Here is a 113594-nt window from a genome sequence, read left to right as displayed (position 1 = left end):
AAACAGTCCGAACTGGACGCAGCTGTACAAAAAGCTGTGGCCAAGAAAGCCAAAGAGGGTGGCGTTATGTCTGACGACGAACGTCGCAAGCTGGTTTCCACAGAACAGAGCCTTGGTTTGGAAGATGAGCCTAAGATCCCGGCTTCAATCGAAGGCCTTGAGACATTCACACTGAGCACGGACGTCGAACCGGAAGAAGATACGTCTGTTCCGGACAAAGACACGTTCTTCAATTTGCCGGACGACGCAGGCGACGACGAAGACTAAACGTCAATGCGCTAACCCTGTTGAACGATATGAAGCCCCGGTCGATAGACTGGGGCTTTTGCGTCACGACTAGGCCGCTGTGCACCCAGTACCCCAATTTCGCCCAATTTATGCCTAACGCTAAGTCTATCTTAATCCGAGAGCCCCATAAGGGAGCACGTGAAGGAGAGAAGGCAGATGTTGCAAGACGTTCAGGACTTCAAAGACCCACAAGTTCATACGTTGGTTCGGAAAAGCCGGACGTCGGACGATGCGGCTGCCCTATTTGGCGACCAACCGCCCGCTGCGCTGTTGTCCGATTACCCGTTAAACGCTGCAGGTCGTGACCGTAGTGTTATGATGCAGCACAAGCTAACGGATCGACGTTTCAACGTTGAACGCTGCTGGAACCAAGTCCAACAGTACATGCCAGAGCTCCTAACATCGTCGCCCCAAGACGTGCTGGAAGTGTCGACTGGGCACGGCGCGATGCTTGAGATTTTGCGCCACTATGGGCACAACGTTATGGGAACGGATTACGCGACCGAAACTTGGTCAGATGAGAGTAGTAGCTCGGAAAAGCCTGATTGGCCCTTCCGTCACGTTGTCGAAAGCATTGATTTGCCGATGACAGTTTTTGACAATACCGACGGATATTATCCGTTTGAGACCAAGAGCTTTGATACGACGTTGTGCTTTCAGGCACTGGAGCACACCGGTCATCCTGACGATTGGATGTCATCGATTGATGAGTTTTGTCGCATTAGCCGCAAGTCGGTGTTTGTAATGCTGGGTCACTTAAACCCGAAAACGCGCGCAAGTTCTGATTACAACTATGCGTTCCATAGCTTTCGCCGTGAGTTGCGTAGCTACCGTGACAATGGCTTTGTTTGTACCGGAACATTTGTTCACTGGGGGCAAGCGTTGGGTTTCAAACTGACTGCTGAATAAACCCGATCAAAGGGCTTTTCGGGCGTTTAACGCCGCCGAAATTGTCCCGTCATCGAGGTAGTCCAACTCTCCACCTACGGGCACACCTTGCGCTAGGGTTGTGACCTGTACGCCTTGCAATTCATCCGCAATGTAGTGGGCCGTGGTTTGCCCGTCGATCGTCGCTCCGAGTGCGAGAATGACTTCGGTGACGTGTTCTGTTGTGACGCGATCACGTAGTTTTGGAATGCGCAATTCGTCCGGCCCGATGTCATCAAGTGCCGACAGCGTCCCACCAAGCACGTGATAACGTCCTTTGAAAATGCCCGATCGCTCCATCGCCCAAAGATCGGCGACATCTTCGACAACGCAAATCTGACCAATGTTGCGCTTCTCGCTTTCGCAAATACCGCAGATATCGGACGTGCCGATGTTGCCGCAGTTCAAACATTCACGCGCTGTTTCACCAACAGTCGTTAATGCCTGCGCCAACGGGTTCAAAAGCTGCCCGCGCTTCTTGATTAGGTGCAGCACCGCACGACGCGCAGATCGAGGCCCCAAACCCGGCAAGCGGGCCATCAGGTCGATCAGCGCATCAATGTCTTTTGGTGCTTGGGTCACTTAGAACGGCAGCTTCATGTCCGCTGGAAGGCCCAGACCTTCGGTCAGCTTTTCCATTTCGCTTTGCGCTTTGTCGGACGCTTTGGATTGCGCGTCTTTGATCGCCGCAAGGATCAGGTCTTCGACAACTTCTTTGTCGTCGCCGTTGAAGATGGACGGATCAATGTCCAGTCCGCGCAACTCGCCTTTGGCGGACGCAGTTGCCTTTACCAAGCCAGCACCGCTTTCGCCGACAACCATGATGTCGTGCAGGTCTTCTTGCAATTGGCCCATCTGCTTTTGCATCTCTTGGGCTTTTTTCATCATGCCGGCCATATCGCCAAGCCCGCCTAGTCCTTTGAACATCGTCGTCTCCTGAATGTCTGTTTGGCCTTAGATAAGCAGCCCAAGCCGGTGCCGCAAGTTAGCTATCTTCAAACGGGTCCCATTCCTCGTCAACTTCGGGCAGGGCTTCAAGCCCTGCTTCGGCTTCGAGTGCCTTTGGGGTGCGGATGTCAGTGATCTTGGACTTCGGAAATTGCATCAACACGGCCTGAACCAGCGGATGCGCCGTTGCTTTGTCGCGCAAATCGTTCGCTTCGGCATCGCGTAACTCAGCAATCGTTTCCGCGCCGCCATCATTGACGAGCGTGACTGCCCAACGGTTGCCCGTCCACGCCTGAAGTCGTGAGCCTAGGCGCTGGGCAAGATCATGCGGGGCGCTTTCGGAAGGAACAAATTCAATCCGCCCCGGCTGATAGGCTGCAAGGCGCACACCGGTTTCAACTTCGACCAGTAACTTCACATCGCGGTGGCGGCGGATCAGCTCAACCACGGTTTCGAAGGTTGGATAGAGCGCGAGGGCTTCGTCGTTTGCGACTGCCAAAGCTGCGCCACCCGCAGATGCCGAAGGCCCACTTGGACCGGAATGTGTGGGCGCTGGCGTGCTGGATTGCGCATCCGTTTGCATGCCCGATTGCGCAGGTGCAACGCGGGGGCCACCACTTGGGCCCGCGGGTGGCGGCGTTTCTTTGTCGAGCTTGCGAACGAGTTCTTCGACGCTGGGAAGGTCTGCGACATGGGTCAGTCGGATGATCGCCATTTCAGCGGCCATCATCGCGTTCGGTGCCATCGCGACTTCTTCGAGCGCCTTTAGCAACATCTGCCACAGACGCGTCAGAACGCGCATCGCCAACGCTTCGGCCATTGCGGCACCACGTGTGCGTTCATCGGGGCTAACGGTCGGGTCTTCGGCGGCGTCTGGCGTGATCTTTATGACGCTTACCCAGTGCGCGATTTCAGCGAGGTCACGCAGGATCGCCATCGGGTCGGCACCGTCTGCGTATTGGCTGGACAGTTCGTGCAGGGCGTCAGCCGCTTGACCCTTGAGGATCATGTCAAACAGATCAAGCACGCGGCCACGGTCCGCAAGGCCAAGCATTGCGCGGACCTGCTCGGCAGTCGTTTCACCAGCGCCATGGCTGATCGCTTGGTCGAGGAGGGATTGCGCGTCCCGCGCAGAACCTTCGGCAGCGCGGGTAATCAGCGCCAGCGCATCATCTGTGATTTCAGCTTTCTCGGCGGTTGCGATTTTACGCAGCAAGCCGATTTGATCTTCCGGCTCAATGCGGCGCAGATCAAAACGCTGACAACGCGAAAGGACCGTCACGGGGACTTTGCGAATTTCGGTCGTCGCAAAGATGAATTTCACATGCTCTGGTGGTTCCTCAAGCGTCTTCAGCAGCGCGTTGAACGCGCTGGTCGACAGCATGTGAACCTCATCGATGATGTAGATTTTGTAGCGCGCAGATGCGGCGCGGTAATGCACGCTTTCGATGATTTCGCGGATGTCGCCCACACCAGTGCGCGACGCAGCATCCATTTCCATCACGTCAACGTGGCGTCCTTCCATGATGGCAACGCAGTTTTCACATTTGCCGCATGGTTCAGTCGTAGGGCCACCCTGACCATCCTCACCGATGCAATTCATGCCCTTGGCGATGATCCGTGCGGTGGTGGTTTTACCCGTTCCACGGATACCCGTCATGATGAAGGCTTGCGCGATACGGTCCGCTTCAAAAGCGTTTTTCAGCGTGCGCACCATTGCCGATTGCCCGACGAGGTCGGCAAATGTCTCGGGGCGGTACTTACGTGCGAGGACTTGGTACTTTGGGGTATCGGATTCGGTCATTTGCAAAACCTATGCTGCCCGCTTGCCAAGGTCCACTGCTGTGCGGTACACATTGCGTGCCTTTAGGGAGGCAATCAGGTTCGCGAAAAGCTGTATCGGCACCCTTCACATATATTTTTGAATAGACCTTTTCGGTCTTTCTCATGCCCTGGTTAGCGGACTCTTGGGATATTTGGATGAGGAAGCCTGATATGACGAACCCCCTAGATAAATTCCGCCGTGCGGCGAAGGCGTTGAAAACTGAATATGAAACCGGTTTGCCTGATGCGTTGACCCGTATCGCGACCGTAAGGCCCCGTAGCGACGGCGCCGATTTACGCCACGCTGATTACCTGCATGTGATCGCGCAAGAAAATAACTTCCCGACTTGGCCCGTGATGAAAGACGCGATTGAAACCGTCGGTTTGGACCGTGCGCAGAAAATTCAAAAGCTCAAGATAGCTTTGCACGCAGGACGGACTGGGGTCGTCGCGAAATTACTTGAGGGTACGCCCGATTTGGCGAAGGATCATTTCGGCCTGCTATGTGGGCTGAATGATGTGAAATCCGTTTGGATGATGCTGAAAGATGATCCGGCATTGGCATCCAAACGGGCAGGTCCGTTCCTGCCAATGGTGCATCTGTGTAAATCGCGCATGTTTACGGTTCAGCCAGAGGGCGGTGCGGATAGTGCAGCGATTGCAGATATGCTTGTGGCGAACGGTGCTGATGTGAATGCAGGCAGTGTTGAAAACGGTGACCCTTTGTCGCCGCTCTATTGGGCGCTAGGGCACGCTGGAAACATGGAACTGGCGACGTGGTTGCTGGAAAATGGCGCGAACCCGAATGATGGCGAAAGCCTGTATCACGCGACTGAGCTTGGCCATGCTGACGGGCTGCGTCTATTGCTGACGCATGGCGCGGATCCTAAACAAACGAATGCTTTGCCCCGTGCGATGGATTTCGACTCCGTCGAGATGGTGACGTTGTTGTTGGAGCATGGTGCTGACCCTAATGAGGGGTCGGATGCATGGACGGCTGGCACCGGAACTGAACACGGCGTTCCTGTGCTGCATCAAGCGGCGCGGCGGATGAATTCGGGGCCGATCTTGGACGTGTTGCTAGATCACGGTGCGGCCCCATCTGCGTCTTGGAAAGGGCATAGCGCATATGCCTTCGCTAAGGTCTTTGGTAACGCCGATCTTGCTTCGCAGATCGAGGAGCGCGGCGAAGAAACGGTGCTTACCGATATCGAACAGATGTTGGCCACGGCTGCTTCGGGGCAAATTCCAGACGGGTATATCAACACCGCAACTTTGCCTGATGAATATCGCGGCTTATTGCGTGAAGTCTTGCACTTGCCCGGCAAACTACCCCACCTCAAGGCGCTGGTAGCCATCGGGCTTGAATGGGACCGTCCGGATTCAGAAGGCATCACGCCCGTTCAGGCGGCTGGCTGGAACGGGTTGGCTGATGTGATGCAGTATTTCCTGAAGCTCAGCCCTAATCTTGGGCATGTGAACAACTATGGTGGCACCTTGCTGTCGACCATATTGCACGGGGCGGAAAACAATCCGCAACGTGCGAACGGCGACTATATTGGGTGCCTTCAGTTGGCTTTGGATGAAGGGGTCGCACTTCCGCGTAAGGCGTTGGATGCGTCTGGCTCGCCCGAGATCCGAGAATTCCTGACGCAATGGGCAGACGATAAGCCCGGACAGGTGGTTGAATATGGGATCGTCTAAGTTCGCAATTTATCCGCTGGAAGTGGGGGCAGGGCAGGTTGCCTTGTCCCCTATTCCGGGGCGATCTGGGGCTTATGAAACGGATCTGTCTGCGGTTCTGCACTGGGCCCCTGATCTGGTGCTGACCATGACCACCCAGTCAGAGTTGGATCGCATGGGTGCAACGAATTTCGGGGATGACCTTGCCGCAGTAGGTATCCAATGGCGCCACTTGCCGATCGTCGACTTCGGCGCGCCTGACAATCATATTAAAGCGATGTGGGGTGAAGTTTCGCGCGGTAGTGCCGATGTCTTGGCGAACAGCGGCAAAATACTGATCCACTGTTTTGGTGGATGCGGGCGTTCTGGGATGGTCGCGTTGCGGTTGATGGTTGAAGCGGGCGAAGCACCTGATCTCGCTTTAAAAAGGTTGCGACAGACGCGCCCATGCGCCGTAGAAACCGAAGACCAACAAGAGTGGGCGGCTAACCCTTCCGTTTAGCGCTGCCACGTTCTTTGCCCGCGTTGTACATCTTTTGTAGCCGTTTTAAGTGACCGCGGTTTTCACCCACGGTTGCCGTATTGAAACGGTTTTCCTTTTCCAGCTTGCGCCAGCGTTCCAGACGATCGGCATCCAAATCCCCCGCTTCAATCGCGGCGCGAATGGCGCAGCCCGGTTCGGTGATATGGGCGCAGTCATTGAATTTGCACATCGCGGAAAGCTCAGTGATGTCGGAAAACACCTCATCTACGCCTTCCTCAGCATCCACAAGACGCAGTTCGCGCATACCGGGCGTGTCAATCAGCCAACCACCTGCAAATGTTGGGCGTAGATTGCGGTTCGTCGTCGTATGCCGCCCCTTGGCGTCATCTGCGCGAATATCTTGGGTGGTGTCGACAACATCCGTAAGCCGGTTCTGGATGGTCGTTTTCCCAACGCCGGATGAGCCAACCAGCGCAAGCGTTTGCCCATTGGAACACCACGGGTTCAGGCGCTTTACGTCCTCATCATCCGTGGCATCAACGGCAATCGCACTCAGCAACGGGGACAGTTTTTCGGCCTGTTTAACGTAGCTTTGTGGGTCATCGCATCGATCGGCCTTGGTCAGGATAACCAGCGGCAGACATCCCGATGCGGCGCACATCGCCAAATACCGCTCTAGTCGCGCGACGTTGAAGTCGGCGTTGCAACTGCTGACGATGCCAAGCGTGTCGACATTCGCGGCGATTAGCTGAGGTTTGGAATCCTCTCCAGCAGCGCGACGGGTAATTTCAGTTGTGCGCTCAAGCGGCTCGGACGCGGCAGCACCTGTCGCGATCACCCAATCGCCAACGGCATACATACCAGCGGAAGCCGTGGGTGAGAGGGATTCGGCACCCTTTGCCGACAGACCGTCTAAACGGGAGCGGTGAACGGCAGAAATACGCACCGGTCGTTCTGGCGGATCGGCGGCTTCATCATAGTCAACCTGACGGATGAAGTGGTTGGACCAGCCGAGGGTTTTTAGGGTGTCTGTCATATTAAATGGCTATCCTATTGAACGATTCCGCGAAAGTAGGACTTTCGCTCTATCGTTTCCCCGCGAAAATGCTTTGCATTTTGGCGGTAGGTGAGAGGTTGGACATCGACCCAAGTGGGGCTCGTTGTGGCTGCTTCCTTCCGGACCTGACCAGGTTGGCGAGGCACTTGCCCGCGCCAACCCCTCGAAAGGTGATATAGGCCCACACCATCCATCGTGCAAGACCCACTATGGATTGCACAGCGCGTAGGGGCATGGCATCGGTTGCGGTATGAAACATGCAGAAACAGTTACCTTCGGCGGGTCGGGTTTGGATCGCGCAGCACATTTACGCGCAGATGATGCACAAATTGGGGCCAATCCGGCGGCGAGGGCTGTCGTGTTGTGGCGCGGGAAACCCCTTATCACTTCAGAAGGTGGCCCATTGGCGCGCCTGCCGCTTGATCATCCGGTCATGGCGGACGCTGGCGATGTGCGTGTGTTCTTGGGGCAGGATGATGACGGACCCGTCTTTGCTGTGAACCTGTCTCGTTGGACACCAGAATTGCCTGACGGTGATGAGTTGAACACGTTTTTGGATGCGTCCCAGCAACAACATCCGGCAACGGGCGACGCTATCTTTGCCGAACTGCGCGCAATCATGACCACGCTTTCGCCGCGCGACGGCGAGCTTGCGTCGACGGCACGGGCTGTTTTGGGGTGGCACGACAGCCACAAGTTTTGCTCAAGCTGTGGAACCTTAAGCAACGCGGTTGATGCAGGCTGGCGCCGCCTTTGTCCTACTTGTGATACGTCGCATTTTCCGCGCACGGATCCTGTCGTGATTATGTTGATTGTGGCCGATGACGAGGTTCTTGTCGGGCGCTCCCCGGGTTGGCCCGAGGGTATGTATTCGCTCCTCGCTGGGTTTGTTGAACCCGGTGAAACCATGGAAGCCGCAGTACGCCGTGAGGTTTTTGAAGAAGCAGGTATTCGCATCGGTGAGGTCAGTTACCTCGCGAGCCAGCCATGGGCGTTTCCATCTTCACTGATGCTCGGGTGCTATGGAACTGCAACAAGCAAAGATATCACGCTTGATCCGGTTGAGCTGGAGGACGCCCGCTGGGTCAGCCGATCTGAGATGGAACAAGTCGCGCGAGGGGAACACCCAACGATCCTTCCTGCGAGAAAGGGTGCAATTGCGCATTTTTTGCTAGAGAACTGGCTGGCCAATACGTTAGACTGACCGAATAACAAACAATGAGCCTGTAAAGGCCGATAACTGGGCAGAGATCATGGAATTTACGACACGCGAAGATATTGAAGCACCGATCGAGTACGTTTTCGAACAAGTGACCGATTTTGCTTCGTTTGAACGCTCGATTATGCGGCGCGGCGGTGATGTCGAACGTGTTTCCGGTGGTGACGTTGCCGTGGCCGGGACGAAATGGCAGGTAAAGTTCTTGCTTCGTGGTGCTGAACGGGTCGTGAATGCTGAGGTTGTGGCTGTTGATGCGCCAAACGCAATTACGATCAATGTGACGTCCAAGAGTGCCGACGCAACCTTGCAGGTTGATCTTGTTGCGCTAAGTCCGGCGCGTACACGCCTTAACGTGAATGCGACGGCGGCAGCAAAATCGATCCCAGCAAAGCTGTTGTTTCAATCGGTTAAGTTTGCGCGTGCAAAGAATAAGAACAAGTTTAACGCATTGGTCGCCAGCTTTGCGGACGATGTCGAAACGCGTTACCGTTCTTAACTGCTGGCTTTCTCATGGCGGCGTGGGGCTGCGGGAAACACACCCATCAGGCGGATGTGGTCTGTGAAATAGTCCAGCTCTTCCATCGCGTTTTGCACATTGCGGTCATCTGGATGGCCCTCAACCTCAGCGTAAAACTGTGTTGCGGTGAAATGCCCACCGACCATGTAGCTTTCCAGCTTGGTCATGTTGACGCCATTGGTCGCGAAACCGCCCATTGCTTTGTAAAGCGCGGCGGGAATGTTGCGGACACGGAATACGAAACTCGTGACCATGCCGTGCTTGCCACGTCTGGACAGGTCCAGTTCACGCGACATGATCAAGAAACGTGTGGTGTTGCGATCATGGTCTTCAATGTGACGTGCCAAAACGTTTAGGCCGTAAATCTCAGCCGCCATTTCGGACGCAAGCGCGCCAGCTGTCATGTCTTCGCCAGCGGCGACGTCCATTGCGGCACGTGCGTTGTCAGGGCTGATGACGGGCGAAATACCCTTTTCACGCAGGAACTTCCCGCATTGGGGCAGGATCACAATGTGACCCGCAGCCGTCTTTATCTGGTCGACTTGTGCGCCGGGTTTGCCAAGTAGGTTGATGTGAACCCGCACGAAGGCTTCGTCAATAATGTGCAGCCCGCTTTCAGGAAGCAGCGTGTGCACGTCACCAACCCGTCCGTAGGTAGAGTTTTCGACAGCGATCATGCCAAGGTCTGCATCGCCCTTTCGCACGGCTTCAATTGCGGAATTGAACGTTGCGCAGGGCAAAGGTTCGTAATCGGGACGTGCTTCGACGCAGGCTTGGTGCCCGTAAGCACCTGGTTCACCTTGAAATGCGATGCGTTTGGTCATCTTTAGTCCCCGATTTTCCCAAGTTTCTCTAAAATGGGCATTTGGTCGCGGTGCTACACCTTGATCATTGGCGGGGGAAGCGGATACATGATTGCTGAATCAGGAAGAAAATGGAACGCGACATGTTCGACACAATGACAATGACCAAAGTTCTGGGCGCCGTTTGCGGCACGTTCTTGGTCTTTTTGCTTGGTAAATGGGCCGCCGAAGAGGTTTATCACGCTGGTGGGCACGGCGGTGAAGAGCATGCTGCTGGATACGTGATTGAAGTTGCGTCTGCTGGCGGTACTGACGAACCAGTCGACGAGGGCCCTGCTTTTGAAGAAATTTATGCGATGGCTGATGCGGCTGCAGGTGAAAGCCAGTGGCGCAACTGTTCTTCGTGCCACAAGCTTGAAGCTGGCGAGAACAGCACAGGCCCATCCCTTTACGGTGTTGTAGGTCGTAACGTGGGAACCGAAGACGGCTTCGGCTACTCTGGATCACTCGTCGCTGTTGCGGACGTTTGGACGCCTGAGAACCTCAATGCGTTCCTTGAAAACCCACGTGGCTACGCGCCAGGTACTGACATGACGTACAACGGCATGCGTAAGATCCAAGATCGCGCGAACCTGATTGCGTATCTCGACAGCATCGACAACTAAACGTCGATCAAAATTCTTTGCAAAGGCCGCCCCATCAGGGGCGGCCTTTTGTATTTTCGGGCCTAAACCTTGCGTGATCACGGCCAACTCACGCAATCTCAACTTGAATGTTTGTTAATTCGCGCACTACGCTGATGCCCACAAGATATGCCCATTTCAGGAGTGCCACATGATAAAAGACCAGCGTTGTTCCGCCAAAGTCGCGACAAAACCGCAAAACGCATGGGGCTCCAAACTTGGCCTCCTTCTTGCAGGGGCAGTCTTAGCGTTTGGTGCGGCGACATTGGTTCACGCTGATAGTCATGAAGAAATCATTGTCTCGCACGGGTACACCAACTTCGGAGAGCTGAAGTACGGCCCCGATACAGTGCATTTGGATTATGTGAACCCTAACGCACCAAAGGGTGGCGAAATCAGCGTTTGGGCACGTGGTACGTTTGATACTTTCAACAACTTCACCCGCGAAGGCGCTGCGGCCGCGGGTACGACGATTTTGTATGAAAGTATCTTAGCAGCGACGGCGGATGATCCTTACGGGTCGTATTGCTACCTGTGTACGACGCTTGAATACCCGGAAAGCCGCGACTGGGTGATCTTCAATTTGCGCGAAGACATTACGTTTTCTGACGGTACGCCCTTCACGGCTGAAGACATTGAGTTCTTTCACAACCTGATCATGGAGCAAGGTATCCCTGAGTACGTGAACGTGGTTTCACAGTACCTCGCAGGCGTCGAAGTTCTTGATACCTACCGCGTTAAATTCAATTTCACGCCGGATGCGCCACGCCGCGATGTGATTGGCATCGCGGGTGGCAACCGCGCGTTCTCAAAGGCATGGTTTGAAGAAACCGGTGCCCGTTTAGATGAATCAACGGATGTGCCGTTCCTTGGAACGGGTGCCTATGTACTGGGCAGCTACGATACCAACCGCCAAGTTATTTATGAGCGCGACCCAGATTGGTGGGGCGCTGAGCATCCGTTCAATATCGGGCAGGCGAATTTCGACAGCATCCGGTATGAATATTTCTCAGACAGCGCCGCTGCATTCGAAGCGTTCAAAGCGGGCGAATACACATTCCGCCAAGAAAGCTCGTCCTTGCAGTGGGCAACGGGCTACGAATTCCCAGCGATTGAGAATGGTTGGGTGCGTAAAGAGGAATTGGAAGACGGCACAATCGGTACCGCACAAGCATTTATCTTCAACTTGCGGAATCCAAAATTCCAAGACCCTGCCGTTCGTGAGGCCCTTGGACTGATGTTCAACTTTGAATGGTCTAATGAGACGCTTTTCTACGGCTTGTATGACCGCGTTGAATCGTTCTGGCAAAATTCTGAACTTCAGGCACAAGGCACCCCATCAGATGGTGAATTGGCGTTACTTGAGCCCCTTGTTGACGAAGGCCTTTTAGATGCGTCGATATTAACCGACGAGGCAGTGCTACCGCCAACGTCCAATCCAAGCCGCCCAACCGACCGTGCGAACTTGCGACTCGCGTCCGATCTATTGGACCAAGCAGGTTGGATCGCAGGGGATGACGGAATGCGCCGCAAAGACGGTGAAGTTCTAAACGTTGAGTTTCTGTCTGCATCGGCTGGCTTTGACCGGATCATCAATCCTTACGTTGAGAGCCTGCAACGCCTTGGCGTGAGTGCCAGCCTCGATCGGGTGGACTTTGCGCAGTATGTTGAGCGACTAGACGCACCGTCTGATTTTGACTTGATCACTCACACGATGACCCAAGGTTTCGAACCCGGAATTGGGATGCGGCAATGGTTTGGCTCTGAGACGGCTGCGGATAGTTCACGCAATCTAATGGGCCTTGAAGACCCCGCAGTCGATCGCCTGTTGGATACCGTGATCAATGCATCTTCGCTGGAAGAGATGACAACCGGCACCCACGCGATTGACCGCGTTCTGCGCGCCAAGGGTTTCTGGGTGCCGCAGTGGTACAAGTCAACGCATACGGTCGCGTATTACGATATGTTCGAATACCCCGATACTTTGCCACCTTTCTCATTGGGTCATTTGTCATTCTGGTGGTACAACGCCGAAAGAGCAGAAGAACTGAAAGCTGCAGGAGCATTCTAAGCCCCTGACGCGGACAGCAATAAAAACGAAAGCTACGCACTAAATGGGCGCCTATATTCTCAAACGATTGCTGCTTGTGGTCCCAACTTTGCTTGGGATCATGATCATCAACTTCGTGCTGATCCAATTTGTCCCCGGTGGGCCGATTGACCAGATCATCGCGCAGATGGAAGGCGGCGGTGATGTTTTTGAAGGTATCTCTGGTGGCGGTGGCGAGCTGATTGAGAACGAGAGCGGCGATAGCGTTGCCTCACGCGGGTTGCCCCAAGAATTTCTGGATGAATTGCAGGTCGAATTTAACTTTGCCCGCATTGTTTGTGACGCAGGCTTTACGGGCGAACCGGATTTACGGGCGGACGAATGTAACCCCGTACCTATCCCCGCATTCGAACGCTTTTTTCTGATGATGTGGGACTACATGCGTTTTGACTTCGGAGAGAGCTATTTCCGCTCCGTTTCCGTTGTCGATCTGGTGCTTGAGAAGATGCCTGTGTCGATCACCTTGGGTCTGTGGTCCACGTTGATCGCCTACATGGTGTCTATCCCGCTTGGCATCAAAAAGGCGGTTCGCGACGGGTCATCGTTTGATACGTGGACGTCCGCTGCAATCATTGTCGGCTACGCGATTCCGGGGTTCCTTTTCGCCATTCTGCTGATCGTATTGTTCGCGTCGAACAACTGTTTCCGCCTTCCATTTGGAATATCCGAATTCTTCCGCGAGAACGTGACCTGGCTTTATAATTCCAACCCAACTTGCATGCGTTTGTTCCCGCTACGTGGTTTGACGTCGTCGGATTTCGACACGCTTAGCACGTGGGGGCAGATCAAGGATTACTTCCACCACATAGCGCTGCCCGTTCTGGCGTCGACCATTTCGGCATTCGCAACGTTAACGTTGTTAACCAAAAACAGCTTTCTCGATGAGATCAAAAAGCAATACGTCATCACCGCCAAGGCAAAGGGATTGTCTGAAAATCGCGTGCTTTACGGCCACGTATTCCGCAACGCGATGTTGATTGTGATCTCAGGGTTCCCAGCACTTTTCATCGGCGTGTTCTTTGGTGGATCGCTGATCATCGAAACGCTGTTCTCGCTTGATGGCCTTGGACGCTTGGGCTTTGAGGCTACGTTGCAGCGCGATTATCCGGTGATGTTTGGTACGCTGTTTGCGTTCTCTCTGATGGGTCTCGTCGTCGGCATTATTACCGATATCACCTACGTTCTGATCGACCCACGTATCGACTTTGAGAAGAGGGGATAGGCATGGAAACCGCAATTCCCCCAACCCCAAAGAAGAGCCGGTTCAGCCTGTCACCTTTGAACAAGCGCCGTTGGCGTAACTTCACGCGAAACCGCCGTGCTTATTGGTCGCTTTGGATATTTTTGTTCTTGTTCGTGATGTCGCTGTTCGCTGAGTTCCTCGCGAACGACAAACCCATATTGGTGAAGTACCAAGGCGAATACCGTATGCCGATCTTCAGCTTCTATTCCGAACGTGACTACGGCGGGGATTTCCCGACGCAGGCCGAATACAAAGACATCGAAGTGAAGTGCTTGATCGAAACTGGCGGGCTGCAAACCTGCTTTGATGACCCAGACGGAATGATCGAAGCAGCGCGTGCGGGAACGATTGAAGAAGACGGCTTTGAAAGGGGTTGGCTGGTCTGGCCGCCTATTCCTTACAGCTACGACACCATCGTCGACATCCCCGGCGTTGCACCCAGCCCGCCGGACGAGAACAACTGGCTTGGCACGGATGACACCAAACGCGACGTCGTTGCGCGGGTGATCCACGGGTTCCGATTGTCGATCCTGTTTACGATCATCGTGACGACCTGCGCATCGATCATCGGTATTATTGCCGGTGCTGTGCAGGGCTATTTCGGCGGTTGGGTTGACCTTGTGTTCCAGCGCTTGCTTGAGATTTGGGGAAGTACTCCGTCGCTATACGTGATCATCATTCTATTCGCGATTTTAGGGCGAAGTTTCTGGCTCCTTGTGTTCCTGACCATTTTGTTCGGCTGGCCTGCCTTGGTCGGTGTAGTGCGCGCTGAATTCCTGCGGGCGCGTAACTTTGAATACGTGCGCGCCGCCAAAGCTTTGGGCGTTTCAGACCGCACAATCATGTTTCGTCACATGTTGCCCAATGCGATGGTCGCCACTGTTACGATGTTGCCGTTCCTGATTACCGGAACAATCGCAACACTGGCGTCTCTCGATTTCCTTGGGTTCGGCCTGCCGTCATCGGCGCCGTCTTTGGGCGAGATGACATTGCAAGCCAAACAAAACCTGCAAGCACCTTGGCTCGGCTTCACCGCATTCTTTACTTTCGCGATCATGCTGTCGCTATTGGTGTTCATCTTCGAGGGCGTGCGTGACGCCTTCGATCCGCGAAAGACATTCTCATGAGCGCTCGCGTACTAGACGTTCAAAACCTCACCGTTGATTTTCGCCAAGATGGGGAAACAACACACGCCGTTCGCGGTGTGTCATTTCATGTCGACAAGGGTGAGACTGTTGCACTGGTTGGTGAATCCGGTTCCGGTAAATCGGTGTCTGCCTTGTCTACCGTTCAATTGCTTGGCGACAGCGCCACCTATGGTGGGTCTATCACCTATGACGGCACCCAGATGGTTGGAGCGTCTGAGAAAGACTTACAGCGCGTTCGCGGCAACGACATCAGCTTTATCTTTCAAGAACCGATGACGTCCCTGAACCCGCTGCACACCATTGAAAAGCAGTTGCGCGAAAGTATTGAGCTGCATCAAGGACTACGTGGCGATGCGGTTCGTGCGCGTATTATCGAGCTTTTGTTGCAGGTCGGCATTCACGAACCCGAAAGCAGACTTTCGGCCTATCCACACCAGCTGTCTGGCGGACAACGCCAACGCGTTATGATCGCGATGGCGCTGGCAAATGGCCCTGAGATGCTGATCGCGGATGAACCGACCACGGCGCTTGACGTCACCATCCAAGCCCAAATTCTGGATCTGTTAGCTGACCTTAAGCGCGACCTGAATATGTCGATGCTGTTCATCACCCATGACCTTACAATTGTTCGCAAGATCGCGGATCGGGTCTGTGTGATGAAGGACGGCGAAATCGTTGAGCACGGCCCCACAGCCGAGATTTTTGCGAACCCGAAGCACGAATATACTCGCACACTGCTCGAAGCCGAAAGCACAGGATCACCCATTCCTGTCGATCCAGCTGCAAACGTTGTCGCGCAGGCGGAGAACCTGAAAATCTGGTTCCCTCTGACATCTGGTTTGCTGCGTCGCACGACTGGGTACGTGAAGGCCGTGAATGATGCGAGCTTTACCGTGAGGGCAGGAGAGACTGTCGGCATCGTTGGTGAATCCGGTTCCGGCAAAACGACCCTTGCGCTGGCGATGATGCGCTTAATCCGCTCAGAAGGGCGGATCGTGTTTATGGGGTCTGAATTGCAGGGGCTGGCGGATCGCCAAATGCGACCGTTGCGCAGTGAAATGCAGATCGTGTTTCAAGACCCTTACGGATCGCTTAGTCCGCGGATGACGGTTGAACAGATCATCGCAGAAGGTTTGACCGTGCATGGGACTGCCGAGGGCAAAAATTCCCGTGAAATGGTGTCCGATATCATGCGCGAAGTCGGCCTTGATCCTGTGCTGATGGACCGCTACCCGCACGAGTTTTCCGGCGGTCAACGTCAACGCATTGCGATCGCACGGGCCATGATCTTGCGCCCAAAACTTGTCGTCCTCGATGAGCCCACATCCGCGTTGGATATGACCGTGCAGGTCCAGATCGTTGAACTGTTGCGGAATTTGCAGCAGAAATACCAGCTGGCCTATCTGTTCATTTCACATGATCTAAAGGTCGTGCGCGCGTTGTCCCATAAGGTGATGGTGATGAAACGCGGGGATATCGTTGAGGCAGGGGACGTCGATACGGTCTTCGACGCCCCTAAGGAAACCTACACGCAAGAACTGATGAAAGCGGCCTTTGACTAGGCTTCGAATGTAACTGTCGCAGGGGACAGTCCTTCGATTTCACAAACGCAGGTTTGACCTTTCACAATCGGCCCAACACCAGCGGGCGTTCCCGTCATGATGATGTCACCGGCTTCCAACTTCACGAACTTTGAAAGCGTCGCAATGATTGCAGGGACGGACCAGATCATCTGGTTCAGGTCGCCGTTTTGACGGTTTTCGCCGTCAACAGAACAGGTAACGGCACCCACGGTAGGGTGGCCGACCTCGCTGACTGGATGCACTGTCCCAATAATCGCGGAATTGTCGAACCCTTTGCCCATTTCCCAAGGCGCGCCTTTGCTTTTGGCGGCGAATTGTAGGTCTCGGCGGGTTAGATCATTGCCCGTCGCGTATCCGTAGACATGTTCAAGCGCGTCGGCTTCGGAAATATCCGCGCCACCGTTCTGAATCACGATGGTAAGCTCGACTTCGTGCTGAAGATTTTCCGTAGCAGGCGGAAATGGAATTGTTTGGCCGGTCGTTACAACCGCGCTCGCGGGCTTCATAAAGAAGATCGGCGGGTTGGCTTTGGTGTTGCCACCCATTTCAACAACATGGTCGGCGTAATTCTGGCCAACGCAAAAGACGCGATGCACGCCCACGTAGTGATCCGCCTTACTTGTCGGAAGGGTCGGGGTGTTGGGGGCGCGAACGTCTAAAACAGCCATTGTGGTTCCTCGGGGTTAATCAGGCCCGATCATGAAACACGTCGTGCCGCGTGCTTGCAAGCGTGCACATGCTTGTTCGGCGCCATCACGGGTTAACCCCATGAAATTCGCATCAAATCCGCGGCTGGATTGGTTGACGCGGCGCAAGCTGCCGTCAAGGGTCGACATTTCGTTCAGCGCCACGCGTAACAACACCCGTTCCGCTTGATAGCGCGAGTTGTAACGGCCAACGTTTACGCCCCAAAGACGGCTACCAGACGTAGAAATGCGGGTTACGATTTCAGGCTGACTTGGCGTTGGGCTCGCTTGTTGAACGGCTGCCAAGACTACATCTGAAGGACGGGCTTGTGGGGCAGAGGACTCGCTCGGCGCGGCTGCGGCTGTTTGCAATACTTCGGTTACGGCGTTTTCGATGACATCCGCATCCACAGCGACCAGTGCTTCCGCTGGCGCTTCTGGCTGTTCTGGCACTGCGCGTGCGTTTGGGCGAAGTGAGCGGCTCACGAGGCCGTTTACGCGAACGGTGCGTGCTGTTGTACCGGGTGCTGGGGCTTCTGCGTTGCCAGAGCCTTGTGCAGCAACACGGTTCGGACGGTTGAGGTTTGCAGTGCTTGGTGCGCGGGCGAAGCCCATATCAAGCAATTCAGCTACGCGTGCATTACGCTGTGCCGTGGACGATCCACCAAACATCGTCGCAATAATGCGTTCTTGGCCACGTTCAGCGGATGCCACGAGGTTGAAACCAGCGGCGCGTGTATAGCCTGTCTTGATGCCATCAGCGCCACGATAGTTGCTAAGGAAGCGGCGGTTCGTGTTGGCGACTTCGCGCACGCCAGCATCCGTCGTGATGCGGCTAAAGATGTTATAATACTGTGGGTAATCGTAGATCATGTGACGACCAAGGACCGTCATGTCACGGGCAGTGGACATGTGGCCAGCTTCGGTCAAGCCGTGTGCGTTGCGGAATGTTGTACGTGTCATCCCCATTGCGCGGGCTGTGGCGGTCATGCGGCGGGCAAAGGCTGCCTCATTCCCTTCCAACGCGATACCAATGGCAGTTGCGGCGTCGTTGGCGGATTTCACACCAGCGGCGCGAACAAGGTAGCGGAACTGAATACGCTGTCCTGCAACGAGGCCAAGTTTACTGGGCGGTTCATTGGCGGACAACGGGGTGATCGTGACCATGTCATCAAGACTGATCTCTCCGCGCTCAATCGCCTGAAACGCAATGTACAGCGTCATCATCTTGGTGAGCGATGCTGGGTGCAATTGTGTGTCCGCGTTGCGAGAGTGCAAAATTTCACCCGTCCGCGCGTCCATAACCATCGCCGCGTAGGGCGCAGCATTACTCGTAGCAGGCGCAAGCGCTGCCATCAGGAGTGTGACCAATAGAAGAATACCCGCCAACGCGGGGTTTTGAATACGACGTTTCACGCCACTGCCTCTTTACTGCCTCGTGAGCCCCGATTTTTTTAGTGGGGTCTCTTTTTATGAAACAAGGCTAGCACAAGGCAGCGTTTCAGAAAATACCTTAGATTCAAAGGCTTTCGGTGTGCTTTTCATGCACACTCCGCTTGGTCGTGCCCATATCTAGCGGTGGAAATTGCGAATACCCCCTAGATAGCGGATTAAGGCAAGAATGAGGCAGGGGGTAAACTTTGGGTTACCCGAGGTCTTTCACCAACGCCGGCAAATCACTAAGCGTCGAAATCTGGCGAAAATGGCGGTGGGTCACGGGTGCTTCGGCATGCTCATATTCCCATGTCAGTTCATGGGGAACATGCACGCCCCATGCCCCAACTTCGATCGCGGGGATCACATCTGAACGCAACGAATTGCCCACCATCATCTGATGCGCGGTGTCGTGGCGCGCGAAAATGCGTGAATAAATGTCAGGTGTTTTGTCGCTGACGATCTCAACCGCATCAAACAAATCGCCTAACCCAGACTGCGCGAGCTTGCGTTCTTGGTCTAGTAAGTCACCCTTCGTAATCAATAGGATCTCCGCGTCGGGTTTGACCGCTTCAATCGCCTCTCGAACGCCAGGAAGAAGTTCTACAGGGTCCGCGAGCATCCCGCGCCCCATTGCAAGTAGTTCAGCAATGACGTCCGTGGAAACTGCGCCACTTGTGATTTCTAGCGCGGTTTCGACCATCGACAGCGTGAACCCTTTGATTCCGAACCCGTAGATCCCCATATTTCGACGCTCAGCCGCCAACAAACGTTCCATTAGGTGATCAACACTGGTGTGGTCCCGAAGCAGTTCAGCAAAGCGCGCCTGCGTTAGCGCAAAGCCACGCTCGTTGTGCCAAAGTGTGTCATCAGCATCAAAAGCGATGGTCCAATTGGGTTTGTTCATTTAAAGGCCCTTTGAAACTGAATAATGCGCCCCCCTTTTCATACGGGGTGTGAAGGTTATATTAAGCGGCTGAACGCACACTCTGCTAGAGACTCGCGCCAAAGGACTATGATGTTGCACGACGTTTACATGATGGCTGATCGGGATGATGACGACGATAGCGATATCGGTCTTAAACTTGAAACACGCCCAAAAACCAAGCGTCCGCCGTTGTACAAGGTCATGATCTTGAACGACGATTACACGCCGATGGAATTTGTTGTGACGGTTTTGGAACGTTTCTTTGGTATGAATCACGACCAATCTGTTGAGATCATGTTGGCGGTTCACCAAAAGGGCCTCGCGGTTGTTGGTGTCTTTTCGCATGAGATTGCGGAAACGAAGGTCGCCCTTGTTATGGACTTTGCTGGTCGTCATCAGCATCCACTGCAATGCACAATGGAGAAAGAGTAGGGCCGCGCGCCCACTCGGATCACATGAAATACTCACGCCTCTTTACCGCGCTGGACGAAGGTCTGGACCTGTCTGGAACTCTGCATGTTTTGCGCCCGCCTGCTGGCTATGACCTTGCTGGGCTTAGCGATGTCAGCGTCGAGGCAACTTATTTCCCTGATCATCAGTATTGGGACGCGATGGGTTTCATTGGGGACGGTGTGCCGCGTGCCGCCACGCTCGTTGTTTTGCCGCGTTCCAAAACACTTGCTCGATCTATGATCATCTCTGCGATTGCAGCAGGCGGTTTGGTCATCATCGACGGGCAGAAAACGGATGGCATTGAAAGCATCTATAAAGACATCCGCAAAGTGTCCGCCATTTCAGGCGTAATCGCCAAGGGCCACGGGCGGTTGTTCTGGTTTGAGGCCGGTGCGACGCCCAAGTGGAATACGACCGTTAAGTCACCCGATGGATATAAAACCGTTGCAGGTGTGTTCTCCGAAAGCAAAATCGATGCAGGGTCGGCTTTGTTGGCGGGCCACCTTGAAGACCTTAAAGGCGACGTTGCGGACTTAGGGGCTGGTTGGGGCTACCTCAGCCGTGAAATCCTGACGCATGAAGGTGTGACGCAGCTTGATATGATTGAAGCTGAAAAAACTGCGCTTGCGTGCGCTGTAGAAAACACCAATGACCCGCGGGTGACGGACGTTTGGACAGATGCGCTCAGCTATACGGGTGGCCCGTATGACACGGTTATCTCAAATCCGCCGTTTCACGCCAGCCGTGCTGGTGACCCTGATCTCGGCAAAGGCTTCATCGCGACAGCTGCGCGAATCCTGAAGCCGCGCGGTGTGTTCTACATGGTCGCGAACCGTCACCTTCCTTATGAGGCCGAACTAGACGCCAAATTTGCGCGTGTTGAAGAGCTTTCTGGCTCTGGCGCGTTCAAGATTTTCCGCGCGACTCGCCCAAAACGATAATTTCCCCTAGCCTGCCCGAATCCAGTTGGGCGTCAGGAGCTTTCATGTCCTTTTCAATTGCCGGTAAGACAGCCATCGTCACAGGTGCCGCAAACGGTGTCGGCCTTGCGATTGGACGGCATTTCGTTTCTCAAGGTGCCAATGTCGTCTTTGCAGATATGGATGAAGAACGCCTTGAAGAGGAACTAGGATCGTCTGAGGTTGAGCCCGAACGATACCGGACATTCGCCTGCGATTTGCGGCAGAAACTCTCGATCAATAACCTTTTGTCGATGACGATTGATAGTTTTGAACGTGTCGACATCCTTGTGAATGCGTCGCGCCAGATGGTGGGATCCGATCCTTTGAACCCAAAGGAAGACCAGGTTGAAACGCTTTTAAACCAGAACCTGATGACGTCGCTGCGCCTGACGCAGGCGATCTCAAAGCGCATGATTAAGCAGGCAGAGGATCAGGAAGAAGGGACCGTCGGGTCGATCATCAACCTTAGTTCCATTGCCGCGCGACGCGCAAATCCTGACTTGCTCGGGTATTCGATTTCCACTGCGGCGCTTGATCAAATGACGCGGTCCATGGCCGTCGCATTGGCGCCGTCACGCATCCGCGTGAATGCCGTAGCGTTCGGGTCCGTGATGTCATCGAGCTTGCAGCAACAGCTGAAAGAGCACGATGAATATCGCAGCGATATTATCGAGCACACCCCCTTGGGCCGTATCGCTGGGCCGGGCGAGGTTTCTGACGCAGTGCAATACCTCGCGTCTGATGCTTCCAGTTTCGTGACAGGTCAGGTGATTACTGTCGATGGTGGCCGAACGTTGATCGATCCGGCCACCTCACCTGCGCACTAATTATTCTGGGTGAACGGCGATGCATTGTTGAATGCGCGCCTGCGCATCGCTTGCCTGCTGTTCACGGCGAGATTCTAATTGCGCAAGCTTCGTGCGTTCTTCCGCAATATCGATCGTCACAGGTACGCGGCGCGTGAAGGTTTCTGTTTCTTCGCACGGAAAGCGGAACGTTGAACCGTCTTCATTTGTGCCTTCACAACGAGAACGCAAAACGCGCACGTCTTGCACTTCGGCAATGGCGTAACCGCGCCCAATGTTGCCACGTGTCACAGAGATCAAACGGTCGAGGGTCGCAACAGAACGATTGGCACTGCTGATGCATTGTTCGCGCGGTGTAGAACATGCGGTAAGCACCACAAGCGGGATCAAAAGTAAGGTCGAGCGGGTCATAGTTAGGTCCTTTGGCAGCCATATGGTCGCGGTTGTTTGCGGGCGCTTGGCCTGCTCCAACAATCAATGATAGGTCTGCTTGATAAGCAATAACATCGGGTAACGACATGGCTTTGGATGACATGAAACAACAGAAATCAACGGCGTCGGCGTGGTTCCGCACGCTGCGCGATGAGATTGTGAAAGCCTTCGAAACCTTGGAAGACACGCAGACAGAGGGTGCGTTTGCAGACCTCCCTGCAGGACGTTTCGAGGTTACGGAAACGACTCGAACTGGCGACGATGGTGAAGACGCTGGTGGCGGCCTGATGTCAGTGATGCGTGGTGGGCGTGTGTTTGAAAAGGTCGGCGTCAACATCTCTACCGTTTACGGCACGCTCGGCGCGCGCGCACAGGCAGCAATGATGGCCCGCAAGGGACTGGACGGTATGGCCGATGATCCGCGGTTTTGGGCCGCTGGCATTAGCCTTGTGGCGCATATGCAAAACCCGCACGCGCCAGCGGTTCACATGAATACCCGTATGTTCTGGACACCCCATGCGTGGTGGTTTGGCGGGGGGTCTGACCTGAACCCCTGCATCGAATATGATGAGGACACGGCGCACTTTCACAAAACGCAAAAAGCATGGCTCGATCCGCATGGCGAGTCGCATTACCCTAAGCTCAAGGTATGGGCGGATGAGTATTTTTATATCCCGCACCGCAACCGCGCGCGTGGCGTAGGTGGCGTGTTTATGGATGACCATTGCACGGGTGATTGGGCCGCTGACTTTACGTTGACGCAGGACTTGGGGCGCGCATTTTTACCAGCCTATGTGCCATTGGTTGAAAAGCGCCGGAACACCGAATGGTCCGAGGCCGATAAGGATGCGCAACTTGTGCATCGTGGGCTCTATGCGGAATACAATCTTGTTTATGATCGCGGAACGAAGTTCGGTTTGGAAACAGGGCACGATGCAAACGCCGTGCTGATGAGCCTGCCGCCGTTGGCAAAATGGGTCTGAACGAGCAAAGCTATACGGCGGGCCTTGTGATTGAGGTCAATGACCGCATGCAAAACGACTACCGCTATGAGCTGGCTGTCGATGCCGGTGATCTTGAGGAAGGTTTTACACCCCACTATTCGCCATCAGAAATGTTAGCGATGGGTGTGTTTGAAGGCAAATACTGTAACGATTGCCGTGACGAGTTACCGGTTGAGTGGTTCGATAACGCAAAAATCGCGGATACAGCCAATGTTGAGCTGAATTATTTCGGTATCAAAAGCCGCCAGCCCCTATCGGAGTGGCGCCGAAAAGGGTGGATTTATGAACCCGATCCACGTGGCTGGTTTCAATGGTATTGCCGCTACTATTTGGGTCGCCGCATCGAGGCGCTTGATGCGGTCCAGATCAAAAGGTGGCGTGCGTTCTCGCGGCACGCGGGGCAGGTCCGCGCAAATTGCGATCCCGGCGATATCTTTTGTCGTCCACGCCAACGGCAGGGCCTGCTGCAATGGGCCCATGATCCGTTGATCTAGTTCTGCAACGTTAACCGTTGCGAACCGTATCAATCATCAACTGAACGTTCTCTGGATCCGCATCTGGCGTGATGCCGTGGCCAAGGTTGAAGATATGCGGCCCGTTCTGGAGCGCATCCACGATGCGGCGCGTTTCAGAGACAAGGGCGTCGCCACCCGTCACCATATGCGATGACTTCAGGTTGCCTTGAACGCAGCCGCCGATCTGGACGTTATCGGCGGCCCATGCAGCTGTGACACCGTCATCCAACGCAATGCAGTCGGCGCCAATGGCATCGTGCAGGCCGACATATTTCTTACCAGCTCCGCGCGGGAAGGCGATGATTGGTGTGTTCGGGTGTTTGGCTTTCAGCGCGGCAACGATGCGGGCCATCGGTTTAATGGAATAGTTTAGGAAGTCGTCGCCTTTTAAAGACCCCGCCCAGCTATCAAACAACTTCACGACTTCAGCGCCGGCCTCAATCTGCATGGAAAGATAATCAATCGTACCCTCAGTGATGATATCAAGAAGACCTTCAAAGACGTCCTTGTTTGCATCTTTCAACGCATGCGCCGGTCCCTGGTCCGGTGTTCCTTGGCCGGCGATCATATAGGTCGCGACGGTCCAAGGTGCCCCTGCAAAACCAATCAGCGTTGTTTCTGAAGGCAATTCGCGCGACAGGATTTTGACGGTTTCGTAGATCGGCGACAGCGTGTCGTGGATCGCGCTAACAGGTTTCAGCGCCTTGAGCTCATCCGCGGTTGTGATGGTCGACAAACGCGGGCCTTCGCCCGTGACGAACCATAGGTCAGCACCCAAGGCTTGGGGTAGCAGCAAAATGTCAGCAAACAGAATGGCCGCATCGAACCCATAGCGGCGGATCGGTTGAAGAGTAACTTCAGCAGCAAGCTCAGGATTGTAGCAAAGGGACAGAAAGTCACCGGCTTGCGCGCGGGTGGCTTTGTATTCGGGCAGGTAGCGCCCTGCCTGTCGCATCATCCAAATCGGGGGCGTTGGCAGCGTTTCACCTGCTAGGGCGCGAAGAATAGTTTTTTGCGTGCTCATTTTGGCCTCCAATTGCTTCCTAGTCGGTGTCTCGTTTGGGGGGGCTTGAGTCAAGTGGTTGTAAGGGCCACGGGGCGCGGCTAATTGTGCTTTATGGAATATGATTTGCCCACAGCGGCCCAGCCTTTGAAAATCGGAACCCGTGGATCGCCATTGGCCGTCGCGCAGGCCCATGAAACCCGTGCACGCTTGATGATGGCGCATGATTTGCCCGAGAACGCGTTTGAGATTTGCGTGATCAAAACGACGGGTGATGACCGTACGTTGATCGATGCAGATATCGCGCTGAAGACGATTGGTAACAAAGGTTTGTTCACCAAAGAGATCGAAGAGGCGATGTTGCGCGGCGATATCGATATCGCAGTGCACTCGACCAAGGACATGCCGGTTGAGCAACCCGAAGGGTTGGTGCTCGACGTGTTTTTGCCGCGCGAAGATGCGCGGGACGCGTTTGTGTCGATGACATGTTCAGGGATTGCGGAATTGCCGCAAGGCGCAGTTGTCGGAACGTCCAGCCTACGTCGCCGTGCACAGCTCTTGGCGCAGCGTCCAGACCTGAAGGTCGTTGAGTTTCGCGGCAATGTGCAGACACGGTTGAAAAAGCTGGGCGATGGCGTTGCGGATGCGACGTTCTTGGCCATGGCGGGATTGAACCGGATGGACATGGGCATTCACGCGACAGGCGCGATTTCGGTTGAAGAGATGCTTCCGGCAATTGCGCAGGGGACTATTTCGATAGAACGGCGTGCCGATGACTTGCGCGCACGCGATATGCTGGCAGCAATTCACGACGTTGCGGCGGGGCAGATGATGGCGGCGGAGCGCGCCTTTTTGGGTGCGCTTGATGGCTCTTGTGAAACACCAATCGCGGGTTTGGCTGTTCTGGAAGGCGACCAGATTTGGCTGCGCGGCGAGATATTGAAACCGGATGGCAGCCAAGTGTTTACCGGAGAGCGGCGCGGGCCGATTGCGGACGGCGCGGCGCTGGGTAAAGCGTTGGCGGAAAAGTTACTGGATCAGGCGGGGCCGGATTTCTTCGAGGCGGTTGCTGCGGGGTAAGTAGAGCTTGGCCGATTTAGGATTTTTGATCAGGGTCGGTTAACTGCTGTGTTGAGACAGAATATACAGGACGACTTCTTGGTGTCAGTGACTGTTCCGGCCAATATTCAGAATAGGACCGACGGGCCATGCGGTCCCTAGACATTATGAGATATTCACCCGACATCAGGAAAACCGTTACGCAGTCCTGTGGCAGTTCTGGACGACAGGTGTCCTGCTTCAACCATGCGATCCTGAATGGATTCACAATTTCATATTTGATGTCGTCATATAGACGGTGATGTCCGCCGGTCATTGCGCCGATCAGGACAAAGATACCGAGACTTGTACCAATCAATTGAATGGAATTCCACGGTTGGCGCTGCCGGTCGGGACGGATCGAGCTCATCACTACCACAAAAAGCGGGCGGGCAATACTTCCAAGAAAGACAATCGCGATCGGCAGGTAGAAAGCGGAACTTGATCCACTGGCGGTCTGTGCGATCAACTGTGCTAGGTTGATATCAGCGAGTGCGCTTGTGATTCCGTTCGACATATAACTCAAACCTCTTTGCTTTCGTGGAAAACGATTCCTCGATATCGGAGCAAGGTCAGGGCTAAGCGATTGATTTTTTGTTGTTAAGTGAAAAATGCCTCAATCATGAAGAGGTCTTGGCATCGACTTGATTTGGCCTGAGAAGTTAACGGTTTCCTAACGAATGAACGAACTGGTGGTCAATTTGCTAACAATTTCCGCAGAAATAGTGATATCCAAAGTAGCAACTCGGATCTTGTTTACTTGGTGTGGCTCCATCGCGCAGAGACAAATCAAGACCCTTTACCGATTTTCTCAATCCGGTATCAACTTCCCCGGATTCAAAATCCCATTCGGATCAAGTGCGCTTTTGATTTTGCGCATCATGTCCAGTGCGACGGGATCTTTGCGGCGGCGCATTGTGTTTAACTTGGACAGCCCAACGCCGTGTTCTGCTGAAAAGCTGCCACCAAGGTCTGCTACGATGTCTTCGACAGATTCGACGATTTTCTCTTTTAAATCCAGATCGTCACGCGAGGGGTAGACGCTGTAGTGCACGTTCCCATCCCCTAAGTGCGCGACGAAATTCGGTTCATGTTCAGGGTCGAGGGCGGTCATGGCGACGCCCACACGTTTGAAAAACTCGGGCACCAGATCTAGGGGGAACGCGATGTCGGTGTCGACGATGGGTTGACGCCAAAAGGCCAGCTCTGCTGCTGCTTCGCGACGCTCCCACATCTCGCGGCGTTGGGTTTCGTTCTGGGCGACAACGGCATCAAGGACCGTACCCTCTTCCATCATGTCGGACATGATCTCGAGCAGCGTTTCGTTCACGTCCGTATCGGTTGTTGTTGCGACCTCGACCATGATGTTGATGTCGTATGGCGCATCAAACGGCTCGCGCGCACCTTCAAAGCGGTCCATGTACACGTCAATGTAATTGCGTGGCATGTACTCAAAGGCCTCAACCGCGCCGCCTGTCGCGTCTTGGGTGCGGTTCAGCAGCGTTAACGCGTCCTCGAGCGATGGCGTAGCGACCATTGCAGTGGCATAGGCGCGTGGTTTCGGGGCGAGCTTAACGACGGCCTTCGTGATGATGCCAAGCGTCCCCTCAGAACCAATAAGAAGCTGGCGCAGGTTTAAACCGGAATTGTCTTTGTGCAGCGCCGACATCAGGTTCACGATGCGACCGTCGGCAAGCACAGCCTCAAGGCCAAGCACCAGATCGCGTGTATTGCCGTAGCGTAGCACGTTGGACCCACCCGCATTGGTGGACATCACCCCGCCAATCATGGCTGAGCCACGTGCGCCGAAGGTTAACGGAAAAATCAGATCTTCAGCTTCTGCGGCATCATGCAATGACGACAGAATCACACCCGCATCAACAACGGCCGTGCGCGTGTTGGTGTTGATGTCATGAATTTTATTCATTCGGTCGAGGGATAGCAGAACCCCACCAGGGGCAAAGGTGCCGCCGACAAGTCCGGTATGGCCTGAAACAGGGGTGATGGATTGGCGCTGCGCATTGGCCAACGCCATGATCTGCGAAATCTCTTGTGTGGATGCCGGACGCAGCACAACGCCCGGTTCGGCGCAGTAGTGGCCTGTCCAGTCTTTTGACCATCGTGCAACGTCTTCACCGGTCAGCGCATAGTCGGCCCCAACGATCGCTTCGAACTCTTGTAAAAGTGCCATACATTACCCCTAGCGGTTAAAGCCTAAGCAACCTGAAGATGGTGTCAAAGGGAAGCGTGAATTTGGGGGCGCGTGGTGGCGTTACCTGGATTTGAACCAGGGACCTAACGATTATGAGTCGTTCGCTCTAACCAACTGAGCTATAACGCCATGCACAGCGGGCGGAATAGTCGCGCAAGCGCTGCCTGTCAAACCGAAACTGACGCTTTTGAGGGGTTGTTCTTAGTCCCGTACCTTGGTCAAGTCCGCTGACAAGGACAAAGGGCGCGTCATGTCATCAAAACAGTGGGAATTTTGGGTCGATCGGGGCGGTACATTTACCGATATTGTCGCCCGTACTCCGGATGGAAAAGTGGTGACGCAAAAGCTGCTTTCAGAGAATCCAGAGCAATACGCCGATGCAGCCGTGCAAGGGGTGCATGAATTGATCGGCACGCCGAATCCCCCCGAAGGTTCGATTTCGGCTGTGAAGATGGGTACAACGGTTGCGACCAATGCTTTGCTGGAACGAAAAGGCGAGGCGGTATTGTTGCTGATTACAGAAGGATTTCGCGACCTTCTGAAGATCGGCTATCAAACGCGGCCTGACCTATTCGCGCTTGAGATTAAACGCCCAGAGCTTTTGTACACCAATGTCGCGGAAGTGCAGGAGCGTCTGAACGCGGATGGCAGCGTGTTGGCGGTGTTGGATGAGGCTGCAGTGCGTGCTGCGTTGCAAACCGCGTTTGATAAAGGCGTGCGTGCCGTGGCGGTTGCGTTGTTGCACGCGTACCTCAATCCTGTGCACGAAATTCGCGTTGCCGAAATTGCGCGGGAGATTGGATTTACCCAAGTTAGCACCAGCCATGAGGTTTCACGCCTCGCAAAGCTTGTCGGGCGTGGTGATACGACAGTTGTTGATGCCTATCTGTCACCGATTCTTCGTCGCTATGTTGATCAGGTCGCGGGCGCATTGGATGTTGGCCGCGTTTGCGAGCGGCTGTTCTTCATGCAGTCCAGTGGCGGCCTAACGGACGCTGCACGTTTCCAAGGGCGCGATGCGATCCTGTCCGGTCCTGCTGGTGGGATTGTAGGCATGGTCAAGACGGCTGAGGCTGCTGGGCATAACAAGCTTATCGGTTTTGACATGGGTGGAACGTCAACAGACGTAAGTCACTATGCTGGCGAATATGAACGCAGCTTCGAGACCGAAGTGGCCGGTGTGCGAATGCGTGCGCCGATGATGGATATTCATACGGTTGCGGCGGGAGGCGGCTCGATTTGCCGGTATGCGGATGGTCGGTTTCAGGTTGGACCGGAAAGCGCGGGCGCCAACCCTGGCCCTGCGTGCTATCGCCGTGGCGGGCCGCTAACTGTCACCGATTGCAACGTGCTTTTGGGCAAGCTGAACCCAGATCATTTCCCCCATGTTTTCGGGCCGGAAGGCGACTTGCCGTTGGACGTGGAAACGGTGCGCGCAAAATTTGAAGCACTTGCCGCTGAGGTCGCAAACGAAAGCGGTGAAACACCACGCTCGGTGGAAGACATCGCCGAAGGGTTTCTTGCGATTGCTGTGGACAATATGGCCAACGCGATCAAGAAAATCAGCGTTCAACGCGGCCATGATGTGACGGACTACACGCTGCAGTGCTTTGGTGGTGCGGGCGGGCAGCACGCCTGCCTTGTGGCCGAGGCGCTGGGCATGTCGCGCGTTCTGATCCATCCGTTTGCGGGCGTTTTGTCCGCGTTTGGCATGGGGCTAGCTGAACTTCGCGACATGCGTGAAACCCAGTTCGATGCACCCTTGGCCAACGTTCCGAAGGCCAAAGAAACGTTAGCTGAGATGGAAGCAGGCGCGCGGGAGACGGTGTTGTCTCAAGGAGCCGAGGACGTTCGCAGTGAGCTTTGGGCCTATTTGCGCTATAGCGGGACACAACAGGATCTGAAAGTTGCCTTTGACACAGCTGACGCGATGAAAGCAGCGTTCGAAGCGGCACATCTGGCACGTTTTGGGTTCACGAGCCCCGAAGCTGAAATTCTGTTTGAAATGCTAAGTGTTGAGGCGATCGGTGAGGGGGCGGCGTTGCCTGACCTAGGGGTTAAATCCGCGCAATCCCCAGATCCTATCGCGGTGCATGATCGTCCGTTCTATGAGCGTGCTTCGTTGGGAGTTGGCGACAAAGTCAGCGGTCCAGCGATCATTCTGGAACCCACAGGCACCAACGTTATTGAACCAGATTGGACGGCTGAAGTGGACGCGTTGGGCAATTTGATTTTGACATCAGATGCCGAACAGAAAGACCGTCGCACAAGCACGCAAGCGGACCCCGTCGTGCTTGAGGTGATGTCCAATTTGTTCATGTCCGTCGCCGACCAAATGGGCGCGACATTGGCCAACACAAGCCAGTCTGTAAACATCAAGGAACGGTTCGACTTTTCCTGCGCGATCTTTGATGGCTCTGGCGATCTGGTGGCGAATGCGCCCCATGTTCCTGTGCACCTTGGGTCTATGTCAGACAGCATTAAAACGGTGATGAAGGGTTGGCCGGATGTGGTTGAGGGTGATGCATTCATGCTCAACTCTCCGTATAATGGCGGCACGCATTTGCCAGACGTTACCGTCGTGACGCCTGTGTTTATCGGTGGCAAGCCGCGCTTTTGGCTTGGGTCGCGCGGGCATCATGCCGACATTGGCGGACGTACGCCCGGTTCCGCGCCACCTGACAGTCAGCACATCGATGAAGAGGGTGTGTTGATCGACAATGTTCAGCTGGTCGCTAAGGGACGCTTCCTTGAGGACGACACCCGCGCGACGCTAGCCTCTGGGCGCTACCCCTGTCGCAACATCGATCAAAACATCGCTGACCTAAAAGCCCAAGTTGCCGCGAATGCGACCGGCATGGCCGAGCTAAAGCAAACCTGTTCCAGTTACGGTGTGGATGTTGTCGCGGCCTATATGGGCCACGTCCAAGACAACGCGACCGAAAGCGTGCGCCGCGTAATCGACCGCCTGAAAGGTGGATCATTTAGCTACCAAATGGATATTGGACAAACGATAGAAGTCTCTGTTTCAGTTGATAAAATAACACGAACCGCGACTGTCGATTTCACCGGAACGAGCGCGCAACACAAGGGCAACTACAACGCGCCCTATGCCGTTTGCCGCGCAGTGGTGCTCTACGTTTTCCGCACGCTTGTTGGCGCGGCTATTCCGCTCAATGAAGGGTGCCTTAAACCGCTGAGCATCGTTGCGCCGACGGGTAGTATGCTGAACCCGACCTATCCAGCCGCCGTTATCGCCGGCAACACCGAAGTCAGCCAAGCCGCGTGTAACGCGCTTTATGGCGCCTTGGGTGTTATCGCTGGGTCACAGGCGACGATGAACAATTTCGTCTGGGGAAATGAGCGTTTCCAGAACTATGAAACCATTGCAGGTGGCACGGGCGCTGGACCGGATTTTAACGGGTGTGACGCAGTGCAAAGCCACATGACCAACACGCGTATGACCGATCCCGAAATTCTGGAAAAACGGTTCCCTGTGCGGCTTGATCGGTTTGAGGTGCGCGATGGATCGGGTGGGGCGGGCGCTTTTTCTGGTGGTTGTGGCGCGCGCCGCGTGATGACGTTCTTGGAACCTGTTACGGTTACGACGCTATGCTCGCACCGTGTTGTCCCGCCGTTCGGCGTTGATGGTGGAGAGAACGGCGCAGTTGGGCGCAATTGGGCGGTGATGCCGGATGGCAAACGTCATGACCTGCAAGGCAACGATGAAATCGATTTGCCAACCGGTGGCGCATTTTACCTTGAGACACCGGGCGGGGGTGGTTGGGGCAAACCCTAACGCGAAAAGCGCCACTGCGTGATTTGTTCGGTGGGCGTTTGAGGGGTGATTTCGATGCTTGGGAACTGGCGGTGACGCGGTGCGTCGGGCCAACCTTGTGCCTCAATCGCGATGCTGCCGTAGGTGGGGCGATTGTCGTAAATATGTATGCCGGCTTCTGTTGTAGCGACATGCATCGATAGGCCGCTGGCGCCGGTTAGATGCAACAATTCAATCAATGCGCGGCGATGTTGCGATAGGCAGTAGGTGTGGTCGAGCGGGGGCGTTCCAAGGGTAAGCAGCTTTTCTTCTGTGAAATCGAACGGCGTTTGCGTGACCTCCGCAATTTCACCGGTTGGGAAACTCGCGTCCGTCGCAGGGAGGTACTCCAAAGCATCGATCTGCAAAGCATGGTCGCGCATGTGATCGGTTCCGTCCAAATTCCAGTAGCTGTGATTTGTGAGGTTGGCGATGCTGGGCGCGTCCGTCGTGGTCGTGATGGTCAAACGCAGCGCGGGGCCCTCAAGGATATCAAACCGCGCAGTGATGGTGCGATTGGCGGGGAAGCCGCCGTCGCCGTCAGCGAGGTTGAGCGTCAGGTCGAGCCGTTCAGCCCCGTGGTGGGCCACATCCCAGATGCGTGCGTGGGTGCCGCGAACGCCGCCATGCAGGGTGTGTGCGCGGTCCAAGTTCGCCTCGAAACGGTGATCAAATCCGTCGATCACGGCCGTTGCGTTTGTAATGCGATTGGCCACGGGACCAACGATTGCACCGTGAAATTTGAACGCGTCTTCGTATCCGGCCAAATCAAGCGAACCTTTGGTCAGGCTGTGGGCAATGCCGCTTAGCCGAACGTCTTGCAAAATCGCGCCAAGGGTAAGGATGCGTGCGGTCAAACCGTGTGCTGAAATTTCTAACGCATCGACACATCGACCGTCTGTGGTTGTTCCAAACTTAGTCAAAGCGCTTCCCAATGGACGCCAGCGGTTGGAATTTCAGTACCATTCCATTCGAGCGTTTCTGGCGCGTAGTTGAAAACGAACCGATGGGTTTCGGTGTCGCGAATACGCAAGCCGTCGGGGAGGGCAAGATGGGTTAAGCCTGTTTCATCGCACAGATCTTCGAGGATCAAATCCCATGTCGCCTCATCTGGCCAGCCAGCAAGGTAGCGCAATTTGTCACCCATGATTGCGGCATGCCCGTCGGTGGCGCGCAATGTTACAGGTGCGTTGCCTTCCAGAACTTCGCGCCAGTGGACAAACTGTCCGCCGTTTTCCAACGGCACTCCAACCTCGGGCGGCAGGCTTTCGGTAAGTGTTACGGAAACATCGAGCTCATTGATGTTCGGGCCAAGCGGGGTCGGGATTGAGATGTCTTTTGTTTTTGTATCCGTTCGTGGCCCGATCAGCGCAGTTGCGCCCGATAATGCCATCCGAAGCGGCTCAGACAGGTGCATGAGGCCAGGGGCGAGCGTGAATTTGTACGCCGAAAGATCAGCGGTATCCGGTGGTAGGATGTCCACATTCAAACCAGCGCGACGACAGGCGCGATATGCTGCAAAGGCAAGGCGGAATTGGTCGAAATCTGCACCCTGCGGTTGGGCTTCCCACGCCCATGCGCTTTCATAATCGAATACCAAAGCAACATCCGCTTTGGCGGTTCCCACGTCTGGTAGGTCATTGATTTCTTTCGAAACTTGCAACGCTTCAGCGAGTGCGGGTGCATCATTGCTATCCGTGCGCAAAAGCCCAGCGTGCATCTGTTCTTGTGCAAACGGGGCCTGACGCCAACGGAAGTAGCACACGGTTTCAGCACCATGCGCGAAAGCTTCCCATGCCCAAAGACGTGCCATACCGGGCAGCGGGGCTGGGTTGTAGGGCGCCCAATTCACGGGGCCGGGTTGTTGTTCCATGATCCACCATCTTCCTTTGCCGACTGCGCGGTAAAGATCGTGGTGAAACGCCTGATTATCCGGATGACCTTGGCGCAGGAACCGTTTCTTGAATTCAGGAGAGCCCTCCAGCCGATCCGACAGAAACCCGATCGGGTAGCTGTCCCATGACGCGATATCGAGGTCCGCGCCAACCTTGAAATGGTCAAAAGACGTTTCGCGGCCCATGTAATTGTGGATGATCGGCGCGCTGGTGTACCTACGGATCTCATCAACTTGTTCGCGGTTGAATTCGACAACCATGTCCGAAGAGTAACGATAAAAGTCGAGAACGTGGGGGTGGTTGGGTTCAGTGACCGTCAGGTTCGGTAAATCGACGTCCGCGAAGTCATCGTATTCCATTGACCAGAATACATTACCCCATGCACGGTTTAGCGCATCTGTAGACTGGTATTTCTGCGCCAGCCAAAGCTGGAACCCTTCAGTTGCGGCGTAAGAATAGTTGCGCGTGGTGTCGTGACAGGCATATTCGTTATCCGTTTGCCATGCTTCAATATGTTTATTTGCGCCGTAACGTTCCGCGAACATTCGGGTGATGCGCTTGCTTTCCTCGCGGTAGCCACGGTGCGAAAAGCAATAATGACGGCGTGAACCAAAACCACGTGGACGGCCCTGTTCATCAACGGCAAGCATATCTGGATGCTTATCGAGCATCCATCGCGGCGGCGTCGCAGTGGGTGTTCCGAGAATAACCTTCAGACCGGCATCCCCCAACACGTCAATTGCGCGGTCCAACCAGCCCCAGTTGAACTCATCTGGTTTCGGTTCAAGTCGCGACCACGCGAATTCGCCAATGCGAACCCATGACAGGCCCGCTTCCACCATGCGGTGTGCGTCTTCTGCCCAGATATCTTCTGGCCAATGTTCAGGATAATAGCAGACGCCGAGCGTGCGTTTCATGTGGCACCTTGATGTTTGTCGGCGAATTAGGCCGTATTTAGAGGATAACTTGATGCTCGGCTTGGCCGACAGCGTCGACTGGTGTCGAGAATGTTTTGCCATCGTCTTCGCCGTCCAACCCGATTGCAGCTGACGTGCAGAACAATGTTTTCAGGTCAGGACCGCCAAACGCAGGGCATGTCGTTTGGTGCGCAGGCAGTGCAACGGTTTGGGTCAGCGTACCGTCGGGCGCGTAACAGGCGATGCCGTTCCCACCAAAACGGGCGTTCCAGAAGTTGCCAGCCGCATCGATCACGGCGCCATCCGGCTTCCAGTCAACATCGCCACAATCGATCCAAAGTTCCGGATCACCCACTGGCCATCCGTCTTTTTCCGCCAACTTCTGCCGCATGATCTTGCGCGTGCGTGTGTCGGTGAAGATCGCGTAGCTGCCGTCGGGCGCAAAGCAGATCGCGTTGGTGACTTGCATGTTGTCGAACAAGACCCGAACCTCACCGCGGTAGTAACGGTAGATCGCGGCGACGCCGGGTTCAGCGTTCATACCCATTGTTCCAATCCAGAAGCCACCCCACGGGTCAGCGCGGCCATCATTGGACCGTGTGATCGGGTTGTCGGCATCAATTTCAGCGACTTGGTCAGATGTTCCGTTTTCAAGGTTGAACACATGCAAACCGATGCTGTCAGCCATCAAAAGCTGCGTGTCATCGATCCAGCCTGCGGCGGAAACGCAGCGGTTGAACTGCCAATGCCGGCCTTTGATATGCATCCGCTTTCCAAGAATATCGAACCAGAACAATTCGCCCCGCTCAGGGTGCCAAAGTGGGCCCTCACCCAGTGTGCATTTAGCGTCGTCATAGATCATGTCGTTAGTCCTGTTTTGCGGCATCATAGGCTGCAACGATATCGGCAGCACGGCTGGCGATGTCTGCAGTTGTCATGCCCTGTTTATACAGGCTGGAACCAATTCCGAAACCGTCAACCGAGGCAGCAAACCAATCCGCGAAGTTGTTTGGGCCAGCGCCGCCGACGGCGTAGACCTGCGTGCCCTCGGGCAATACCGCGCGGATGGCTTTTAGCCCGTCAGGACCAAGCAACGATCCCGGAAACAGCTTCAAACCATCAGCGCCGTTCTTTAGCGCGGAGAAGCATTCGGTCGGGGTCATGACCCCTGGCCAACTTTGCATGCCAGCTGTTTTGGTGGCGTGGATTACACGCGGATCGGCATTCGGGGAAACGACAAGTTTTCCACCCGCTTGCGCGACGCGGTTCACCTCTTCGACGGTTAAAACTGTGCCCGCGCCAATCAATGCGTCGCTGCCGAATGCTTCGGACAGATAGGCGATGGATGTAAACGCATCTGGCGAATTGAGCGGCACCTCGATTGAGGTGATGCCAGCGTCAATTAGGACTGCTGCAGCGCCCTCGACTTCGTCTGGGGTGATGCCGCGCAGAATAGCGATGATGTTGCGGGTCATTATTTTGTCTCCAGAAGGGCGTGCGCGGCTTTGATGCCAGCAAGGGTCATTTCGGTGGCATCTGCGCGCGCGACGTCGACACCCTGCGCGGCAAGCCCTGCAAGGTAGGGTTGGGACACAGCATCCGCCCCAATCAGCGCAACGTTTTGGCCGAGCCAATAGGGTTTGGTCGACGCAAGTTCTGCACCAATCAACAGACCGGAAAGCCGAGCACGAAGTGTTTGTGCATCTGTGTCGTGGACAAGCTGCGCCGCACGTAGGGAAAACAGCTGCCCCGCCAAACGCTCAGGGCGTGACATCGTTTGTGAGACGGCCTCAAGAAATGTGTCTTCGTCCCAACCGCTGTCAGCTATGGAATGACGCAACACCGATTGCTCGGCGAGGAGAGCAAACATTTCACCTGTCATACAGGTCTGAAAACTGACGACTTCACCAGCGGATACATGAACCCATTTGGTGTGGGTTCCGGGCAGGCAGATGACGCCGTCCCAATCGTCGGTCTGCGCGAGGTACCCCGCGATCTGGGTTTCTTCACCGCGCATAACGTCTGCAGGATCGGTTTGGCGGATGCCGGGTATCACGTGGACGGTCAGCGCGTCGCGAAGAACAGGGGCCGTGACCATCTTGTTTGGGCAGACGCCGCAAGGTGCTGTTTGATACGGCGCTTCAACCCAGCCTTGGCGCGAGCCAACCATGCCGCACGCAACAACCGTGTCTGCCGTATCGAGCCAATCAGCAGCAAGATCGACAAGAACCGCTTCAAATGCATCGGGCGCGAGTTGCCCCATACCTTTGTCAGAAGTCCGCATGTCCAAAACGGCCCCATCATCACCTATTGCCCAAAGGCGTAGGTTCGATGTGCCCCAATCGGCGGCAATCCACTTTGGCATATGATCAGAGGTCATAGTCGTTTCCCTTCGAGCACCCACATGGTTTCAGGGAACGACCATGGCAAGGTCAAACCGTGGCGCATAAGATAGGTTCCTGAAAGTGTGACCGGTCCGTCCTTCAACGCCTGTGTGCCGCGGGACAGGTGTGATGCTGTAACACGATTGGCCAATGAGACTTCGTACATTGCGTTCGGATCGAGCTCCGTTAGGCGCAATGGGCGCGGAGATATCTGTGCCGAAGTTGCGGCTTTGCCTGCGAAGACAACAAACCGTTCACCGTCGGGCTGCATTTGTTGCTCAGCGATGATGGCGGGATCAGGGCTGTCCAGCAGCAGGATATCCGCAGCCTGCATCCATTCGCGGTTGTGTTTCCACCAGCTTGTGACTTCGGTTAGCACGCGGGTTTCATAATCGTCGAGTTCGCGAGGGTCCATTTCGAACCCCATATGCCGTTGTGCGGCGACCCAAGCACGGAACGAAATGTCGAGCGTGCGCCCTGACGTGTGGCACCGACGCGGACCAACATGGGAACCCGTAATCGACAAAGGTAGGAAAAGGGCCGCGTTATGTTGAATGTGCAGGCGTTCGAGCGCGTCGTTTGAATCAGAAAGCCAAACACGTTGCGTACGTTTCAGGATGCCAAAGTCGATGCGGCCTCCACCTGATGCGCAGCTTTCGATTTCCACGTACGGAAAGGCATCGCGCAAACGGTCGATCAATGCATAAGATCCGCGAGTCTGTGCCGCATCCGGCATCGGCAGCACGCGGTTGTGGTCCCATTTGATGTAATCAATGTCGTGATCCGTCAGGACAGCTGACATGCGGTCAAACAAGAAGTCACGCACTTCTGGCAGCGCCATGTTGAGCGCCTTTTGTTGGCGACCTAGCGTTTGATCTTCGCTGCCAAGAGCCCAATCTGGGTGGGCGCGGTGAATGTCACTGTCAGGGTTGATCATCTCGGGCTCAAACCAAATGCCAAACGACATGCCTAACGAATGAACGTGATCGATCAGTGGGGTTAGCCCGTCAGGGTATTTACGTTCATCTACTTCCCAGTCGGACAGCGCGCGTGTGTCGTCGTCACGGTTGCCGAACCAGCCGTCGTCCAACACGAAGCGTTCGGCACCCAGTTTGGCGGCGCGGTCCGCGATGTCTGACAACACGTCAAGTTTGTGGTCGAAATAGACCGCTTCCCAGCAGTTGTAGTGCACAGGGCGCGGGCGATCTGGTTTGGGCCATGTCACGACACGGTCGCGAACGTGGCGTTGGAACGAGACTGCGCAGCCATTCAAGCCTTTGTCTGAGAAGGTCATGAACAAAGGGGCTGTGCTGAATTCTGTTGCGGCTTCGGTTTCCATGCGCGCGGCATGACCCCATTGAATTTGACGCCGCCCATCAGGCAGTTCCTCAGCGATCATGCGGTGACCGCCAGACCAGCCATAATGGAATGCATAAGCCTCGCCCTGCGTGTTCGTGGCACCTGTTAAGGGCACGATCAAACCGGGGAAGTGTTCATGCCCTGTACGCCCCGTACGATTTTCGCGGTAGCGAATACCGGGGGACCAAGCAGTGCGGTTCGTTTCGAACTCGCGGCACCAGCGGCCGGAAAAGTCGATCATCTCATCGGACTGCTGCGGTGCAGGCATCACGGGGGCCGCAAGCCAATGCAGGTGCACAGGTGCGTCCGCGTTCAGGATCGTTTTGGCGCGGATGACGTTGGTGTCTGGGTCGGTCACAAACGAGAACGTCAGCGTGAGACCGTTGTCGCCGTCGCGGTACTTAAGCGTCAGGTCTTTGCCATTCTCGGCCGACAAAAAACGGAACTTCGGCAACAGTGGCGTGCCGTTTTCACTACGCACAATAAGTCCGGGCTGGCCGGGAAATGTGCGCGATGCTTCGGGGCAAAGCGACAAGTCTGGGTTCTCGTCAAGCATACCACCCGTCAAGTCAATCGCGTGTGCCGCCAGCAATGTTTCAAGGTTCTCGTCCGCGGGCAAAACAGCGCCCCAATAGACCACTTCAGGCAGTCGTTCGCGCCGCGCCGCCAGAACCAAAGTCTGACCGCCATCATCAAGTCGCCAAGTTTTCATTACTTCACAGCCCCAAGGGTTAAACCCGCGATAAAGTGTTTTTGCATCAAGAAGAACATCGCCACAGGGGGCAGTGCCGCCACAATCGAACCCGCAGACATCAGGTGATATTGCGCCACGAACTGGCTGTTAAAGCTTGTGATACCTGCCGTTACGGGCTGGCTGTCTGGCCCTTGGGTCAACACGATCGCCCAGAAGTAATCATTCCAGATGAACGTAAAGATCAGAACAGATAGGGCCGCCAAAGCAGGCTTCATCAATGGTAGCACCACGAACAAGAAGATGCGCCACTCAGCAACGCCTTCAACGCGGGCGGCTTCGATTAACGGGAAAGGAAGGGCGCGGATAAAGTTGCGCATGAACAATGTGCAGAACCCTGTTTGAAACGCGATGTGGAACAGCACGAGACCGGTTTTGGTGTCATATAATCCAAGGTCCAGCGTCAGATCGCGCACCGGCACCATCAAGATTTGGAACGGTACAAAGTTACCTGCGATGAACATGAAAAAGATCAGCAAGTTGCCTTTGAACCTGTAAACCCCCAGCGCAAAACCCGTCATCGCCGAAAGCGCAACTGCGCCAACGACGGTTGGCACTGTGATGAACACAGAGTTCAGCAAATAACGCGGCATGTCGGATTCAAAGAACACTTTGCCATAGTTCGCAAAGCCTTCAAACGTTGAGGGGAGGCCCCAGTAATTGCCGTTGGTGAAGTCCGCGAGTGGTTTCATTGAGAACACAGCAACGGCAATCAGTGGCAAGAGCCAAATGACCAGAACAATCGGGATCAACGTCTGATAGGTGATCTGCCACGAACGCGACGTCTTTTCGATAGGGGTCGGAAACATCAGCGCGCTCCTTTTTCGTCTTGGTACATCGACCACAGGAAGTAGCCGATAAAGACCAGCATGATGAGGAACAAGATCACCGCGATTGCCGCGCCATATCCCATTTGGAACCCGTATTCAGAAAGGGATTCCTCGAACATGTAAAAGCTCAGCACGCGGGTGGATCCGAAAGGGCCGCCGTTGGTCATCACGGAGATCAAATCGAACGAACGGAGCGCTCCGATGATCGTCACAACGAAAGCAATGAACGTTGCGGGTTTTAGCTGTGGCAGGATCACATGCCACAGCATCCGGTGGCCTTTGGCACCGTCTAGACGCGCGGCTTCAACTTGTTCTGGATCGACCGAGTTTAGACCCGTGAGATAAAGGATCATGCAGTAGGCCGTTTGCGGCCACAGGCCGGCAGCGATAATGCCATAGGTCGCAGTGGTCGGATCGCCAAGAATGTTCACACCGTCTGATCCGAACCAAGCAAGGATAGCGTTCAGCAGACCTTCACGCGGAAGGTAGAACCATGAGAACACGAGGCCGACAACGACCTGTGAAATGACAAACGGAAAGAAGAACAGGGACTTATATAGGCGGATGCCGCGGACCTGTTGGTTCAAGAACAGTGAAATCCCCAAACCCATCGGGATCGCGAGCAGGTAGAGAACCAACCATTTCAGGTTGTTCCAGAATGACGTCTCAAATTTACGGTCACCACCTAGCAAACGCTCGTAGTTACCAAGGCCAATCCATTCGCCTTCTTCGGACAATTTTCCGAGACCGTTCCATTCATAAAGGCTGATCCAGAACGACTGGAAAATAGGGATGATGACGTACATCGCGAAAAAGAACAGGCCGGGCAACAAGAACAGCCACGGCGTGATTGCGATTTCGTTGCGCTTATACCAGCTGCGGGTTTGGGCGGTGGTGGTCACGGATCGTCTCCTGACGGGTCAACACATGCGGAAAAAGCGCGGGCTGTTTGCGGATGGGTTGAAAGGGAAAAGGGGCGGGCACGAATGCCCACCCCCAATTTGATTGCTTACTCGTAGACGCGCAGACGTGTCTCTTCGAGGCGCTCGATGATGTCATCCAGATTGTCTGGGAACACCATGAACTCTTGCAGGCCTTCCATGCCAGCAGATGCCATTTCCGCTGGGAAGTCACGGTCGAAGAACTGTGCAACGCCGCCCTGTGCGTTCGTGGACAGCATCTCAAAGCCCTGCTCAAGGAACTCATCTGCATCAACAGAGGAACCAGCGTTTACTGGAAGCTGACCAAGTGCAGCGCCCGCGTTGATTTCTGTCTGAACGTCAGCAGAAGCAACAAACGAAAGGAACGCACGTGCGTTGTCCTTGTTGGTCGCGTTTGACGGGATGTGGAATGTATCCGTTGGGGCATCTTCGCCCTGTGGAACGTCCGCAATTGTCGGGAATTGGTAGAAGTCGATCTGATCATCTGTCAGGCCAGCTTCGCGCAGGTGTGGAACTGCAAAGTTACCGATGAGGTATGCAGTTGCTTCGCCGTCGAGCATTGGCTGAAGCGCTTCCTGCCAGCTGTAGGACTGGTGATCTTCAATGAACGCACCCATGTCGATCAACGCACGCCAGTTGGCGAATGTTTCCAGAACACGTGGGTCATTCCAAGCAACTTCACCGCGAGCGAGTTCCATGTGGAAGTCGAAGCCGTTCGTACGCATGTTCATGTAATCGAACCAGCCGCCAGCCGTCCAAAGGAACTTGGTACCGATTGCATAGCAAGCACGACCGGAGTCGATGATGACCTGACAGTTGGCCATCTCTTCTTCCATTGTCGTTGGCTCAGTCAGGCCCAGCTCATTGAAGATGTCTTCGCGGTAGTAGATGCCCCACTGGTAGTACGTGTACGGCACGCCCCACTGTGCGCCATCCAAAGTCATCGCGCCTTTAACGGCTTCGAGACCTGGCAAAGAGCCGTCTTCGTACATGTCAGACACGTCTTCAAACAAGCCAGCTTCGACGTATGGACCCATACGGTTTGCAGCGTACCAGTTTACAACGTCTGGTGCGTTTGCAGTCAGCGCGTTGCGGATTTGTGTTTTCCAAGCTTCACGATCAACGATCTCGAGCTCGATGTTCAGGTCTGGGTTTGCCGCGCCGAAGTCAGCGACAAGACCTTCCATCACTGCGCGTGGCGCAGGGTTGGACATGTCAGACACAATACGAAGATCGCCAGACAAGCCGTCAGCGAACGCGGATGTTGATGCAACACCCAATGCAAGCGCCGCTACGGACGCCTTCAACATGGAATTCATGGTTTCCTCCCTTAGATTTCCATTCGAACAAGTCTCATTATTTGAAACTTAGTTTTGAATATTGAAATCTAATCTCGAATCGCCCATGCTTGTCAATACTGAGGTTGGAGGACTTCAGATGAATGGGAGAGCGATGTGGCAGCTTCAGGCGACGGAACAGTAGGTAAAGCATTGGAAGTATTGGATCAGGTGGCATCTTTTGGGCGCCCCGTTCGATTTTCCGAACTGATCGACGCGTCGCCATTTCCAAAGGCGACGCTCTACCGATTCGTTCAAACGCTCACTAGTCAGAGCATGCTGGCCTATGATCCCGACCGCGGAACCTACGCCCCGGGTGTACGTTTGGTGCGCCTTGCGCATGCCGCATGGCAGCAAGCATCGCTTGCGCCAATCGCCCGCGCACAGGTCGATCAATTAAGCGCGGATGTAGGTGAAACAGTTCACCTTGCCCAGTTGGACCACGCACAAGTTATCTATGTCGACAAACGCAATGCGGCAGACCCTGTTCAGATGTACAGCCAAGCGGGCAAAGTTGGCCCCGCCTATTGCACGGGTGTCGGCAAGGCGATGATGGCGTTTCTGCCAGAAGACGAACTGGCGGATGTGTTGGACCAGCAAAGTTATCACCGTTTCACAGACACCACGCACACGTCCGTTGAAAGCCTGCGCGCCGAATTGGATGACATTCGCGCCAACGGCTACGGGTTTGACCGCGAAGAACATGAGCCAGGCATTATCTGCGTATCCCTGCCAATCTTGTCTGAAACCAATCGTGTGTTGGGGGCGCTTTCTGTCACCAGCACCACGACCCGCACGAATTTGGCAGGGCTAGAAAGCCTTGTCCCACGCATCAAAATTGCAGCCGCCGCAATCGCGAAAGAAGCCAGCTCTTGGCAATTTCCAGCGACAGCAACCAATTCCTAAGGAAGGTCCACCAACATGTCCGGTGTAACGCTCAATAATGTGATCAAGAAATACGGCGACGTGCAGGTCATCCACGGGATCGACCTCGAAATCGAAGACGGCGAGTTCTGCGTCTTTGTCGGCCCGTCGGGCTGCGGTAAGTCCACACTTTTGCGTATGGTCGCTGGGTTGGAAGAAACCACTGGTGGCACGATGAACATCGGTGAGCGGGACGTCACCAAGATGGACCCGTCCGAGCGCGGTGTTGCGATGGTGTTTCAGACCTATGCGCTTTACCCGCATATGACCGTCAAAGAGAACATGGGTTTCGGTTTGAAAATGAACCGCCACCCGAAAAAGGAAATCGAGGAGAAGGTTGCAGAGGCAACGCGCATCCTGAAACTCGAGGACTATCTGGAACGTAAACCTGCGGCCCTGTCCGGTGGTCAGCGACAGCGCGTTTCTATTGGTCGTGCGATTGTGCGTGGCCCCGAAGTGTTCCTGTTTGACGAACCGCTGTCCAACCTTGACGCAGAACTGCGCGTCGAAATGCGGGTTGAGATCGCGCGCCTGCACAAAGAAATCGGCGCGACGATGATCTACGTGACCCACGATCAGGTCGAAGCGATGACGCTGGCAGACAAGATTGTCGTGCTGCGCATGGGTGTAATTGAGCAAGTCGGTGCGCCGATGGATCTGTATCGTGATCCTGACAACAAATTCGTTGCGGGCTTTATCGGCTCACCTGCTATGAACTTTATGGATGGTGTTATTGGCGATGGTTCTGTCGAGATTGCAGCGCTCAAGACGTCGGTTAAGATGAAGATTGCACCGGCCTACAAAGGCAAACCCGTAAGCGTTGGATTGCGCCCGGAACACTTGGTCGTTGACCCAAAGGGCGACACCTTGCGCGTTGATCTTACCGAAAGCCTTGGCGGGGTGAGCTATGCTTATCTGGAATCCGACAGCGGAGAGCGGATCGTTATGGAAGAACGCGGCGATGATCGTGTGAGCGAGGGGCAACGCGTGGGCCTGACGTTTGAGGACAAGCGCGTCTACCTGTTTGATGCAGAAACAGAAGCACGCATCCGCACGTAACCCTTCGCTTGAACTAAAACGGGCCTCGCGTTGTGCGGGGCCCGTTTGCGTTTGGGGGCGCGATTAGCGTTTACCGTAGTACAGCCCAACCACGTGCTCAGCTTCTGCAAAGAACAACCAACGCGCAGCGAAAACGCCGACGAGGTGGCTAAGCACCGCAAGCGCTGCGAGGATATGCGAGTGGGTGATGATCAGAAGAACGGGTAATACCGCCATCAAGACAATCGCGATGACCCGCAGCTTGAGCGCATGTTTGCGCGCGATCACGTAGATGAATTCCTTGAGAAGGTAGTTGGTACCTGTGTGCGGCGGTTCAAATGCGCGAACCTCGCCACGTGCACCAAGGCCCGTTGCCGTCGCCAAAGTCGTTCCAGAATTGGACAGTGCTTTGTCGCCAAACACCCAGTGTGCAATCTGCGTGACACCAGCAAGGATCAGCAGCGGCGTCGCTAGGCTGACTTGCCCTGCAAGCAACGCGCCGCCTGCGATGCAGATGCTCAGGAACATCAATGGGGTTGTCAGGTTGTTCCAACGCGGAACGGTTTTGATCTGGGCATAGATCATAGACGTGGTGAAAACGGTTCCGATGGACAAGATTGCGCCGATAACGCCGATGAACGTCCAGTTTGTATCAAGGAACACCGCGCCAGCACCATAAAGCGCCATAACCAACAGAGCCGCGACAGCACAAATTCCTTCACGTGACAGCCAGCTGGAACGCCATTGTTTGAAGGCCTTCAACGCCCGTTCTGGGTGACCAAGGTGGAAGGTGGACGCAATAAGCCCACCGACAGCAAGCAGGTAGGCGATTGTAAACCAGATGAACGCCATGAATCCTGTTGGGGACGGCATGCCGAAGCCAAGAAAGGCCAACAGGCCAAAGCCGAGGCCGGAAAGCGTGGAGAATAGAATAACTGACGGTGCAGGATGCATTAGTTCTTATCCCCTTTTGAGGAGCCGGGCATGGCGTCGAGTGCCTTGTCGAGCCATCCAAGGAAACCAGTGGTCTCCGTCGCGACAGGTTCAAGGAACGGCGCAAGAATGTCGACATCCTCAGAGCGGTCGCGGTCCTTAGGTCGTGGAGGGAGGTACTTGTTGACGGGTTTTGTTCCCATCTCTGGCATCAAATCCATTCCTCCGCGCTCGGCCGTTAGAATAGATACGTTGCTATCCGGGTCGGCGAAGTCCCCAAAGTGGCGCGCGCCAGCGGGGCAGGTGCGCACGCAGGCTGGTTCGCGGTCTTCTTCGGGCAGGTTCTCGTTATAGATACGATCCACGCAGAGGGTACATTTTTTCATGACCTTCTCTTCTTGGTCCATTTCGCGTGCGCCATAAGGACAAGCCCAAGCGCAGAGGCCACAACCGATACAGTCTTGTTCGTTGACCAGAACAATCCCGTCTTCAACGCGCTTGTAGCTGGCCCCAGTTGGGCACACTGTAACGCAAGGCGCGTCTTCGCAGTGCAGGCAGGACTTCGGGAAGTGGATCAGCTGTGCTGGCGCTTCCTTGGGTTGGATTTCGTAGGAATGAACGCGGTTGAGGAACGTACCCGTCGGGTCTTCGCCGTATGGATCTTGGTCCGACAGTGGTGCGCCGTAGTTTTCCGTGTTCCAGCCTTTGCAGGAGATCACGCAAGCGTGGCAGCCGACGCAGGTATCAAGGTCAATCACGAGGCCGAGTTTACGGTCCGTTGAGGTAGGGAGTGTGGTCATGTGGTGGCCCCTATTTGAATGGGTCGGATCGCGCTGACAGGTTCTTCTTTGCTAGCGTCCCATGTGATGACGAACCATACGAACGAGCCAATCATCAGGGCGAGGAAGGCGAAGATGAGGAGCAGGGTACGGGTCATTTTCCAACCTTCCATGCCAGTTTAGACGGGCCTTTAGGGACGGGTGCTTTTTGCGGCGGCGTCACGGGTTGTGCCTCGGCTGGGGCTGCGACCTTTTCGATTTTGACGCGCAGGTCAAACCACGCGGCTTGGCCTGTGACGGGGTCGGAGTTGGACCAGCGCATGCCGTCCGCTTGTTCTGGCAATAGCTCGTGGATCAGGTGGTTAAGTAAGAAACCCTCGGTCGCCTCAGGTGCCTTTTCATCCAACGCCCAAGCACCTTTGCGTTTGCCGATGGCGTTCCATGTCCAGACTGTGTTTTCGTTGAGCGCCGCCATGTGCATGACAGGAACAGTGATGACGCCGGACGGGGACGTAACCTTGGCCCAACTGCCTTCCACAAACCCGTGCTGTTCCCAAATCTTTGTCGGCACATAAAGCGGGTTGCGGCCATGCAGTTGGCGCAGCCAAGCGTTTTGTGAACCCCATGAATGATACATCGCCATTGGGCGTTGGGTTAGAGCGTGGACGTTAAATTCATCGGTGTCGATACGGTCATCCGACAGGGGCGCATACCAAATCGGCAGCGGGTCCATCGTGTCTTTGACCTGTTGGCGCAAATGATCCGGTGGCTGCACGCGGCCATGGCCTTCGGCGGCAAGCTGCATGCGGCGCAGGGGTTCGACGTAGGGTGTAAAGATGTAGGGCTGGACGGAATCGAAGAAGCCCATTTCCACGGCCCAATCCTGATAGCCCATGTTGAATGGCTTGTAATAGGCTGCGTTCTTCGGCACCTCTGCATGCCAGAAACCGCCGTTGTTGATGTAGCTATCGAGCTGGCCTTCGTTAGGCTCGCCGCGCCCGTCTTGCGTACCTTTTTCACCCATGCGCCAGCCTGCCAGCGGGCCAATACCCGGACGGCGAATGTGGTTGGTGATGTAGTCGGCGTAGTCTTCGTACTTTTGCGACCCGTCTTCGTTTACGAAACCGGGCAAGTTCAGACGCGCACCAAGTTCACAAAGCACGGACTGGAAACCACGCACATCGCGGTCGGGTTCCACAACGGGCCAACGAATGGCATCGGCGACGGCATCGGCCTCGCAGATCGGGCGATCCAGAAGGGAAATACAATCGTGGCGTTCAAGGTATGTTGTGTCGGGCAAGATCAGGTCAGCGAAGGCTACCATTTCTGAGGAATAGGCGTCCGAATAGATGATACGCGGAATGACGTATTCGTCGTCCTCATCTGTGTCCGTCAGCATCTCCATCACGCCCGTCGAATTCATCGACGAGTTCCAAGACATGTTCGCCATATACATGAACAGCGTGTCGATCTTGTACGGGTCGCCCGCATGGGCGTTAGAAATTACCATGTGCATCATGCCGTGGGCAGACAGCGGGTTTTCCCATGTGAATGCTTTGTCGATGCGAATGGCGCTGCCATCGTCCTTAAGCATCAGGTCTTCGGGACCATGTGGATACCCAAGGTGTGGACCATTCAATGCGCCACCTGGTGTAACCTTGCCATGTGGTTTGGGGTGCGCTGTTGCGGGCTTAGGGTAGGGTGGCTTGAAACGCATGCCGCCGGGTGTTTCAACCGCGCCAAGGATGATTTGTAGCGTGTGCAGGGCACGGCAGGTTTGGAATCCGTTCGAGTGCGCCGAAATACCGCGCATAGAGTGCATTGAAACAGGGCGGCCAATCATCTTGGCGTGTTTTTTTCCGCGGAAATCTGTCCACGGACGATCAAGCTCAATCGCTTCGTCAAACGCAACATGGGCCATGTCTGCTGCCAGTTGCTTGATGCGATCCGCGGAAATGCCTGTTGCTTCGGCAACTTCATCTGGTGCGTATTTGGGGTCTAGGAAGCGATCCGCCATCAAATGGAAGACCGGGCGATGGGTGACACCAGCGTGGCGGTATGTTGTTCCAAGATCTGGCTCAACGCCTTGGCCGTTCCATGGTGCGAGGTTGCCAGTGTTGCGGTCGATAACTTGGGGCTGGCCTTCATCGTCGCGCAGCAGCAAACCGTTTTCGTCGCTGCTTGGATCTTCGTTGACGATGCAAGACGCGTTGGTGAACCGCGCGAGGTAGTCGAGGTCTAGCTTACCAGCCTTAAACAGCTCATGGATCAGCGCCATGATCAGCAGGCCATCTGTTCCGGGTGTGATGCCGAACCAGTCATCCGCCACGGCGTTGTAGCCCGTACGGATCGGGTTGACGCCAACCATGCGCGCGCCGCGTTCTTTGATTTTGCCAATGCCCATTTTGATCGGGTTAGAGTCGTGGTCCTCTGCGACGCCGAACAGCACGAACATTTTGGTATGGTCCCAGTCAGGTTGGCCAAATTCCCAAAACGCACCGCCCATTGTGTAGATGCCAGCGGCGGCCATGTTGACGGAACAAAACCCGCCATGTGCAGCGTAGTTCGGTGTGCCAAACCCTTGCGCCCAAAGCGACGTGAAAGATTGGGACTGATCACGACCCGTAAAGAACGCGAGTTTGGATGGGTCTTCTTCGCGCACGGGCGTTAGCCAATCCGTTGCGATTGTTAGCGCCTCTTCCCATGAAATTTCTTCGAACTCACCCGATCCGCGCGGGCCAACGCGTTTCAGTGGGGCTTTCAATCGCGAAGGTGCGTTGACCTGCATGATGCCAGCAGAACCCTTGGCGCAAAGCACGCCTTGGTTCACCGGATGGTCCTTGTTGCCCTCTATGTAGGCGACCTTTCCGTCCTTCATATGGACGTTGATCCCGCAACGGCAAGCGCACATGTAGCAAGTGGTCTTGCGGACCTCGTCGGAGACGTCGGGCGAAAGGTTCAGATCAGGTTGATCTTTCATAGTGGTCTTCTCCGGAGTGCATCAATCATGGATCAATTCCACGTTTGTGAGCAGTTTTGCAATGGGTCGCGGCGCATTTTTATGCGAGTTGGGTTCGGATCAGGCCAAGCAGGGCAAGGCCAATAAGCAGGGTTAAACAGAATGGGCGGTAGTAAGGCGCAAGCCGTTCGGTAAAGAGCTGTTGGCCTAACAGAACGCCAAACATTGTTGGCAGTGCGAAAACTAAACCGCGTGAAACACCGGAAAAATCCATCACCCCGAATAGCAAAAGCACAAGCATGGACGACGCCGAGCCTAGGAAAAGGTAAAGAACAAGAGATGCACGCATGACGCGTGCAGGTTGGTTGGCAGCCAACACATAGAAGGCAACAACCATGCCACCGACATGGGCAACGCCGGACACGATCCCTGCGATAATACCTGTCCCGTAAAGACCCGCTTTGCTTGCCAAAAATGTCAGCTTTAAATTCGCCAGTTGGCTTATCGCCAATACAACGATCACGCTTAATGCGAGGGCTTTTGAGGTTTCAACCGGCAAGGATAGCGTCAGCCAAAGACCAATCGGCCAGCCGATCAAGGCTGCAATAACAAGACCGTAAGTCATCGGGCGGTCTGCTTCAGCCCAGCCGTTTTTTAACATCAACACGGACGCGGACATTTCCAACCACCACAGCATCGGTATCAGCTCAATTGGTGGCAGGATGACAACCGCTGTTGCCATAACCATTGCGGAAAGTGCAAATCCGGAAAACCCGCGCACGATGCCAGCAAGCAACGTGAGGCCAGCCAAAATCAAGAACTCGTCTTGGGATAGTTCTGTTGCCTCTAGAATCCAGTCCATCATGCGGCACCCAAATTGGTCGCATCCAGTGCGATTTGGCGTTCTTCGTCCGCCTTGATCACATGCACAGGGACTTCACCAAGGAATTTCAGATGCGCCATGATACGTGTACGGATTTCGGCCGAGTTCTCGCCGATCCCGCCCGTAAACGCGACAGCATCAACACCGCCCATCGCAACAACTGCAGACCCAGCGTGCCGCGCAGCCCAATAACAAAAATGATCGACCGCAAATTTCGCATCATCCGTGTCTGCCGCGAGCAGCAGGCGCATGTCGTTGGCGCCGCCTAATCCCTTTAGGCCAGAATCCTTATTCAAGCGACGCGATGCTTCATCTGCGCCGTGGATTTCCGCCATGCGCAGCACAGCCATGCCATCAATCGCACCAGAACGCGTTCCCATCGTCAGCCCGTCCAAAGGCGAATACCCCATGGAACTGGCAGTGGATCTACCTGCTTTGATCGCGCACAGGGACGCACCATTGCCGAGGTGGAAAGCTAACAAACGGTCGGGCAAGGCTGCGCCAAATTGATTGACCATCCATGCGTAAGACAACCCGTGAAACCCGTAGCGGCGCAGACCAAGGTCGCGGTCTTCCTGTGGGATCGCATATGTTGTCGCAACCGCAGGGTTGGTCGCATGAAACGCGGTGTCAAAACTGGCGTACTGTGGTAGATCGGGGCGCGCGGAAGCGATAGCTGCAATACCCGCCAACGCAGGTGGGTTGTGCAACGGGGCGAGGGGCACATTCGCCTCGATCACTTTGATCTTATGGGCATCCAGTTTTGTCGGCGCAACAAGGGCGGTTCCGCCGTGAACAACACGGTGCGCCACGGCGCTGAATGGATGTGCGCCAAGCGCTTCAAGCATAACACCGATACCTGCGGCGTGGTCAGGGGCATCAACAGCCGACTTTACGCCGCCGACCTCAAGCACGGCGCGTCCGTTGCTGTTACCCAGACCTGTAAGCGTAGCCGTAGCTTGTTCGGCGATCTCGCCGTCAAATACCGCCGCTTTTATCGACGACGAACCGGTATTGAGAACAAGGATCATACGGCTGCCCCAGCCAGCACTGCGCCTAACGCAGCTGACGCAAGGCGGGCGGGAGACTTTTGGCTGCGTGACGTCAGCAAGATTGGCACTTTCGCCCCAATAACTATGCCACCTGCACAACAGCCCATGCCAATTACCATTAGCTTAAACAGTGCGTTGCCTGTGGTGATGTTTGGCGAAACGATAATGTCGGCGTCCCCAGCAACGGGGCTGTCGTAGCCTTTGACGGCGGCGGCATCTTTGGACAGAATTAGATCCATTGCGATAGGCCCAGCCACATCTGCATCTGGCAGATGGTCGCGTGCCCATGTGGCGATTGCAGCGGATTCCATCGTGTTTGCGATCGACGGAATTGGGTCTTCGGTCGGGGCTAGCAACGCCGCCTTCGGGCGGTCGTTGCCAAGAGTTTTCGCCAGATGCACCGCGTGCGTCAAGCAGGCCTGACGGGTTTCGACGCTGGGGTCTACATTCAGCGCCGCATCAGTAAGAAGCAACGGTCGATCAGAACCAGGGGCGGTGATGTGAAACACATGACCGCAGCGGGTACCCTTGTCGCGCAATCCAGCTTTGGATGGGAGCAATCCCTTTAGAAACGTCGAGGTGTGGACCTGACCTTTCATGATCGCGTCTGCCTCTCCGTTGCGGGCCAGTTCAGCGGCTTTCACAGCGGCTTCGGCATGAGGGGCGTGGATCAAACGTAGGGTGGAAATATCATAGCCGATTTCATCGGCGGCGGAGCGGATTTTGGTCTCGTCACCGATTAAGATCGGATCGGCAAGACCCGCTTCTTGGGCTTCGCGGATACCTGCCAGCGGGGTCACGGCACCAGCGTTAACCAGTGCTACACGCGGCGTGGGCATCCTGCGGGCTTGCGTCATTAGACGGGCAGGCGCGACAGGGGCAGTTTTGGATTGAAACGGATAGTCGGACATGAATGTACGAGCCTTTCTCGGAATTCGGGTCGGGATGATTATGTTCGCCCCGACCCTATCTTTCAGGGCGCGTTACGCAAGCTTCTGTTCGCGCATGTCTTCCATGGAAATACCCGCAACTTCGACAGGTTTCTTCATGGCGTCACGGCGGAACGGATCGCCAAGCTCTTGGTTGATCATCGCTTCGATCAGCGTGGTGATTCCGTTTTCCATTTGATCCTTGATCGCTTGGGCCAGTGCTGCGGTTAGCTCGTCCTGCGTGCGTGCAACGACGCCTTTCAGACCACATGCGTTTGCGATGCCAGCGTAGGATACACCTTCGTCCAGCTCTGTGCCAACAAAGTTGTCGTCGAACCACAGTGTCGAGTTCCGCTTTTCAGCACCCCACTGGTAATTGCGGAATACGATCTGCGTGATCGCAGGCCATTCGCCACGGCCGATCGCAGTGAGTTCGTTCACAGAGATACCGAACGCGCCGTCGCCAGCGAAACCAACAACCGGTACATCGCGCTGACCGATTTTCGCACCTACGATAGATGGAAGACCGTAACCACATGGGCCGAACAGGCCGGGTGCCAGATACTTACGGCTGTCATCAAAGGATGGGTACGCGTTACCGATCGCACAGTTGTTGCCAATGTCAGAAGAAATGATCGCGTCAGTCGGCAAAGCCGCCTGAATGGCACGCCAGGCCATGCGTGGTGCCATCCAATCTGGCTTAGCCGCACGTGCACGCACGTTCCAGTCTGTTCCCGGATCGTCCTGCTCTTCTGTCATGGATGTCAGTTCTTGAGCCCAAGCAGATTTGGTCTGCGCGATGTTTTCTTTGCGCTCTTTACGACCCGCATCGCCAGCGCCATCGGCTAGCTTAGACGAAATGGCTGTAGCGACTTTGGCTGCGTCACCCACGATACCAACTGTGACCTTTTTGGTCAGGCCTATGCGGTCGGGGTTCAGGTCAACCTGAATGATCTTCGCGTCGGTCGGCCAATAATCAATGCCATAGCCTGGTAGGGTTGAGAACGGGTTCAAACGTGTGCCGAGGCACAAAACAACGTCGGCTTGCGAAATCAGCTCCATGCCCGCCTTGGACCCGTTGTAGCCCAATGGACCTGCGTAAAGTGGGTGGTTGCCCGGGAAAGCGTCGTTGTGTTGGTAGCCAACGCAAACTGGCGCGTCGAGCGTTTCAGCCAAAACGCGGGACGCTTCGATGCCGCCAACAGACAGGATTGCGCCAGCACCGTTCAGGATGACAGGGAATTTCGCGGAAGACAGCAAGTCTGCGGCTTCTTGCACAGCTGCTTCTCCACCTTGTGGCAATTCGAAGTTAACGATTGTTGGAAGTTCGATGTCGATCACTTGTGTCCAGAAATCACGTGGAACGTTGATCTGCGCAGGGGCAGAGGCGCGTTTGGCCTGCATGATCACGCGGTTCAGTGTTTCGGCGATGCGGGACGGGTCGCGCACTTCTTCTTGGTAGGCAACACAATCCGCGAACAGGTTCATCTGTTCCATCTCTTGGAACCCACCTTGGCCGATTGTTTTGTTTGCGGCTTGCGGCGTGACCAACAGAACAGGTGTGTGGTTCCAATAGGCTGTTTTCACAGCGGTCACGAAGTTCGTAATGCCGGGGCCGTTCTGCGCGATCATCATGGACATCTTGCCTGTCGCGCGGGTAAAACCGTCCGCCATCATGCCGCCAGATGTTTCGTGTGCACAATCCCAGAATGTGATGCCTGCATCAGGGAAAATATCAGAGATTGGCATCATGGCAGAACCAATAATCCCGAAAGCATTGTCGATGCCGTGCATCTGGAGCGTTTTTACGAAGGCCTCTTCGGTCGTCATCTTCATTTGGGAATCCCTTTTGGAGCAAGTTTGTGCGGAATGTAAGGTTTTGGTGCGTTTCCTGTTAGGTCCAGTTGACTTTGTCACTTAGGACCAACTTGTTTGAAATTAAGACCATTAGTCTCATTCGTGATCTAGCTGTCGAGCCCGAAGGCTACACGATGTGGAATGCCAGTCGTCTAACTCATACTGCGAAGCGTACGCGCCAAGATTTCGATCCCGTTAGCGATGCGCTTAGATGGGATCGAACTGTAGGCCAATCGGTAAAAGTTCTTTGGAGCATCTTCGCCACTAAAAAACGCATGACCCGGTTCGATCAAAACGCCCTGTTCGGAAAGTCGCTGTGCAAGATGGCGAGTATCGATATGTTTCGGCGCGCGCATCCAAAGGGCTGAACCGCCAAAACTACCGGAGCCGGCGACCGTCAGGCCCGTGTCTTCAACGGCTTTGTCCATCATCTTGCGTCGATCATGAAATGCGCGACCCATTCGACCAACGAGGGCGTCGTAATGACCGCGTGATAGGAAATACGTCACAGTACGTTGGATATGTCCCGGAGGATGGCGTAAAACAGATGCCCTGAGTGCGCGGGCTTCGCGGATAAACGGTGCAGGGCCAACCAAGTACCCAAGTCGCAAACCAGGGAACAACGATTTGGAAAAACTGCCGACGTAAATAACCCGCCCGTTCTTATCGAGAGATTTTAGCGCAGGGGATGGCGGCGTCAGAAAAGACATCTCAAATTCGTAGTCGTCCTCAACGATCAGAAAATCATCCTTCTCCGCTTTCTCAAGAAGGGCCATGCGACGTGACATCGGCATCGTTGCAGCCGTCGGGCATTGATGGCTCGGTGTGGTGAATACCACATCGGTTTCAGCAGGGAGGCTATCCGGTGGAAGGCCATCCTTATCGACGGGAATAGCATGAAGGTGACAGCGAGATTGCTCAAGAATTCCACGCATCGCTGGATAACATGGGTCTTCAATGGCGGCGGTGCGCCGTTGTGTTAGCAACACTTGGGCCGTTAACCACAGTGCGTTTTGCGCGCCTAGGGTAAGTAAAATCTCATCAGGCTTGGCGAGGATACCCCGACGCGGCAGGGTTTGGCGCGCGATAAAGTCGAGCAATTTTGGGTCGTCGCTGTCGTAGTAATCCGCGGTGAGTGCATCAAAGTCTTTCTTGCCCAGCGCTTCTAGTGCGCAAAGACGCCAATTCGCGGAATCAAATAATGTCGGGTCAGCTTGCCCGTAAACGAACGGGTATCGGTATTGAGCCCAGTCTCTTGGTTTGGCGATCCCTTGTGTGGGTGTGAAACGCTGGCCAATTGCACGGCTCCAATCCACGGTGCTGTCTTCGCTTGCGGTGGCGGGAAACTGAGGTGGCTCGGGCGCGTTCTCGGAAACGAAATAGCCAGACCGTCCCTGCGCGACGATATAGTCATCTGCCAAAAGTTCGGTGAATGCGAGGGTGATGGTGATCCGACTTACGCCGAGGTGTGCGGCCAGCTTGCGCGATGAGGGCAGTTTTTCACCAGGGCGAAATCGCCCCGCGAGAATACCTTCCGCGACCAATTGGCGGACTTGGGTTTGCAACGTGCCTTCGGCATCGGGGTGCAAGAAAAAGGTTTCGACGGGTAGGGCCATAGGGCCAGACTAACTGGCCCTATGTGAAAGTAAACTGGACTTAACTCGAGTAAGGCTATTGCTGCTGCGCGACAGCAGCTGCGAATGCGCGACTATCGACCGCGAGGTTCGCTTGGCTGAAGGGGGACTTGTCTTCTTCATCAGAACGGAAGAACTGACTGTCTACCGCGATGATTTTCCACTCCCCATCAACGTTGAGCAAGAACGGCGAGCCACTGTCGCCTTGTGCCGTGTCACATTCATGGAGGATTGAGTTGTCCTCAAACGCTTCAACAACACGACAGCCTTGGTTGCCCGACAGGTTGTCGCCCGTATCCCATGAATAGCCAGCTTGATTGACCAACAGTCCAGATCGCCCGATCTGACTGATGTCGGTTGCAGTAAGCTCATGTACATTTAAGTAACCGATTTCGTCACCAAGGTTGCGATCTAGAACAACCAGCGCCCAGTCGTGACCATTTCCGCCGCCAGCCTCTTGCGTGTCGGGTGTATAGTTCGGGTCAAAGACCGCTGCAGTCACTTTGGCCTCGCCTACTGAATTACCCAGTGAAAGACCTGCACGAAACATAACAGGCGTGTTGGTTTCATTGCCCGTATCCGTAACGCAGTGCGCCGCAGTCAAGACAAGCGACGGGCCAACCAACGTACCCGTGCAAGAGCCGTCTTGCAGTTCTAGCGATCCGATCGAACGCCATGGCGCCTGCGTTGCATCAACCAAGAAGCGGTCGTCGCGGCCAAAGAAATGGTTCTCAAGACCTGCAGGGCGTGAACGGCCAAGGCAATCGGCGGTGTCAGAGAATGCTTCGCATGTGCCATCGCCACCGGAGGCTTCGTTGCAGATACCATCAAACGCTGAGTTACACGTGTCGGTGCGATTGCGCAGGTAAGCGACGGCGGCGCAGTCGGTCACATCGGTACCAGATGTGCAGTTGTCGGTGCCGATACCGGGTTCATCACATTCGTTGTCGTTGGCCCAACGGCAGCTGTCTTCGCCACCAAGCGCCATCGCACGGCAATCGGTCGCATCCGTGCCAACGTCACAATAAATCGTGCCGCCAAAGTTCACGTCATCACATTCACCGTCATTGGAATACTGACAACTGTCATCGCCGAGTTGCGCACGCAAATCCGAAGGGACGAGGGAAAGTAAACGGGCTAAAGCCTCGGGCGAGGTTCCGTACATGTCGCAGTCTGTCGCGTCCGAGCCATCAACGCATTGACCTCCACCGCCGTAGCGCATCTCATCGCATTCGCCGTCGTTTGCCCAATCGCAGCTGTCATCATCCAAGCCCGCGGCCAACTGGCGACAATCAGATGTGTCGGTGCCGTCGTCGCAGTAGCCACCGCCACCGAAACGCGCTTCGTCACATTCACTGTCGTTCGCGTATTCACAGCTGTCACCTATATTGCCGAGCGGCGTCCGTAATAGATCGCCACCTGCCGCACAATCGTTGGTGTCTGTACCCGCATCACAGAATCCTTGGCCACCATAGCGCGCCTCGTCGCATTCGTTGTCATTGGCGAATGGGCAAGAATTGTCGCCCCCGACCAAAGGCTCAATCGCAGCACTTGTGCTGACGGAGGCAAGGCAATCTGTCGCGTCGGTTCCGGGATCACAGGCCCCAGTGCCGCCATAAAGAATATCGTCACATTCATTGTCATTATTCCAACGGCAGGTGTTGTTGCCCAATTCATTGATGGTTTGTTCGGCAATGCCCAGGGCGCGCGCGCGCTCTAGAAAATCAGCCTCTCGTTGAACCTGCCAAGCCGTGCAATCGCTGGTGTCGGAGCCGTCCTGACAAGACCCTGTGCCGTTGTAGCGGTATTCGTCACATTCGTTGTCATTTGCGAATGTGCAGCTGTCATCCGCGATGCCAGCGCGCATCAAGGTACAGTCCGTCGTATCGCTTCCTGCGTCGCAATACCCTTGTCCGCCGTAACGCTCTTCGTCGCATTCATTGTCGTTCGCGTATTCGCAAGTGTCTTGCGCATAGGCGGGAAGGGCGACGACAAACGTCAGTAGGATCAGGAGTGAACGAAGCATCTGTAAAACCTTTGTCTTGAAATCAATGACGTTACATTGGCGCAAAACAAAGGGTCGGGTCCAGTGCGGAACCCGACCCTAAGGGATTTTAGCCAACGATGTGGTGACTAGTTGGTTGGTTTCGCCGCGATGCAATCCATTGCGTCGGTGCCCACCTCACATGCGCCAGTGCCACCCAACGATGGGTCGTCGCATTCTTCGTCGTAAGACCAACGACATGTGTTGTCGCCCAGTGCGTTGATCGCAACTTCGTTATAGCCCAGCGCCTGTGCGCGTTCGATGAAGTTTGTTTCGCGGTCAACCTGCCACGCTGTGCAGTCGGTCAGGTCAGATCCGTCCTGACACGCGCCACTACCGTTATAGCGGTATTCGTCACATTCACCGTCTTCCGCAAAGGCGCAGCTGTCTTCGTTGATGCCGGCGCTCAACAATGTGCAATCCGTGGTGTCAGTACCTGTTTCACAGTACCCTTGTCCGCCGTAACGTTCTTCGTCGCACTCGTTGTCGTTAGCGTATTCGCAGGAGTCTTGCGCATATGCGGGCAATGCAATGATGAAGGTAATGAGGATCAAAAACGAACGAAGCATGGTACTAGCCTTTGGTTATGAATTTCGCCGCACCATGCCCCGAATGAATAGGGCGGGTCCATCCCTGAACCCGCCCTAAGTTACTGAGAATGTTTCGTTTAGCCGACTTAGGCGAAAACTCGCCCTAATGCGGCGCTAACTGCATCGGTGATCTCGTCAATGTCGTCTGCCGTCGCGATCAATGCAGGCGAGAAGCACAGCGTGTTATTCTTGCCTGGAACAGAGCGGTTCGTCGCCCCGATGATCACACCGTTCTTGTTACAGTCTGCGACAACTGCCCCAACAAGGTTTTCAGGCATCGGTTCTTTGGTGGTGCGATCCGTGACCAACTCCGCCCCAACGAACAATCCTTTGCCACGCACATCACCAATTTGTGGAAACTTCTCGGCCAGCGCTTGCAGGTTGGCGACCATACGGTCCCCCATAACAAGTGTGTTTGCCAAAAGATCTTCGTTTTCGATGATCTTCATGTTCTCAAGCGCCGCTGCAGGGCCTGCCGTGCAGCCACCAAACGTTGAGATATCGCGGAAGTAGTTCAGCGGATCAGAGGAGTCGTCTTTGAACATGTCAAACACCGCCTCAGTCGTCACACAGCATGAAATTGCCGCGTAACCAGACGCCACGCCTTTGGCCATCGTCACGATGTCGGGCTTGATGCCGTAGTTCTGGTAGCCGAACCAAGCCCCCGTACGGCCTACACCACAAACGACTTCGTCGATGTGAAGAAGGATGTCGTACTTCTTGCAGATTTCCTGAACGCGTTCCCAGTAACCTTCGGGTGGAGTAATCACGCCACCACCTGCTGTCACAGGTTCAAGGCAAAGCGCGCCGACAGTGTCTGCACCTTCGCGCAGGATCACTTCTTCGATCTGGTTAGCGGCCCAAACACCGTAGTTTTCGTCTGGTGCGCCGGCCTGTTCGTGCTTGCGGTACTCCATGCAGTGCGGCACGCGTACAAATCCGGGGGTGAATGGACCGTACTGTGCGTTCCGCTCATCCTGCCCGCCCGCAGACATGCTAGCGATGGTCGAGCCGTGGTAGTCGCGGTCGCGATATAGGATCTTATGCTTCTTGCCGCCGTAGCGTTTGTGCGCGATTTGGCGAACGATTTTGAAACCCTTCTCGTTGGCCTCAGAACCGGAGTTTGCGTAATAAACCCGTGTCATTCCGGGCATTTTGGAAATCAGCTTTTCTGCGAACAACGCACCAGGAATGGACCCAACGGTGCCGCCAAAGAAGTTCATTTTCAAAATCTGGTCGCGCACTGCATTGGCAATGCTTTCACGCCCATAGCCTACGTTAACGGTCCAAACACCGCCGGACACAGCGTCGATGTGTTCTTTGCCATGCTGGTCCCAGACGCGCATGCCTTTGCCCTCAACGATGATACGCGGGTCAACCTGCGCGCTGAGGTCTTCATTCATATACTGCGTGTGCTGGCTGAGGTGATGCCAGACATGGGCGCGATCAGCGTCAACTACATGGCTCAGGTCGTTCGTCGTCATTCCGTCCATCACAAGTCCTCCGCATGGAATCAGGGGTGCACTCTGGGTGCGTTGCCTTACTATTTAGATTTTGGGGGTACACGAATAGGTCCAGTAAAGGCGGCAATGTAGGGCCAGATTGAAGTGAGAAATGTTTTGACCTTACCGTTACTGGAAGGTTTATGTAGGTGGTGACAAGGGGAGTCGTTATGACCAATTATCGCTTCGATGTAGATGAAATGACCTGTGGTGGCTGTGCTGCGCGCGCGCAAAAGGCGATGGCAGGGGTTGCGGGCGTAACCTCGGCATACATCAATTTTGCAGATCGCACGGCCACAGTTGAGGGTGTCGCTGGGTTGGAAGATTTGATTGCCACGGCTTCGGCAAAGGCAGGTTACCCTGCAAGCCCTATGAAGGCGGACGGCGTGGCACTAGAACGCGAAGATGAAGCGCCAGCCTTGCTGCGTTCAACTCTAATAGCTGCTGCGTTGACCCTGCCGATATTTGTTGTCGAGATGGGCGGGCATGTTTTCCCGTCCGTGCATCATTTTATTGCACAAGTGATTGGGATGCAGGACAGTTGGCTCATTCAGTTTTTCTTAGCGACAGTTGTGTTGATCGGGCCAGGCCGTGGGTTTTTCACCAAAGGTGTCCCTGCGTTGTTACGTGGTGCGCCGGACATGAATTCGCTCGTGGTTTTGGGGGCGAGCGCGGCGTGGGGCTATTCCACTGTTGCAACGTTTCGTCCCCAATGGTTGCCCGACGGAAGTATTGCGGTCTATTTCGAAGCGGCGGCGGTGATCGTGACGCTCATCCTGCTGGGCCGCTACCTTGAGGCACGCGCGAAGGGTCGCACAGGCGCCGCGATTAAGCGGTTGATCGGGTTGCGCCCTGACACCGCAAATGTCGAGAGAGAGGGTGAAGTGATTTCGCTCCCACTCGACAAAGTTGTCGTCGGTGACATTGTCCATTTGGCTGCAGGCACGCGAATACCTGTGGATGGTGTGTTAACGCGTGGCACTGGTTACGTCGACGAAAGCATGATTTCCGGAGAGCCAATGCCCGTTGAAAAAGGGGTCGGCAATGAGCTGGTTGCTGGCACGATTAACGGGACCTCATCACTGGTGTTAGAAGCGCGTTCTGTAGGATCAGAAACCTTGCTCGCACGGATCATTACGATGGTTGCCGAAGCGCAGGGGGCACGTTTGCCAGTGCAAGACCTCGTGAACAAGATAACCCTTTGGTTCGTACCTGCGGTTATCGCGGTTGCCACGCTTACCGTTCTGCTTTGGTTGGTGTTTGGGTCCTTACCGCTGGCGCTGGTTGCCGGTGTTTCGGTTCTGATTATTGCGTGTCCTTGCGCCATGGGATTGGCAACGCCCACGTCAATCATGGTCGGCACGGGACGCGCTGCTGAACTGGGTGTTTTGTTTCGACGCGGGGATGCCTTGCAGGCCCTGCAAGGTGTCGATGTCGTTGCGTTTGATAAGACAGGAACGCTTACCGCTGGTGCGCCTGTCGTAGTGACCAATACGTTGCGTTCGCAGGACCTTGCAGCGGTTGCCGCTGTTGAGGCCGCGTCTGACCATCCATTGGCGAACGCGATCGTCGCGCTTGCTGGTCGCCATTTGCCCGTCGCGACAGATGTAGAAACTATTCCCGGCCACGGCCTGCAAGGCACAGTCGAAGGCCGCCGCATCGTCATCGGCAATGCGGCGATGATGGCTTGGGAAGGCGTTAAAGTGCAGCCGGAAATTCCAGCGGGCCAGACCCCCGTCATGGTTGCGATTGATGGAAAGTTCGCGGGAACGATTGGCTTGTCTGATACGCCAAAGCCAACAGCCAAAGCCACGGTTCAAGCGCTGAAAGCACGCGGGCTGGTGGTGGTGATGATTTCAGGTGATACCAAAGACGCTGCGGGGGCTTTGGGGAAGGCTTTGGGAATTGAACAAGTGCTCGCTGGTGTGTTGCCTGATGGAAAAGCAGAGGCAGTCAAACAACTGCAATCGGGTGGTCGAAAGGTGGCGTTCGTTGGGGATGGGATAAACGATGCCCCTGCACTTGCCACCGCTGACGTCGGCATTGCGATGGGTACCGGCACTGATGTCGCCGTTGAAAGTGCAGACGTGGTGTTGGTGTCAGGCAACCCTGCCGGTGTTGCACGTGCAATTGAAGTGAGCCGCCGCACCTTGCGCAATATCTGGCAAAACCTTGGATGGGCCTTTGGCTATAACATCATCCTAATTCCGGTTGCGGCATTAGGGTTGCTGTCGCCGCAACTCGCCGCGCTTGCGATGGCAGCGTCTAGCGTTTTGGTCGTGACCAATGCGTTGCGTCTTCGTTGGGTAAAAGTAGCCGAACTGGAGGCCATCCAATGAACATTAAAGACGCAAGCACACGTGTTGGGCTGCCGCCCAAAACTATACGCTATTACGAAGACATAGGGCTGGTGACACCTGATCGCGCTGCCAACGGGTATCGCGATTTCAGCGACGCGCATCTGCACAAACTCACGTTCCTTGCCCGCGCACGTAGCCTTGGATTCTCGATCGATGATTGTCGTGACCTGCTTGCATTGTGGGAGGATCAGGACCGCGCCAGTGGCGATGTGCGTGCTATCGCCAAAGAACATCTTGTAGCGATTGAGGCAAAGATTGCGGGTCTTCAGGATATGCGTGCGACACTGGCTGATCTGGTGCAGTCCTGTGCAGGGGATGCGCGACCCGATTGCCCAATTATCGAGAAATTGCAACGCGGCTAGAGCTAAAAAACAACCTAAACGTGCCTAAGTCTTGCCAAAGATCGACGGCAAAATACTCTCAACAAACGCATGAGGGTCAGTATGTTCCGAAGAAACAGAACCGCAGCTACATTTGCTCTCGCAGCCGGATTCTGGCTATTGCGCCGCGGGCCGGTTGGCCTTGGCATAGCCGCAAGTCTGGTCCTCGCATCTGGGATTCTTTTGCAACTTCGCGTTAACCAGATTGACGCGAAGAACGCCGCTGCGCTTGCGGCTGGCCCACCCGCCATCATTGAAATTGCGAATGCCACACCGTCATCCGGTGCGAATGGTGTGAACGAAGTCGTGCTACAATCCGAACTTGTTTGGGAAATGACCTACGATCTTTGGTACGAGGAATCCTCAAGAACGGATTATGTCGCGATGTTCCCGCTTGTTGCTGCGGGCAGCATCAACACCAAGGAAATTCTTGGCTACGCACTGTTCCAAGCGAAAGACGATAGTTTCGAAACGCTAACGCCTGAAACCGTTAAAGCATGGCTCGTGGATGAAGGCGCGCTGGGCCCGGTTTTGAACCTGAACGGTGCGCTCCGCGGCGCTGGTAAATGGCAAGACCACGTTGAGGACGCCTTTGTGCAAGAAGGTATCGCAATGCCAGCGAACCCGATCGTGATCTGGCCCTATGTCGACGGTCGCGAAGCCGCGTTCGCACCTGCAGATTTCGGTGGGTTTACGATATTTGGTGTGTTCTCCAAGATTGCTGGCGCGCTTGGGCTACTCGCACTGTTGAAATTGGCGTTCGCCCAAAAGTCTGAAGATATGCCTGAAATCGAAGATCCCGATACCGCGTCGCATGTTGATCCGGTCGCCTTTGACCCAGCGCCGCAGCGCAAAGCTGCTCCCTTGTGGAAGCAGCGCAGCGGATTGGTGGATGAAGAGGATTACGTACCAGCACCAACACGCCACGAACCGTTACGGTACGAAGAACCGGTCTTGAACGCGCCTGCGGTCACACCCGCGCGCTCTAAATTCGGTATCCGCAAAGTCCTGATTGGCATTGTTGGCGGTTTGTTTTTTCTCGGTCTCGCTGCGACAGTGTCTGACCTGATTGGGAAGTCATCTGAAGCCAATGCCCTTGAAACCCGGTCAATCGAAGAGACCGTTGCACAAAACGCCGCCACTGCAATCGTCCCTGATGCGGACCCGAACCGTCATTGGACCGACATTGATGTCGCGCCGATTGCTGAATGGTTCGTCGCTAAGTTCTTCCTGGCTATTGCTGGCGATGTTGATGCTCAAATCTTGCTGGGCGGTATGTTGATTGGTCTATTCGTCGCCATGTTCGCGCTGCGCTGGTTCTTCATTGTGCGCCGCGCATTGCGGCCCAAAACAACGGCACGGTTTGACAGCATGGGTCTCAATTAGAAATCTACGTTAACACCGGGCAGGTTTAGCGATTTGATCAACTCGCGCAGTTCTTGACGTGCGGCGACGTTTGAGATGTTCAGGCCTTTTACGCCGATGTCGCGTAGGTCCAGCAATGTCAGACCGCGTGGGAACAGCTCGCGGAAAATCACCCGTTCGTTGAAGCCGGGGGCCGTGCGGAACCCGATGCGGCGCGAGAGCTTTTCAATCGCGGCTTCCATCTTTTGTTTGTTCACCATGTTTTGCGCACCCATGCGGTTGCGCACGACGATCCAATCAATCGGCTCGAACCCAGCTTGCGCGCGAAGCTGTCGCGCATTCCAGACCATTTGCGAATAAACGGATGGGCCGGTGATCGTTTCTGCATCGCCGTCGATGTGGGCCAGCAGGTCAAAGTCGATAAAGCTGTCGTTGAGCGGTGTAATCAGCGTATCTGCAAGCGAATGCGCCACCTGTGACAACCGTGTGTGGCTGCCCGGGCAGTCGATCAGGATGAAATCATTGTCCGGCTCAAGCCCAGCAACAGCCACCGACAGGCGATGGTCAAAGATGTTTTCGCCGTCTTTCAGCGTCGCAGGATCAACTTCGGGGAGGTCATGATAAGTCGGCGTGGGCAGTGTCAGCCCTTCTTTTTCAAGGAATTTTTTGCGGTTTTCCACATAGCGGCCCAGCGTTTTTTGGCGCAAATCCAGATCAAGCGTGCCGACCTTATGCCCCATGCGCGACAGCGCTGTTGCTACGTGCATCGAAACGGTGGACTTACCAGCCCCGCCCTTTTCGTTCCCCACGACGATAATATGTGCCACTGCGCTTGCCCCTTTGCTGATCCGGATCGTTGTCCAGAGCGTCGGCGTAACTATACCCAGCGGCGGACGCAAGGCAAAGAGGGATTGACTTGTGACATGCAAAGCCCCATTTGCCCCTCAAGGATGATGCTGGCTGCCGCGTGAGCAGGCGCAGGTTTGTGCAAAGTGCATCTCCTTAAGGTTCCCACCATCACGCAGGGGTGCCACGCCAGATCGGCGGGCCTCGACTTAACTCGGGCATGGGCATTCGGCCCACCGTCAGCTTTTGGCGCATCCTTTTGCGATGTTTCAACCGTTCGGGTTGGGGCGAATTATTTTTGCGGGCGCTTAAGCGTTCGCCCCGATCCAAGGAAAACACATGGATTTTGATATGCTGGGCCTCGCGCCCCGACTGATTGCTGAACTGAAAAGCCAAGGCATCACTGACCCGACGCCAATTCAGGCGCAGGCAATCCCACATGCAATGAATGGCCGCGACGTCATGGGCCTTGCCCAAACGGGCAGCGGTAAAACGGCCGCCTTTGGCCTGCCGATGATTGATATGCTTTTGAAAGAGCAAGGTAAGCCCGAGGGCAAAACAGCGCGTGCGCTGATCCTTGCGCCGACCCGTGAATTGGCAAAACAAATTCAAGAGAACTTGGCGGCCTACACAACAGGTACGCACCTTAAGACCATGTTGGTTGTTGGCGGCGCCGGTATTACGGGCCAAATCCGTAAGCTTGAACGCGGCGTTGACCTTTTGGTTGCCACGCCGGGGCGTTTGATCGACCTGCTTGAGCGCCGCGCTGTGCGTTTAGGGGATACAAAGTTCCTCGTACTTGATGAAGCTGACCAGATGCTCGACATGGGCTTCATCCACGCGCTGCGCCAAATCGCGCCGCTTTTGGCGACGCCGCGTCAGACGATGCTGTTCTCTGCGACGATGCCGAAACTGATGGGCGAACTTGCAGGGGCGTTCCTTGAGAACCCGATCCGCGTTCAAGTGAACGCACCGGGTAAAGCCGTTGATCGTATTGAACAGTCAGTCCACTTCGTTGCCAAAGCCGCAAAAACAGACCTGTTGTTGGAGCTGATCGACAAGCACCGTGATGAGCGCGCGATTGTCTTTGGCCGCACCAAACACGGGTCCGAAAAGCTGCATAAGCTGCTGACGAACAAGGGCTTCGCGTCTGCATCCATCCACGGCAACAAATCCCAAGGCCAGCGGGACCGCGCGATCACGGACTTTAAAGCTGGTAAGGTGAAAATTCTAGTGGCGACAGACGTGGCTGCCCGTGGATTGGATATTCCAGAGGTGAAGCACGTCTATAACTACGATCTGCCGAACGTGCCTGAAAACTATGTCCACCGTATTGGTCGTACAGCCCGTGCAGGTGCTGAAGGTATGGCCGTTGCGTTCTGTGCGCCTGACGAAATGGGCGAACTGCGCGATATCCAAAAGGCCATGAAGGCTGACATTCCCGTTGCGGGTGGTCGCCCATGGGCCAAGGACGAAGAAGAAGCCAAACCCAAGCGGGGCGGAGGCGGCGGTGGTCGTCGTTTCGGAGGTGGCGGTGGCCGTGGCGGTAAGCCTGGTGGCGGTCGTCCTGGCGGCGGCGGTGGTGGCCGTCCGGGTGGTGGTAAGCCCGGTGGTGGCGGTGGCAATCGCCGTCGTAAACCGAACAAGGCTTCATCATAAATTAAGGCCTAAGTTGCATTTTTGGGCACTTACCCTTATGTAAGTGTCCAAAGATAATAAGAAAAAATGGCAGTGCCCGAATGAATTCCGCTATCAACCGCGTTTTACGTGACTTTGTCGCGCCGATGTTTCGTCGCCCAAAAGGACTGCAAGTCGCGGCGCTTTGCACACGTGGCGTTGGTGATGACAAAGAGGTTCTTTTGGTCACGAGCCGTGGAACCGGACGCTGGATCATTCCTAAAGGCTGGCCCATCCGTGGCCTCGCGTCATCGCAGGCTGCATTGCAAGAAGCTTGGGAAGAAGCGGGCGTAAAAGACGCGACCGCCGAACCTGAACCTATCGGCAGTTATGACTACGACAAAACTATGGGCAGCGGCCTCCCGGTCCCGATTGAGACTTTGGTTTACTCTGTTTCGGTAAATGCGCTTGAAAACGACTTTCCAGAAGCAGGCCAGCGTGAGCGGCGTTGGGTCAGCCCCTCGGAAGCCGCCAATTTGGTGGATGAGCCCGAGTTGAAATCCATTTTGAATGGCTCTGCTATCTAATTGACCATTTTTTGGTCATTCGGACGGTAAAAGCATTGATTTGATGCGTTGTTAGAGTCAATTGTGCCCTCATATTCACGGGGGGCACCATGACTGACAACAACAACGGCGATCTACGCCATCTAGAAACTCTGGATCGTGATTTAGCGCGGTTTTCTCGACTTGAAGTAGCGACGCAATATGTTGCACGCCCGTTGGTTGGACCAGGTATTTCACTTCTGTTTATCGTACTCGCAGGCTTAGCTGCTGCGTTGTTCTTTGGGCAAACCAGCAATTCCATGATCGTGATCATTGCGACCTGTCTGGGGGCTTACATGGCTCTCAACATCGGTGCGAACGATGTGGCTAACAATATGGGTCCAGCGGTTGGTGCAAATGCGCTGACCATGGGCGGTGCCATCGCGATTGCCGTGGTGTTTGAAAGTGCCGGTGCGTTGATTGCAGGCGGGGATGTCGTTTCGACCATCGCCAAAGGAATTATCGCGCCTGAAAGCATGGGCACGCCCGAGACGTTCATTTGGGCGATGATGGCTGCGCTTTTATCGGCTGCCCTGTGGGTTAACCTTGCGACTTTCGTTGGCGCGCCTGTTTCCACGACGCACTCTGTTGTTGGTGGTGTAATGGGGGCTGGTATCGCGGCGGCAGGCTTTGCTGCTGTAAGTTGGGACACAATGGGCGCGATTGCTGCGTCGTGGGTCATTTCGCCGGTTTTGGGTGGTGCGATTGCCGCGTTCTTCCTTTTCGTCATTAAGTCACGGATTATCTACCGCGATGACAAAATCGCTGCCGCCCGTCGTTGGGTGCCTGTCTTGGTTGGTATTATGGCGGGTGCGTTTGGCGCATACCTTGCGCTCAAGGGCCTCAAGAAGATCATCAAAATCGACATGCCAACGGCGCTGCTGATTGGCCTCGCGGTTGCGATCTTGGTTTGGCTGGTGATGATCCCAGTGATCAAGAAACAGTCCGAAGGCCTTGAGAACCGCAACAAGTCCCTCAAAGTTCTGTTCGGTATTCCATTGGTTGTCTCCGCCGCACTGCTGTCCTTTGCGCACGGCGCGAACGATGTTGCCAATGCTGTTGGACCTTTGGCGGCAATCGTTCAGGTTTCCCAATCCGGTGACTTCACGCACAGCTTCTCCATCCCGTTCTGGGTGATGGTGATTGGTGCGTTCGGTATCTCATTTGGTTTGTTCTTGTTTGGACCAAAGCTGATCCGCATGGTCGGTAGCCAGATCACCAAGCTGAACCCGATGCGCGCTTACTGTGTAGCCCTTTCAGCGGCGATCACGGTGATTGTGGCCTCATGGCTCGGCCTGCCAGTTAGCTCAACGCATATCGCAGTTGGTGGTGTGTTTGGTGTTGGTTTCTTCCGTGAATGGGACGCAGAACGCCGTCTGCGCAAAGCACGCGTCGCAATGCCCGACAAGCCAGCCTATTCGGTTGAGGAACGCCGCCGCCGCAAATTGGTGCGCCGTTCGCACTTCATGACGATCATCGCAGCTTGGATCATCACGGTCCCAGCTGCGGCGCTGTTGTCTGCCTCGATCTTTTGGGTGCTTGTGATGGTTGTTGGGGCTTAAAACCTAGACCTTTGAATTTGAAACCGCCGCACCTACCGGGGCGGCGGTTTCTTTTTGTTAGTTACGGCCAGCCATGACGCCGCCGTCGACATCCCAAACTGCACCAGTTACCCAATCAGCGTCGGCATTGAGCAGGAATTCAGCCACCTTAGCGACGTCATCTGGCTCGCCAATACGGCCAATTGGGTGGAAGCCGTCAAAGCTTGCCAATGTTTCGTCCATCACATCATCGGGCACGAAATTGCGGTAGATGGGTGTACGTACCACCGCAGGGGCAACGGCATTGACGCGGATGTTGTGGCTACCAAGCTCCATTGCCATGTGTTGTGTCAGTGCGTGAACCCCCGCTTTGGCCATGGAATAGGCCGAAGATGGGGTCGCTGCGATCGCTTGGTGTGCCCACATGGAACCGATGTGAACAATCGCGCCGCCCCCTTGTTTCACCATCTGGCGCGCGGCAGCTTGAGATACGAAAAACCCAGAACGATTGAGGTTCATGTAGATGTCATAGTCATCGCCTGAATGATCGAGGAACGGCTTGGGATTGAAGTAACCCGCAGCGTTGACGAAATGGGTCAATGGCAAGGTTGCGATGTGATCGTTAACCGCATCAATGCCTTCTTGTGTTGAAAGATCAGCCTGAAATGTGGCCACACCCGTTTCTTTCGCGGCTTGTGCTAAGGTCGCTGCATCGCGACCAATTACTGTTGTGGGGATGCCTTTTGCGATCAACCGTTTAGCTGTCGCAAGGCCCATGCCGCTGGATCCGCCAGTGATGAGTGCATGCTGTGTCATAGTCGTCTTCCATTGTTTGTTTTCGTTGGAAGTCATAAATACGTAGGGAAACCAGCCGGCATAAGTAGGCACCAAGTCGACAGGTAGGCACAAAAAGGTACAAGATGTTGAACGCGCACATAAAGAAAATCACCACTCGCGTGACGCCGCCAGCGTCTGCAGAAATCGTACACAAAATATGTGGGTGTAAATGGTCGCTGACTGTTTTTGATCTGTTGGCACAGGGGATCAATCGCCCGGGTGAAATGGTGCGTTCCGTTGACGGTTTGACGACGAAAGTTCTGAATGATTGCTTGCGCCGGAATGTCGAATTCGGCCTTATCAGCAAGGCGACCTACTCTGAGGTGCCACCACGGGTAGAGTACAATATCACGCAATACGGGCAACGCTTTATGGCAGTGCTGTATGACCTTGAGCAGCTCGGTCCACCACCAACTTGAAGCCCAAACGAAAAACGCCGCCCCCAAACAGGAGCGGCGTATTCTTTTCCGAAAAGGTTAGGTGCTTTAGAAGCCCAGGCCTTCGTACTTTTTCTTGAACTTGGAAACACGACCACCAGTGTCCATCAGGCGTGCGCCTGCGCCGGTCCATGCAGGGTGCACAGTCGGGTCGATGTCCAATGCCAGCTGGTCGCCTTCGGCGCCCCAAGTGGATTTCATCTGGTGAACCGTGCCATCTGTCATTTTGACGTCGATGACGTGGTAATCGGGGTGAATGTCTTTTCTCATCTCGATCTTCCTTACGCTTGTGCGGCGCTTTTAGGCGCGCGGTAGTTTGTCTTCTCGACGATACGTGCGGACTTACCGCGACGCTCACGAAGGTAGTACAGCTTGGCGCGACGAACGCGGCCACGGCGGACTACTGTGATGGAGTCGATGTTGGTGGAGTACAGTGGGAACACACGTTCCACGCCTTCACCAAAGGAAATTTTGCGAACAGTGAATGAGCCAGCGATGCCCTTACCGTTTTTGCGTGCGATGCAGACACCTTCGTAGTTCTGCACACGGGTACGTGTACCCTCGGTCACGCGGAAGCCTACGCGAACAGTGTCGCCGGCTTTGAAGTCTGGGATGTCTTTGCCCAGTTCGGCGATTTGTTCCGCCTCGATTTGTGCGATCAGGTTCATGATCCACTCCTTATAGTCACGCGGTTTTTCCGCGGATGTGAGGGCTGCCAGAGCTTTGGTCTTCATCGGGTCAATCGTGTTGCCCACCAAAGGTATTAACGGCCTTGCTTTGCATTTTGGCGGGTTCGCGGTGAAGAGGTCGCGGCCATACCAAAAAGGTGCTGCGACTCAGTTGGGTCACGCACTTGGGCCGTATAGGGCTAAGGGGCGTTTGGGGCAAGAGGGATTGGGGTTTGCGCCGTATTTGCGTTTTTGTTTGTCTACTGGCAGATGCAATAGCACAGACACAGTATAAAATTAGCGGCGAAAGTGTGGGTTCATGTTCCTAAATTCTGAAACGCCAAAGAAATTCCGGTTTAAAATGCGCCGCCCAAAAAAAGAAAAAGGGTCTTCCAAAGTTGCGCGCGCCGTTACCCCGCTAGTTTTCACCTTAGTTGGCGGGATCTTTTTTATTGTGGGGATGTTTTTTATCTATTCTGGGCAACAGTTCACCAAGGCGTCTGTTGAGGCCGAGCTAACCGTCGTCCTTATGGATCGTAAGCGCAGTGATGACGGTTTTGTCTATCAACCTACGTTTCAGTCCCGCAGCCCCGATGGGCAGCTTGTCGAATACGTTCCCAGCATTTGGGTAAGCCCCAAACCGCACACAGAGGGCGATGTGGTTGAAGGGCGCGCCAATTGGGAAACAGGCGAGTTGCGCAGTGTTGGAATGATGAAATCCAGCGCATTTATGGGAACGATATTCAGTTTGATGGGTTCTTTGTGTTTTGTCATCGGCGTCGGTATCGCCATTTGGACCCGTCGCAAGCCAACACGGATTTAGTTTCACTCATACAGTACGCCCGATCGCTACATGATCGTACTTACAAACAACGCAATACTGGTCAGAATACCTAAAATTGGCACCGCAATTGGTACGCGATAGTAATCGCCAGTCGTGGCTGTCCGCCGCTTGATTGCGATCAAGGACAAGTTCACGCAAACAAATACCGCGAGGACGATCTGGGATGTCCATCCAGCGAGACGTTCAATGGGTAGGAATAAGCTCAATCCCATGATGCAAGCGGCCACAAAAGCTGTTGCGACTGTCGGCGTTTGTGTCCGTGGGGAAAGAATGGCGAAAACCGCAGGGAAACGTTTACGTTGAGCCATCCCGTAAATCACGCGAGAGGCCATGATCATTTGGATCAGCACGCCATTGACCGTGGCAACAACTGCCACGGCGGCAAAACCAGTCTGAACAACCTGTGGTGCATTCACGAACACAAGCGTTAGTGGTTCATCTGATCCCGACAGCGTTTCAATCGGAACAGCCACCAACACCGAAACGGCAACCAGAACATAAAGAACCGTCGCCACGAGCAATGTATAAACGATTGCGCGAGGGATGGTTCTGCGGGGCGTTTCGACTTCCTCGGCGACATTCACCATGTCCTCGAAGCCGATAAAGGCAAAGAACGCCAAAAGGGACGCGCTGGCGATGCCACCCCAATGTGTGCCTTGAAGCGGCGGGATTAGTTCTGCCGTTGAGACCCCAGTGCGTTCGGACATGCCAAATCCCCAAGTGATGACAAAAACAAGGCCTAGGATCTCTAGCATCGTGATCGCCGCGGCGACCTTTACGGATTGGTTAATACCCCACCAAGCGATGAGCCCCATAGATGCAACAATTGCGACGATCAAAATGGGGGACGACAGGCCTGTTAACCCGCCAAGGTAACCGGACGCGCCAACGGCAACTGCTGAGGCAGACACCATGCCGGATAATGCGACGAATCCACCGACTATGCTTGCGAGCACTGGTCGACCAAATCCTGCGTCCACATAGGCGGCTTCGCCAGCACTGACAGGGTATCGGGTGGCCAGTTCGGCATAGGAAAACGCTGTGAATGCGACGACGAAAGCTGCCAATAAGAACGCTAACCAAGCGTAAGCGCCAGCTTCGGCCACTGTCGAACCGATCAGAACGTAGATGCCAGCACCTACCGTAACCCCAAGCCCATACAGCGTCAGGAGCGGTAAGGTTAGTGAGCGTCGCAATGTAGGCGTTGCGGGCTTGTCGTGATTAACATGCTTAGCGGTCAAAACGAATACTTCCTACCAATTGAAGAACTGTCCGAAGAACTTAAGCACTCATCGCGATGACGATGCATTGATCAGGATCAAGAGTCTTCAGCCGATGAGAAAGATCGTAACAGATTAATCAGCAGTCAAATTACGCTTTGCCCTTCTTTTCCCACAAATCTGGCCTGCGTTCTTGCGTGATCTTCTCACTCATCTCTTTGCGCCATTTGGCAACTTTCCCATGGTCCCCAGATGTCAGAACTGGCGGGATCGTGCGCCCTTCCCATTCAGCTGGGCGAGTATATTGCGGGTGCTCAAGCAAGCCGTTGGAATGGCTTTCCTCAAGCGCGCTTTCCTCATTGCCCAACACACCTGGCAGCAAGCGTACACAGGCGTCAATCAGAGTCATCGCGGGGAGTTCGCCGCCCGTCAGGACGTAGTCCCCCATCGACACTTCCATGATCTCGTAGTGTTCCAGCACGCGTTCATCGACGCCTTCAAATCGGCCGCACAGCAACGTTACGCCGTCCTGTTCGCTCAGATCTTGGGCGATTTTCTGCGTGAAGGGCACACCCCGTGGACTAAGGTAAATCAACGGCATCCGACCGCGCGCCTTGCGCCGTGTATCGCCCAACGCATTGGCAACGACATCGGCACGTAGAACCATGCCTGCGCCCCCGCCAGACGGCGTGTCATCAACGTTGCGATGTTTGCCGATACCGAAACGGCGCAAGTCTGTTGTTTGCAGCTGCCAAATCCCGTCTTTCAACGCCTTCCCCGTCAAGCTTTCGCCAAGTAACCCCGGAAAGGCATCCGGAAACAGCGTGATGACCTGCGCCGTCCATGCATGGGCGAGTTGGGGTTTGTCTGTCATCAATTCCTGCGGCTTGGCGCTGACTTGTACTGACTTTCGGCCAATGGATTTCGCGGGTTTATCCGTCATTTTGTTTTGCCTTTCCAAGCAGGTCGATTTTTGCCGCAGCCAACGCCTTATCCGATAGCGAAGATCGGTTGAGGGCTAGTAGTTCGTCAATCATTTCATCTTTTGGGCCGATGTTATGTGGCACGTGCGGAGTGAGATTGCTACGACGGCGTTCGGACAGTTCCAATAAATCCACCAACGGCTGTGCAGGACCTTCCGGTCCGGTTAGGCCAGCCAAGTCAGCGGTTGAGACGATTCCCGTTACGGCTTTCTCTATCTCTTTGGTTACGCCAATAAGATCCGCCGCAGGCCCGAAAGTTGACGCGTATTCTTCTTCGTCCATCACCAGTCGCGATTTGCGCAAGTTGTGTTTGTAGGTCGACTTTAGCCACGACTTTGGCTCGCGGGTGGTGAAGCAAAAAATGACTTCGGCTTCTGCGCCGAAGACATCGCAAATCACATCTTCAACACGTGCCATCAAAGTCGGCGTTGCACTGTAATCCAATTGGCCATCCCGCCCGGGCATCCTGCCAGATAGGCTTTCCTCAGAAATCAAAATCTTACGCCGCCCAGGGTCGATCTGTGACAGCATGGCGTGCAATTCGTCGCTGAAACTGTCCAGTAATGCATCTGTGCGAAAGCGTGAGTAACGAACGGCTTGCAAGCCCGCTCCGTCGCGAAGCTTTCCGGGAAGCGCGAGGGCGCAACGCGGCCAGATGTCTTTGCGATTAGCGTATAGGAATTTTTGGGCGCTCGTTGTGCCGGTCTTGTGAAAGCCGGCGTGGACGATCACGCGGCGGCCGGGCATCAGTCCGCGGCTTCGTCGCTGAACAACCCACCTGGTGGATCAATTACAAGACGGCCCGCTGCGAGGTCCACTGTCGGCACGATCGCCTTGGTGAACGGCACTAAGACGGTGTCTTTGTCGGTCGGGCTGATGACTTCAAGAAGGTCTTCAGCGCCATTGGTTTGTACCGCTTTGATGCGGCCAAGTTTCTCTCCACCAGTGTCGAAGGCCATCAAGCCAACAAGGTCGGTGTGATAAAATTCGTCGTCGGGTAAGGACGGCAGTTGGTCACGGCGGGCGAATAGGTCCATGCCACGTAGACCGTCTGCTTCTTCTTTGGTCGTGATGCCGTCAACACGGGCAATTAGCGCGCCCTTGGTTTGGCCTTTGATCACGATGGTCATGATTTCAGTGCCATCCGCGCGGGTCAGCGGGGTGTAATCCGCCAGCGCCTCGGGGTCGGCACAGAATGATTTCAGGCGCACGTCACCATGGACTCCGAAAGAGCCCGAGATGGTTCCGACAATGATGCGGTCATCTGACATGTGCGGTCCTGTTGGGTTGGGGAAGGGTGGGGCAACCGATGTCGCCCCACCCGAAAGCCTGATTACTCAGATGCTTCTTCTGTTGCTGGTGCTTCCTCTGCAGGAGCCTCTTCAGCTGGTGCTGCTGCGGCTTCCGCTTCAGCGGCCTTTGCTGCTTCAGCTGCTTCTTTCGCAGCTTCCTTAGCTGCTACTTCAGCTTCAGCCGCTGCAGCTACTTTTGCAGCTTTCTCTTCGACGCGCTCTTTGGCTTTTTTGCCTGGCTCACCTTTTTTCAGGTTTGCGCGCTCTTTCTTCTCAACAACGCCAGCCGCTTCGAGGAAACGGGAGATACGGTCAGTTGGCTGTGCGCCTTCACCCAACCAGTAGTTCACGCGTTCCATGTTCATCTGAACGCGGTTTTCGTCGTCTTTAGCCAGCAGCGGGTTGTATGTGCCGAGCTTTTCTACGTAACGGCCGTCACGTGGCATGCGGGAGTCCGCAGCAACAATACGGTAAAACGGGCGCTTCTTGGAGCCACCGCGTGCGAGGCGAATTTTCATAGCCATGATGTTAGTCCTTTAGGGTTTGGATTGGTGTGTTTTGTGATGCTGAATGACTTCAGCGATGATGAAGTTGAGGAACTTCTTGGCAAATTCGGGGTCCAGTTCGGCCCGTTTCGCCAAATCTTCTAGCCGAGCGATCTGCGCTTCTTCGCGCGCTGGATCGGACGGGGGAAGGTCGTGGCACGCTTTGAGTTTCCCCACAGCCTGCGTGTGCTTAAACCGCTCGCCCAGTGTATAGACGAGGATCGCATCGAGGCGGTCGATGCTGTTGCGGTGTTCTTTGAGAAGGTCAGCGGCGAGGGTTACAGCATCGCTCATGTCATCGCTCCTTTGTGGTGGCGCCAAATGTTAACCTGTGGGCCGTCTTCGTCGTCGAAATTCCCACCCGGAGCATTGGCGATGCGGGTTTCTTCGGCGTCAAACGTAGCGCCCAGTGCCTTTGCTACAGCGACAGATGCGTCGTTACCTTCATCAATGTGGCTTTGCGCAGTGTTCGTACCAATCACGTCCCAAGCCCAAGGAATGACCGTGCGCATAGCTTCAGTCGCAAAGCCCTTGCCTTCATGAGCCGCGTCATAAAGCGCCCAACCGAATTCAGGTTCTTCGATATTCACAGGGTGAAACACGCCGAAACCGCCCAAAGGCGTTTCAGGATCAGACTTAAGCGCGCCGATGAAATAGCCATAGCCACGCAGCATCCATTGTCCTGGAAAGCTCGCGAAGCTGCGTGCGGCATAGCCTTCAGCGACAGGACCGCCAACGAACTTCGCACGCTTCGACATCAAAAACGCCATGAACGCCTTCGCATCTGATAGCTGCGGCGGACGCAGCACCAAACGCTCTGTTTCAAGCGTGGGGATGGTGACGGTCAGGCTCATTTCTTTTTACCGAACCCCGACAAGCCAGGGGGCAATGCTGCGCCGCCCAAACCAGGCATTCCGCCCATGCCGCCGCTTGGCATTTTCGCACCGAGCTGCTTGGCTGCCTCTTCCATTGCTGCTGGGTCGTTCATGTCTGGCATGCCGCCTTTGCCGAACATGCCCTTCATGGCTTGTTTCAGCATTCCGCCTTTACCCATTTTACCCATCTTCTTCATCATGTCCGCCATCTGGCGATGCATTTTGATCAGCTGGTTTAGTTCGCGTACTTCTAGGCCTGCACCGGCGGCGATCCGTTTCTTACGGGAGGCCTGCAACAACTGCGGGTTGGCGCGCTCTTTCTTGGTCATCGATTGGATCATGGCGATCTGGCGTTTGAAAACGCTGTCGTCCATACCGCTTTCTTCGACCTGTTTGGCGGCTTTCTTCATGCCGGGCATCATGCCCATCATGCCTTCCATGCCACCCATCTTCATCATCTGCTCAAGCTGCATTTTCATGTCGTTCATGTTGAAGCGGCCCTTCTGGAACCGTTTCATCATTCGTTCAGCTTGCTCAGCCTCGATGGTCTCTTGCGCCTTCTCGACGAGGGACACGATGTCGCCCATGCCAAGAATACGACCCGCGACGCGATCCGCGTGAAATTCTTCAATCGCGTCCATCTTTTCGCCAAGGCCGACGAAGCGAATAGGTTTGCCCGTGACTGCACGCATGGACAGGGCAGCACCGCCGCGTCCGTCACCGTCCATACGGGTGAGGACAACACCGGAAATCCCGATGCGCCCGTCAAAGTTTTCAGCTGTAGAAACGGCGTCTTGTCCGGTCAGACCATCGACCACCAAAAGCGTCTCGCGCGGGTTGGCGACGTTACGAACGGCCTCAACCTGTTGCATCAGCTCTTCGTCGATAGACAAGCGGCCCGCAGTATCGAGCATATAGACATCATAGCCACCAAGGCTGGCTTGGGTTTTGGCGCGCTTAGCGATCGCAACAGGGTCTTCGCCTTTAACGATTGGCAGTGTGTCCACGCCAATCTGCGCACCAAGAATCTGCAACTGTTCCATCGCGGCAGGGCGGTTAACGTCCAAAGATGCCATGAGGACTTTCTTGCCCTCACGCTCTTTCATGCGTTTCGCCAGCTTCGCGGTCGTTGTCGTCTTACCGGAACCTTGCAGACCGACCATCAAGATCGGAGCAGGTGGGTTGTCAATTTTCAGGGTGCCGTCGCCGCCATCACCCGCCAGCACGTGCACCAACTCGTCGTGCACGATCTTAACGACCTGCTGACCGGGTGTGACCGACTTGGTTACAGATTGGCCAGAGGCCTTGTCTTGCACCGCTTTGATGAAGTCCCGCGCAACCGGCAAGGAAACGTCGGCCTCAAGCAAGGCAATACGAACCTCGCGAAGCGCTGTTTTAACGTCGTCCTCAGACAACGCACCTTGTTTGGTGAGGCGATCAAAAACACCGCCTAGGCGATCTGATAGTGACTCGAACATGGGCGCTTCCTTTGCGTCGTTTCATCGGTGTCCGTTATATAGGAACGAACGGTTCAAAGCAGTAGAGCCCCAGTGGGCGCAACGCGCTGACTGGGGGCGATCCTTACACATGCAAGGACCGGAAAGACGGTGCTCTCCGGAATTAGGGTGCAGTTAGGACTTCTGCGGGTCTGAGTCAAGCGCTTGGGGGTTCCGATGGGCGTTTAACCAACCGTTGATACTATCGCCTATCCGCTCAATATCTTCGCGCCTTCCAATGCCGACGATTCTAGGCGCGTATCCCGCAGTTCTTCACAATTCTCATGTCGATGTCTTCTCGGATAATTCCGCCGAACGATTGGCGTGGCTGGAACCATCATCAGGTTTTTGCCTATTGGCGCGCCAGTCTTTCATCCAGTCAGAGACCCTAGCTGATGCCGCTAGAACGTCTTCTGCAGGCATGGCGCCATTGGTAAGCTTATGACGCCCTTCGTCCATGCCTTCGCGGACGTATAACGTCATGAGGCGTTTGGGGTCATCTATTGCAGGACCATCTGTGCGTCGGCGGGTGACGCGGGTCGATTGTACCTCGCTTAACGGCCATTTGTGGCGATGAAGCCCAATGGCCGTCGCATGGCGAAAGTCAGCCTCGCCGGTTTGCGCATTCAGCACCAACATCGAACGTTCCATAAAGGTGAGCGCAAACAGCGTCGTCCAAAGTACCGTTAAGAATAGCCACAACAGCAAGGCAAAAAGACCCGCGTCGGGGTTATAGGCAAGTTTAACTCCGCCCCAAAGTCCAAGCCCTGTGAGGACAGTAAAGAACAACGACGCTTTCCAGCGGGTAAAACGAAGGATCAGTAGGTCGGGCGTGTCTGTTGTGATTCTCATGTCGTACGCCAGTCGTTCACGGCGTCCGCCAATTCACGCACGCGATGGATGTGCTTTTTGTATGTGTTTAAACTGTAGTTGCCTGGGTCCATTCCTTCGCCAATTCGCACATTCAGGTATCCCCACCATGTCGCCGAATTTGACGCGCTTTCGATGTCGAACCTTTGGCTGTCATAGAACAGGTCGATATGCGCTAGATCGAACCAACGGGATTGGTACTTGAAGAAAATCTTTCGGCGCAGCTCAAGTCGGCCGGTTGTTTTGTTTAGCACCATTTGTGAGCGTCGCGGCGACAAGAATGTTATCCAGCCCAATATGGCCGGAAAGACACCAACGATAAGCCAGACCCAAGGTGGCGCGCCTGTTCCTAGGAGCAGGAATAAAATTGAAAACATGAGTAAAAACAGCGGGGCGAACAGGAAAAACCCACCCCACTCGCGGCATTCGATTACCAATGTATCCGCTGTCTGTTGTGTAATCCTCATGGGCCGCACTCAAGCGCGGCCCATGGGGTAAGTCAATTCGTCAGGCTGCTGTCGCGGGAACAACTTCCCTGGCTGGTACGAACTCAACATCCGTGATGCCAATGAAGCCAAGGAAAAACCGCAGGTGTGGCGTTAAGAAATCGTAATCTGACCCAATCGCGGTGCCACCCGACGCAACTGCGATGATTGCTTTCTTGCCTTCCAGCAACCCCTTTGGACCCTCAGGCGTATAGGTGAACGTTACACCGGGACGTGCGACAAGGTCCATCCACGCCTTTAACGAAGCTGGAGACGTGAAATTATAGACGGGCGTCCCGATCACGATCGTATCCGCGGCCTGAAGTTCGGCAACCAAAGTGTCAGATAGTTCAAGACGATCTTGGTCCTCTTGGCTGCGGGTGTCTGGGGCAGTCAGGCGGGCATCGGCCCACGGGCCATCAATCTGCGGCAATGGTGTTGTTGCAAGATCTCGATAAGTCACCGAGCCACCTAAATCAGCGGCTAATATTGCGGATGCTGCGCGGCTGGCGCTGGTTAATGTGTTCGCGGATGCGTCGATGTGAAGTGTGTGTTCCATGTGGACCTCATATGTTTGTGATGACTGACATATGGCCTTCGCTCTGGTGAACGCTATAAGCTTATTTCAACATTAAGTGTTCAAATTTGCACAGTGGAAATTGAAGGATCACGCATGGATAATTGGGATGAAATTCGCACGGCGTTTCAGGTGGCCAATATCGGAACGGTCAGTGGGGCCGCTGATGCGCTGGGCGTGCACCACGCGACAGTTATTCGCCACATTGATACACTTGAAAGTCGCCTTGGCGTAAAGCTGTTTCAACGCCATCCGCGTGGATACACGGCAACCGAAGCCGGGCAAGATCTCATGCAGGTTGCTGCTGCGACGGATGATCAGTTCACTCAATTGGCGGGGCGCATCCGGGGGCAGGGTGAAGGGGTCTCTGGTGACTTGGTTGTAACGTCCTTGGTCTTCTTTTCGCCGTTTCTTACGCCCGTTCTGGCGAAGTTCAGGCGTAAGCATCCCGAACTCACCGTTCGGTTCCTAACGGGGGAACGTGTGTTCCGCCTTGAGTACGGCGAAGCACATGTCGCGATCCGTGCTGGTGTGGTTCCGGATCAACCGGACAATGTCGTCCAGCCGTTCTTTAAGCACGCCATGCATCTGGTCGCCGCACCGTCCTATGTTGAGGAATACGGCCTTCCGAACGGGATTGACGATCTGTCCAACCATTGGTTCGTAGGCCACGAAAGCGACGAAAGTCGTGCGCCGTTCAATCGTTGGCTCATTAATCAAGTTGGGCCCAACCGTATTGTGCATCGCGCAACAGATTTTCGCGCTATTACGGATGCGGTCTTAGCTGGGGCTGGTGTCGGTTTTGTTGACTCGTGGACCTTGAGGAACAACCCTGACCTGATCGAAGTTGTTCCAAGTCTTGAGGAATGGTCGGGCGATTCATGGCTGGTGACGCACGTGGATTTGCACCGGACAACGAAGGTGCAAACATTTTTGAAGTTCCTGAAAGAAGAAGCTGCGACTTGGCAGGCATAGGATAAGCCTCCCAAATCGGGGTGATGGCTTCAGTCTTCGGCTGGTTCTGAGGCGTGATCGTCAAGTTCGACCGCAAGGAACCTTTCAAAGTCATCAAGGTTCACGGCTTCAAACTGTCCAAAGCTCTGCATCCAGATCGACGCTTCGCGCATCGCGTCGGGTTCTAGTTTGCACCACTTAACGCGCCCGCGTTTTTCTTGGGAAATCAGCCCGGCCGCTGTCAGAACACCAAGGTGCTTGGAAATCGCGGCGAGGGACATTTCAAAGGGCTCGGCGACATCAGTTACGGCCATATCGTCCTCAAGCAACATCGCCAAAATTGAGCGGCGTGTTGGGTCGCCGAGGGCAGCGAAGACGGTATCAAGGGGCATAACCATGCCTGCTATTGAGCGCACGCTGCAGGAAACGTCAACCAAATGGTTGAATATCGGTTTTCGCTGCACTGCGACATTTTGCGCATGTTTGCTGCTTCCGATGAGTTGAAAAACATAAATAAAACAAACAACTAACGCGATCCATCTGCGCGTTGACTCCTAACTCTGCACCCCCTAGAACACCCGCAACCAAGGAAGGGGCTCCGTGTTGTCCGATCCGTCTGACCAAAATGATCATACTGTCCGCCTTAAGGCGCTCGAAGACAGGATCGCAGCGGCCAAAGGCGAGGACAGGAAACCCCACTCCGAGGAGCATTATTCTCAGGCCAATATGGCATGGCGAATGGTGATCGAATTAGTAGCCGGTCTTGGGATCGGTTTTGGCATCGGGTACGGTTTGGACGTTTTGTTCGGCACCACGCCCATCTTTATGGTGCTGTTCATATTCTTCGGGCTCGCAGCCGGTGTTAAAACCATGATGCGATCCGCCCAAGAGATGCAGAATGAAGCGTTGGCGAAACAAGCCGACAAGAACGAGGAAGACTAAAGTGGCAGACGAAGCACACGGCGAAGCAGGCGGCTTGGCATTTCACCCCCTCGATCAGTTCGAAGTTCACCGTCTTTTCGGTGAAGGCCCGATTCACTGGTACACAATCACGAACGTAACAATGTGGATGGCAATCGCCGTCGTTTGTATCGTTCTGTTGCTGGTTATCGGCACACGCAAACGCGCTGTTGTTCCGACACGTACACAGTCTGTCGCTGAAACGCTTTACGGTTTCGTCTACACAATGGTCGAAGACGTAACAGGTAAGGACGGGATCAAGTACTTCCCGTACATCTTTACACTGTTCATCTTTATCCTGATCTCAAACTTCCTTGGCCTATTGCCAATGTCGTTCACAACAACATCGCACATCGCGGTTACAGCGATCCTTGCTTTCGCAGTCTTCTTCACAGTCACGATCATCGGCTTTGTTAAGAATGGCGCAGCGTTCTTGGGTCTCTTCTGGGTCTCCTCAGCGCCACTGGCACTGCGTCCGATCCTCGCGATTATCGAAGTTATTTCATATTTCGTTCGTCCGGTTAGCCACTCCATTCGTTTGGCGGGTAACCTGATGGCGGGTCACGCTGTTCTTAAGGTCTTCGCGGGCTTTGCGCAGGTTGGCCTTATCATCGCACCAGTCGCCATCCTCGGCGTTGTCGCGATCTACGCTCTCGAAGTTCTGGTGTCCGCGATCCAGGCCTACGTATTCACAATCCTGACGTGCGTTTACTTGAAGGACGCGCTTCACCCGTCACACTAATTACTAAGAATGCTACCTCGAGGAAAAGCCTCGGGGTGCTAAACTTCCAATCGTAAGGAGATACACTATGGAAGGCGAACTCGCACACATCGGCGCTGGCTTGGCTGCAATCGGATCCGGCGCTGCCGCAATCGGTGTTGGTCACGTAGCTGGCAACTTCCTCGCAGGCGCACTGCGTAACCCGTCAGCTGCTGCTGGCCAGACTGCTACGCTGTTCATCGGCATCGCATTCGCAGAAGCTTTGGGGATCTTCTCGTTCCTCGTAGCACTTCTGCTTATGTTCGCGGTCTAAGACACGAATTAAGATCCTTACGCTCGGGGTCAGTCCACGCGATTGACCCCGATGTAAGACCTTAGATTTTGGCCGTTAGGCCCAGATCACAAAGTTTTTCCAAAGGGATGCGATCTATGGCTGATCCAGTCGAAACAGGCGCCGAAGCTGGCGGGGCAGGAATGCCGCAGCTAGACTTCTCGACCTTCCCGAACCAGATTTTCTGGCTCGTGGTCACGTTGATCGTGATCTACTTCATCTTGTCCCGTGTGGCTTTGCCACGCATTGGCGCGGTTTTGGCCGAACGTCAGGGCACGATTACAAATGACATTGCAGCCGCAGAAGAGCTGAAGCAGCGCGCGCAGGAGGCCGAGGCCGCCTACGACAAAGCGCTTGTTGATGCCCGTGCGCAGGCTGGAAAGATTGTTGCAGACGCTAAAGCAGACATCCAAGCCGATCTGGATGTTCAAATGGCAAAAGCTGACGCTGAGATCGCCGCGCAAACGGCTGAAAGCGAAAAAGCAATCGCAGAAATTAATGCAGGTGCAGACGCCGCGGTGAAAGCCGTAGCCAAGGACACCGCCAAAGAGATCGTTGCTGCCCTCGGTGGTAAGGCTGACGCCAAGACGATCACAGCGGCAATCACTGCGCGGATGAAAGGGTAACGACATGAAATATTCAATCGCAGCTCTCATCACTCTCGCAGCGTCGCCAGCTTTGGCTGCAAGCAAGAACCCATTCTCCGCTGACTTCTGGTCGCTGAGCAACACAGACATGATCGTTCTGATCGCGTTCATCATCTTTGTCGGCGTTTTGATTAAGTTCAAAGTGCCAGGCATGTTGACTGGTCTTCTCGACAACCGTGCAACTGGCATCAAATCCGATCTGGATGAAGCTAAGGCACTGCGCGAAGAAGCACAGACTTTGCTGGCTTCTTACGAGCGTAAGCAGCGTGAAGTGCAAGAGCAGGCTGACCGCATTGTTGAGAACGCTAAAGAAGAAGCAACCCGCGCTGCGGAGCAGGCCAAAGAAGACATCGCGTCTTCTGTGACCCGTCGCTTAGCCGCTGCTGAAGACCAGATTGAAAGCGCTAAAGCATCCGCGATCCGCGATGTGCGTAACCAAGCTGTATCAGTCGCAGTTGCTGCCGCTCAGGACGTGATTGCCAAGCAGACAACTGCAACGGACGCGAACAAGCTGATCGACGACGCGATCGCTGAAGTCGGTGCAAAGCTGCACTAACAGCTGACGCTTTATCGAGTTTGAAAAGGCCCGAGCATTGCGCTTGGGCCTTTTTCGTTTCGTTGAAAGTTACCTACGCAATTCGTGCTCAAACCGTTTCTTGGCAATCGCTTCGTTGCGTTCCGCTTTGCCTTCTTCGAACAAAGCGACCTCAACAAACCCCAAATGGGCTTCAACGGCCGCTCGAGCGGCTTCCGGATCACGGGCCTGAAGCGCATCATTGATCGCGCGGTGCTGGTCTAGCAACATGTCGCGCGTCGTGCGCTGTTTGAACATGATCTGGCGGTTGTAAAACACGCCTTCACGCAGCAGTTGATACATCGACCGCATCATATGCAGCATAATCACGTTATGGCTCGCCTCGATGATGCTGAGATGAAAATCAGCATCTAAGCTGGCTTCTTCCGTTGGATTTCGCTTGTTGTGCGCGGCCTCCATCTTTTTGAAGATCGTGTTGATAACTTTAAGGTCGGTATCCGTCCCAAGGGTCGCAGCGCGTTCTGCCGCCAATCCCTCCATGTCTCGACGAAAGGCGATGTAGTCGAACACAGCTTCTTCATGGTTGGTAAATAGGCGCACCAAGGTTTCCGAAAACGCTGAGCCCAGCACATCGCCCACAAATACGCCGGATCCAGCTCGGCTGGTCAGCAAACCGCTGTCCTGCAACTCAGCCAAGGCTTCGCGCAGGGACGGGCGCGACACGCCCAATCGTTCAGAAAGCTCACGTTCTGACGGCAATCGTTCACCAGGCCGCAGAATGCCACGCAAGATCAATTGCTCAATCTGGCGCACGACAGTCTGTGAGATTTTCTCAGGTTGGATGGGTTCGAATGGCATGGCGGTTCCTTTTAGAATTGGTCAAATGATATGACCAAGACGCAGTGCCCGCAAATGAAAAGGGGCCGCGCAATGGCAGCCCCTTTTAAGTAACTTCTAACGACTTAGCCGTTCGGTGTGATCGTAATCTCAACACGACGGTTTTGTGCACGACCTTCCGCGGTCAGGTTCGACGCGATTGGTGCATCCTCACCACGGCCGATTGAACGGATGCGGTTTGGTGCAACACCTGATTGGATCAGAACAGAGGACACAGCCTGCGCACGACGCGCGGACAGGTCTTGGTTGAACGCCGCGCCGCCTGTATTGTCAGCGTGGCCGATGACGTTCACAGTCGTATTTGGATAGTTGTTTATAGATGTCGCCAACGCTGTCAGGTCACCACGCAGTGCACCGGACAATGTCGCGTCACCCGTTGCAAAGAGAATGTCCTGCGGCAGCGTCACAATCAACTGGTTGCCGTTGTTGACGATAGTCGCGTTCGAACCGAGGCTCTGACGCAGTTCCGCTTCCTGACGGTCAAGCAACGTACCGATCCCAGCGCCACCAGCAGCACCGACAAGCGCGCCAACGATTGCACCACGGTTACGGGCACCCGGATCGCTTTCGCCGGACGCACCGACAATCGCGCCAAGACCAGCGCCGATCAACGCGCCAGTCTGGGCTTGGCGGTTCGGGTTGTTCGGGTCAGTCACTGTTTCACAGGCTGTCAAACCAAGAACGCCGGACATTGCGACGGCGAGGGATACTTTGGACAGGGTCATATGTATAATTCCATTATTGGGCACCGGAGTTGGTGCGCTTGGTGATCTGTATATCGGGCAAAGCGCGATGTTATCCAATAACGCGCGAATTGCGGGCAAGGTTCCGCCGATTTCGCATCTTTTTTTGTTAAGCTAATCGGCGTTATCCGGCATCTTCGCGCGCGCTCTCCCATGCGAGCAAGGCGCGTTTCACCGGAAGACCCCAGTGATATCCGCCCAATGCGCCAGATTTGCGCAGCGCACGGTGGCAGGGAATCAACCAGCTGATAGGGTTTCTGCCGACAGCCGTGCCGACCGCGCGAACAGCACGGGGGCTGCCGATGCTTTGTGCAATTTCCGAATAGGTTGTGACATGACCCGAAGGGATTGCCAGCAGCGCCTCCCATACCTTGAGCTGAAACGGTGCGCCGATCATGAACATCGGTGCCTTGTCGGTGGTGTTCGTTATGCCGAACGCAACATCAACCCAAGGCCGCAGAAAGCTGACGTCTTCGATATAGGTGGCATTTGGCCAGCGCCCGATCAGGTCTTCCATTGCGGCCTCGGCCCCCATTTCATCAGCAAAGCCAAGCCCGCAAATGCCCTTATCGGTGCCCATCACAATGGACGGACCAAAGGGGCTTTCGAACCAACCCCAAAAAATCGTCAGCCCCGCGCCGCCCTTGGCATAGTCACCGGGGCTCATGGCTTCCCATTTCAAGAACAAATCATGCAATCGCCCAGAGCCGGACAAGCCGAGGGCGTCCGCAGTGGCTAGTGTTGTGAAATTCTCGGCCAGCATCGTCTTGGCATGATCAAGCCGCAGGTATTGTTGATAGCGCTTTGGCGAAACGCCTACCCAGCGCGAGAAAACCCGCTGAAAATGCGCAGGGGACATGTCCATAGCGCGTGCCAGTTCTTCTAGCGTGAGCGGCGCTTCAGCAGCGTCAATTTCGCCCAATGCGCGGCGAATGACTTGGTAATGATATCGGTCTGACTGTTCCATCAGATCAAGGTAACGCTACGGTGCACGCCTTGCGACCCGATTGTTGCGCCTAAGGTGCACGGGCCTAATGCGCCTTGTCCATTCAGTCGTGGCATTGCAAAAAGGCGCATGGCCAAACTTACAAAACAACTCGACTACAATACGATCCACGAAATCTTTACTCGCTTTCGGGATGGCGACGCCGAACCCAAGGGTGAGCTGGATCATGTGAACGCATATACCTTGGTTGTCGCGGTCGCTCTGTCTGCACAAGCGACGGACAAGGGCGTGAACAAAGCCACAGCCGAATTGTTCAAAGTTGCGGATACGCCACAAAAGATGCTCGACCTTGGGATCGACGCTGTGACGGATCACATCAAGACCATCGGTCTGTTTCGCCAGAAGGCGAAGAACGTGATGAAGACGGCGCAAATCCTCGTTGATGAATACGACGGTGAGGTGCCAAGTAGCCGTGCCGCGTTGCAATCCCTTCCCGGTGTAGGGCGCAAAACGGCAAATGTGGTTCTGAACATGTGGTGGGGCCAACCCGCACAGGCTGTGGATACGCATATCTTTCGCCTCGGCAATCGCAGCGGTATCGCACCAGGCAAAGATGTGGACGCAGTTGAACGCGCAATCGAGGACAACATTCCGGCGGAATTTCAACTACACGCTCACCACTGGATGATCTTGCACGGGCGGTATATCTGCGTCGCGAGAAAACCGAAATGTCAGGCTTGTCACATCCGTGATCTGTGCCTTTACGAGGAAAAAACCACATGAACTACGACGTCATCGGAATCGGTAATGCTATGGTCGATGTGATCTCCCCATCCAGCGATACCTTTTTGGACCAGATGGGCATCACCAAAGGCATCATGCAGCTGATTGAACGCGACCGCGCTGAGCTGCTGTATGCGTCGATGGACAGCCGCGTCGAGGCCCCAGGTGGCTCCGTTGGCAACACGATTGCGGGCATCGGAGAGCTAGGCTTGCAGACGGCGTTCATCGGAAAGGTAAAAGACGACGCACTGGGCAAGTTCTACGCGAAATCCCTAGAAGAAGCGGGAACCGCCTTTCCGCTGCCACCACAAGACGTTGAAGACCCGACATCGCGCTCGATGATCTTCGTTTCCCCAGACGGCGAACGATCCATGAATACCTACCTTGGTGCGGGCGCTGATATTTGTTCGGCTGACGTTCCAAACGTATTTGGCACGGGGTTGTTGTTCCTTGAAGGCTATTTGTTCGACAAAGACGAAGGTAAAACAGCATTCTCCGAGGCCGCGACAAAAATGAAAGCCGCGGGCGGTCGTTCTGTCATCACTATCTCTGACCCGTTTTGCGCTGAGCGTCACCGCGATGATTTCAAACGCCTGATTGCAGAAGACATGGATGTAGCCATCGGAAACGACGCTGAGTGGATGACACTGTACGAAACCGATGATCTTGACGACGCACTGCGCCAAGCCGCGGCTGTCTGCGACATCGTTGCCTGCACCCGTTCGGGCGAAGCTGTTTGGGTTCAGCAAGGCGACAAACGTTTCACCGCAGATGTAACGCCGGTTACTCCAGTGGATGCGACAGGCGCAGGCGACCAGTTTGCAGCGGGTTTCTTGTTTGGTGTCGCTACAGGACGCCCACTGGACGTAGCCGCGCAAATGGGTGTGCTGTGTGCGGCAGAAGTAATCGGCCACATCGGGCCAAGGCCGGAAGTGAACATGGCAGACGTGTTCCGCGAAAAAGGCCTAATTTAATTACGAAAAACCCCTCGCCTTCGGGCGAGGGGTTAGTGTTTTAAGCTTAGATAGAGCGTATTTAAGCACCCAACTTTGCGTGGACCTCATCCAGATCAATTTCGGCAATCGGCATTTTGTTACCCGGATTGTCGAAGTCATATTTGAACAGATTGAAGTCCTTTTTGTAGATCTCATACATCAGATGCATCGACAGATCGTCAAAGTAGTCTTCAACCGGATGAAGGCGCTTGGGGCCGTGGCCCTCGCTTTCGTTGAAACGCGGGATTTCGGCCAAATCAATTGGGTTCGGCGTTTCGATCCCGTTCAGCACGTCCTGCATTCCGTCGTTAAACTGCTCTGTCCAAAAGATTTTGTCGTACTTCCCGCCGTTCACAATGAACGTTGAAATATGACCGGACATGGCAGACCAGTGAATGTCAGGGTCCATCGGGCGACGGAATTTGATGGTGTCACGTGCAAACAACAGGAAGCGGCGGAATGATTTGACTTGGTCAAATTCGAACCCGTCTTCTGGGCTACCCACTTCGATGCCGTATTTCTGGATCAACAGCGGAACAAGATTGCCGCGGTAGCGTTTGCCGTTGCGCTGGATGCCGCAGATTTTGTCAAAGAAACTCGACAAGATGCGCGTGTACGGATTGCGCACGCAGGTGAACGTATAGCTGCTATGGCTTTTGACGTTCTCGGTGATCAGTGGCTGGCTGTCTTCCATTGCCCACTTGTGCATGCCGTCTTGGGCGTCATGAATGTCACCGTCAAAAAATTCGCCATGATCGGAATAATACATGATCTGGCCGATCGTCGAACAGGCGCATTTAGGCACCACGCGGTACACCACGCTTTCTGTTTGCGTCATCCAAGTGCCGGGAAAACCCATCTAACTCGTCCTCATAATTGCGCGTTGCCGTTAACGTCAGCATCGCTTTTCCCCAAAAAAGCAAATAATTCGTGTTTATTCAATGCGTCTTCACGTCTACACAAGAAAAACAGTTCACCTATCAGGGGAAAATTGTTTCTAAAATGGCAAAAATCGCCTTCATCTTGCTATGCCACAAAGACCCTGAAGCCATCGTGCAGCAGGCGCTACAGTTGACTGCGGTCGGTGACTACATCGCAATTCACTTTGATGCCAGTGCCCCAAGGGAAGCATTCGCCCTTATAGAAAAGGAACTTGGGGATAATCCTAACGTCACGTTTGCCAAAAAGCGGATCAAGTGCGGTTGGGGCGAATGGTCTCTTGTTCAGGCGACATTGTATGCTGTGGAAGCCGCGGTTGATGCGTTTCCACGGGCGACACATTTTTATATGGTTTCGGGCGATTGCATGGCGATTAAATCCGCAAGCTATGCCAAGTCGCTGCTAGACGCCGATGATTGTGACTACATCGAGAGTTTTGATTTCTTCGAGTCCGACTGGATCAAGACTGGTATGAAAGAAGAGCGACTGATTTATCGCCACTTCTTCAATGAACGCACCCACAAAACATTGTTCTACAATTCGTGGTGGGCGCAGCGAAAGCTTGGGCTGGAGCGTGAAATCCCAGCAGACCTGCAAATTATGATCGGGTCGCAGTGGTGGTGTTTGCGTCGTCGCACCGTCGAATGGATCATCGACATGACCAAGAATCGCCCCGACGTGATGAAGTTTTTCCGTACCACTTGGATTCCAGATGAGACGTTTTTCCAAACTTTGGTGCGCCATCTGGTGCCAGAACCTGAAATCCGCACGCGCACGCTGACGTTTTTGATGTTCACGGACTACGGCATGCCGGTGACGTTCTATAACGATCACTATGATCTTTTGCTGTCGCAGGACTTCTTGTTTGCGCGCAAGATTTCACCAGAGGCGACGTCGCTGAAGGAACGCTTAGGGCGGCTTTATGCGTCTGATCGGGATGACTTCAAAATTTCCGACGAGGGGCGCAAGCTGTTTGGGTTTCTGACAGGGCGTGGACGTATCGGCCGACGATTTGCGCCGCGTTTCTGGGAAACGGAAACCTCGCTTGGGCGTGAACGCGAATTGTTGATTGTGGCCTGCAAAAAGTGGCACGTCGCAAAGCGGTTCGTTGGGTCTGTGAAACATCACACGACCATTCCGTGCATCGATTATTTGTTCAACGAAGAAGACACCGATTTGCCCGATCTTGGCGGTATCCAACGTACGCTTGGTAAACGAACCCGTCACCGTCGTGCGTTGATGCGGATGTTGTTTGACTACTATGACACGGACCGATTGATCATTTGTCTGGACACAGCGAACCTCGATCTGATGCAGGATTTCTTCAACGACCGCTCAACGACGCGGCTTTTGGAATTAGAATGTGATTTCACCGACGAATACTTGATTGGACACGCCAAGCGCGTCGGCCTTGCTGGGGATCAAACGGCCGATGAAACGATGGAACAGCTTTTGCCGACGATCCGTTACGACGTTGTTTATGAATCCGACCGCATTCGGGATGCAGGTTTCGAAAACCACCTACGTGTGCGTGAATTGGCCAGCCCTGATGAAAACACGCCACCTATTTGTGAATTCTTGAGCGTGTCCGAAGATGTCGGACGTAGTATCTCACAGACACCGTATTTATTTTCCGACTAAGGAGAGACCCCTTGGACTTCGTTTATGATGACCAGAATATTTTCGCCAAGATCCTTCGTGGTGAGATCCCTAACCAAACCGTGTTTGAAAACGATCACGCATTGGCGTTTCGGGATGTCTACCCACAGGCGCCTGTACATGTTTTGGTAATCCCGAAAGGCCCTTACATGTCCTTGGACCACTTTGCGCGTGACGCTTCAGCGGATGAGCAAGTAGCGTTCATGCAAGCCATCGCTGAAGTTTGCCGTTTGGAAGGTGTAGAGGATGGTTTTCGTGCCGTCGCCAATGCCCGGGAACACGGGGTGCAGGAAGTTCCACATTACCACATGCATATCCTAGGTGGACGTAATCTGGGGCGCATGTTGGCGAAGTAACGTGTTTCGAATTGGCTTCGCCAATCCGATCAGCTGGGGGGCAGCCCCCAGACCCTCGGGATACTTTTGAAACAAAAGCAAATGCGAAGAGCTCAGGCACGGGTTAGGTTTAGAAACACGTCCTCTAGGTGCGGGTCTTCGGTGCGCACGTCTTTGATGGTGATGCCCGCGTTATGGACCAGTGACAGCACTTCTTCGGCGCGGATTTGTGATGTTTTGTAGGTGAAGGCGAGTGTGCCATTTGTGCGTTTTTGGCCGTCGACCCCAGTTGGTAGCACATCGGGCAGGTCGCACGGGGTATCTGGCGTGATGACCATTGTTTTGGCATCCAGCTGCCCGAGAAGGTTTGCTGTCGTGTCATTTGCGATGACCGCGCCGTGGTTGATGATGGCGATCTGGTCGCACATCTGTTCGGCTTCTTCCAAGTAGTGGGTCGTGAGGATGATGGTCATGCCTTCGTCGTTCAGGCGCCGCACGTGTTGCCACAGCATATTGCGAAGTTCGATGTCGACGCCTGCTGTTGGTTCATCCAGCACCAAAATTTGCGGTGAATGAACCAACGCCTTACCAAGCAAAAGGCGACGGCGCATGCCCCCTGAAAGGGAACGCGCGTAGGCCTCTGCTTTGTCTGTGAGGCCCGTGAGCTCCAAAAGCTCTTCGGTGCGGCGTTGTGATTTCGGTACGCCATACAACCCCGCCTGAACGTCCAAGGAACCGCGTGGTGTGAAGAATGGATCTAAGTTGGGTTCTTGGGGCATGATACCGATCGCAGCGCGGGATTGGCGCGGGTTTTCGTCTTGATCGAAGCCCCAAATGCGCACTGAGCCCGTGGATTTGGTCACCAGTCCGGCGAGAATGTTAATGATGGTTGATTTGCCCGCGCCATTTGGCCCCAATAGTCCGAAAATGGAGCCACGTGGCACTGTTAGATCGACCCCTGTCAGGGCTTCTTTCGCGGGGCTGCGTTTACTGGCGGCATATGTTTTGCGTAGACCTGTGATTTCCAAAGCGTTCTCGGACATACAGTGCATTCCCATCTTGTTCGCGCGGCGCGGATCGCTAATATGGTCCGCGTTCGATACCGTTCTTATGTGGCACCTAACGTGCCCCCAGCCCAGAGGCAATTGCATGACAACCACCGCCCAAGAAACCAAGATTGTGAACGAGCGGCGGATTGCCTGTGATGGTGGCGAAGGCGCATTGGGCCATCCACGCGTCTGGCTGCAGATTTCCAAGAAGCAAGGTTGGGTCGAGTGCCCGTATTGCGATTGCAAATACGTTTACGGCGACGCTGCGGACTGATGCAAAAGCTGCGCCTGTTCTCAACGATTCTGGCGCTTGCTGTTTCTGCGACATTGATTGCTCGTTTTGGCATGACAATGCAGGAAAAAGAGATTTCGTTTTTGGGCGCTGTCTGGAACGATTTTCGTTATTTCACCATCTGGACGAATATGCTGATTGGTTTGACCAGCGGCGCGATTGCGTTCGGGCGCATGCCGCCACAATGGCTGACTGCGGGTCTGACCATGGCCATCGCACTTGTCGCAATCGTGTTTCATGTCCTCTTGGCAGGCGATGATCCTCGGGTTGGGCTGGACTGGATCGTGAATGGCATGCTGCACACCGTCATTCCGATTGCCTTCATCGGTCTGTGGCTTTTGGCGCTGCCTAAAGGGCGATTGGTTTGGCGTGATCTAGTGATCTGGAGCGCGTTTCCCATTCTCTATTCAATCTATGCGATCGCGCGCGGGGCCGTGGATGGCGAGTATCCGTATTTCTTCTTGGATGTCGGCAATTTGGGGGCAGCGGGTGTAGCCCTTTGGGTTGCTGGTTTGGCTCTCATCTTTCTGATCGCCGGTACAGTCCTGATTAGCTGTGCACGCCGGTTCTCCCGCGCATAAGACCCTTTGCTACCGCTTGAACGATTGAACCCTCTCGCAGTCCCCGTTACCTATGCGAGGTCTGCAAAAAGGGGCTAAGCAATGGCGTTCGGCAAAGGTTGTCATCTACATCTGATCGACGGATCGGCATTTATCTTTCGCGCATATCACGCGTTGCCACCGCTGACGCGCAAGTCTGACGGGCTGCCGATTGGGGCCGTTTCGGGGTTTTGCAACATGCTGCAACGCTATGTTGAAGGTAACGTCGGCGGCGATGTTACCCATGTCGCTGTGATCTTCGACAAAGGCAGCCACACGTTTCGCAACGAAATGTATGACCAATACAAAGCCAACCGCGAGGCCATGCCAGAAGATCTGCGCCCGCAAATGCCACTGACCCGCGATGCGACGCGCGCGTTCAACATCGCCTGTGAGGAAATCGAAGGCTTTGAGGCCGACGACATCATTGCAACCCTCGCACGCCAAGCCCGCGAAGCAGGTGGCAGCTGTACGATCATTTCTAGCGACAAAGACATGATGCAATTGGTCGGCGGCGGCGTGGTGATGATGGATGCCATGAAGGGCAACAAGATCATCGACGTAGACGAAGTGCATGAAAAGTTCGGCGTCGGCCCTGACCGCGTGATCGACATTCAGGCGCTCGCGGGCGACACGGCCGACAATGTGCCTGGTGCCCCTGGAATCGGCATCAAAACCGCCGCGTTGTTGATCAACGAATATGGCGACCTTGAAGAACTGCTTGATCGCGCGGACGAGATCAAACAACCAAAACGTCGGCAAACTCTGATCGACAACCGCGCCCAGATTGAACTGTCCAAACGCCTTGTGACGCTGGACGACGCGATGGAATTGCCCTTTACGCTCGATGACCTTGAAGTACGCGATCCTGAACCTGATGTGTTACTAGAATTCCTTGCGCAGATGGAATTCCGCACGATCGTGAAACGCGTTTCCGACAGATTGGGGGTTGAGGCTCCAGTCATTGAAGACACCTCGGTCGATGTTGTTGAAGGCACGCCTGAACAGCCCGCTTTTGATGAGGAAAAGTACGAATGGGTGAAGGACCGAGGCGCGCTTGAGGCATGGATTGCGCGTATTTACGCCCGCGGCTATGTCGCTGTGGACACGGAAACGACGGGCCTAAACGAAATGGTTGTCGACCTCGTTGGCGTGTCCCTGTGCGTTGAGGCGGGCGAGGCGTGCTACATTCCGCTGACCCATAAAGGCGGCGCTGCGGATGATCTGTTTGGGAATGATGAACTCGCCAAAGATCAGATGGACTTCGAGGAATGCCTCGCGATCTTAAAGCCGATGTTGGAAGACGACAGCATCCTCAAGATTTTCCAAAACGCCAAGTATGACTGCAAGATTTTCAAACGATTGAACATTGACGCGGCGCCCATCGACGACACGATGTTGATGTCCTACGCAATGAATGCAGGGTTGAACCGTCACGGCATGGATGTGCTTTCGGAGCAGTATCTAGGCCACACGCCGATCCCGATTAAGCCCCTGCTTGGGACAGGTAAATCAGCGATCACTTTTGATCGTGTGGACGTGGCGAAGGCCGTGAAATATGCGGCGGAAGACGCCGACATTACGCTGCGCCTTTGGCAATTACTTAAGCCGCAATTGCACAAAACGCAGGTCACGTCCGTTTACGAAACCATGGAACGGCCGCTGGTTTCGGTGCTGGCGAAAATGGAAATGTCCGGCATCAAGGTCGACCGCGATACGCTGTCGCGCATGTCGAATTCCTTCGCCCAGAAAATGGCAGGGCTTGAGGATGAACTTTACGAACTTGCGGGCCACAAATTCAACGTCGGCTCCCCCGCGCAAGTGGGTGAAATCCTATTTGACGAAATGGGGCTTGAGGGCGGCAAAAAGGGTAAGACGGGCAAGTATTCCACTGGCGCCGACATCCTAGAAGACCTCGCGACGGAACACGATTTCCCCGCTCGCGTCCTTGATTGGCGGTCTTTGTCGAAACTGAAATCGACCTACACGGATGCCCTGCAAACCCACATCAATGCCGAAACAGGACGCGTTCACACGTCCTATTCGATCACGGGCGCGAACACGGGGCGGCTGTCTTCAACCGAACCTAACTTGCAAAACATTCCGATCCGTACGGACGAGGGGCGCAAAATTCGGGAAGCTTTTGTCGCCGAAGAGGGCAAGGTCCTCGTCGCGTTGGACTACTCACAGATCGAACTGCGCATCCTTGCGCATGTGGCGGGCATCGACGCGCTGAAACAGGCGTTCCGCGATGGTCACGACATCCACGCGATGACGGCGTCTGAAATGTTCAACGTGCCATTGGATGAGATGACATCCGATGTGCGCCGTCAGGCCAAGGCGATCAACTTTGGCGTCATTTACGGCATCTCCGGTTTCGGGCTTGCCCGTAACCTGCGTATTCCACGTGCTGAAGCGCAAGGGTTTATTGACCGCTATTTCGAACGCTTCCCGGGCATTCGCACTTTCATGGATGACACCGTGGCGTTCGCCAAAGAACATAACCGTGTCGAAACCCTATTTGGCCGCAAAATCCATACGCTGGAAATCAACGCCAAAGGCCCGCAGGCAGGCTTCGCCAAACGCGCGGCCATCAACGCCCCGATCCAAGGCACCGCCGCCGACGTCATCCGCCGCGCCATGATCCGCATGGACGACGCGATTGCGCACTTGCCAGCGAAGATGCTGTTACAAGTCCACGATGAATTGGTGTTTGAGGTGGATAAGGACGCTGCGGATGAATTGATCGTGGCCGCGAAGGAAGTCATGGAAAACGCGGCCAATCCGGTGGTGAAGTTTGACGTGCCGCTGGTTGTGGACGCTGGGATTGGGGCGACATGGGCTGAGGCGCATTGAGTCCTCTCTGGGCTAATAAAACTCACCTCTGGCTGCGCGCGGCACTGTCGACAAGCGAAGTCGAAGGCCTGCGAGCAGTTGGTGGCGTAGAGGGTGCCGCCGGACGCAGGCTAACCGTAGACAATGCGACCTCCGCCGCTATCAAGCCAGTTACTCAGGCGATTACGCCGCATTTCAGAGATTTTAAACCGGTACGAATGGTCTCCTTTTCCAAGACAAATGACGCGAATTGGCAAGTGCCTTGGCATCAGGATCGAGTCATTTTGGTACGAGATCGTATGAACGTTTCTGGCTTTACGAATTGGTCGAACAAGGTTGGGCAATGGCATTGCCAACCCCCGTCAGATGTACTTGAGGACATGCTGTTCGTACGTGTTTTTCTGGATTCGTGCGACGCTCAATCTGGCGGCATGGAGTTTGCGGTCGGCAGCCACGCAAACGGTATCGTTCCAGCCAGCGAAGCTGCAACTAACGCCGACCGCTTTCCGACGAGTATCGAAACGGCTGAAGCTGGGGACATCTTAGTTTTACCCATGCTTACCCTTCACCGCTCCGTGCCTGCGAAAGCGCCAAACGGTCGCCATGTCCTGCGGCTGGACTTTGCACGCTCTGCGCTTCCGGAACCGATGCTTTGGAGCGACTTCAAATAAGTCGTCAATGAAACGCAAAACGGACGCGCTGAGGGAGGGGCAGCGCGTCCGTTTCGTCGTCTTGGGAGGAGACGTCAGGGTTAGTTTACTTTGTCGCCTTCAATCACATCCTGCTCAACTTTCTGAGCTTTCGCGATTTCGATCCGGCGGGGTTTCAGGGCCTCAGGCACTTCGCGCGTGAGGTCGATGTTGAGCATACCGTTTTCATGGGACGCTCCCGTGACTTTCACATGATCGGCGAGATGGAAGCGGCGGCTGAATGCGCGGGTCGCGATGCCGCGGTGGAGGTATGTTCGCTCAACCTCGTCATCGGCCTTTTTCGCCGTGACGTGAAGCGCGTTCTCTTTGACTTCGACAGAGAGGTCTTCTTCGCCAAATCCGGCAACGGCAATCGAAATGCGCCAGCCATCATCAGCGGTTTTTTCAATGTTATAGGGCGGGTAGCTTTGGCTGCCTGTGTCGTTGGACAAGATGCGGTCCATCATATCTGTGATTTGGTCAAAGCCGACAGTGGCGCGGTGCAGTGGAGCCAGATTTAAAGTACGCATGGTGTATCCTTTTCAAAGCGATAACAATTTGTGCCTTCCCAAAGGGGCAAGGCGGGTGGTTCAGGACCCATGATTGGCATCCCGATACAGATTATTTGGGGAGGGGGCGTGCACTTTACAAGAGTTTGACGTGCAGCATTCAAGTAGCTTGAGCGGTGATTTACGGGCGGACGAACAAAGCGCCTGTATCATTGCGTTCGCCTGGACGAATGACGCGTGCCGAAGTGGGGGGTGTCGCAAACAGTCCGCGACCGTCTTCCAGTGCTAAGCGCAACGTGGCAATCGGTTCAGCAAGGTCCATGCCAAGCGCGACCTTAACGCCGTCCAATTCAGCCATTGCTGAGAACACTGATACAAGGCGTGGAACGCCGTTTTCATTGCGAAACACAGGCGCGCCAGAGGCCCCGAAATCAATTTCGCAACTCATCACCAGTAGGCCCGCTTGTTGGCCCGTGACGTCACAGGTTTCCTGTAACGACGGGCTTTCGGCGCGATCTTTGGCGTAGGACACAACACCAACCTGCGAGCCGCGAAGCAGACTCGTGGATAGCTCAAACGGTTCGATGCGCGTATTTCGGATCGGTTGGTCCAGCTGCAACAAGGCTACGTCATAGCGTACGACTTCCGAGGTCGTGTCAGAACGGTTGTCGTAAGAAGGGTGGATAACCGCGTTGCGAACCGACCGCGTGGCCTCGGCGCGGCCATTTCGCAGGCCTGCAAGGAACGAAATACGGTTGAAATCCACGGCTTGCCCACCGTTGGTTTCATACATGCAGTGGGCGGCGGTCAGGACTAAGTCAGGTGCGATCAACGTGCCGGTGCAAAACCCTTTGCCATCAATGTCTAGGCGACCAACGGCTTCCCAGCCGCGGGCGTCATTTCCGGTTTCCAAAGACTGTAGTTCACTGGTTTGGGCCTGCGCAGAAGCTGCAGCCATGATCCCAAAAGCCAATGATAAAAGTAATCTGCGCATGTTCTGCCCGTTGTTTCCCTGTAATTAGCGTTTCTTTAGGGCACAAATGTGGCGCATTACCGCAGGTTCGGCACTTCAGGTGCGCGTTTCCCGGGCTCTGTCAGGGCAGGGGGTTTTGGCCCGCCTGTTGCCCAGTCCAGCAGCTCCACGGTATGCACGATCGGGATCTCGGTCGCGCTGCCAATCTGCATCATGCAACCGATATTTCCGGCGGCGATAATGTCGGGCTTCACTGCTTCCAACGTCTGAATCTTGCGCGTTTTAAGCTGTTTGGAAATCTCTGGCTGCATCAGGTTGTATGTACCCGCAGAGCCGCAACATAGATGGCTGTCGGCAGGTTCAGCCACTTTGAAGCCAGCTTTTCTCAGCAAATCCTTCGGGAAAGTCTTAATCTGCTGACCGTGCTGCAACGAGCACGCCGCGTGATAAGCAACCGTCAGGTCAGGCGCGCCACCTTCCGGCAGGTCCAGTTTCATCAGTACTTCGGAAACATCCATCGCGATGCCTGCCACGGCATCCGCATCCGCAGCCAATTCTGTTTCACGGAACATGTGCCCGTAGTCTTTTACCGTGGTCCCGCAACCAGACGTGTTAATGACAATCGCATCGAGACCTCCATCCAGCATCTCAGCGCGCCATGCTTTGATATTCTTGGACGCCGCTGCGTGGCTTTCGGACGTTTTGCCCATGTGGTGGGTCAACGCCCCGCAGCATCCTTGTCCTTCAAGAACAACCACTTCGGCACCCAACCGTGTGAGCAAGCGGATAGTGGCATCGTTGATATCCGTGTTCAGCGCCTTTTGCGCACAGCCCGTCATCAGAGCTACACGCATCTTTTTGTTTTGCGCAGGAAAGGTCTGTGGATCATCATTGCGCGACACGGGTGGGATGGTTTTCGGGGCCATCTCTAGCATCGCCCGTAGGCGGGCATCCGGCATGAACCGCGCAAAGGGCCGTCCGATCTTGGCCCCAAGAAGCGCAACCCGAAACCGCATCGGATACGGCAAAATGCGCGCTAGAACCCAGCGCAAGGCACGGTCAGAGAGTGGGCGTTTATAAGTGTTTTCAATGTACTCACGCGCGTGATCAACAAGGTGCATGTAGTGTACCCCAGACGGGCAGGTCGTCATACAGGCCAGACATGACAGACAGCGGTCGATGTGTTTGACGGTCTTTTCATCTGGAACACGCTCGTTCTCCAGCATGTCTTTGATGAGGTAAATGCGCCCGCGTGGGCTGTCTAATTCATCGCCCAAAACTTGATACGTTGGACAGGTTGCTGTGCAAAAACCGCAATGGACACAGTTGCGCAAGATTTCATTGGAGCGCTTGAATTGCGGGTCCTTCAATTGGGCTTCGGTGAATGTTGTTTGCATATCAGCGTCCCGCCATGGCGTAGGAGATGAAAAGAAAGTGGGGAAAGAAAGTCGCGGTCAGCGCAATGGTCATCCGGCTCCAAACAGAGGTGGAGGGACGCGCCTTCAGTACAATAATCATTGCCAGCCCCGCGATCGCAGCACCCGTACCAAATGGCAGTACAAGCCGCGACAGGGTCGTTCCCATAGGCGCTACAAGCAAGAACAGCCCGATGCCGCCGGTCAACGCCGCTCCCGCAAGCGCCCAATGACGCGCTATCCAGCCAACTAAAACGGCAGCGGCACACGGTACTAACATAAATGTCATGACAGGTCCCATCACCCCATCAGCCCCGCATTCAAAATCCCACGTGGGTCGAATTTCGCGCGCAGCCCTTGCGACAACGCTGTAACAGTTGGGTTTTCGGGCTGGAAGACAGGTGCATCAGCGCGCATCGACGCCGACCCTTTGATCAAGGTGGCGTGACCACCCTTACCCGCGCTCATGTCTTGCAAAGCCTTGTGTGTCGCTTCTTCGGTTTCGGTCACGGCGAACCACATCAACCCACCGCCCCAGTCCATCGCCAAATCCGCCCCGCGGGTTTGCCCCAGGCTTTCGGCGAACTCAGGCGCAGCACTTGGTTTGATGGAAACTCGTGTAACGGCGCCGTGGTCTGCGAAACACTTCACATCCCGAATGTCGCGCCACATAGCGGCGCTCGCCGCATCCTCGGTTTGTGTGATCTCGCCAAATTTTGCGAGCAAGTCGCGTAGTTTCCCTGCACGATAAGCAACCGATGCCTCGAACCCTTCGATCCGGATATGAGCCAAACCGTTCACAAAAGCAGCACCCGTCACCTCAAACGGCGACCCTAACGCCGCTGACATAGCGGTAACACTGTCGCGCAACGTTAAGTCATGAAGCACCAATGTGGTTTCGGTTTCTGGTTTAGGCAGCACTTTCAAAGACACCTCACTTAGCACGCCCAATGTCCCATAAGACCCTGCCATCAGCTTTACCAAGTCGTAGCCAGTGACGTTCTTCATCACACGCCCACCGTTCTTGATGATCGTGCCCGACCCATCCACAAACCGCACGCCAAGCAGGTGGTCACGACATGCGCCAACCGAAATCCGGCGCGGGCCGCTTGCGTTGGTTGCAACGATGCCGCCGATGGTTGGCGTGCCTGAACTGCCCAGCAACCTGCGGTGGTCCATCGGCTCAAACGCAAGTCGCTGGTTTTCAGCGTCTAGCGCGGTTTCAATATCTGCAACTGGCGTTCCGGCTTGTGCGACGATCGTCAGCGCACCGGGTTCATAAAGCGTAACCCCATTTAGCCCAGCAGTGCTCAGGACATTACCATCGACAGGATTACCAATGTCGCGTGTGCCGCCACCGCGAATATGTAGCGGTCCCGGTGCCGCCTTCACGGATTCTGCCAGCTCTTGTTCTGTTTTTACAATCATCAAACTACTCCGCCGCCATTCGCCGCGATGCGCTGCTGTCGAGCGGAAATACTTTTGCAGGGTTCAACAACCACTCAGGGTCAAACACATCCTTCACAGCCATCTGAATATCCAAATCTTGTTGCGCATACTGGTGGGTCATCAGGTCCCGTTTTTCAATTCCAACACCATGCTCGCCGGTCAAACAGCCACCTGCATCGACACACAGCTTTAGGATTTCGGCCCCCATCGCCTCACACAGTTCCAGATCGCCCGGCTTGTTGGCATCATAGCAAATTAGAGGGTGCATATTGCCGTCGCCTGCGTGGAAAACGTTGCCGACCTTTAGGCCAAACTCATCAGACAACTCTCCAATACGGCGCAACACCATCGGGAGAGACGAGACGGGGATCGTGCCATCCAAACACATGTAGTCGCTGATCTGCCCAATCGCACCGAAGGCGGATTTACGGCCCAGCCAAATGCGGGCGGCCTCTTCTTCATCTTGCGCTTCGCGTAACTCAACTGGGTCGTGTTTGCGCGCAATGTCTTTGATCAATGCAAGCTGTTCATCGATTTCTTCAGGTGCGCCTTCGACTTCAACGATCAGCAGCGCGTTGCAATCAGGGTAGCCTGCTTTGGCGTAGTTTTCGGTTGTCTCAATGCACAAACGGTCCATGAATTCGATCGCCACAGGCAAAACACCCGCTTTGATAATATCGGCAACGCAGGCGCCTGCGACCTCGTTGTCGTTGAACGCCATGAGGACAGGACGCGCGCCTTCGGGTTTGCGTAAAATACGCAACGTGGCCTCGGTGACAACGCCAAGCTGCCCCTCTGATCCGCAGATCAAGCCCAGTAAGTCCAGGCCCGCGGCATCCAGATTTTCGCCACCGATCTCGGTGATTGTGCCATCCATCAGCACCATTTTGACGCCCATTAGGTTGTTCGTCGTCACACCGTATTTCAAGCAATGTGCCCCGCCGGAATTCATCGCAACGTTGCCTGCAATGGCGCAAGCGAGCTGACTGGACGGGTCAGGTGCATAGAAGAAATCCATCTCCTCAACCGCGCCTGTAACACTTAGGTTTGTGCGACCGGATTGAACGCGAATGTAGCGATCCTCGTAGTTGGTTTCCAACACACCGTTTAGCCGCGCGACGCCTAAGATCACGCAGTCTGCGGTGGGCAAAGCCCCCCCCGCCAATGACGTGCCAGAACCGCGTGGTACTACAGGCACGCCCATCTCATGGCACAGCTTCAAAACGGCCGCGACTTCCTCTGTTGAGGCAGGAAGCACCGCACAAAGCGGCGGACATTTGTATGCGGTCAAGGCATCGCACTCATAAGCGCGGACTTCAGATTCGGTATGGATTACGGCTCCAATCGGCAAAACTGACTGCAAACGTTCAACAATTTGCGATTTCCGTGACAACACGTTCTGGTTTGGAGTTGGCATTTCCATGAGAGACATCCTTTAATTGGTAAATAAATATAACCAATTTGAAGTCGTGTCTATGGCGTTAAATCCAGCTAGGGTCCGAACATGGAAACTATCACAAATTTAGGCAGCCTGAACGGGCTAGATATCATTGCGTTGCTGATTTTCGTTGCCGTCTGGCAAGGTATCAGCTGGTGGATCGAACACCCCACCGCAAAGCACCCTTCGGTGACCGTTTTGATGTCGGAATACCGGCGAAAGTGGATGCTGGTTATGATCACGCGCCAGCCTAGAATTTTTGACGCGCAAATGATGACGAGCCTGCGCCAAGGCACGTCCTTTTTCGCCTCGACTTCATTGCTGGCTATGGGGGGGCTGTTGGCCTTGATCGGCAATGTAGACCCTTTACAGAACGTCACCATGCAGATCGGTCATTTGGAAACCCCTGCAATGGAGCTTCAAACAAAACTGCTATTGGTGCTTGTTCTTTTGGGCAATGCATTCCTGAAATTCGTCTGGGCAAACCGTGTGTTTGGGTATTGCTCGGTGATGATGGGCGCGGTTCCAAATGACCCTGCTGACCCGCAAGCCGTTCCATTGGCACGCAAAGCAGCGGAACTGAACATCCGCGCAGCAATGAATTTTAACCGTGGGCTTCGGTCTATGTACTTTGCACTGGGGGCAGTTGCGTGGATCGCTGGCGCATGGGCGCTTCTTGCGGCGTGTCTGGCGATCGGATTTCTTGTCTGGTCTCGCGAGTTCACATCGATACCGCGCGAAATTATCTTAAACGATATTCCCGACACCAAAGTGTGATTGGGAATGGCGGTGAAGTGTTGTACTTTGCAGATATGAAAAAATTAGCACTTCTTTTGCTAACAGTTTCACCCGCGTTTGCAGACACTGCGGTTGTCGAAGCTGTGGCTTTTAGCAATGGCCGCTTTGATGTGACCTTGTCGCATCCCGACACCGGATGGGAGCATTACGCGGACGGTTGGCGCATAGAATTGGCCGACGGTACGATCCTTGGCACGCGTGTTCTCGCGCACCCGCATGTGAACGAACAGCCATTTACACGGTCCGATCAGATTGCGGTTCCTGACGGTGTGACCGAAGTCTTTGTGCGCACGTCTGACAATGTTGATGGTTGGGCTGACGATACGACACCCTTCGTACTTCCATAGAGCAGAACCCTATTTGGCTCTTTTGTCTTTTTGGTTCTGCAAATGATCGGGAGGGGTCGTGCCACCCGTCGCGCGCCAGTTCTTATGTTGCTGAGAATCTAGCGGCGAACGCATCGTGATGAGCTTTCGAATATTCCAAAGCGCTAGAATGACGACGCCCAGCACAACATAACCAATTGCGCCAAGGGATTGGACGAACTCGATCATCTGCGACCTTCACGCAGCCACGCGCCAATCACCAGCATGCCCGCCAATAGCAATGCCAGCCACGCCGGCATTAGCGGTGTAACACTGACATCTGCGGTCCGGTAAGCGTCCCGTGGAGTTACCCCGATCCAACCGCGCCCAAAAGCAACGCGCCCTGCACGTACATCGCGTAGGGAAGGCTGCCCGTCTGGAATCGTAATAATGCCGCCATTTGTTGATGCGACGAGGTCGGCCAACACTTCACCACTGGCAATTGTCTGTTCAAACTCACGCGGTGCGGCGGGCCCTAGTGCTACGACTGTTTCGATATCTCCGTCACGTAAACGGTACAGCCCAACTTCAGGCGCTTCCCAAAGCAGTTCGTAGCGCCCTGGTGATACTTCTTCCAAAGTCACGATTGTTTCAGTCCCATCAGGATGAATGATCGTGATGTCGCCCGTTTCTTCGTTCAACGTGCGGCGAATGATCCGCATGTTAAGCCCATTGGGTTCGATCCAAAGGGCTTCTTCTTCAAGTTCGGGTTCTTTCATCATCCAGTGGGCGAGGCGGCGCAGCAATTCCAATTGCGGCCCACCACCTTCAAAACCACGGTCCCAAAGCCAAGCATGATCGGACGCCATCAACGCCACGCGCCCTTCGCCGATACGTTCTAACATCAACAAAGGTTGCGTATTGATGCCAGACATAATGACGGTGGAATCCTCAGACGGTAAAACCTCGATCTGGCGAAGCCAACGACCCCAACCTGGCACCCCGTCCTCGCCTGCATTTGGGGCAAATGCCTCAAGGCCCTCAGTCACTGGATGGCGTTGACCAAGGTCCGTAATCATCGGTGTAAAGCCTTCTTCATAGACCCGTGCCGTAGGGCGACCCGGTAGAACTTCGCCAAGTGGTGAGCGATAGATGCTATCGGCGCTGGCATAATCCGGACCAGCCGAAATCAACACCGCACCACCCTCTTGAACGTAGGTCGCAATGCTTTCGAAATAAGCAGACGGAAGGATACCCCGTCGTTTGTAGCGATCAAAAATGATGAGGTCGAACTCATCAATCTTCTCCAAGAACAGCTCGCGCGTTGGGAAGGCGATCAACGACAATTCGTTCACAGGCACGCCGTCTTGCTTTTCCGGTGGGCGCAGAATGGTGAAGTGCACCAGATCAACGGAGCTGTCGGATTTGAGCAAGTTGCGCCACGTCCGTTCCCCCGCATGGGGTTCCCCGCTGACCAAAAGCACACGCAAACGATCTCGCACACCGTTGATTTGTACAACGGCTTCGTTGTTGCGATCTGTCAGCTCACCCTCAACGCTGGGGGTTGCGAACTGCATCACATTCATGCCGCCGTGGGGTAGATCGATTGGCAGCTCAACGTCTTGGTTCACGGGTACCTGAAACGCCAATGGCGCTCCGCCATCAATCGCAATCGTCAGGTCGACGAAATCAGCATCAGGTGCGGCACCTTGGTCTTCAACGCGCAGGGTCAGTGTCACAGGTTCGCCCAAAATCGCAAATGCGGGCGCGTTCTTCACCACAAGACGACGATCCCAATCGTCTTCATACCCTGTCAGAAGAACATGCAGTGGCGCGGGCAGTGCAACCGGGGCAGCTGGCAAATCATGTGCGCGACCGTCCGTAATCAGAACCATACCCGCGACCCGCGCTTGTGGTTCTTCCGCCAGTGCCTCGGACAATGCGGTCATCAGCTCGGTGCCCGCATCATCGACACCATCGCCCAACGTCAAAACCCGAAGTTCGGTGTTCGGGCGACGGGTGACTTCGGCCTGCAGGTTTGCCAATGCTTCAGCCGATTGCGCAGGACGATCAGAAATGCGTTGGCTTGCGCTTTCATCGACAACGGCGATGACAATATCAGCCAGTTGCGCACGGTCTTCGCGTTGTAAGGACGGGTTTGCAATTGCACCTAGAATTACAATCGCCGCTAGCGCGCGCAACGCCCAACCAAGCAACCTGCGCCAAACCGCAATCAGCAGTCCGACTGCCACTAACGCGGCAAGACCATAAAGCACAACAAGCGGAACCAATGGGTCGAGAATGACATTACCAATCATGCGCGCCACCCTTCTTCGTTAAATTCCGCATCATCATTGCCCCAACCGATCCAGCAGGGAAGGCACGTGGACCTGATCCGACTTATAGTTACCCGTCAACACATGCATGATCAGGTTCACACCAAAGCGCAGCGCAATTTCACGTTGCCGATTGCCCGCTTGCCCACGCCCAATCGGAACAAGTGGATTGCCAAGCTGGTCCGTGGCCCATGCCGCCGCCCAATCATTCCCGCCAATCACAACTGGTGTGACGCCATCATTCAGGTCACGAAACGGCATGCCTTCAGACAGTTCAGCGTCCGCAGGGGCGGCCTCAACCCAAACATCACGGCCAGGGTGACGGCCCGGAAAATCTTGGAGCAAATAGAACGTGCGCGTCAGCACATGGTCTTGCGGGATGGGTTCCAGCGCCGGAATATCTAGACCACGTGCAATCGCTTGTAGCTTGCGTCCTGCGGGCGAGGACGAGCCGAAACGCGCAAGGTCTGCATCGCGCGTATCAAACAGGATCATTCCGCCCGAACGAAGATAGCGGTTCAGCTTGGTGTATGCCTCTCGGGTCGGCAATTGCTGATCGGCAGTTATGGGCCAGTAGATGAACGGGAAGAACGCCAGCTCGTCGGTTTCAAGGTCAATGCCTACCGGAAAGGACGGCTCAATTGAGGTGCGTTGGAATAGCGTGTTGGACAGCCCGTAAAGCCCAGCATCCGACATCTCATCAACGCGGGTGTCACCTGTGATGACATAGGCCAATACGACGTCAGCAGTCGACGTGATTGCGAAACTGTCCTCTTGCGCGCGCACGTTTTGCGGAGCGAAAAGCAAAGCAACCAAAACCGTCGCCGCAGCACTTGCACGCGGGCCACGCAATCGACCAGACAAAGCCAATGACGCAATGATGTCGATGGTCAGCAGAACAAGCGCCGCAGCCAAAAGCCATCCCTTCAGCAGCGTTTCACGGACCACATCAAGCCCTTCAACAGCGATACGCGCAGGCCAAGTTGCCGCCGTGAGTGTTCCTTCGCGACCAATTGCATTCACTGCGATGCGACGGTCTTCGCCAGCATAAAGGCCGGGTAACATCGCTGCAGTCGGGCGTGCCGTCGCAAGGTCTTCTCCCGCAACGCCGGACAATGTGTCGGCGCGATCAAGTTCGCCAAAGGCATTTAATACGTCTTCGGGCATCCATATTGTTCCTGTTAGATCGTCAGCCGTCGGCGCGGCGGGACGTGTGGACACGGCGAGACGTTCCAGCATTTGCACAAACAACCCAGAAATCGGCAGCGTCGACCATTCTGCATTGGCTGTGACGTGGAACAACACAATTGATCCTTCGCCAGTAAGTTTGCGTGTCACAAGCGGGGTACCATCCGCCAACTGCGCAATAACGCGGCTAGCCAATGTCGGGTCCGGTTGCGCCATAACTTGGGCGGTGATCGCCACATCGTTCGGGATTGGCAGGCCAAAGAACGGGCTGGTGTCTGGGAACGGCGCAAGCTCTTTGGGTTCTCCCCATGACATCGCTCCACCAATGGAGCGTCCGCCAACGCGCAGGCGGACGGGCATCAACGGGTCTTCGTCAATGCGGCTAATGTCGGACGCGGCAAGGCGTGGACCTGCGAAGCGGACCAGCAAGCCGCCGTTCTCAACCCACTCGATCATAGTGTCAGTTTCAATGGCTGTCATCGTCGCCACATCAGCAAGAATGATCACATCAGGATTGGCAAGAAGGACGTCTTCGAGCGAGCCTTCAATCAGGTCTGCCGTTGGGATAAGTGCCCGTTCTAGGTAGTGAAGCGGGGAAAGCAGTTCCAGCGCTTCACGCTCGCTTGCACCAGCCAACAAGGCAACTTCGCGACGTTTCAACGCGTCATCCGTTAGGGTGACCGCACCAGCTGAGCGTACGCCACGAATTTCAAAACGGGTCACGCGGTTGCGTAACTCGGGGGGAAGATCGAAAGTTGCAGTCGTTTCTGTACTGCCGGCCTCAAAGCTCGCAGGTGCGGTTGCAAGCTGGCGTTCGATGCCCGCCGGATCAAGGCCGATTGCGGCAACACTGGTTTGCGAGCCAACGCCACTTGCCGCACGCAGGACTGTTACGGAAACGTCGCCGTCAACAACCTGTGCGGCGCGCAGCCCAAAGATGGGGCGAGGCGATTCAAACGCGGTGACTGTTCCATGGGTTTCAAGCACGGAGAGCAAGGTTTCGCGGCCGTCACGTGCGAGGCCGTCTGACATCCAGAATGTGTCGAAGGATCCGGTCAGGGTTTTAGCCCATTCCATAACCGCTTCTTCATTCGGCTCAAACGGGTGCGGCGTGAGCGCTGCAATCCGTTGCCCAACGGCTTGCGCATCTTGGAACACGGGTGCTTCTGGCGGCAAATCTGTGAGGGTTACGAGAGCCGCGGTGCGGCCATCGCGGGCGGCCTCAGCCAAAGCAGCATCAATCCGGTCAACGCGGCGTGGCCAGTCGCGGGCGTCGGCCCAAGTTCCGTCAACAAGGACCAACAATGGGCCCGAGCCCGGTGTTTCGTCTTTCGGATTCAACACAGGACCAGCGAAGGCAGTAATGATCGCGGCAACGGCGAGAAGGCGCAGAAGTAGGAGCCACCAAGGGGTTCGATCTGTTTGTGTGCTGTCGTCGGAAAGACCAAGCAATAGCGCGACACCAGGAAAGCGGCGGTGAATTGGTGCGGGTGGCACCGCACGAAGCAGTAGCCACAAAATTGGCAAGATGAGCAATCCGAGGAGCAGCCACGGGGTGGCGAAGGCGATGGGGCCGATGCTCAGCATGATTTAGTCCACCGTTGCTGGGGCGCTGCCCCGTCCTGCGGACTCCTAGGAATATTTGTGAAACAAAAGCAAATACGGTTCATGCGCGGCGTTCCAGTGCGGTGAAAGTCCAGAGCAAGGCAGAAGTCGCGGAACTATCGGTGTGATGGGTGTGAAATTGCCAACCAGTCGCGCGGGCGAGTTGGGACAGGCGATCCTTGCGCTCAGCGAGGCGATCTAAGTAGCGCGATTTTAGGTCGCGTGCTTTGAGAGTTTCGTGGCTCAGCGTGCCGGACATGGACTCAAAAATAGTGCGCCCATCGAAGGGAAAGGCTTCCTCGGTCGGGTCGAGGATTTGCACAAGCGCGCCGCGCACATCGCGTTCGGCGGCTTTTTGCATTGCGGTTTCTATGCCTTCGAGGTCGCCCATAAAGTCAGAGACAAACAGGGCGCGAGAATGGGGGAGCATGCCGTCCGCGTTTGGCGTGCCGAAGTCGTCGGAGTGGTCTTCCGACAAGAGCGCGGCCATTTGGGTGACTTGGGTTTCGCCGCGCCGTGGGGGGAGAAGATTACCTGTTAACCCAACACGTTCGCCGCCGCGCAGAAGTAGAATTGCAGTGGCTAGCGCGAGGGCGCGTGCGCGATCCGCTTTGGTTGTGCCGTCTTTGAGCGAGGTGAAAGACATCGATGCAGATTGATCGACCCAAAGAAGGATGGATTGTGCGATCTGCCATTCTTTGTCCTGCACGAACTGGGCGTCAGACCGTGCCGAGCGACGCCAATCAATGGCACGCATTTCGTCGTGGTTTTGCGCTGGCCGGTACTGCCAGAAGGTATCGCCAACACCTGCACGTCTGCGGCCATGATCGCCCACCATCACAGTCGCGGCGAGGTGTTCTGCTTCGGCCAACAGGGGCGGAAACGGCGCGGCGAGGCTTTCGGCACGTGACCTTAGAGAGAGGGGCGCATCGCTCATGCGGCTTTAGAAACGCTTGTGATTTGGGTCGCGACTTGGTCGATCACGTTGGCGAGGCTTTCGCCGCGGGCGCGGGCCGCGAAGGAAAGCGCCATACGGTGCGTCAACACAGGGGCAGCCATAGCACGCACGTCTTCGGCGGACGGAACAAGGCGCCCGTCAAGCAATGCGTTGGCGCGAACTGTCAGCATCAAAGCTTGTGCAGCACGCGGACCGGGCCCCCAGCTGACGGTGTCTTTAACCAAGTCGGGTGCTGTTTCATCATCTGGACGGCAGGCACGGACGAGGTCGAGGATCATTTCCACAATCGCATCACCCACTGGCATACGGCGCAGCAAGGTCTGTGCTTCGAGGAGTTCGTCGGCTGTGAAGACGGCGCTGGCCTCACCTTCAGCAACACCTGTCGTTGCGATCAGAATATCGCGTTCGGTTTCGCGGTCTGGGTAGGGCACGTCGATCTGGACAAGGAAACGGTCAAGTTGCGCTTCTGGTAACGGGTAGGTGCCTTCTTGCTCAATTGGGTTTTGCGTCGCGAGGACATGGAAAGGCGTTCCTAACGCGCGGTGTTCGCCCGCGATGGTGACTTCCTTTTCCTGCATCGCTTGCAGCAGTGCGGACTGGGTTCGCGGCGAGGCGCGGTTGATTTCATCAGCCATCAGAAGCTGACAGAACACAGGGCCTTCGATGAAGCGGAAATCACGGGTGCCATCAGCAGCGGTCTCCAGAACTTCGGAACCGAGGATATCAGCAGGCATAAGATCAGGCGTGAATTGGATCCGGTTGCCGTTTAGCCCCATTACCGTGGATAGCGTGTCGACCAGCATCGTCTTTCCCAAACCGGGCAAACCGATCAGCAATGCGTGTCCACCACATAGAAGCGAGGTTAGCGTCAGGTCCACGACGTTGTCTTGCCCGATGAAGCGTTTGGCGATGGACGCGCGGGCTTGCGCCAGTTTGCCGCCAAGGGTTTCGATCTGGGTCACAAGCTCTGCGTCGGAAGGCATGGCATTCTCTTTCTTTTGAAGCATATAGTCGCGGGATAGTTGAACAGATATCGCAGGCAAGCCCAATGGGGAAAACAAACGAAAGTGATGGATCGGTGACTGTTTCGGCGGAAAGTCTCGCATCGTCGGCACGCGCGGCGGCCAAAGTACGTGGTTTGCCCCCTGTTGAGAAGTGGAATCCGCCGTTTTGCGGTGATCTGGATATGCGGATCGCGCGGGACGGGACGTGGTTTTATTTGGGAACCCCGATAGGGCGGATTGAGCTAGTGAAGCTGTTTTCGACGATTATTCGCAAAGACGGGGACGACTATTTTCTGGTGACACCGGTTGAGAAGGTAGGAATCACTGTCGAAGATGCACCTTTCGTGGCGGTGGATTTTGAACGTGTTGGCGATAATTTGCGGTTCGAAACCAATGTCGGGGATTTTGCCGTGGCGGGGGCTGACCACCCAATTCGTGTGGTGCGGGATTCTGAAACGGGCGAGCCGAGCCCTTACGTTTTGGTGCGTCGCAACCTTGAGGCGTTGATAGATCGCAAATCGTTTTATCGGCTTGTCGATATTGGGGAGACGGCGAATCATGACGGCGAGGATTGGTTTGGCGTTAGGTCTGGCGGGCAATTTTTTCCGATCATTCCAGAGGCGGAGTTAGACGTTTAGTGTCGCGGTTCTGTGCAAACCTGACGATGCTGTTCACCGAATATCCTGTGCTTGAACGTCCGATTGAGGCGGCGAAAGCAGGGTTTGAAGGTGTGGAAATCCTTTTCCCGTATGACGTAAACGCAGCTGAGCTGGGCGCGGTGTTGGCACGGGCAAAGATGCCGCTGGCGCTGATAAACTGCCCACCCCCTAACTACATAGACCCAGATGGACCGCGCGGGTTCGCAGCGGTCGTTGGTGAAGAAACGCGGTTTCAGCAGTCTTTCCGACGCACGATCCGTTACGCAGGCGCGCTGGGCGCGGAGCATGTACATATTATGGCGGGCGTCGCCGAAGGGCCGGACGCGCGGGCGTGTTTCGTTGAAAACCTGAAATGGGCGGCGGCATTTGCGCCAAAGCAAAGCCTGACGATTGAGCCGATCAATACCCACGACATGCCGGGATATTTCCTGAACAGTTTCGATCTAGCGCTTGAGATGTTGGATGAAGTCGATGCGCCGAACCTGCATTTGCAATTTGATGCCTATCACGCCGCCCGAATCGAGGGCGACGTTTTGGGTGTTTGGGACAAGGTACGTCATAAAGTGGCGCATATTCAGGTCGGCGGCGTGCCGGATCGACATGAACCCGAAGGCGGTGATTTCGACTATCCAACTTTCTTTAAGCTACTGAAAAAGAATAACTATAAAGGGTGGATCAGCGGCGAATATCACCCAGTAGGACGGACCGAGGAAAATCTTTCTTGGATCAACTGACATGCTGCTGACAGTATGCTGTCAGCAGGGGTGTGCCAAAAGGCTCTCATCAACAAACTCAAGGAGATGAGAAATGACTGACCAACCCCAAACACAACCAATGACCGCATGGATCGAAATTCCGGTGACTGACCTCGACGCATCCCACAAGTTCTACGATGCCGCTTTTGGCTGGTCGTCCCAGTTGGTGACCGACATGGGCCCAAACCCGATTGTTATCCTGAACGGAGCTGACAACGGCGGCGGCGGGCACTTGTACCCGGGTAAGCCTGCGGCAAATTCTGGCACGACGGTTCATTTGACTGTGACCGATACGCTCGAAGCAACGGCCGAGCGCGTGGGCAAAGCTGGAGGACAGGTGCTTGGGCCGATCGTCGACATTCCGCCGGGTCGCTTTCAATACATGACTGATCTGGATGGCAACTCCATCGGCATGTTCGAAGTGAAAGCCGCTTAATGAGACGAGCCGACCGCCTTTTCCAGATTGTTCAATATCTGCGGGGCGGTCGGCTGCTTACGGCCCAGATGTTGGCCGAACGGCTCGAGGTCACAAAGCGGACCGTTTACCGCGACGTGGCGGATCTGGTCGGCTCTGGTGTGCCTATCGAGGGCGAGGCTGGCGTCGGGTATGTGATGAGGGCGGGGTACGACCTGCCGCCGCTTATGTTCAATTCAGAAGAAATAGTCGCACTTGTCGCCGGAGCGCGAATGATCCGTGCCTGGGGTGGTGCATCCATGGCGGCGGCAGCCGAAGAAGCGCTGGTCAAGATCGAGGCGGTGTTGCCCGATGAAGCCCGCGCGAAGGCTGCGGCGGTGCCTGTTCACGCGTTTACAATGCACAATATGACGGATGAAATTCGTGCGCGAATAGACCGGATTGAAGCGGCGGCGGACGGGCGTATTCGGTTAGAGCTGGATTACGCGGACCAGCATGGCGCGACGTCGCTTCGTATCATCCGCCCGCTTGGGCTGTGGTTTTGGGGAAAGGTTTGGACGGTCGTGGGGTGGTGTGAATTGCGCGATGACTTCCGGATGTTCCGTTTGGATCGAATTAAAGGAATGCAAGAAATCGGACCGTTCAAGGTTGAGAAAGGCCGGTCGTTGCGGGACTTTTATGCGACCGTCGATCGCGGTGCGCCTCGGTAACAGTGATGGCCGAAGGCAGCGTTGGATGCCTCCGGCGGTTTTTTGCGAAGATGACGGCGTTAGTTGCTCAGCGACTGCGCGAGACGCATGAGTTGCACTGCTTCCGTACGATAACCGAATTGGTCGTCTCCGCGGTTGGCATTGGCCAGCGCGATTGCGTCATCCCAGCCCCAATCGTTGAGGTAGGTGTTATCCCGAAGAAGTTGACCGAAGCCTGCAATTGAGGCCGCGAACAAGGCGTCAGTTCCCGGCGTTCCAGTGCTGGTGAACGGGGTTTCGATCAGCTGGCTATTATCTTCGCCCGGGGCTTTGTACCGCAGGCGCAGGAAGCCGAGCTCGTCAGAGGTGCTGGTTGTTTCGGCCGCTTGGTAGCGCAGTGGATCAGACAATTGCGCAGGCGAGCCAACGGGCGTGATTTCATAGATCGCCGTGACGGTGTGGCCCGCGCCAAGTTCACCAGCATCAACAGCGTCGTTGTTGAAATCCTCACGGTTCAGCGCGCGGGTTTCGTAGCCGATGAGACGATATTCGGCGATGGTCGCGGGGTTGAATTCCACTTGGATTTTTACATCATTGGCGATTGGGAACAACGCGCCGGTCAGATTGTCGACAAGAACTTTCTGCGCCTCAGACAAGGTGTCGATATAAGCCGCCGTTCCGTTGCCGTTTTGGGCTAGGGACTGCATCGTGGCGTCTTGCAGATTGCCGCGACCAAAGCCGAGGACGGACAGGTAGGTGCCACTGTCGCGTTTGTCTTCGATGTAGGTTTCAAGACCCCGTGGATCTGACAGGCCGACGTTGAAATCGCCGTCCGTGGCAAGGATCACGCGAGAGACGTCTCCGTCCTCAGTCATCGTCTGGGCCATCGCGTAAGCGGCTTCGATCCCGCCTTGGCCGTTGGTGGAGCCACCTGCACGCAG

Annotated in this window: 114 protein-coding genes, 1 tRNA gene and 1 other RNA gene (2 of these 116 only partly in view); 48 read left to right on the top strand and 68 right to left on the bottom strand. The window is 55.1% G+C overall.

Annotated features, from left to right (window positions below):
• Positions 1-267, top strand: the final stretch of a protein-coding gene (locus OSB_RS13975) for a DUF1013 domain-containing protein (RefSeq protein ID WP_049835572.1). It extends 477 nt beyond the left edge of the window; the window shows 267 of its 744 coding nt (coding positions 478-744); the start codon falls outside the window, past its left edge; it ends in the stop codon at positions 265-267.
• 177 nt (positions 268-444) lie between these two features.
• Positions 445-1197 carry a methyltransferase domain-containing protein gene (locus tag OSB_RS13970; RefSeq protein ID WP_049835571.1) on the top strand — a complete coding sequence of 251 codons (753 nt, stop codon included), beginning with the start codon at positions 445-447 and terminating at the stop codon, positions 1195-1197.
• Between the two features lie 6 nt (positions 1198-1203).
• On the opposite strand, the gene recR is transcribed toward OSB_RS13970, so the two are convergent.
• The 3 genes from recR to OSB_RS13955 are packed head-to-tail and all read right to left on the bottom strand — an operon-like array spanning position 1204 to position 3967.
• Positions 1204-1797 (bottom strand): recombination mediator RecR, encoded by a 594-nt coding sequence (gene recR, locus OSB_RS13965; protein ID WP_074202294.1) that lies wholly within the window; start codon positions 1795-1797, stop codon positions 1204-1206.
• The gene (locus OSB_RS13960; RefSeq protein WP_049835570.1) at positions 1798-2142 is read right to left on the bottom strand and encodes a YbaB/EbfC family nucleoid-associated protein; all 345 of its coding nucleotides are present in this window, start codon (positions 2140-2142) and stop codon (positions 1798-1800) included.
• A gap of 58 nt (positions 2143-2200) precedes the next feature.
• Positions 2201-3967, bottom strand: coding sequence for a DNA polymerase III subunit gamma/tau (locus OSB_RS13955; protein WP_049835569.1), 1767 nt, complete (start codon positions 3965-3967; stop codon positions 2201-2203).
• Between the two features lie 191 nt (positions 3968-4158).
• Between OSB_RS13955 and OSB_RS13950 the strand changes: the two genes are divergently transcribed.
• The gene (locus tag OSB_RS13950) at positions 4159-5691 is read left to right on the top strand and encodes an ankyrin repeat domain-containing protein (RefSeq protein ID WP_049835568.1); all 1533 of its coding nucleotides are present in this window, start codon (positions 4159-4161) and stop codon (positions 5689-5691) included.
• Positions 5678-6172 (top strand): protein-tyrosine phosphatase family protein, encoded by a 495-nt coding sequence (locus OSB_RS13945; RefSeq protein WP_049835567.1) that lies wholly within the window; start codon positions 5678-5680, stop codon positions 6170-6172. Before OSB_RS13950 ends, OSB_RS13945 begins: the two co-directional genes overlap by 14 nt.
• Here OSB_RS13945 and rsgA read toward each other — a convergent pair.
• Together rsgA and ffs are read right to left on the bottom strand one after the other, a co-directional pair.
• Positions 6156-7190, bottom strand: a complete 1035-nt coding sequence (rsgA, locus tag OSB_RS13940) for a ribosome small subunit-dependent GTPase A (protein WP_049835566.1) — start codon at positions 7188-7190, stop codon at positions 6156-6158. The genes OSB_RS13945 and rsgA overlap by 17 nt on opposite strands.
• Before the next feature lie 88 nt (positions 7191-7278).
• An RNA gene (gene ffs / locus OSB_RS16540) (signal recognition particle sRNA small type) lies at positions 7279-7377 on the bottom strand.
• Between the two features lie 84 nt (positions 7378-7461).
• On the opposite strand from ffs, the gene nudC reads away from it, so the two are divergent.
• Together nudC and OSB_RS13930 are read left to right on the top strand one after the other, a co-directional pair.
• Entirely contained in the window at positions 7462-8415 is a 954-nt protein-coding gene (nudC, locus tag OSB_RS13935; RefSeq protein WP_049835565.1) for an NAD(+) diphosphatase, read from the top strand.
• Between the two features lie 49 nt (positions 8416-8464).
• The gene (locus tag OSB_RS13930) at positions 8465-8926 is read left to right on the top strand and encodes an SRPBCC family protein (RefSeq protein ID WP_049835564.1); all 462 of its coding nucleotides are present in this window, start codon (positions 8465-8467) and stop codon (positions 8924-8926) included.
• Here OSB_RS13930 and OSB_RS13925 read toward each other — a convergent pair.
• Entirely contained in the window at positions 8923-9771 is an 849-nt protein-coding gene (locus OSB_RS13925) for a prephenate dehydratase (protein ID WP_049835563.1), read from the bottom strand. The genes OSB_RS13930 and OSB_RS13925 overlap by 4 nt on opposite strands.
• A 122-nt stretch (positions 9772-9893) precedes the next feature.
• Between OSB_RS13925 and OSB_RS13920 the strand changes: the two genes are divergently transcribed.
• The 5 genes from OSB_RS13920 (at position 9894) to OSB_RS13900 (ending at position 16496) form a co-directional block, all read left to right on the top strand.
• On the top strand, positions 9894-10415 hold the full coding sequence (locus OSB_RS13920) for a c-type cytochrome (protein WP_049836183.1): 522 nt from the start codon (positions 9894-9896) through the stop codon (positions 10413-10415).
• A gap of 169 nt (positions 10416-10584) precedes the next feature.
• Positions 10585-12504, top strand: a complete 1920-nt coding sequence (locus tag OSB_RS13915) for an extracellular solute-binding protein (protein WP_049835562.1) — start codon at positions 10585-10587, stop codon at positions 12502-12504.
• 43 nt (positions 12505-12547) lie between these two features.
• The gene (locus OSB_RS13910; protein ID WP_049835561.1) at positions 12548-13765 is read left to right on the top strand and encodes a microcin C ABC transporter permease YejB; all 1218 of its coding nucleotides are present in this window, start codon (positions 12548-12550) and stop codon (positions 13763-13765) included.
• Between the two features lie 2 nt (positions 13766-13767).
• Entirely contained in the window at positions 13768-14913 is a 1146-nt protein-coding gene (locus OSB_RS13905; protein ID WP_049835560.1) for an ABC transporter permease, read from the top strand.
• Positions 14910-16496: an ABC transporter ATP-binding protein gene (locus OSB_RS13900; RefSeq protein ID WP_049835559.1), complete on the top strand. Its 1587-nt coding sequence runs from the start codon at positions 14910-14912 to the stop codon at positions 16494-16496. Before OSB_RS13905 ends, OSB_RS13900 begins: the two co-directional genes overlap by 4 nt.
• On the opposite strand, the gene OSB_RS13895 is transcribed toward OSB_RS13900, so the two are convergent.
• The 3 genes from OSB_RS13895 to OSB_RS13885 form a co-directional block, all read right to left on the bottom strand.
• A complete protein-coding gene (locus tag OSB_RS13895) occupies positions 16493-17185 on the bottom strand; it encodes a fumarylacetoacetate hydrolase family protein (protein ID WP_049835558.1) in 693 nt (230 codons plus the stop codon). The two genes, OSB_RS13900 and OSB_RS13895, sit on opposite strands and share 4 nt — an antisense overlap.
• Positions 17186-17200: 15 nt before the next feature.
• Entirely contained in the window at positions 17201-18619 is a 1419-nt protein-coding gene (locus tag OSB_RS13890) for a D-alanyl-D-alanine carboxypeptidase family protein (protein WP_412457894.1), read from the bottom strand.
• 229 nt (positions 18620-18848) lie between these two features.
• Positions 18849-19544 (bottom strand): HAD family hydrolase, encoded by a 696-nt coding sequence (locus tag OSB_RS13885; protein ID WP_049835557.1) that lies wholly within the window; start codon positions 19542-19544, stop codon positions 18849-18851.
• 111 nt (positions 19545-19655) lie between these two features.
• Between OSB_RS13885 and clpS the strand changes: the two genes are divergently transcribed.
• Genes clpS through OSB_RS13870 form a run of 3 tightly spaced genes read left to right on the top strand, consistent with a single transcriptional unit; the run spans position 19656 to position 21807 of the window.
• On the top strand, positions 19656-19997 hold the full coding sequence (gene clpS, locus OSB_RS13880) for an ATP-dependent Clp protease adapter ClpS (protein WP_049835556.1): 342 nt from the start codon (positions 19656-19658) through the stop codon (positions 19995-19997).
• Positions 19998-20020: 23 nt separating this feature from the next.
• Positions 20021-20959 carry a class I SAM-dependent methyltransferase gene (locus tag OSB_RS13875; RefSeq protein WP_049835555.1) on the top strand — a complete coding sequence of 313 codons (939 nt, stop codon included), beginning with the start codon at positions 20021-20023 and terminating at the stop codon, positions 20957-20959.
• Between the two features lie 44 nt (positions 20960-21003).
• Positions 21004-21807: an SDR family NAD(P)-dependent oxidoreductase gene (locus tag OSB_RS13870; protein ID WP_049835554.1), complete on the top strand. Its 804-nt coding sequence runs from the start codon at positions 21004-21006 to the stop codon at positions 21805-21807.
• Here the strand turns inward: OSB_RS13870 and OSB_RS13865 are convergent, their stop codons facing one another.
• The gene (locus tag OSB_RS13865; protein WP_049835553.1) at positions 21808-22197 is read right to left on the bottom strand and encodes a hypothetical protein; all 390 of its coding nucleotides are present in this window, start codon (positions 22195-22197) and stop codon (positions 21808-21810) included.
• 107 nt (positions 22198-22304) lie between these two features.
• On the opposite strand from OSB_RS13865, the gene hemF reads away from it, so the two are divergent.
• Together hemF and OSB_RS13855 are read left to right on the top strand one after the other, a co-directional pair.
• Entirely contained in the window at positions 22305-23201 is an 897-nt protein-coding gene (gene hemF / locus OSB_RS13860) for an oxygen-dependent coproporphyrinogen oxidase (RefSeq protein WP_049835552.1), read from the top strand.
• A complete protein-coding gene (locus OSB_RS13855; protein ID WP_049835551.1) occupies positions 23192-23716 on the top strand; it encodes a hypothetical protein in 525 nt (174 codons plus the stop codon). Before hemF ends, OSB_RS13855 begins: the two co-directional genes overlap by 10 nt.
• Positions 23717-23726: 10 nt before the next feature.
• On the opposite strand, the gene hemE is transcribed toward OSB_RS13855, so the two are convergent.
• A complete protein-coding gene (gene hemE / locus OSB_RS13850; protein ID WP_049835550.1) occupies positions 23727-24761 on the bottom strand; it encodes a uroporphyrinogen decarboxylase in 1035 nt (344 codons plus the stop codon).
• 93 nt (positions 24762-24854) lie between these two features.
• Between hemE and hemC the strand changes: the two genes are divergently transcribed.
• Entirely contained in the window at positions 24855-25820 is a 966-nt protein-coding gene (gene hemC, locus OSB_RS13845; RefSeq protein ID WP_049835549.1) for a hydroxymethylbilane synthase, read from the top strand.
• 16 nt (positions 25821-25836) lie between these two features.
• Here hemC and OSB_RS13840 read toward each other — a convergent pair whose 3' ends face one another.
• From OSB_RS13840 to OSB_RS13830, 3 genes are all read right to left on the bottom strand, one after another.
• Positions 25837-26355 carry a hypothetical protein gene (locus tag OSB_RS13840; protein ID WP_049835548.1) on the bottom strand — a complete coding sequence of 173 codons (519 nt, stop codon included), beginning with the start codon at positions 26353-26355 and terminating at the stop codon, positions 25837-25839.
• Between the two features lie 294 nt (positions 26356-26649).
• Positions 26650-28029 (bottom strand): FAD-binding oxidoreductase, encoded by a 1380-nt coding sequence (locus tag OSB_RS13835; protein ID WP_049835547.1) that lies wholly within the window; start codon positions 28027-28029, stop codon positions 26650-26652.
• A gap of 73 nt (positions 28030-28102) precedes the next feature.
• A tRNA-Met gene (locus tag OSB_RS13830) sits at positions 28103-28179 on the bottom strand.
• Positions 28180-28300: 121 nt separating this feature from the next.
• On the opposite strand from OSB_RS13830, the gene OSB_RS13825 reads away from it, so the two are divergent.
• Entirely contained in the window at positions 28301-31849 is a 3549-nt protein-coding gene (locus tag OSB_RS13825) for a hydantoinase B/oxoprolinase family protein (protein ID WP_049835546.1), read from the top strand.
• Here OSB_RS13825 and OSB_RS13820 read toward each other — a convergent pair.
• From OSB_RS13820 to OSB_RS13780, 9 genes are all read right to left on the bottom strand, one after another.
• Positions 31846-32790, bottom strand: coding sequence for an aldose epimerase family protein (locus OSB_RS13820; protein ID WP_049835545.1), 945 nt, complete (start codon positions 32788-32790; stop codon positions 31846-31848). The genes OSB_RS13825 and OSB_RS13820 overlap by 4 nt on opposite strands.
• A complete protein-coding gene (locus OSB_RS13815; protein WP_049835544.1) occupies positions 32787-34679 on the bottom strand; it encodes a beta-galactosidase in 1893 nt (630 codons plus the stop codon). Before OSB_RS13815 ends, OSB_RS13820 begins: the two co-directional genes overlap by 4 nt.
• Positions 34680-34716: 37 nt before the next feature.
• Positions 34717-35541 (bottom strand): SMP-30/gluconolactonase/LRE family protein, encoded by an 825-nt coding sequence (locus tag OSB_RS13810; protein WP_082166478.1) that lies wholly within the window; start codon positions 35539-35541, stop codon positions 34717-34719.
• Between the two features lie 4 nt (positions 35542-35545).
• A complete protein-coding gene (locus OSB_RS13805) occupies positions 35546-36154 on the bottom strand; it encodes a 2-dehydro-3-deoxy-6-phosphogalactonate aldolase (protein WP_049835543.1) in 609 nt (202 codons plus the stop codon).
• Positions 36154-37059: a 2-dehydro-3-deoxygalactonokinase gene (locus OSB_RS13800; protein ID WP_049835542.1), complete on the bottom strand. Its 906-nt coding sequence runs from the start codon at positions 37057-37059 to the stop codon at positions 36154-36156. Before OSB_RS13800 ends, OSB_RS13805 begins: the two co-directional genes overlap by 1 nt.
• On the bottom strand, positions 37056-39134 hold the full coding sequence (locus OSB_RS13795; RefSeq protein ID WP_049835541.1) for an alpha-galactosidase: 2079 nt from the start codon (positions 39132-39134) through the stop codon (positions 37056-37058). Before OSB_RS13795 ends, OSB_RS13800 begins: the two co-directional genes overlap by 4 nt.
• Positions 39134-39982 carry a carbohydrate ABC transporter permease gene (locus OSB_RS13790; RefSeq protein WP_049835540.1) on the bottom strand — a complete coding sequence of 283 codons (849 nt, stop codon included), beginning with the start codon at positions 39980-39982 and terminating at the stop codon, positions 39134-39136. Before OSB_RS13790 ends, OSB_RS13795 begins: the two co-directional genes overlap by 1 nt.
• Positions 39982-40905 (bottom strand): carbohydrate ABC transporter permease, encoded by a 924-nt coding sequence (locus OSB_RS13785; RefSeq protein WP_049835539.1) that lies wholly within the window; start codon positions 40903-40905, stop codon positions 39982-39984. Before OSB_RS13785 ends, OSB_RS13790 begins: the two co-directional genes overlap by 1 nt.
• A 107-nt stretch (positions 40906-41012) precedes the next feature.
• Positions 41013-42263, bottom strand: coding sequence for an ABC transporter substrate-binding protein (locus OSB_RS13780; protein WP_082166477.1), 1251 nt, complete (start codon positions 42261-42263; stop codon positions 41013-41015).
• Between the two features lie 135 nt (positions 42264-42398).
• Here OSB_RS13780 and OSB_RS13775 point away from each other — a divergent pair, with 135 nt between their 5' ends.
• The gene (locus OSB_RS13775; RefSeq protein WP_049835538.1) at positions 42399-43187 is read left to right on the top strand and encodes an IclR family transcriptional regulator; all 789 of its coding nucleotides are present in this window, start codon (positions 42399-42401) and stop codon (positions 43185-43187) included.
• Positions 43188-43202: 15 nt separating this feature from the next.
• Positions 43203-44264 (top strand): ABC transporter ATP-binding protein, encoded by a 1062-nt coding sequence (locus OSB_RS13770; RefSeq protein ID WP_049835537.1) that lies wholly within the window; start codon positions 43203-43205, stop codon positions 44262-44264.
• A 63-nt stretch (positions 44265-44327) separates the two neighbouring features.
• On the opposite strand, the gene OSB_RS13765 is transcribed toward OSB_RS13770, so the two are convergent.
• From OSB_RS13765 to OSB_RS13715, 12 genes are all read right to left on the bottom strand, one after another.
• Positions 44328-45197 carry a dimethyl sulfoxide reductase anchor subunit family protein gene (locus OSB_RS13765; RefSeq protein WP_049835536.1) on the bottom strand — a complete coding sequence of 290 codons (870 nt, stop codon included), beginning with the start codon at positions 45195-45197 and terminating at the stop codon, positions 44328-44330.
• The gene (locus OSB_RS13760; protein WP_049835535.1) at positions 45197-45976 is read right to left on the bottom strand and encodes a 4Fe-4S dicluster domain-containing protein; all 780 of its coding nucleotides are present in this window, start codon (positions 45974-45976) and stop codon (positions 45197-45199) included. Before OSB_RS13760 ends, OSB_RS13765 begins: the two co-directional genes overlap by 1 nt.
• Positions 45973-46113, bottom strand: a complete 141-nt coding sequence (locus OSB_RS16795; protein ID WP_169750358.1) for a hypothetical protein — start codon at positions 46111-46113, stop codon at positions 45973-45975. The genes OSB_RS13760 and OSB_RS16795 overlap by 4 nt, the downstream gene beginning before the upstream one ends.
• Positions 46110-48935: a molybdopterin oxidoreductase family protein gene (locus tag OSB_RS13755; protein WP_049835534.1), complete on the bottom strand. Its 2826-nt coding sequence runs from the start codon at positions 48933-48935 to the stop codon at positions 46110-46112. Before OSB_RS13755 ends, OSB_RS16795 begins: the two co-directional genes overlap by 4 nt.
• A gap of 79 nt (positions 48936-49014) precedes the next feature.
• Entirely contained in the window at positions 49015-49779 is a 765-nt protein-coding gene (locus tag OSB_RS13750; protein WP_049835533.1) for a sulfite exporter TauE/SafE family protein, read from the bottom strand.
• Entirely contained in the window at positions 49776-50828 is a 1053-nt protein-coding gene (locus OSB_RS13745; protein WP_049835532.1) for an acetate/propionate family kinase, read from the bottom strand. Before OSB_RS13745 ends, OSB_RS13750 begins: the two co-directional genes overlap by 4 nt.
• Positions 50825-51760, bottom strand: coding sequence for a phosphate acyltransferase (locus tag OSB_RS13740; protein ID WP_049835531.1), 936 nt, complete (start codon positions 51758-51760; stop codon positions 50825-50827). Before OSB_RS13740 ends, OSB_RS13745 begins: the two co-directional genes overlap by 4 nt.
• 72 nt (positions 51761-51832) lie before the next feature.
• Positions 51833-53614 (bottom strand): sulfoacetaldehyde acetyltransferase, encoded by a 1782-nt coding sequence (gene xsc, locus OSB_RS13735; protein WP_049835530.1) that lies wholly within the window; start codon positions 53612-53614, stop codon positions 51833-51835.
• A 173-nt stretch (positions 53615-53787) separates the two neighbouring features.
• Positions 53788-55251 carry a MocR-like pyridoxine biosynthesis transcription factor PdxR gene (gene pdxR / locus OSB_RS13730; RefSeq protein ID WP_049835529.1) on the bottom strand — a complete coding sequence of 488 codons (1464 nt, stop codon included), beginning with the start codon at positions 55249-55251 and terminating at the stop codon, positions 53788-53790.
• A gap of 55 nt (positions 55252-55306) precedes the next feature.
• Positions 55307-57295 (bottom strand): trypsin-like serine peptidase, encoded by a 1989-nt coding sequence (locus OSB_RS13725; RefSeq protein ID WP_049835528.1) that lies wholly within the window; start codon positions 57293-57295, stop codon positions 55307-55309.
• 107 nt (positions 57296-57402) lie between these two features.
• Positions 57403-57882 carry a hypothetical protein gene (locus OSB_RS13720; protein ID WP_049835527.1) on the bottom strand — a complete coding sequence of 160 codons (480 nt, stop codon included), beginning with the start codon at positions 57880-57882 and terminating at the stop codon, positions 57403-57405.
• Positions 57883-57989: 107 nt separating this feature from the next.
• Entirely contained in the window at positions 57990-59396 is a 1407-nt protein-coding gene (locus tag OSB_RS13715; protein ID WP_049835526.1) for an aminotransferase family protein, read from the bottom strand.
• A gap of 179 nt (positions 59397-59575) precedes the next feature.
• Here OSB_RS13715 and OSB_RS13710 point away from each other — a divergent pair, with 179 nt between their 5' ends.
• The 3 genes from OSB_RS13710 (at position 59576) to OSB_RS13700 (ending at position 63531) form a co-directional block, all read left to right on the top strand.
• Complete coding sequence (locus OSB_RS13710) at positions 59576-61744, top strand: heavy metal translocating P-type ATPase (protein WP_049835525.1); 2169 nt, start codon at positions 59576-59578, stop codon at positions 61742-61744.
• Complete coding sequence (gene cueR, locus OSB_RS13705) at positions 61741-62127, top strand: Cu(I)-responsive transcriptional regulator (RefSeq protein WP_049835524.1); 387 nt, start codon at positions 61741-61743, stop codon at positions 62125-62127. The genes OSB_RS13710 and cueR overlap by 4 nt, the downstream gene beginning before the upstream one ends.
• An 81-nt stretch (positions 62128-62208) precedes the next feature.
• The gene (locus OSB_RS13700) at positions 62209-63531 is read left to right on the top strand and encodes a hypothetical protein (RefSeq protein ID WP_049835523.1); all 1323 of its coding nucleotides are present in this window, start codon (positions 62209-62211) and stop codon (positions 63529-63531) included.
• Here the strand turns inward: OSB_RS13700 and OSB_RS13695 are convergent.
• Positions 63528-64337 carry a division plane positioning ATPase MipZ gene (locus tag OSB_RS13695; RefSeq protein ID WP_049835522.1) on the bottom strand — a complete coding sequence of 270 codons (810 nt, stop codon included), beginning with the start codon at positions 64335-64337 and terminating at the stop codon, positions 63528-63530. The two genes, OSB_RS13700 and OSB_RS13695, sit on opposite strands and share 4 nt — an antisense overlap.
• Before the next feature lie 358 nt (positions 64338-64695).
• Here OSB_RS13695 and OSB_RS13690 point away from each other — a divergent pair, with 358 nt between their 5' ends.
• The 3 genes from OSB_RS13690 to OSB_RS13680 all read left to right on the top strand — a co-directional run bounded on the left by OSB_RS13690 (position 64696) and on the right by OSB_RS13680 (position 68140).
• A complete protein-coding gene (locus OSB_RS13690) occupies positions 64696-66015 on the top strand; it encodes a DEAD/DEAH box helicase (RefSeq protein WP_049835521.1) in 1320 nt (439 codons plus the stop codon).
• 80 nt (positions 66016-66095) lie between these two features.
• Complete coding sequence (locus tag OSB_RS13685; RefSeq protein ID WP_049835520.1) at positions 66096-66560, top strand: NUDIX hydrolase; 465 nt, start codon at positions 66096-66098, stop codon at positions 66558-66560.
• 89 nt (positions 66561-66649) lie between these two features.
• Positions 66650-68140 (top strand): inorganic phosphate transporter, encoded by a 1491-nt coding sequence (locus OSB_RS13680; protein WP_049835519.1) that lies wholly within the window; start codon positions 66650-66652, stop codon positions 68138-68140.
• 57 nt (positions 68141-68197) lie between these two features.
• Here the strand turns inward: OSB_RS13680 and OSB_RS13675 are convergent, their stop codons facing one another.
• The gene (locus tag OSB_RS13675) at positions 68198-68935 is read right to left on the bottom strand and encodes an SDR family NAD(P)-dependent oxidoreductase (RefSeq protein ID WP_049835518.1); all 738 of its coding nucleotides are present in this window, start codon (positions 68933-68935) and stop codon (positions 68198-68200) included.
• A 104-nt stretch (positions 68936-69039) separates the two neighbouring features.
• Between OSB_RS13675 and OSB_RS13670 the strand changes: the two genes are divergently transcribed.
• A complete protein-coding gene (locus tag OSB_RS13670; protein WP_143831348.1) occupies positions 69040-69375 on the top strand; it encodes a winged helix-turn-helix transcriptional regulator in 336 nt (111 codons plus the stop codon).
• A 66-nt stretch (positions 69376-69441) separates the two neighbouring features.
• Here OSB_RS13670 and rpmE read toward each other — a convergent pair whose 3' ends face one another.
• Positions 69442-69663 (bottom strand): 50S ribosomal protein L31, encoded by a 222-nt coding sequence (gene rpmE, locus OSB_RS13665; RefSeq protein WP_049835517.1) that lies wholly within the window; start codon positions 69661-69663, stop codon positions 69442-69444.
• 11 nt (positions 69664-69674) lie between these two features.
• Complete coding sequence (rplS, locus tag OSB_RS13660; protein ID WP_049836178.1) at positions 69675-70061, bottom strand: 50S ribosomal protein L19; 387 nt, start codon at positions 70059-70061, stop codon at positions 69675-69677.
• Positions 70062-70521: 460 nt separating this feature from the next.
• On the opposite strand from rplS, the gene OSB_RS13655 reads away from it, so the two are divergent.
• Positions 70522-70884, top strand: a complete 363-nt coding sequence (locus tag OSB_RS13655) for a hypothetical protein (RefSeq protein WP_143831350.1) — start codon at positions 70522-70524, stop codon at positions 70882-70884.
• 26 nt (positions 70885-70910) lie between these two features.
• On the opposite strand, the gene OSB_RS13650 is transcribed toward OSB_RS13655, so the two are convergent.
• From OSB_RS13650 to OSB_RS13600, 11 genes are all read right to left on the bottom strand, one after another.
• A complete protein-coding gene (locus OSB_RS13650; protein WP_049835515.1) occupies positions 70911-72146 on the bottom strand; it encodes an APC family permease in 1236 nt (411 codons plus the stop codon).
• Between the two features lie 130 nt (positions 72147-72276).
• The gene (gene trmD, locus OSB_RS13645; RefSeq protein ID WP_049835514.1) at positions 72277-73068 is read right to left on the bottom strand and encodes a tRNA (guanosine(37)-N1)-methyltransferase TrmD; all 792 of its coding nucleotides are present in this window, start codon (positions 73066-73068) and stop codon (positions 72277-72279) included.
• Complete coding sequence (locus tag OSB_RS13640; protein WP_049835513.1) at positions 73058-73855, bottom strand: hypothetical protein; 798 nt, start codon at positions 73853-73855, stop codon at positions 73058-73060. The genes trmD and OSB_RS13640 overlap by 11 nt, the downstream gene beginning before the upstream one ends.
• Complete coding sequence (gene rimM, locus OSB_RS13635) at positions 73855-74379, bottom strand: ribosome maturation factor RimM (protein WP_049835512.1); 525 nt, start codon at positions 74377-74379, stop codon at positions 73855-73857. The genes OSB_RS13640 and rimM overlap by 1 nt, the downstream gene beginning before the upstream one ends.
• 62 nt (positions 74380-74441) lie before the next feature.
• Entirely contained in the window at positions 74442-74924 is a 483-nt protein-coding gene (rpsP, locus tag OSB_RS13630; RefSeq protein WP_049835511.1) for a 30S ribosomal protein S16, read from the bottom strand.
• Positions 74925-74936: 12 nt separating this feature from the next.
• Entirely contained in the window at positions 74937-75239 is a 303-nt protein-coding gene (locus OSB_RS13625) for a chorismate mutase (RefSeq protein WP_049835510.1), read from the bottom strand.
• On the bottom strand, positions 75236-75799 hold the full coding sequence (locus OSB_RS13620) for a GNAT family N-acetyltransferase (RefSeq protein ID WP_049835509.1): 564 nt from the start codon (positions 75797-75799) through the stop codon (positions 75236-75238). Before OSB_RS13620 ends, OSB_RS13625 begins: the two co-directional genes overlap by 4 nt.
• Positions 75796-77298, bottom strand: coding sequence for a signal recognition particle protein (gene ffh / locus OSB_RS13615; protein WP_049835508.1), 1503 nt, complete (start codon positions 77296-77298; stop codon positions 75796-75798). The genes OSB_RS13620 and ffh overlap by 4 nt, the downstream gene beginning before the upstream one ends.
• Before the next feature lie 300 nt (positions 77299-77598).
• A complete protein-coding gene (locus tag OSB_RS13610) occupies positions 77599-78168 on the bottom strand; it encodes a hypothetical protein (RefSeq protein WP_049835507.1) in 570 nt (189 codons plus the stop codon).
• Complete coding sequence (locus tag OSB_RS13605) at positions 78165-78653, bottom strand: hypothetical protein (protein ID WP_143831352.1); 489 nt, start codon at positions 78651-78653, stop codon at positions 78165-78167. Before OSB_RS13605 ends, OSB_RS13610 begins: the two co-directional genes overlap by 4 nt.
• A 40-nt stretch (positions 78654-78693) precedes the next feature.
• The gene (locus OSB_RS13600) at positions 78694-79230 is read right to left on the bottom strand and encodes an FMN-dependent NADH-azoreductase (protein WP_049835505.1); all 537 of its coding nucleotides are present in this window, start codon (positions 79228-79230) and stop codon (positions 78694-78696) included.
• A gap of 114 nt (positions 79231-79344) precedes the next feature.
• On the opposite strand from OSB_RS13600, the gene OSB_RS13595 reads away from it, so the two are divergent.
• A complete protein-coding gene (locus OSB_RS13595; RefSeq protein ID WP_049835504.1) occupies positions 79345-80223 on the top strand; it encodes a LysR family transcriptional regulator in 879 nt (292 codons plus the stop codon).
• A gap of 29 nt (positions 80224-80252) precedes the next feature.
• Here OSB_RS13595 and OSB_RS13590 read toward each other — a convergent pair whose 3' ends face one another.
• On the bottom strand, positions 80253-80600 hold the full coding sequence (locus tag OSB_RS13590) for an ArsR/SmtB family transcription factor (protein WP_049835503.1): 348 nt from the start codon (positions 80598-80600) through the stop codon (positions 80253-80255).
• Between the two features lie 205 nt (positions 80601-80805).
• On the opposite strand from OSB_RS13590, the gene OSB_RS13585 reads away from it, so the two are divergent.
• From OSB_RS13585 to OSB_RS13565, 5 genes are all read left to right on the top strand, one after another.
• Positions 80806-81144, top strand: coding sequence for an AtpZ/AtpI family protein (locus tag OSB_RS13585; protein WP_049836177.1), 339 nt, complete (start codon positions 80806-80808; stop codon positions 81142-81144).
• 1 nt (position 81145) lies between these two features.
• Positions 81146-81904 (top strand): F0F1 ATP synthase subunit A, encoded by a 759-nt coding sequence (locus tag OSB_RS13580; protein ID WP_049835502.1) that lies wholly within the window; start codon positions 81146-81148, stop codon positions 81902-81904.
• Between the two features lie 67 nt (positions 81905-81971).
• Entirely contained in the window at positions 81972-82196 is a 225-nt protein-coding gene (locus OSB_RS13575; RefSeq protein ID WP_015496525.1) for a F0F1 ATP synthase subunit C, read from the top strand.
• A 116-nt stretch (positions 82197-82312) separates the two neighbouring features.
• Entirely contained in the window at positions 82313-82840 is a 528-nt protein-coding gene (locus OSB_RS13570) for a F0F1 ATP synthase subunit B' (protein ID WP_049835501.1), read from the top strand.
• A gap of 4 nt (positions 82841-82844) precedes the next feature.
• Entirely contained in the window at positions 82845-83417 is a 573-nt protein-coding gene (locus OSB_RS13565; RefSeq protein ID WP_049835500.1) for a F0F1 ATP synthase subunit B, read from the top strand.
• A gap of 69 nt (positions 83418-83486) precedes the next feature.
• Here OSB_RS13565 and OSB_RS13560 read toward each other — a convergent pair whose 3' ends face one another.
• The 3 genes from OSB_RS13560 to OSB_RS13550 all read right to left on the bottom strand — a co-directional run bounded on the left by OSB_RS13560 (position 83487) and on the right by OSB_RS13550 (position 86003).
• Complete coding sequence (locus OSB_RS13560; protein WP_049835499.1) at positions 83487-84254, bottom strand: FadR/GntR family transcriptional regulator; 768 nt, start codon at positions 84252-84254, stop codon at positions 83487-83489.
• Between the two features lie 104 nt (positions 84255-84358).
• Positions 84359-85018: a YiaD family glycine zipper/OmpA-like lipoprotein gene (locus OSB_RS13555; protein WP_049835498.1), complete on the bottom strand. Its 660-nt coding sequence runs from the start codon at positions 85016-85018 to the stop codon at positions 84359-84361.
• A 142-nt stretch (positions 85019-85160) separates the two neighbouring features.
• Positions 85161-86003 (bottom strand): bifunctional helix-turn-helix domain-containing protein/methylated-DNA--[protein]-cysteine S-methyltransferase, encoded by an 843-nt coding sequence (locus OSB_RS13550; protein ID WP_049835497.1) that lies wholly within the window; start codon positions 86001-86003, stop codon positions 85161-85163.
• 108 nt (positions 86004-86111) lie between these two features.
• Between OSB_RS13550 and nth the strand changes: the two genes are divergently transcribed.
• Both nth and OSB_RS13540 read left to right on the top strand, forming a co-directional pair.
• Complete coding sequence (nth, locus tag OSB_RS13545; RefSeq protein WP_049835496.1) at positions 86112-86765, top strand: endonuclease III; 654 nt, start codon at positions 86112-86114, stop codon at positions 86763-86765.
• On the top strand, positions 86762-87739 hold the full coding sequence (locus tag OSB_RS13540) for an adenosine kinase (protein ID WP_049835495.1): 978 nt from the start codon (positions 86762-86764) through the stop codon (positions 87737-87739). Before nth ends, OSB_RS13540 begins: the two co-directional genes overlap by 4 nt.
• A gap of 61 nt (positions 87740-87800) precedes the next feature.
• On the opposite strand, the gene OSB_RS13535 is transcribed toward OSB_RS13540, so the two are convergent.
• Positions 87801-88619: a sulfotransferase family protein gene (locus OSB_RS13535; RefSeq protein ID WP_049835494.1), complete on the bottom strand. Its 819-nt coding sequence runs from the start codon at positions 88617-88619 to the stop codon at positions 87801-87803.
• A gap of 143 nt (positions 88620-88762) precedes the next feature.
• On the opposite strand from OSB_RS13535, the gene OSB_RS13530 reads away from it, so the two are divergent.
• Together OSB_RS13530 and OSB_RS13525 are read left to right on the top strand one after the other, a co-directional pair.
• Complete coding sequence (locus OSB_RS13530; protein ID WP_049836176.1) at positions 88763-90340, top strand: DUF5928 domain-containing protein; 1578 nt, start codon at positions 88763-88765, stop codon at positions 90338-90340.
• 11 nt (positions 90341-90351) lie between these two features.
• Positions 90352-90714 carry a histidine triad nucleotide-binding protein gene (locus OSB_RS13525; protein WP_049835493.1) on the top strand — a complete coding sequence of 121 codons (363 nt, stop codon included), beginning with the start codon at positions 90352-90354 and terminating at the stop codon, positions 90712-90714.
• A gap of 92 nt (positions 90715-90806) precedes the next feature.
• Here OSB_RS13525 and OSB_RS13520 read toward each other — a convergent pair whose 3' ends face one another.
• Positions 90807-91736, bottom strand: a complete 930-nt coding sequence (locus OSB_RS13520; RefSeq protein ID WP_049835492.1) for an ABC transporter ATP-binding protein — start codon at positions 91734-91736, stop codon at positions 90807-90809.
• Between the two features lie 106 nt (positions 91737-91842).
• Here OSB_RS13520 and OSB_RS16535 point away from each other — a divergent pair, with 106 nt between their 5' ends.
• From OSB_RS16535 to OSB_RS13505, 4 genes are all read left to right on the top strand, one after another.
• Positions 91843-92016 (top strand): zinc-finger domain-containing protein, encoded by a 174-nt coding sequence (locus OSB_RS16535; RefSeq protein ID WP_074202296.1) that lies wholly within the window; start codon positions 91843-91845, stop codon positions 92014-92016.
• Positions 92016-92615, top strand: coding sequence for a Pr6Pr family membrane protein (locus OSB_RS13515; protein ID WP_049835491.1), 600 nt, complete (start codon positions 92016-92018; stop codon positions 92613-92615). The genes OSB_RS16535 and OSB_RS13515 overlap by 1 nt, the downstream gene beginning before the upstream one ends.
• Before the next feature lie 81 nt (positions 92616-92696).
• Positions 92697-95489 carry a DNA polymerase I gene (gene polA, locus OSB_RS13510; RefSeq protein WP_049835490.1) on the top strand — a complete coding sequence of 931 codons (2793 nt, stop codon included), beginning with the start codon at positions 92697-92699 and terminating at the stop codon, positions 95487-95489.
• A 197-nt stretch (positions 95490-95686) separates the two neighbouring features.
• A complete protein-coding gene (locus tag OSB_RS13505; protein WP_143831354.1) occupies positions 95687-96139 on the top strand; it encodes a phytanoyl-CoA dioxygenase family protein in 453 nt (150 codons plus the stop codon).
• Between the two features lie 80 nt (positions 96140-96219).
• On the opposite strand, the gene OSB_RS13500 is transcribed toward OSB_RS13505, so the two are convergent.
• The 6 genes from OSB_RS13500 to OSB_RS13475 all read right to left on the bottom strand — a co-directional run bounded on the left by OSB_RS13500 (position 96220) and on the right by OSB_RS13475 (position 101926).
• Entirely contained in the window at positions 96220-96687 is a 468-nt protein-coding gene (locus OSB_RS13500) for an Hsp20 family protein (RefSeq protein ID WP_049835488.1), read from the bottom strand.
• Positions 96688-96847: 160 nt separating this feature from the next.
• Positions 96848-97660: a trypsin-like serine peptidase gene (locus tag OSB_RS13495; protein ID WP_049835487.1), complete on the bottom strand. Its 813-nt coding sequence runs from the start codon at positions 97658-97660 to the stop codon at positions 96848-96850.
• A gap of 56 nt (positions 97661-97716) precedes the next feature.
• Positions 97717-99036: a glycolate oxidase subunit GlcF gene (gene glcF, locus OSB_RS13490; protein ID WP_049835486.1), complete on the bottom strand. Its 1320-nt coding sequence runs from the start codon at positions 99034-99036 to the stop codon at positions 97717-97719.
• A gap of 1 nt (position 99037) precedes the next feature.
• The gene (locus OSB_RS13485; RefSeq protein WP_049835485.1) at positions 99038-99343 is read right to left on the bottom strand and encodes a hypothetical protein; all 306 of its coding nucleotides are present in this window, start codon (positions 99341-99343) and stop codon (positions 99038-99040) included.
• An 11-nt stretch (positions 99344-99354) separates the two neighbouring features.
• The gene (gene glcE / locus OSB_RS13480) at positions 99355-100482 is read right to left on the bottom strand and encodes a glycolate oxidase subunit GlcE (protein WP_049835484.1); all 1128 of its coding nucleotides are present in this window, start codon (positions 100480-100482) and stop codon (positions 99355-99357) included.
• Positions 100483-100486: 4 nt separating this feature from the next.
• Positions 100487-101926, bottom strand: a complete 1440-nt coding sequence (locus tag OSB_RS13475) for an FAD-linked oxidase C-terminal domain-containing protein (protein WP_049835483.1) — start codon at positions 101924-101926, stop codon at positions 100487-100489.
• An 81-nt stretch (positions 101927-102007) separates the two neighbouring features.
• On the opposite strand from OSB_RS13475, the gene OSB_RS13470 reads away from it, so the two are divergent.
• Positions 102008-102718 (top strand): DUF599 domain-containing protein, encoded by a 711-nt coding sequence (locus OSB_RS13470; RefSeq protein ID WP_049835482.1) that lies wholly within the window; start codon positions 102008-102010, stop codon positions 102716-102718.
• A 35-nt stretch (positions 102719-102753) separates the two neighbouring features.
• Positions 102754-103086 carry a hypothetical protein gene (locus OSB_RS13465; protein ID WP_049836175.1) on the top strand — a complete coding sequence of 111 codons (333 nt, stop codon included), beginning with the start codon at positions 102754-102756 and terminating at the stop codon, positions 103084-103086.
• 9 nt (positions 103087-103095) lie between these two features.
• Here OSB_RS13465 and OSB_RS13460 read toward each other — a convergent pair whose 3' ends face one another.
• The 5 genes from OSB_RS13460 to OSB_RS13440 form a co-directional block, all read right to left on the bottom strand.
• Positions 103096-103293 carry a hypothetical protein gene (locus OSB_RS13460; RefSeq protein ID WP_049835481.1) on the bottom strand — a complete coding sequence of 66 codons (198 nt, stop codon included), beginning with the start codon at positions 103291-103293 and terminating at the stop codon, positions 103096-103098.
• Positions 103290-105362, bottom strand: a complete 2073-nt coding sequence (locus OSB_RS13455; RefSeq protein WP_049835480.1) for a hypothetical protein — start codon at positions 105360-105362, stop codon at positions 103290-103292. Before OSB_RS13455 ends, OSB_RS13460 begins: the two co-directional genes overlap by 4 nt.
• Before the next feature lie 33 nt (positions 105363-105395).
• The gene (locus tag OSB_RS13450; protein ID WP_049835479.1) at positions 105396-108155 is read right to left on the bottom strand and encodes a DUF4159 domain-containing protein; all 2760 of its coding nucleotides are present in this window, start codon (positions 108153-108155) and stop codon (positions 105396-105398) included.
• 79 nt (positions 108156-108234) lie between these two features.
• Entirely contained in the window at positions 108235-109110 is an 876-nt protein-coding gene (locus OSB_RS13445) for a DUF58 domain-containing protein (protein WP_049835478.1), read from the bottom strand.
• A complete protein-coding gene (locus tag OSB_RS13440; protein ID WP_049835477.1) occupies positions 109107-110114 on the bottom strand; it encodes an AAA family ATPase in 1008 nt (335 codons plus the stop codon). Before OSB_RS13440 ends, OSB_RS13445 begins: the two co-directional genes overlap by 4 nt.
• 65 nt (positions 110115-110179) lie before the next feature.
• Between OSB_RS13440 and OSB_RS13435 the strand changes: the two genes are divergently transcribed.
• From OSB_RS13435 to OSB_RS13420, 4 genes are all read left to right on the top strand, one after another.
• Entirely contained in the window at positions 110180-110773 is a 594-nt protein-coding gene (locus tag OSB_RS13435) for a DUF1285 domain-containing protein (protein ID WP_049835476.1), read from the top strand.
• 26 nt (positions 110774-110799) lie between these two features.
• Positions 110800-111528 (top strand): hydroxypyruvate isomerase family protein, encoded by a 729-nt coding sequence (locus OSB_RS13430; protein WP_327196186.1) that lies wholly within the window; start codon positions 110800-110802, stop codon positions 111526-111528.
• 73 nt (positions 111529-111601) lie between these two features.
• Complete coding sequence (locus OSB_RS13425; RefSeq protein ID WP_049835474.1) at positions 111602-111985, top strand: VOC family protein; 384 nt, start codon at positions 111602-111604, stop codon at positions 111983-111985.
• The gene (locus tag OSB_RS13420; RefSeq protein ID WP_049835473.1) at positions 111985-112674 is read left to right on the top strand and encodes a helix-turn-helix transcriptional regulator; all 690 of its coding nucleotides are present in this window, start codon (positions 111985-111987) and stop codon (positions 112672-112674) included. Before OSB_RS13425 ends, OSB_RS13420 begins: the two co-directional genes overlap by 1 nt.
• A 59-nt stretch (positions 112675-112733) precedes the next feature.
• On the opposite strand, the gene OSB_RS13415 is transcribed toward OSB_RS13420, so the two are convergent.
• Positions 112734-113594 carry the end of a vWA domain-containing protein gene (locus OSB_RS13415; RefSeq protein ID WP_049835472.1) on the bottom strand. Its footprint extends 1245 nt past the window's final position, so the window shows 861 of its 2106 coding nt (coding positions 1246-2106); its start codon lies beyond the right edge, outside the window; the stop codon is at positions 112734-112736.

The sequence above is a fragment of the Octadecabacter temperatus genome (assembly GCF_001187845.1).
Taxonomy (GTDB): Bacteria; Pseudomonadota; Alphaproteobacteria; order Rhodobacterales; family Rhodobacteraceae; genus Octadecabacter; species Octadecabacter temperatus.
The sequence above is the reverse complement of the archived record's forward strand: the minus strand, read 5'-3'. Positions and strand labels throughout refer to the sequence as shown.

Bases quoted from the DNA above. Each gene is read 5' to 3' on its own strand.
- OSB_RS13970 (WP_049835571.1), top strand. From the start codon at position 445: ATGTTGCAAGACGTTCAGGACTTCAAAGACCCACAAGTTCATACGTTG.
- OSB_RS13960 (WP_049835570.1), bottom strand. From the start codon at position 2,142: ATGTTCAAAGGACTAGGCGGGCTTGGCGATATGGCCGGCATGATGAAA.
- OSB_RS13955 (WP_049835569.1), bottom strand. From the start codon at position 3,967: ATGACCGAATCCGATACCCCAAAGTACCAAGTCCTCGCACGTAAGTAC.
- OSB_RS13950 (WP_049835568.1), top strand. From the start codon at position 4,159: ATGACGAACCCCCTAGATAAATTCCGCCGTGCGGCGAAGGCGTTGAAA.
- OSB_RS13945 (WP_049835567.1), top strand. From the start codon at position 5,678: ATGGGATCGTCTAAGTTCGCAATTTATCCGCTGGAAGTGGGGGCAGGG.
- rsgA (WP_049835566.1), bottom strand. From the start codon at position 7,190: ATGACAGACACCCTAAAAACCCTCGGCTGGTCCAACCACTTCATCCGT.
- nudC (WP_049835565.1), top strand. From the start codon at position 7,462: ATGAAACATGCAGAAACAGTTACCTTCGGCGGGTCGGGTTTGGATCGC.
- OSB_RS13930 (WP_049835564.1), top strand. From the start codon at position 8,465: ATGGAATTTACGACACGCGAAGATATTGAAGCACCGATCGAGTACGTT.
- OSB_RS13925 (WP_049835563.1), bottom strand. From the start codon at position 9,771: ATGACCAAACGCATCGCATTTCAAGGTGAACCAGGTGCTTACGGGCAC.
- OSB_RS13920 (WP_049836183.1), top strand. From the start codon at position 9,894: ATGTTCGACACAATGACAATGACCAAAGTTCTGGGCGCCGTTTGCGGC.
- OSB_RS13915 (WP_049835562.1), top strand. From the start codon at position 10,585: ATGATAAAAGACCAGCGTTGTTCCGCCAAAGTCGCGACAAAACCGCAA.
- OSB_RS13910 (WP_049835561.1), top strand. From the start codon at position 12,548: ATGGGCGCCTATATTCTCAAACGATTGCTGCTTGTGGTCCCAACTTTG.
- OSB_RS13905 (WP_049835560.1), top strand. From the start codon at position 13,768: ATGGAAACCGCAATTCCCCCAACCCCAAAGAAGAGCCGGTTCAGCCTG.
- OSB_RS13900 (WP_049835559.1), top strand. From the start codon at position 14,910: ATGAGCGCTCGCGTACTAGACGTTCAAAACCTCACCGTTGATTTTCGC.
- OSB_RS13895 (WP_049835558.1), bottom strand. From the start codon at position 17,185: ATGGCTGTTTTAGACGTTCGCGCCCCCAACACCCCGACCCTTCCGACA.
- OSB_RS13885 (WP_049835557.1), bottom strand. From the start codon at position 19,544: ATGAACAAACCCAATTGGACCATCGCTTTTGATGCTGATGACACACTT.
- clpS (WP_049835556.1), top strand. From the start codon at position 19,656: ATGTTGCACGACGTTTACATGATGGCTGATCGGGATGATGACGACGAT.
- OSB_RS13875 (WP_049835555.1), top strand. From the start codon at position 20,021: ATGAAATACTCACGCCTCTTTACCGCGCTGGACGAAGGTCTGGACCTG.
- OSB_RS13870 (WP_049835554.1), top strand. From the start codon at position 21,004: ATGTCCTTTTCAATTGCCGGTAAGACAGCCATCGTCACAGGTGCCGCA.
- OSB_RS13865 (WP_049835553.1), bottom strand. From the start codon at position 22,197: ATGACCCGCTCGACCTTACTTTTGATCCCGCTTGTGGTGCTTACCGCA.
- hemF (WP_049835552.1), top strand. From the start codon at position 22,305: ATGGCTTTGGATGACATGAAACAACAGAAATCAACGGCGTCGGCGTGG.
- OSB_RS13855 (WP_049835551.1), top strand. From the start codon at position 23,192: ATGGGTCTGAACGAGCAAAGCTATACGGCGGGCCTTGTGATTGAGGTC.
- hemE (WP_049835550.1), bottom strand. From the start codon at position 24,761: ATGAGCACGCAAAAAACTATTCTTCGCGCCCTAGCAGGTGAAACGCTG.
- hemC (WP_049835549.1), top strand. From the start codon at position 24,855: ATGGAATATGATTTGCCCACAGCGGCCCAGCCTTTGAAAATCGGAACC.
- OSB_RS13840 (WP_049835548.1), bottom strand. From the start codon at position 26,355: ATGTCGAACGGAATCACAAGCGCACTCGCTGATATCAACCTAGCACAG.
- OSB_RS13835 (WP_049835547.1), bottom strand. From the start codon at position 28,029: ATGGCACTTTTACAAGAGTTCGAAGCGATCGTTGGGGCCGACTATGCG.
- OSB_RS13825 (WP_049835546.1), top strand. From the start codon at position 28,301: ATGTCATCAAAACAGTGGGAATTTTGGGTCGATCGGGGCGGTACATTT.
- OSB_RS13815 (WP_049835544.1), bottom strand. From the start codon at position 34,679: ATGAAACGCACGCTCGGCGTCTGCTATTATCCTGAACATTGGCCAGAA.
- OSB_RS13810 (WP_082166478.1), bottom strand. From the start codon at position 35,541: ATGATCTATGACGACGCTAAATGCACACTGGGTGAGGGCCCACTTTGG.
- OSB_RS13805 (WP_049835543.1), bottom strand. From the start codon at position 36,154: ATGACCCGCAACATCATCGCTATTCTGCGCGGCATCACCCCAGACGAA.
- OSB_RS13800 (WP_049835542.1), bottom strand. From the start codon at position 37,059: ATGACCTCTGATCATATGCCAAAGTGGATTGCCGCCGATTGGGGCACA.
- OSB_RS13795 (WP_049835541.1), bottom strand. From the start codon at position 39,134: ATGAAAACTTGGCGACTTGATGATGGCGGTCAGACTTTGGTTCTGGCG.
- OSB_RS13790 (WP_049835540.1), bottom strand. From the start codon at position 39,982: ATGTTTCCGACCCCTATCGAAAAGACGTCGCGTTCGTGGCAGATCACC.
- OSB_RS13780 (WP_082166477.1), bottom strand. From the start codon at position 42,263: ATGAATTCCATGTTGAAGGCGTCCGTAGCGGCGCTTGCATTGGGTGTT.
- OSB_RS13770 (WP_049835537.1), top strand. From the start codon at position 43,203: ATGTCCGGTGTAACGCTCAATAATGTGATCAAGAAATACGGCGACGTG.
- OSB_RS13765 (WP_049835536.1), bottom strand. From the start codon at position 45,197: ATGCATCCTGCACCGTCAGTTATTCTATTCTCCACGCTTTCCGGCCTC.
- OSB_RS13760 (WP_049835535.1), bottom strand. From the start codon at position 45,976: ATGACCACACTCCCTACCTCAACGGACCGTAAACTCGGCCTCGTGATT.
- OSB_RS16795 (WP_169750358.1), bottom strand. From the start codon at position 46,113: ATGACCCGTACCCTGCTCCTCATCTTCGCCTTCCTCGCCCTGATGATT.
- OSB_RS13755 (WP_049835534.1), bottom strand. From the start codon at position 48,935: ATGAAAGATCAACCTGATCTGAACCTTTCGCCCGACGTCTCCGACGAG.
- OSB_RS13750 (WP_049835533.1), bottom strand. From the start codon at position 49,779: ATGATGGACTGGATTCTAGAGGCAACAGAACTATCCCAAGACGAGTTC.
- OSB_RS13745 (WP_049835532.1), bottom strand. From the start codon at position 50,828: ATGATCCTTGTTCTCAATACCGGTTCGTCGTCGATAAAAGCGGCGGTA.
- OSB_RS13740 (WP_049835531.1), bottom strand. From the start codon at position 51,760: ATGTCCGACTATCCGTTTCAATCCAAAACTGCCCCTGTCGCGCCTGCC.
- xsc (WP_049835530.1), bottom strand. From the start codon at position 53,614: ATGAAGATGACGACCGAAGAGGCCTTCGTAAAAACGCTCCAGATGCAC.
- pdxR (WP_049835529.1), bottom strand. From the start codon at position 55,251: ATGGCCCTACCCGTCGAAACCTTTTTCTTGCACCCCGATGCCGAAGGC.
- OSB_RS13725 (WP_049835528.1), bottom strand. From the start codon at position 57,295: ATGCTTCGTTCACTCCTGATCCTACTGACGTTTGTCGTCGCCCTTCCC.
- OSB_RS13720 (WP_049835527.1), bottom strand. From the start codon at position 57,882: ATGCTTCGTTCGTTTTTGATCCTCATTACCTTCATCATTGCATTGCCC.
- OSB_RS13715 (WP_049835526.1), bottom strand. From the start codon at position 59,396: ATGGACGGAATGACGACGAACGACCTGAGCCATGTAGTTGACGCTGAT.
- OSB_RS13710 (WP_049835525.1), top strand. From the start codon at position 59,576: ATGACCAATTATCGCTTCGATGTAGATGAAATGACCTGTGGTGGCTGT.
- cueR (WP_049835524.1), top strand. From the start codon at position 61,741: ATGAACATTAAAGACGCAAGCACACGTGTTGGGCTGCCGCCCAAAACT.
- OSB_RS13700 (WP_049835523.1), top strand. From the start codon at position 62,209: ATGTTCCGAAGAAACAGAACCGCAGCTACATTTGCTCTCGCAGCCGGA.
- OSB_RS13690 (WP_049835521.1), top strand. From the start codon at position 64,696: ATGGATTTTGATATGCTGGGCCTCGCGCCCCGACTGATTGCTGAACTG.
- OSB_RS13685 (WP_049835520.1), top strand. From the start codon at position 66,096: ATGAATTCCGCTATCAACCGCGTTTTACGTGACTTTGTCGCGCCGATG.
- OSB_RS13680 (WP_049835519.1), top strand. From the start codon at position 66,650: ATGACTGACAACAACAACGGCGATCTACGCCATCTAGAAACTCTGGAT.
- OSB_RS13675 (WP_049835518.1), bottom strand. From the start codon at position 68,935: ATGACACAGCATGCACTCATCACTGGCGGATCCAGCGGCATGGGCCTT.
- OSB_RS13670 (WP_143831348.1), top strand. From the start codon at position 69,040: ATGTTGAACGCGCACATAAAGAAAATCACCACTCGCGTGACGCCGCCA.
- rpmE (WP_049835517.1), bottom strand. From the start codon at position 69,663: ATGAGAAAAGACATTCACCCCGATTACCACGTCATCGACGTCAAAATG.
- rplS (WP_049836178.1), bottom strand. From the start codon at position 70,061: ATGAACCTGATCGCACAAATCGAGGCGGAACAAATCGCCGAACTGGGC.
- OSB_RS13655 (WP_143831350.1), top strand. From the start codon at position 70,522: ATGTTTTTTATCTATTCTGGGCAACAGTTCACCAAGGCGTCTGTTGAG.
- trmD (WP_049835514.1), bottom strand. From the start codon at position 73,068: ATGACGGATAAACCCGCGAAATCCATTGGCCGAAAGTCAGTACAAGTC.
- OSB_RS13640 (WP_049835513.1), bottom strand. From the start codon at position 73,855: ATGCCCGGCCGCCGCGTGATCGTCCACGCCGGCTTTCACAAGACCGGC.
- rimM (WP_049835512.1), bottom strand. From the start codon at position 74,379: ATGTCAGATGACCGCATCATTGTCGGAACCATCTCGGGCTCTTTCGGA.
- rpsP (WP_049835511.1), bottom strand. From the start codon at position 74,924: ATGGCTATGAAAATTCGCCTCGCACGCGGTGGCTCCAAGAAGCGCCCG.
- OSB_RS13625 (WP_049835510.1), bottom strand. From the start codon at position 75,239: ATGAGCGATGCTGTAACCCTCGCCGCTGACCTTCTCAAAGAACACCGC.
- OSB_RS13620 (WP_049835509.1), bottom strand. From the start codon at position 75,799: ATGAGCCTGACCGTCACCATCCCCACGCTTGAAACAGAGCGTTTGGTG.
- ffh (WP_049835508.1), bottom strand. From the start codon at position 77,298: ATGTTCGAGTCACTATCAGATCGCCTAGGCGGTGTTTTTGATCGCCTC.
- OSB_RS13610 (WP_049835507.1), bottom strand. From the start codon at position 78,168: ATGAGAATCACAACAGACACGCCCGACCTACTGATCCTTCGTTTTACC.
- OSB_RS13605 (WP_143831352.1), bottom strand. From the start codon at position 78,653: ATGAGGATTACACAACAGACAGCGGATACATTGGTAATCGAATGCCGC.
- OSB_RS13600 (WP_049835505.1), bottom strand. From the start codon at position 79,230: ATGGAACACACACTTCACATCGACGCATCCGCGAACACATTAACCAGC.
- OSB_RS13595 (WP_049835504.1), top strand. From the start codon at position 79,345: ATGGATAATTGGGATGAAATTCGCACGGCGTTTCAGGTGGCCAATATC.
- OSB_RS13590 (WP_049835503.1), bottom strand. From the start codon at position 80,600: ATGGTTATGCCCCTTGATACCGTCTTCGCTGCCCTCGGCGACCCAACA.
- OSB_RS13575 (WP_015496525.1), top strand. From the start codon at position 81,972: ATGGAAGGCGAACTCGCACACATCGGCGCTGGCTTGGCTGCAATCGGA.
- OSB_RS13570 (WP_049835501.1), top strand. From the start codon at position 82,313: ATGGCTGATCCAGTCGAAACAGGCGCCGAAGCTGGCGGGGCAGGAATG.
- OSB_RS13565 (WP_049835500.1), top strand. From the start codon at position 82,845: ATGAAATATTCAATCGCAGCTCTCATCACTCTCGCAGCGTCGCCAGCT.
- OSB_RS13560 (WP_049835499.1), bottom strand. From the start codon at position 84,254: ATGCCATTCGAACCCATCCAACCTGAGAAAATCTCACAGACTGTCGTG.
- OSB_RS13555 (WP_049835498.1), bottom strand. From the start codon at position 85,018: ATGACCCTGTCCAAAGTATCCCTCGCCGTCGCAATGTCCGGCGTTCTT.
- OSB_RS13550 (WP_049835497.1), bottom strand. From the start codon at position 86,003: ATGGAACAGTCAGACCGATATCATTACCAAGTCATTCGCCGCGCATTG.
- nth (WP_049835496.1), top strand. From the start codon at position 86,112: ATGGCCAAACTTACAAAACAACTCGACTACAATACGATCCACGAAATC.
- OSB_RS13540 (WP_049835495.1), top strand. From the start codon at position 86,762: ATGAACTACGACGTCATCGGAATCGGTAATGCTATGGTCGATGTGATC.
- OSB_RS13535 (WP_049835494.1), bottom strand. From the start codon at position 88,619: ATGGGTTTTCCCGGCACTTGGATGACGCAAACAGAAAGCGTGGTGTAC.
- OSB_RS13530 (WP_049836176.1), top strand. From the start codon at position 88,763: ATGGCAAAAATCGCCTTCATCTTGCTATGCCACAAAGACCCTGAAGCC.
- OSB_RS13520 (WP_049835492.1), bottom strand. From the start codon at position 91,736: ATGTCCGAGAACGCTTTGGAAATCACAGGTCTACGCAAAACATATGCC.
- OSB_RS16535 (WP_074202296.1), top strand. From the start codon at position 91,843: ATGACAACCACCGCCCAAGAAACCAAGATTGTGAACGAGCGGCGGATT.
- OSB_RS13515 (WP_049835491.1), top strand. From the start codon at position 92,016: ATGCAAAAGCTGCGCCTGTTCTCAACGATTCTGGCGCTTGCTGTTTCT.
- polA (WP_049835490.1), top strand. From the start codon at position 92,697: ATGGCGTTCGGCAAAGGTTGTCATCTACATCTGATCGACGGATCGGCA.
- OSB_RS13505 (WP_143831354.1), top strand. From the start codon at position 95,687: ATGGTCTCCTTTTCCAAGACAAATGACGCGAATTGGCAAGTGCCTTGG.
- OSB_RS13500 (WP_049835488.1), bottom strand. From the start codon at position 96,687: ATGCGTACTTTAAATCTGGCTCCACTGCACCGCGCCACTGTCGGCTTT.
- OSB_RS13495 (WP_049835487.1), bottom strand. From the start codon at position 97,660: ATGCGCAGATTACTTTTATCATTGGCTTTTGGGATCATGGCTGCAGCT.
- glcF (WP_049835486.1), bottom strand. From the start codon at position 99,036: ATGCAAACAACATTCACCGAAGCCCAATTGAAGGACCCGCAATTCAAG.
- OSB_RS13485 (WP_049835485.1), bottom strand. From the start codon at position 99,343: ATGACATTTATGTTAGTACCGTGTGCCGCTGCCGTTTTAGTTGGCTGG.
- glcE (WP_049835484.1), bottom strand. From the start codon at position 100,482: ATGATTGTAAAAACAGAACAAGAGCTGGCAGAATCCGTGAAGGCGGCA.
- OSB_RS13475 (WP_049835483.1), bottom strand. From the start codon at position 101,926: ATGGAAATGCCAACTCCAAACCAGAACGTGTTGTCACGGAAATCGCAA.
- OSB_RS13470 (WP_049835482.1), top strand. From the start codon at position 102,008: ATGGAAACTATCACAAATTTAGGCAGCCTGAACGGGCTAGATATCATT.
- OSB_RS13465 (WP_049836175.1), top strand. From the start codon at position 102,754: ATGAAAAAATTAGCACTTCTTTTGCTAACAGTTTCACCCGCGTTTGCA.
- OSB_RS13460 (WP_049835481.1), bottom strand. From the start codon at position 103,293: ATGATCGAGTTCGTCCAATCCCTTGGCGCAATTGGTTATGTTGTGCTG.
- OSB_RS13455 (WP_049835480.1), bottom strand. From the start codon at position 105,362: ATGATTGGTAATGTCATTCTCGACCCATTGGTTCCGCTTGTTGTGCTT.
- OSB_RS13450 (WP_049835479.1), bottom strand. From the start codon at position 108,155: ATGCTGAGCATCGGCCCCATCGCCTTCGCCACCCCGTGGCTGCTCCTC.
- OSB_RS13445 (WP_049835478.1), bottom strand. From the start codon at position 109,110: ATGAGCGATGCGCCCCTCTCTCTAAGGTCACGTGCCGAAAGCCTCGCC.
- OSB_RS13440 (WP_049835477.1), bottom strand. From the start codon at position 110,114: ATGCCTTCCGACGCAGAGCTTGTGACCCAGATCGAAACCCTTGGCGGC.
- OSB_RS13435 (WP_049835476.1), top strand. From the start codon at position 110,180: ATGGGGAAAACAAACGAAAGTGATGGATCGGTGACTGTTTCGGCGGAA.
- OSB_RS13430 (WP_327196186.1), top strand. From the start codon at position 110,800: ATGCTGTTCACCGAATATCCTGTGCTTGAACGTCCGATTGAGGCGGCG.
- OSB_RS13425 (WP_049835474.1), top strand. From the start codon at position 111,602: ATGACTGACCAACCCCAAACACAACCAATGACCGCATGGATCGAAATT.
- OSB_RS13420 (WP_049835473.1), top strand. From the start codon at position 111,985: ATGAGACGAGCCGACCGCCTTTTCCAGATTGTTCAATATCTGCGGGGC.